The organism is Luteibacter sp. UNCMF331Sha3.1 (assembly GCF_900109915.1).
In the GTDB taxonomy this organism is placed as follows: domain Bacteria; phylum Pseudomonadota; class Gammaproteobacteria; order Xanthomonadales; family Rhodanobacteraceae; genus Luteibacter.
Genome location: NZ_FOBU01000001.1, coordinates 910456 through 1025798 on the forward strand (window position 1 = coordinate 910456; position 115343 = coordinate 1025798).

94 protein-coding genes, 1 other RNA gene and 2 riboswitches (2 of these 97 only partly in view) are annotated in these 115343 nt (G+C 67.8%); of the genes, 35 read left to right on the forward strand and 60 right to left on the reverse strand.

The window, feature by feature from the left end:
• Positions 1–535: the 3' portion of a peptide-methionine (R)-S-oxide reductase MsrB gene (msrB, locus tag BMX32_RS04050; protein WP_089974773.1), read on the forward strand. Its footprint begins 50 nt before the window's first position; 535 of the gene's 585 nt are visible here — the last part of the coding sequence; its start codon lies beyond the left edge, outside the window; it ends in the stop codon at positions 533–535.
• 33 nt (positions 536–568) lie between these two features.
• On the opposite strand, the gene BMX32_RS04055 is transcribed toward msrB, so the two are convergent.
• Positions 569–2908 (reverse strand): S9 family peptidase, encoded by a 2340-nt coding sequence (locus BMX32_RS04055; RefSeq protein ID WP_089974776.1) that lies wholly within the window; start codon positions 2906–2908, stop codon positions 569–571.
• A gap of 111 nt (positions 2909–3019) precedes the next feature.
• Positions 3020–3832: an SDR family NAD(P)-dependent oxidoreductase gene (locus tag BMX32_RS04060; RefSeq protein ID WP_089974781.1), complete on the reverse strand. Its 813-nt coding sequence runs from the start codon at positions 3830–3832 to the stop codon at positions 3020–3022.
• 173 nt (positions 3833–4005) lie between these two features.
• Between BMX32_RS04060 and BMX32_RS04065 the strand changes: the two genes are divergently transcribed.
• Positions 4006–4467: a PA2169 family four-helix-bundle protein gene (locus tag BMX32_RS04065; protein ID WP_089974784.1), complete on the forward strand. Its 462-nt coding sequence runs from the start codon at positions 4006–4008 to the stop codon at positions 4465–4467.
• A 68-nt stretch (positions 4468–4535) separates the two neighbouring features.
• Here the strand turns inward: BMX32_RS04065 and BMX32_RS04070 are convergent, their stop codons facing one another.
• Entirely contained in the window at positions 4536–5309 is a 774-nt protein-coding gene (locus BMX32_RS04070; RefSeq protein WP_089974786.1) for an alpha/beta hydrolase, read from the reverse strand.
• Positions 5310–5407: 98 nt separating this feature from the next.
• Between BMX32_RS04070 and BMX32_RS04075 the strand changes: the two genes are divergently transcribed.
• Positions 5408–6256: a LysR substrate-binding domain-containing protein gene (locus BMX32_RS04075; protein ID WP_089974789.1), complete on the forward strand. Its 849-nt coding sequence runs from the start codon at positions 5408–5410 to the stop codon at positions 6254–6256.
• Between the two features lie 10 nt (positions 6257–6266).
• On the opposite strand, the gene BMX32_RS04080 is transcribed toward BMX32_RS04075, so the two are convergent.
• The 7 genes from BMX32_RS04080 to BMX32_RS04110 form a co-directional block, all read right to left on the reverse strand.
• Positions 6267–6683 (reverse strand): Sbal_3080 family lipoprotein, encoded by a 417-nt coding sequence (locus BMX32_RS04080; RefSeq protein WP_089974792.1) that lies wholly within the window; start codon positions 6681–6683, stop codon positions 6267–6269.
• Between the two features lie 76 nt (positions 6684–6759).
• On the reverse strand, positions 6760–7362 hold the full coding sequence (gene ssb / locus BMX32_RS04085) for a single-stranded DNA-binding protein (RefSeq protein WP_089974795.1): 603 nt from the start codon (positions 7360–7362) through the stop codon (positions 6760–6762).
• Between the two features lie 123 nt (positions 7363–7485).
• Entirely contained in the window at positions 7486–7980 is a 495-nt protein-coding gene (locus BMX32_RS04090) for a fimbrial protein (RefSeq protein WP_170843557.1), read from the reverse strand.
• Between the two features lie 17 nt (positions 7981–7997).
• On the reverse strand, positions 7998–10400 hold the full coding sequence (locus BMX32_RS04095) for a fimbria/pilus outer membrane usher protein (protein ID WP_089974800.1): 2403 nt from the start codon (positions 10398–10400) through the stop codon (positions 7998–8000).
• A gap of 16 nt (positions 10401–10416) precedes the next feature.
• A complete protein-coding gene (locus BMX32_RS04100; RefSeq protein WP_089974803.1) occupies positions 10417–11151 on the reverse strand; it encodes a fimbrial biogenesis chaperone in 735 nt (244 codons plus the stop codon).
• Positions 11152–11224: 73 nt separating this feature from the next.
• On the reverse strand, positions 11225–11785 hold the full coding sequence (locus BMX32_RS04105; RefSeq protein ID WP_089974806.1) for a fimbrial protein: 561 nt from the start codon (positions 11783–11785) through the stop codon (positions 11225–11227).
• A 201-nt stretch (positions 11786–11986) separates the two neighbouring features.
• Positions 11987–13186 (reverse strand): MFS transporter, encoded by a 1200-nt coding sequence (locus BMX32_RS04110; RefSeq protein WP_089974809.1) that lies wholly within the window; start codon positions 13184–13186, stop codon positions 11987–11989.
• 131 nt (positions 13187–13317) lie between these two features.
• Here BMX32_RS04110 and BMX32_RS04115 point away from each other — a divergent pair, with 131 nt between their 5' ends.
• Entirely contained in the window at positions 13318–14316 is a 999-nt protein-coding gene (locus BMX32_RS04115; protein WP_089974814.1) for a polyprenyl synthetase family protein, read from the forward strand.
• Positions 14317–14332: 16 nt separating this feature from the next.
• On the opposite strand, the gene BMX32_RS04120 is transcribed toward BMX32_RS04115, so the two are convergent.
• From BMX32_RS04120 to ubiH, 3 genes are all read right to left on the reverse strand, one after another.
• Positions 14333–15130: a dienelactone hydrolase family protein gene (locus tag BMX32_RS04120; protein ID WP_089976910.1), complete on the reverse strand. Its 798-nt coding sequence runs from the start codon at positions 15128–15130 to the stop codon at positions 14333–14335.
• Positions 15131–15271: 141 nt separating this feature from the next.
• The gene (locus tag BMX32_RS04125; RefSeq protein ID WP_089974817.1) at positions 15272–16486 is read right to left on the reverse strand and encodes a UbiH/UbiF/VisC/COQ6 family ubiquinone biosynthesis hydroxylase; all 1215 of its coding nucleotides are present in this window, start codon (positions 16484–16486) and stop codon (positions 15272–15274) included.
• Positions 16483–17691 carry a 2-octaprenyl-6-methoxyphenyl hydroxylase gene (gene ubiH / locus BMX32_RS04130; RefSeq protein ID WP_089974820.1) on the reverse strand — a complete coding sequence of 403 codons (1209 nt, stop codon included), beginning with the start codon at positions 17689–17691 and terminating at the stop codon, positions 16483–16485. The genes BMX32_RS04125 and ubiH overlap by 4 nt, the downstream gene beginning before the upstream one ends.
• 46 nt (positions 17692–17737) lie before the next feature.
• Here ubiH and BMX32_RS04135 point away from each other — a divergent pair, with 46 nt between their 5' ends.
• The 7 genes from BMX32_RS04135 (at position 17738) to BMX32_RS04165 (ending at position 25473) form a co-directional block, all read left to right on the forward strand.
• Complete coding sequence (locus BMX32_RS04135) at positions 17738–18295, forward strand: cob(I)yrinic acid a,c-diamide adenosyltransferase (protein ID WP_089974824.1); 558 nt, start codon at positions 17738–17740, stop codon at positions 18293–18295.
• Between the two features lie 150 nt (positions 18296–18445).
• Positions 18446–20950 (forward strand): LPS-assembly protein LptD, encoded by a 2505-nt coding sequence (gene lptD / locus BMX32_RS04140; protein ID WP_244511401.1) that lies wholly within the window; start codon positions 18446–18448, stop codon positions 20948–20950.
• A gap of 30 nt (positions 20951–20980) precedes the next feature.
• On the forward strand, positions 20981–22351 hold the full coding sequence (locus BMX32_RS04145; protein WP_089974831.1) for a peptidylprolyl isomerase: 1371 nt from the start codon (positions 20981–20983) through the stop codon (positions 22349–22351).
• Between the two features lie 5 nt (positions 22352–22356).
• Complete coding sequence (gene pdxA, locus BMX32_RS04150; RefSeq protein ID WP_089974834.1) at positions 22357–23352, forward strand: 4-hydroxythreonine-4-phosphate dehydrogenase PdxA; 996 nt, start codon at positions 22357–22359, stop codon at positions 23350–23352.
• Complete coding sequence (gene rsmA, locus BMX32_RS04155) at positions 23349–24128, forward strand: 16S rRNA (adenine(1518)-N(6)/adenine(1519)-N(6))-dimethyltransferase RsmA (protein WP_089974837.1); 780 nt, start codon at positions 23349–23351, stop codon at positions 24126–24128. The genes pdxA and rsmA overlap by 4 nt, the downstream gene beginning before the upstream one ends.
• A 53-nt stretch (positions 24129–24181) precedes the next feature.
• Positions 24182–24565, forward strand: a complete 384-nt coding sequence (gene apaG, locus BMX32_RS04160; RefSeq protein ID WP_089974840.1) for a Co2+/Mg2+ efflux protein ApaG — start codon at positions 24182–24184, stop codon at positions 24563–24565.
• Between the two features lie 56 nt (positions 24566–24621).
• Entirely contained in the window at positions 24622–25473 is an 852-nt protein-coding gene (locus BMX32_RS04165; protein WP_089974842.1) for a symmetrical bis(5'-nucleosyl)-tetraphosphatase, read from the forward strand.
• Positions 25474–25524: 51 nt separating this feature from the next.
• Here the strand turns inward: BMX32_RS04165 and secA are convergent, their stop codons facing one another.
• A complete protein-coding gene (gene secA / locus BMX32_RS04170) occupies positions 25525–28239 on the reverse strand; it encodes a preprotein translocase subunit SecA (protein ID WP_089974844.1) in 2715 nt (904 codons plus the stop codon).
• Positions 28240–28369: 130 nt separating this feature from the next.
• On the reverse strand, positions 28370–29227 hold the full coding sequence (locus BMX32_RS04175) for a M23 family metallopeptidase (protein WP_244511402.1): 858 nt from the start codon (positions 29225–29227) through the stop codon (positions 28370–28372).
• A gap of 114 nt (positions 29228–29341) precedes the next feature.
• Here BMX32_RS04175 and BMX32_RS04180 point away from each other — a divergent pair, with 114 nt between their 5' ends.
• On the forward strand, positions 29342–29800 hold the full coding sequence (locus BMX32_RS04180) for a DciA family protein (protein WP_089974848.1): 459 nt from the start codon (positions 29342–29344) through the stop codon (positions 29798–29800).
• 636 nt (positions 29801–30436) lie between these two features.
• Here BMX32_RS04180 and lpxC read toward each other — a convergent pair.
• The 16 genes from lpxC to rnpB form a co-directional block, all read right to left on the reverse strand.
• Positions 30437–31348: a UDP-3-O-acyl-N-acetylglucosamine deacetylase gene (gene lpxC, locus BMX32_RS04185; RefSeq protein WP_089974851.1), complete on the reverse strand. Its 912-nt coding sequence runs from the start codon at positions 31346–31348 to the stop codon at positions 30437–30439.
• A 328-nt stretch (positions 31349–31676) separates the two neighbouring features.
• A complete protein-coding gene (gene ftsZ / locus BMX32_RS04190; protein WP_089974854.1) occupies positions 31677–32861 on the reverse strand; it encodes a cell division protein FtsZ in 1185 nt (394 codons plus the stop codon).
• Between the two features lie 138 nt (positions 32862–32999).
• The gene (gene ftsA, locus BMX32_RS04195; RefSeq protein ID WP_089974857.1) at positions 33000–34238 is read right to left on the reverse strand and encodes a cell division protein FtsA; all 1239 of its coding nucleotides are present in this window, start codon (positions 34236–34238) and stop codon (positions 33000–33002) included.
• An 8-nt stretch (positions 34239–34246) separates the two neighbouring features.
• On the reverse strand, positions 34247–34987 hold the full coding sequence (locus BMX32_RS04200) for a cell division protein FtsQ/DivIB (protein ID WP_089974862.1): 741 nt from the start codon (positions 34985–34987) through the stop codon (positions 34247–34249).
• Positions 34984–35958, reverse strand: coding sequence for a D-alanine--D-alanine ligase (locus BMX32_RS04205; protein ID WP_089974865.1), 975 nt, complete (start codon positions 35956–35958; stop codon positions 34984–34986). Before BMX32_RS04205 ends, BMX32_RS04200 begins: the two co-directional genes overlap by 4 nt.
• A complete protein-coding gene (gene murC, locus BMX32_RS04210) occupies positions 35955–37397 on the reverse strand; it encodes a UDP-N-acetylmuramate--L-alanine ligase (protein ID WP_089974868.1) in 1443 nt (480 codons plus the stop codon). The genes BMX32_RS04205 and murC overlap by 4 nt, the downstream gene beginning before the upstream one ends.
• The gene (murG, locus tag BMX32_RS04215; protein WP_089974871.1) at positions 37394–38488 is read right to left on the reverse strand and encodes an undecaprenyldiphospho-muramoylpentapeptide beta-N-acetylglucosaminyltransferase; all 1095 of its coding nucleotides are present in this window, start codon (positions 38486–38488) and stop codon (positions 37394–37396) included. Before murG ends, murC begins: the two co-directional genes overlap by 4 nt.
• The gene (gene ftsW, locus BMX32_RS04220) at positions 38485–39708 is read right to left on the reverse strand and encodes a putative lipid II flippase FtsW (RefSeq protein ID WP_089974874.1); all 1224 of its coding nucleotides are present in this window, start codon (positions 39706–39708) and stop codon (positions 38485–38487) included. Before ftsW ends, murG begins: the two co-directional genes overlap by 4 nt.
• A gap of 6 nt (positions 39709–39714) precedes the next feature.
• Positions 39715–40797, reverse strand: coding sequence for a phospho-N-acetylmuramoyl-pentapeptide-transferase (gene mraY / locus BMX32_RS04225; RefSeq protein WP_089974877.1), 1083 nt, complete (start codon positions 40795–40797; stop codon positions 39715–39717).
• A complete protein-coding gene (gene murF / locus BMX32_RS04230) occupies positions 40787–42151 on the reverse strand; it encodes a UDP-N-acetylmuramoyl-tripeptide--D-alanyl-D-alanine ligase (protein ID WP_089974879.1) in 1365 nt (454 codons plus the stop codon). The genes mraY and murF overlap by 11 nt, the downstream gene beginning before the upstream one ends.
• Positions 42148–43641, reverse strand: a complete 1494-nt coding sequence (locus BMX32_RS04235; protein WP_089974882.1) for a UDP-N-acetylmuramoyl-L-alanyl-D-glutamate--2,6-diaminopimelate ligase — start codon at positions 43639–43641, stop codon at positions 42148–42150. Before BMX32_RS04235 ends, murF begins: the two co-directional genes overlap by 4 nt.
• Complete coding sequence (locus BMX32_RS04240) at positions 43638–45443, reverse strand: peptidoglycan D,D-transpeptidase FtsI family protein (protein ID WP_244511403.1); 1806 nt, start codon at positions 45441–45443, stop codon at positions 43638–43640. Before BMX32_RS04240 ends, BMX32_RS04235 begins: the two co-directional genes overlap by 4 nt.
• Positions 45440–45712: a cell division protein FtsL gene (gene ftsL, locus BMX32_RS04245; RefSeq protein ID WP_043695774.1), complete on the reverse strand. Its 273-nt coding sequence runs from the start codon at positions 45710–45712 to the stop codon at positions 45440–45442. The genes BMX32_RS04240 and ftsL overlap by 4 nt, the downstream gene beginning before the upstream one ends.
• Positions 45709–46632: a 16S rRNA (cytosine(1402)-N(4))-methyltransferase RsmH gene (rsmH, locus tag BMX32_RS04250; protein WP_089974885.1), complete on the reverse strand. Its 924-nt coding sequence runs from the start codon at positions 46630–46632 to the stop codon at positions 45709–45711. Before rsmH ends, ftsL begins: the two co-directional genes overlap by 4 nt.
• A gap of 48 nt (positions 46633–46680) precedes the next feature.
• Positions 46681–47127 carry a division/cell wall cluster transcriptional repressor MraZ gene (gene mraZ, locus BMX32_RS04255; RefSeq protein WP_089974888.1) on the reverse strand — a complete coding sequence of 149 codons (447 nt, stop codon included), beginning with the start codon at positions 47125–47127 and terminating at the stop codon, positions 46681–46683.
• A gap of 356 nt (positions 47128–47483) precedes the next feature.
• Positions 47484–47849: RNase P RNA component class A (rnpB, locus tag BMX32_RS04260), an RNA gene on the reverse strand.
• A gap of 58 nt (positions 47850–47907) precedes the next feature.
• Here rnpB and rsmI point away from each other — a divergent pair.
• The 3 genes from rsmI to BMX32_RS04275 all read left to right on the forward strand — a co-directional run bounded on the left by rsmI (position 47908) and on the right by BMX32_RS04275 (position 51120).
• Complete coding sequence (rsmI, locus tag BMX32_RS04265; protein WP_170843558.1) at positions 47908–48735, forward strand: 16S rRNA (cytidine(1402)-2'-O)-methyltransferase; 828 nt, start codon at positions 47908–47910, stop codon at positions 48733–48735.
• Positions 48736–48921: 186 nt separating this feature from the next.
• Positions 48922–50721, forward strand: a complete 1800-nt coding sequence (locus BMX32_RS04270) for a penicillin-binding protein activator (RefSeq protein ID WP_089974892.1) — start codon at positions 48922–48924, stop codon at positions 50719–50721.
• 33 nt (positions 50722–50754) lie between these two features.
• A complete protein-coding gene (locus tag BMX32_RS04275; RefSeq protein ID WP_089974893.1) occupies positions 50755–51120 on the forward strand; it encodes a YraN family protein in 366 nt (121 codons plus the stop codon).
• 78 nt (positions 51121–51198) lie between these two features.
• Here BMX32_RS04275 and BMX32_RS04280 read toward each other — a convergent pair whose 3' ends face one another.
• From BMX32_RS04280 to BMX32_RS04290, 3 genes are all read right to left on the reverse strand, one after another.
• A complete protein-coding gene (locus tag BMX32_RS04280; RefSeq protein WP_089974894.1) occupies positions 51199–51873 on the reverse strand; it encodes an HAD family hydrolase in 675 nt (224 codons plus the stop codon).
• Positions 51874–51972: 99 nt separating this feature from the next.
• A complete protein-coding gene (locus tag BMX32_RS04285) occupies positions 51973–54642 on the reverse strand; it encodes a putative bifunctional diguanylate cyclase/phosphodiesterase (RefSeq protein WP_343123848.1) in 2670 nt (889 codons plus the stop codon).
• 126 nt (positions 54643–54768) lie between these two features.
• Positions 54769–55545 carry a TenA family transcriptional regulator gene (locus BMX32_RS04290; protein WP_089974896.1) on the reverse strand — a complete coding sequence of 259 codons (777 nt, stop codon included), beginning with the start codon at positions 55543–55545 and terminating at the stop codon, positions 54769–54771.
• A 224-nt stretch (positions 55546–55769) separates the two neighbouring features.
• Here BMX32_RS04290 and BMX32_RS04295 point away from each other — a divergent pair, with 224 nt between their 5' ends.
• Positions 55770–57824: a M13 family metallopeptidase gene (locus BMX32_RS04295; protein ID WP_089974899.1), complete on the forward strand. Its 2055-nt coding sequence runs from the start codon at positions 55770–55772 to the stop codon at positions 57822–57824.
• Positions 57825–57904: 80 nt separating this feature from the next.
• Here BMX32_RS04295 and BMX32_RS04300 read toward each other — a convergent pair whose 3' ends face one another.
• The 10 genes from BMX32_RS04300 to BMX32_RS04345 all read right to left on the reverse strand — a co-directional run bounded on the left by BMX32_RS04300 (position 57905) and on the right by BMX32_RS04345 (position 70112).
• Complete coding sequence (locus tag BMX32_RS04300; protein ID WP_211664168.1) at positions 57905–58609, reverse strand: ABC transporter permease; 705 nt, start codon at positions 58607–58609, stop codon at positions 57905–57907.
• Positions 58610–58683: 74 nt separating this feature from the next.
• Complete coding sequence (locus tag BMX32_RS04305; protein ID WP_089974902.1) at positions 58684–59613, reverse strand: ABC transporter ATP-binding protein; 930 nt, start codon at positions 59611–59613, stop codon at positions 58684–58686.
• Complete coding sequence (locus BMX32_RS04310) at positions 59610–60749, reverse strand: ABC transporter permease (protein ID WP_089974905.1); 1140 nt, start codon at positions 60747–60749, stop codon at positions 59610–59612. The genes BMX32_RS04305 and BMX32_RS04310 overlap by 4 nt, the downstream gene beginning before the upstream one ends.
• Positions 60746–61648 carry a glycine betaine ABC transporter substrate-binding protein OsmF gene (locus tag BMX32_RS04315; RefSeq protein WP_089974908.1) on the reverse strand — a complete coding sequence of 301 codons (903 nt, stop codon included), beginning with the start codon at positions 61646–61648 and terminating at the stop codon, positions 60746–60748. The genes BMX32_RS04310 and BMX32_RS04315 overlap by 4 nt, the downstream gene beginning before the upstream one ends.
• 3 nt (positions 61649–61651) lie before the next feature.
• Complete coding sequence (locus BMX32_RS04320; protein WP_170843559.1) at positions 61652–64252, reverse strand: glycoside hydrolase family 31 protein; 2601 nt, start codon at positions 64250–64252, stop codon at positions 61652–61654.
• A 194-nt stretch (positions 64253–64446) separates the two neighbouring features.
• Positions 64447–65664, reverse strand: a complete 1218-nt coding sequence (locus tag BMX32_RS04325; RefSeq protein WP_089974915.1) for a GGDEF domain-containing protein — start codon at positions 65662–65664, stop codon at positions 64447–64449.
• A gap of 15 nt (positions 65665–65679) precedes the next feature.
• Positions 65680–66867: a hypothetical protein gene (locus tag BMX32_RS04330; protein WP_139206665.1), complete on the reverse strand. Its 1188-nt coding sequence runs from the start codon at positions 66865–66867 to the stop codon at positions 65680–65682.
• Positions 66864–69206, reverse strand: coding sequence for a putative bifunctional diguanylate cyclase/phosphodiesterase (locus BMX32_RS04335; protein WP_089974922.1), 2343 nt, complete (start codon positions 69204–69206; stop codon positions 66864–66866). Before BMX32_RS04335 ends, BMX32_RS04330 begins: the two co-directional genes overlap by 4 nt.
• Positions 69207–69214: 8 nt before the next feature.
• Positions 69215–69862 (reverse strand): cupredoxin domain-containing protein, encoded by a 648-nt coding sequence (locus BMX32_RS04340; protein ID WP_089974924.1) that lies wholly within the window; start codon positions 69860–69862, stop codon positions 69215–69217.
• Between the two features lie 46 nt (positions 69863–69908).
• Positions 69909–70112, reverse strand: coding sequence for a hypothetical protein (locus tag BMX32_RS04345; RefSeq protein WP_089974928.1), 204 nt, complete (start codon positions 70110–70112; stop codon positions 69909–69911).
• Between the two features lie 128 nt (positions 70113–70240).
• Here BMX32_RS04345 and dusB point away from each other — a divergent pair, with 128 nt between their 5' ends.
• From dusB to fdhD, 5 genes are all read left to right on the forward strand, one after another.
• Complete coding sequence (dusB, locus tag BMX32_RS04350; protein WP_089974931.1) at positions 70241–71227, forward strand: tRNA dihydrouridine synthase DusB; 987 nt, start codon at positions 70241–70243, stop codon at positions 71225–71227.
• Between the two features lie 201 nt (positions 71228–71428).
• Complete coding sequence (locus BMX32_RS04355) at positions 71429–72208, forward strand: scabin-related ADP-ribosyltransferase (RefSeq protein WP_089974934.1); 780 nt, start codon at positions 71429–71431, stop codon at positions 72206–72208.
• Complete coding sequence (locus BMX32_RS04360) at positions 72205–72582, forward strand: hypothetical protein (RefSeq protein WP_089974937.1); 378 nt, start codon at positions 72205–72207, stop codon at positions 72580–72582. Before BMX32_RS04355 ends, BMX32_RS04360 begins: the two co-directional genes overlap by 4 nt.
• Before the next feature lie 34 nt (positions 72583–72616).
• Complete coding sequence (locus BMX32_RS04365; RefSeq protein ID WP_089976920.1) at positions 72617–74950, forward strand: FdhF/YdeP family oxidoreductase; 2334 nt, start codon at positions 72617–72619, stop codon at positions 74948–74950.
• A complete protein-coding gene (gene fdhD, locus BMX32_RS04370; RefSeq protein WP_089974945.1) occupies positions 74940–75767 on the forward strand; it encodes a formate dehydrogenase accessory sulfurtransferase FdhD in 828 nt (275 codons plus the stop codon). The genes BMX32_RS04365 and fdhD overlap by 11 nt, the downstream gene beginning before the upstream one ends.
• A 20-nt stretch (positions 75768–75787) precedes the next feature.
• On the opposite strand, the gene BMX32_RS04375 is transcribed toward fdhD, so the two are convergent.
• The 4 genes from BMX32_RS04375 to fusA form a co-directional block, all read right to left on the reverse strand.
• Positions 75788–76126: a hypothetical protein gene (locus BMX32_RS04375; RefSeq protein ID WP_089974948.1), complete on the reverse strand. Its 339-nt coding sequence runs from the start codon at positions 76124–76126 to the stop codon at positions 75788–75790.
• Complete coding sequence (locus tag BMX32_RS04380) at positions 76123–76656, reverse strand: molybdenum cofactor guanylyltransferase (RefSeq protein WP_089974951.1); 534 nt, start codon at positions 76654–76656, stop codon at positions 76123–76125. The genes BMX32_RS04375 and BMX32_RS04380 overlap by 4 nt, the downstream gene beginning before the upstream one ends.
• A complete protein-coding gene (locus BMX32_RS04385) occupies positions 76653–77849 on the reverse strand; it encodes a molybdopterin molybdotransferase MoeA (RefSeq protein WP_089974955.1) in 1197 nt (398 codons plus the stop codon). The genes BMX32_RS04380 and BMX32_RS04385 overlap by 4 nt, the downstream gene beginning before the upstream one ends.
• A 140-nt stretch (positions 77850–77989) precedes the next feature.
• Positions 77990–80062: an elongation factor G gene (gene fusA / locus BMX32_RS04390; RefSeq protein WP_089974957.1), complete on the reverse strand. Its 2073-nt coding sequence runs from the start codon at positions 80060–80062 to the stop codon at positions 77990–77992.
• 453 nt (positions 80063–80515) lie between these two features.
• Here fusA and BMX32_RS04395 point away from each other — a divergent pair, with 453 nt between their 5' ends.
• The 3 genes from BMX32_RS04395 (at position 80516) to BMX32_RS04405 (ending at position 82890) form a co-directional block, all read left to right on the forward strand.
• The gene (locus BMX32_RS04395; protein WP_089974960.1) at positions 80516–81496 is read left to right on the forward strand and encodes an aldo/keto reductase; all 981 of its coding nucleotides are present in this window, start codon (positions 80516–80518) and stop codon (positions 81494–81496) included.
• A gap of 105 nt (positions 81497–81601) precedes the next feature.
• The gene (locus BMX32_RS04400) at positions 81602–82027 is read left to right on the forward strand and encodes a MarR family winged helix-turn-helix transcriptional regulator (RefSeq protein WP_089974963.1); all 426 of its coding nucleotides are present in this window, start codon (positions 81602–81604) and stop codon (positions 82025–82027) included.
• Positions 82028–82077: 50 nt separating this feature from the next.
• Positions 82078–82890: an SDR family NAD(P)-dependent oxidoreductase gene (locus BMX32_RS04405; RefSeq protein WP_089974965.1), complete on the forward strand. Its 813-nt coding sequence runs from the start codon at positions 82078–82080 to the stop codon at positions 82888–82890.
• Between the two features lie 134 nt (positions 82891–83024).
• Here the strand turns inward: BMX32_RS04405 and BMX32_RS04410 are convergent, their stop codons facing one another.
• Entirely contained in the window at positions 83025–84323 is a 1299-nt protein-coding gene (locus BMX32_RS04410) for a glycosyltransferase (protein ID WP_089974968.1), read from the reverse strand.
• A gap of 144 nt (positions 84324–84467) precedes the next feature.
• A riboswitch (cobalamin riboswitch) is annotated at positions 84468–84685 on the forward strand.
• A gap of 185 nt (positions 84686–84870) precedes the next feature.
• Here BMX32_RS04410 and metE point away from each other — a divergent pair.
• The 3 genes from metE to BMX32_RS04425 all read left to right on the forward strand — a co-directional run bounded on the left by metE (position 84871) and on the right by BMX32_RS04425 (position 89230).
• Positions 84871–87162: a 5-methyltetrahydropteroyltriglutamate--homocysteine S-methyltransferase gene (gene metE, locus BMX32_RS04415; RefSeq protein ID WP_089974971.1), complete on the forward strand. Its 2292-nt coding sequence runs from the start codon at positions 84871–84873 to the stop codon at positions 87160–87162.
• Between the two features lie 195 nt (positions 87163–87357).
• A complete protein-coding gene (gene metK, locus BMX32_RS04420) occupies positions 87358–88578 on the forward strand; it encodes a methionine adenosyltransferase (RefSeq protein ID WP_089974974.1) in 1221 nt (406 codons plus the stop codon).
• A gap of 133 nt (positions 88579–88711) precedes the next feature.
• Positions 88712–89230 (forward strand): DUF4142 domain-containing protein, encoded by a 519-nt coding sequence (locus tag BMX32_RS04425; protein ID WP_170843560.1) that lies wholly within the window; start codon positions 88712–88714, stop codon positions 89228–89230.
• A gap of 41 nt (positions 89231–89271) precedes the next feature.
• On the opposite strand, the gene BMX32_RS04430 is transcribed toward BMX32_RS04425, so the two are convergent.
• The 5 genes from BMX32_RS04430 to xylA are packed head-to-tail and all read right to left on the reverse strand — an operon-like array spanning position 89272 to position 95934.
• Entirely contained in the window at positions 89272–90417 is a 1146-nt protein-coding gene (locus tag BMX32_RS04430; protein ID WP_089974980.1) for a sugar ABC transporter permease, read from the reverse strand.
• 30 nt (positions 90418–90447) lie between these two features.
• Positions 90448–91995, reverse strand: coding sequence for a xylose ABC transporter ATP-binding protein (locus tag BMX32_RS04435; RefSeq protein ID WP_089974983.1), 1548 nt, complete (start codon positions 91993–91995; stop codon positions 90448–90450).
• Between the two features lie 58 nt (positions 91996–92053).
• Entirely contained in the window at positions 92054–93067 is a 1014-nt protein-coding gene (gene xylF, locus BMX32_RS04440; protein ID WP_211664169.1) for a D-xylose ABC transporter substrate-binding protein, read from the reverse strand.
• Positions 93068–93098: 31 nt separating this feature from the next.
• Positions 93099–94604, reverse strand: a complete 1506-nt coding sequence (xylB, locus tag BMX32_RS04445) for a xylulokinase (protein WP_343123849.1) — start codon at positions 94602–94604, stop codon at positions 93099–93101.
• Positions 94605–94617: 13 nt separating this feature from the next.
• Entirely contained in the window at positions 94618–95934 is a 1317-nt protein-coding gene (gene xylA, locus BMX32_RS04450) for a xylose isomerase (protein ID WP_089974989.1), read from the reverse strand.
• A 187-nt stretch (positions 95935–96121) separates the two neighbouring features.
• On the opposite strand from xylA, the gene BMX32_RS04455 reads away from it, so the two are divergent.
• From BMX32_RS04455 to BMX32_RS04465, 3 genes are all read left to right on the forward strand, one after another.
• Complete coding sequence (locus tag BMX32_RS04455) at positions 96122–97300, forward strand: XylR family transcriptional regulator (protein ID WP_089974992.1); 1179 nt, start codon at positions 96122–96124, stop codon at positions 97298–97300.
• 20 nt (positions 97301–97320) lie between these two features.
• Positions 97321–98364, forward strand: coding sequence for an aldose epimerase family protein (locus BMX32_RS04460; RefSeq protein WP_089974995.1), 1044 nt, complete (start codon positions 97321–97323; stop codon positions 98362–98364).
• A 92-nt stretch (positions 98365–98456) separates the two neighbouring features.
• Positions 98457–100322 (forward strand): ATP-binding cassette domain-containing protein, encoded by a 1866-nt coding sequence (locus BMX32_RS04465; protein ID WP_089974998.1) that lies wholly within the window; start codon positions 98457–98459, stop codon positions 100320–100322.
• Positions 100323–100362: 40 nt separating this feature from the next.
• Here the strand turns inward: BMX32_RS04465 and BMX32_RS04470 are convergent, their stop codons facing one another.
• Complete coding sequence (locus BMX32_RS04470; protein WP_089975001.1) at positions 100363–102345, reverse strand: methyl-accepting chemotaxis protein; 1983 nt, start codon at positions 102343–102345, stop codon at positions 100363–100365.
• 81 nt (positions 102346–102426) lie between these two features.
• Positions 102427–105132 (reverse strand): phosphoenolpyruvate carboxylase, encoded by a 2706-nt coding sequence (ppc, locus tag BMX32_RS04475; protein WP_089975004.1) that lies wholly within the window; start codon positions 105130–105132, stop codon positions 102427–102429.
• 95 nt (positions 105133–105227) lie between these two features.
• A riboswitch (S-adenosyl-L-homocysteine riboswitch) is annotated at positions 105228–105309 on the forward strand.
• Between the two features lie 18 nt (positions 105310–105327).
• Here ppc and ahcY point away from each other — a divergent pair.
• The 5 genes from ahcY to BMX32_RS04500 all read left to right on the forward strand — a co-directional run bounded on the left by ahcY (position 105328) and on the right by BMX32_RS04500 (position 110074).
• Complete coding sequence (gene ahcY, locus BMX32_RS04480) at positions 105328–106761, forward strand: adenosylhomocysteinase (protein ID WP_089975008.1); 1434 nt, start codon at positions 105328–105330, stop codon at positions 106759–106761.
• Positions 106762–106959: 198 nt separating this feature from the next.
• Positions 106960–107790: a methylenetetrahydrofolate reductase [NAD(P)H] gene (gene metF, locus BMX32_RS04485; protein WP_089975011.1), complete on the forward strand. Its 831-nt coding sequence runs from the start codon at positions 106960–106962 to the stop codon at positions 107788–107790.
• Between the two features lie 41 nt (positions 107791–107831).
• Complete coding sequence (locus tag BMX32_RS04490) at positions 107832–108359, forward strand: DUF4124 domain-containing protein (RefSeq protein WP_139206666.1); 528 nt, start codon at positions 107832–107834, stop codon at positions 108357–108359.
• A gap of 96 nt (positions 108360–108455) precedes the next feature.
• Positions 108456–109373: a branched-chain amino acid transaminase gene (locus BMX32_RS04495; protein ID WP_089975016.1), complete on the forward strand. Its 918-nt coding sequence runs from the start codon at positions 108456–108458 to the stop codon at positions 109371–109373.
• A gap of 221 nt (positions 109374–109594) precedes the next feature.
• Positions 109595–110074, forward strand: coding sequence for a DUF2846 domain-containing protein (locus tag BMX32_RS04500; RefSeq protein WP_089975019.1), 480 nt, complete (start codon positions 109595–109597; stop codon positions 110072–110074).
• A 49-nt stretch (positions 110075–110123) separates the two neighbouring features.
• On the opposite strand, the gene BMX32_RS04505 is transcribed toward BMX32_RS04500, so the two are convergent.
• The 4 genes from BMX32_RS04505 to yjjJ all read right to left on the reverse strand — a co-directional run.
• Positions 110124–110999 (reverse strand): hypothetical protein, encoded by an 876-nt coding sequence (locus BMX32_RS04505; RefSeq protein WP_089975022.1) that lies wholly within the window; start codon positions 110997–110999, stop codon positions 110124–110126.
• An 11-nt stretch (positions 111000–111010) separates the two neighbouring features.
• Positions 111011–112531, reverse strand: a complete 1521-nt coding sequence (locus BMX32_RS04510) for an esterase-like activity of phytase family protein (RefSeq protein WP_244511405.1) — start codon at positions 112529–112531, stop codon at positions 111011–111013.
• Positions 112531–114843 carry a TonB-dependent receptor gene (locus BMX32_RS04515; RefSeq protein ID WP_089976931.1) on the reverse strand — a complete coding sequence of 771 codons (2313 nt, stop codon included), beginning with the start codon at positions 114841–114843 and terminating at the stop codon, positions 112531–112533. The genes BMX32_RS04510 and BMX32_RS04515 overlap by 1 nt, the downstream gene beginning before the upstream one ends.
• A gap of 197 nt (positions 114844–115040) precedes the next feature.
• On the reverse strand, positions 115041–115343 hold the final stretch of the coding sequence (yjjJ, locus tag BMX32_RS04520; protein WP_089975025.1) for a type II toxin-antitoxin system HipA family toxin YjjJ. The gene runs 1071 nt beyond the window's last position; the window shows 303 of its 1374 coding nt (coding positions 1072–1374); the start codon falls outside the window, past its right edge — the gene reads right to left on this strand; the stop codon is at positions 115041–115043.

Here is a 115343-nt window from a genome sequence, read left to right on the forward strand (position 1 = left end):
GGCCGTCGCCTCGGCTTCCCTGCCCTTCGTGCTGCGATCTATCCGGCCCGCGGTCGCCGCGGATGTCCCGCCGCCGAAGACCGGGCCGGTCACGCTCGACTGTTTCGCTCCCGACAAGAAGCCGCTCGGCACGTGCGTCGAAGAACGCGTGGTGCTGACCGACGAACAGTGGAAGGCGAAGCTGTCGACGCGCTCGTACTACATCACCCGCCACGAAGGCACCGAGCCGCCGTACACCGGCGAGAACTGGAATCGCCACGATAACGGCATCTATCGCTGCATCGGCTGCGATACGGCTCTTTACGACTCGGCGACCAAGTTTGATTCCGGCACGGGCTGGCCGAGCTTCTGGCAGCCGATCTCGAAGCGGAACATCGTGCAGAAGACGGATCGCAGCCTGCTCGAGGAACGCATCGCCGTGAACTGCGCCCGCTGCGACGCGCACCTGGGACACGTTTTCGACGACGGCCCGGACCCGACGGGACTACGGTACTGCATGAACGCCGGCGCGATGCGCTTCGCGCCCGTCGCCTGAAAAAAAAGCCCCGCGTTCGCGGGGCTTCTTTCATCAGCCGCCCGGAGGCGGCATCGGCGTGAGTTCGAATTCCTTTGGCGGCGTCTCGTTCCTGAGATTGCGCACGAAGTAATCCCAGCGGCGGCGCGTCATGTACTGCGTCGCCGCGCCGTAACCGTGGTGCGCGTTCGGGATCATCACCAGATCGAAGTCCTTGTTGGCCTTGATCAGGGCATCCACCACCAGCAAGGTCTCGTACGGCGGCACGTTGTCGTCCGACGTGCCGTGGGCCAGCATGAGGTGACCCTTCAGGCCCGATGCCCACTTCTGGTTCGCCTGGTCGTCGTAGTTCGACTTGCCGTCCTTGTCGGTCACGAGCAGGCCCTGCCACTTCTCGGCCCAGTCGTCTTCGTAATTGCGGTTGTCGTGGTTGCCCGACTCCGAGATGCCGACCTTGAAGGTGTCGGCATAACGGAACATCGCGGTCGCCGTGGCGTTGCCGCCGCCGGAATGACCCCAGATGCCGACGCGATCGCCGTCGAGCCACGCGTACTTCTTCACCAGCTGCTTCACCGCCGCGACCTGGTCGGGCAGCGTGTTGTCGCCGATGTTCTGGAAGTACGCGTCGTGGAACGCCTTGGAGCGCAGCGGCGTGCCCATGCCGTCTACCGCGACCACGACGAAGCCGAGTTCGGCCAGCGCCTGGTTGTCGCCATGCGAGGGAATGAAGCTGCGCGTGCGCACCGAGCCGACCTGCGGGCCCGGATAGATGTAGACGACGAGCGGGTACTTCTTCGAGGCGTCGAAGTTCGTCGGCTTGAACATCTGGCCGTAGAGGTCCGTCTTGCCGTCGCGCGCCTTCACGGTGAACGCGGTGGGCGGCACCCAGCCCTTCGCTTTCAGGCGCGAGATGTCGGCACGAGCGATTTCCTTCACCGTGGCACCGGTGTCGGCGCGGCGAACCACGGCGACGGGCGGCGTATCGATCGTCGAGTACGAATCGAAGAAGTACGTGCCGTCCTTCGACATCGAAATGGTGTGATCGGCGTTCTCCGGCGTGAGCAGCGTGAGGCCCTTGCCGTCGAAGCCCACCTTGTAGAACTGCTGGTAGTACGGATCGACGCCCTTCTCGCGGCCGACACCACGGAACCAGATCGTTTTGGTCTTCGGGTCGATGTGCAGCACCTGGGTGACGTTCCAGTCGCCCTGCGTGATGGCGTGCTCGAGCTTGCCCGTCTTGAGGCTGACCATGTACAGGTGGCCCCAGTTGCTCCGCTCCGAGAACCACACGACCTGGTCCGTCTCCGGCACGTACTGCCAGTTGGCCATGTCGTTGCCGCCTTCGAAATAGGTCTTCGCCTTTTCGTCGAACACGGTGCGTACGTCGCCCGTTTCCGGGTTTGCCACGCGGAACCACTCGTGCGTGTGGTCGCGCGCCGTCGAGACGAACGCGACGGACTTTCCGTCGGCCGACCAGCGCACGTCGTCCCACACGCCGGGGCTGCACGACACGTCGTCGCAGATCGTCGAGCGATGCTGGTCCGGCTGCATTTTGAAGCGAACGGTCTTCTTCGTCGGCACGTCGATCACGACGCGCTCGATCATGGTCACGTCCTTGTCGCCCGGCAGCGGATATTTCCAGGTATCGACCTTCGGATGGCCGACGTTGACGCTGACGAGCGTCATCTCGCCGGTCTTGCGCTGATCCTGCTGGAACGTGGCGATCTTCTTCGAATCCGGCGACCAGACGAGGATCGCCTCGTCGGTGTGCTTCCAGCCGGCATTGTCGGTGGCGTAACCGTAATCCTTCACACCATCGGTGGTCAGCTGCGTCTCGGCACCCGTGGCGACGTCGCGCACCCAGAGGTTCCAGTCACGGATGAAGGCGGCGGACTTGCCGTCCGGCGACGCGAGACCCGGCTCGTCGCCAAAGGGCTTGCCTTTCGCATCCTTCTTCTCCGCGGCGAGTTCGCACTTGCCGATGGCCTTGTCGCAGACGTACTGCTTGCCGCGCGACGTGATGTCGAGGCCGTCGTCCGGACGCACGACGAACCCCGTGACGGGCAGCTTCGCCGCATCGACCTTCTTGCCGGTGGCCGTGGAAAGCGCCGCCGCGACCTTGTCGCGGTCGAAGGCGCGGGAGGATTCGCCGGTGGCCGCGTCGACCCGGATGAACTGGTCGCCATCCTTGTCGTGGTCGCGGTACCAGAAATGGCCGTCGTCGATCCACGTGACACGCTGGACCGAGTGGTCGACGAGCGGCGCCGTATTGACGGCGAGGAACGAATCCGCGCGGCGGTAGTCGTCCGTGCTGACGGTCTGCGCCGAGGCGGACGCCCCGATCAGGCCAAGGAGGACAGCGCCGGTAAGCGCCGTGGTGCGTATTGTCGACATCAAGGATCCCCGGTGACGGCTTCGGCGGCGCGACAGGCGCCGCAAACCGAACGAGGCTAGCCCCCGCCGCCTGGCGAGGCCTATGCCAGAGGTCACGGTCGGGTGGCCGGATCAGCCCCGGTGAGGGCCGGTTCGGAAGCGACGGCCCTGCCGTTCCACCAGTTTCAGGGCCAGCGCGTCCGGGATCAGCTTGAAGAAGCCCTTAATAAGGCGGTTCACGCGGCCGTTGACGTAGACGGCCTTGCCGGCCTCCACGGCGTCGAGACCCTGCCTCGCGACCGTGGGCGCGTCCATCCACATGAACGACGGCATCCTGGAGACCAATGCCCGGGAGCCCGTGACGTCGTGGAACTCGGAATACGTGAAGCCCGGGCATACCGCCGTGGCATGGACGCCCGTGCCCTTCCCTTCCAGCGCCAGCGACTGCGAGAACCGGATCAGGTAGGCCTTGGACGCGGCGTAGAGCGTATGTCCCGCCGACCCGGGAACATGGCCCGCGAGGGACGCGACGTTGACGATGCGACCGTAGCCTCGCGCCTTCATGCCGGGCAGCAGACGGTAAGCGAGCTCCGTCGGCGCGGTCATCAACACCTGGATGAAGGCGGCATGGACGGGCCATGGCTGTTCGTCGAAATAGCCCGTCACGCCGTAACCCGCGTTGTTGACCAGCACATCGATGGTCAGCGCCTGCGCGTCGAGCGCGGCGACCAGTGCTTCGACGCCATCGGGCCAGGCGAGATCGAGCGGCGCGACGATGACCTCGATGCCGTGCCGGTCGCGCAGCTCGCGCGCCAGCGCTTCCAGACGATCCGCACGCCGTGCCGTGAGCACGAGGTCGTGTCCGCGACGCGCGAGCTCGCGTGCGAATGCCTCGCCGATGCCGGCTGACGCGCCCGTGACCAGGGCGCGGCGATTCGAAGCCATGGTGTATTCCCGTGGTAACCGCGTGAGGGCGAAGTATGCACCGCATCGCCCTGAATGAACGGTTTCGCCGTGTGTGCGCGACTCGCACGCGATGTTCACGGATTCGTGCACCCCCGGACGGCGAAGCTGTCGGCCCACGCAACACTTCCCTGAAGTAAAAAAGGAGCGCAACGATGACCACCAGCACCGAACACGACATCAAGGTCCTCAACAGCCTTATCGAGACCACGATCGACAGTGCCGAGGGCTATGGCGAAGCCGCCAAGGACGCCGAGAACACGCGCTACTCCGCCCAGTTCCAGTCGCGCGCCGCGGAACGCCGTCAGGTGACGCAGACGCTGCAGCAGCAGGTTCGTTCGCTGGGTGGCACGCCGGAAGACGATGGCACCGTGCTCGCGAAGGCTCACCGCATGTTCGTCGAGCTGCGCGCGAAGATGAGCTCGAAGGACGACACGGCGATCGTCGACGAAGTCGAGCGCGGCGAAGACCACATCAAGGCGAAGTACGAAGACGCCATGAAGGATCAGGATCTGAGCGCCGGCACGCGCACGCTGATCGGTCAGGCCTATGCGTCGGTCAAGACGGGTCACGACCAGATGCGCGATCTCAAGCACGCGCTGCACGGTACGAACTGATCCAGCGGTACCGCAAAAAAGGCCCGGATTCTTCCGGGCCTTTTTCGTTGGTGGGAGCCGGCCATCGATCACTTCACCGCGTTGTTCGCCGCCTGTTCGATCAGCGCCGCGACTTCCTTCGGATGCGACTGATACACCGAGTGGCTCGCGCCCTGCACTTCGATCGTCTGGCTGCCGGCACGCTTCGCGTACATGCGCTCGAGGTCCGGGTTGATGATGCGGTCGGCCGTCGCGACGGCGTACCAGCTAGGCTTCGTCTTCCATGCCGGCTTGCCCGCCGGCGAATTGAATACGGATGCCGCGGTCAGTTCCTGCGCGTTAGCCTCGAATGCCGCCTGCGCTGGATTCAGATCGGCGGCAAAGTCCGCCGGGTACTTCGCGGGATCGAGATAGAGGAAGCCGTCGGCCGTCTTCTTGATGTCCGGCGTCTTGCTCGTGGCGCTCGGGAAGCGCTTGCCGTTGGCGACTTCCGTCTCGCCTTCGTCCAATGCATGTGCCGCGATGTAAACGAGGCCCACCACCTTGGGATCGTTGCCGACGTCGGTGATGATCGCGCCGCCGTAGCTGTGGCCGACGAGGATCACCGGACCCTGCTGCATGTCGACGATACGTTTCACCGCGGTGACGTCGTCGCCGAGGGACGTGAGCGGGTGTTCCGCGACGGATACGTGGTAGCCGTCTTTCACGAGGACGTCGTACACCGGACGCCAGCCGCTGCCGTTGACCCAGGCGCCATGCACGAGCACGATGTCTTTCACGGGCGTGGCCGCCATGGCGGGAGTGGCCGCGGCGGTAGCGGCGAGGGCGAGCATCGGCGACAGGATCAGGGATTTGAGGTTCATGAGTGTGGTCCGCTGGAGTGGGAGGGTGCGAGAAAAGCGTATCCCGTTCCGGTGGCCGGATTTATGAAGTAATCAGCGCGCATTTATCGGGAAAAACGATGCGTCCGTTACCCACCGAATTGCTTCGCAGTTTCGTCGTCGTGGCGCGCACGGGAAGCTTCACCGTAGCCTCCGAACACCTTTGTCTGTCGCAATCCACGGTCAGCCAGCACGTAAGGCGGCTTGAAGAACTCGTCGGATTGCCGCTGTTCGAGCGCGATACCCGCAACGTCCGGCTTTCAAGAAATGGCGATACCTTGCACGGTTATGCCCTGCGCATCCTCGACCTGATGGACGAGGCGATGACGAGCGTCTGCGGCCCATCGCTCAATGGCACGGTGCGCGTGGGGCTGCCCGAAGACTTCGCGTCGTCGCGCCTCGCGGGTGCCCTCGCCGCCTTCGTGCAGCGGAACCCCGAGGTCGAGCTGGTCATCACCACGGGACTCAGCAGCGAACTGTTCCGCGGCCTCAGCGAAGGCCGGCACGACCTCGTCTTCGCCAAGCGGCTCAGCGGCAGTCGCCGTGGTTACGTCGTCAGAACCGAACCGCTGTGCTGGTGCGGCAGCGCTTCGCGCCCCCGGCCGGTCGGCGAAGCGATGTTGCCGCTGGCAGTCCATCCCGAACCGAGCATCTCGCGCGAACGCATCCTCGACGCGCTGAAGTCCGTCGGACGCCCACACCGGATCGCCGTGGTCAGCAGCAGTGTGCTCGTCATCCACGCGGCCATCATGGCCGGCCTCGGCGTCGGCGCGTTCACCGGTTATGCCATCCCCGAGGGGATGGCGCGGCTCGACGAAGACCTGCCGGACCTTGGCGTCATGGAATACGTGATCGACCGGCAACCCGCATTGACCGATGCGGCCGAAGCGCTGGAGCGCGTGCTCGTGGACGCCGCGCGCGAGCTCTGACGTATGCGGTTTATTTCAGTAGCTGATCGATGACGGGATCCATCTTCGTCTTCACGCCCTGCCACTTCGCCATCGATAAGCCACCTTTGCCCTTGAGGTGATACTCGGCGAACGCGATCTGTCGTCCATCGTGTTCCATGCGCAATTCGGCATGCGACAGATACAACGCGAAATCCCATGACTGCAGAGCGGTGTACTTCAGGACGTATGGGCACGCTTCCGGACGGATCGTCGAATAGACGTCGGTAGCGATGCCGTGCCTCTGGAACCCGTCGCGAAGCACGGGCAGGAAATCCTTGACGATGACGTCCGGATTCTCCTGGATGCACACGTGCTGGACATGCAACGACGGATCCAGCGGCCGCACCTGCACCGACGTACAGCCGGCCACGACGAGCGGCACGAGAGCCGCAGCGAGATAACGCATCAGATTTTCCCCTGTAGAAACGAAACGGGCGCCATGCGGCGCCCGTCCATCGTATGACACTTGCAGGACTATCGACTCAGAACGGGATGTCGTCGTCGTCGAAGCCTTCGTTGACCGGCGGCGCGGAGCGCTGCGGTGCATTGCCGCCGCGCGGCTGGCCGTAGTCGTCGCCGCCACGCGGCTGGCCGCCACCGAAGTTGCCGCCGCGCTGCTGGCTTCCGCCACCACCGCCGCCACCCCAGTTGCCGCCGCCCTGACCGCCACCGCCCTGGCTACGCGCGGGCTGCGAACGACCGCCGCCCTGACCGCCACCGAAGCCGCCGCCTTCGCCGCCGCCACCGGCCTGGCCGCCGAGCATCTGCATCTCGTTGGCGATGATGTCGGTCGAGTAACGCTCGACGCCATCCTTGTCCGTGTACTTGTCGGTGCGCAGCGAGCCTTCGATGTACACCTGGCGGCCCTTCTTCAGGTATTCACCAGCGATTTCCGCGAGCTTGCCGAACAGCTTGACGCGGTGCCACTCGGTGCGCTCCTGCTTTTCGCCGCTCTGCTTGTCGGTCCAGGCTTCGGACGTGGCGAGCCGCAAGGACGTGATCGCCGTACCGTTACCGGTGTAACGGGTTTCCGGGTCTGCGCCGAGATTGCCGACGATGATGACCTTGTTGATGCCGCGTGCCATGCATTTGCCCTCTTGTACGTAACGTCCTGGCGCACCCTGCCGGGGCGACGGTGTGCGTGGGTCAGAACTGACCCGGTAGTTTAGTCGAACGTCGGCCGGGCGACGAGCCGCCGGCCGGGTGCCTCATTCCCAGCGGATATGGATCTGGGCACTGGCGCCCGCCCCGCCAGGCCGCAGCGCCCCTACCCGGACGTACCGCGCCTGAAACCCCAGCACCGGATTGCCGGCCGGCCAGTGAAACCCCGCGGAGGTCACCCCATCCGGCGGGAGCGGCGCCCCGTCCGCGGTACGGAGCTCGATCGCCACCCCGCCACCGGTCCCGGTCGCCGCGAGGTAGCGGGGATCCGGACCGAATGGTGTGGCCGTCAGGGTGACGGTCGCCCGGGTGACGCCCACGCAGTCCGTGCCGGTGAAGGCGGCCCCGCGCCACGGGGACGTGCCGCCGGCGAGTTCGGCCGCCGTCACGGCGCCGAGGTCGATCCTGACGCGATCGGCGGCGAGGCCGCACGAGGGCCGGATCGACCCGCGAACCGCGAAGGTCAGCGTGTCGGATGCGAGCGCCGACGTGCCGGTCGCCACTGGGAGCAAGGCGGCCAGGGCGAGGCGCGAAGTGCGCAAGAAAGGGGACGTGAGGGTCATTCGCATACTCCCGTGTGTCGGATGTCGCCGGCGGCGGTGGTTCCGGCATCGCCGAGTCGCAATTCGCAGGTACCGGGTGGATCGCCGGACCAACGCGCGGTCCAGTGGCTGGCCGATGTCCCGGCGCGAAGAAAAACCAGGCCGCCCTGCCCGACGATGCCGGCGGAACGGCCCTCGTGGTCGACGACTTCGGCGCCGAAAGGGAGGGGTGCCCCATCGGCCCGCCGCGCGACGACCAGATGCGTCTGGCCGACCTGGGTGACGAACGGCACGAGAACCACCGCACCGGCCGTGGGGGCGACACGCCGGTGCGTGGACCCCATCGCGACATCGAGCGACACGCCGGTGGGATCGATATCCACGGCGTTCCAGCGATACGGCATGAGGGACGGGAGCACGGCGTAGCCATGGCGATCGAGCCGTACACCCGAATAGCCACCCAGGCGCGCGCCTCGCGCTCCCGCCGCGTGCGCGAGACCGGTGGCGTCACCGAGCCGCTGGGCGAAGGTGACGCCACCGGCGTGCACCACCACGCCACCGGACGCGGCCAGGGCCACCGTGCGCGCCGCCACCGAGCGATCGACCGCCGCGGAAATCTCCGCCCCGCCGAAACGCCGGCCGACCGACGCGTCCACGCGCGCGCCCTCCGCCGTCTCGTGCGCCAGGGCCACCGTGTACGTCGTATCGGCGTCGTTACCGACGGCACCATGAAGGCCGAGCCGCCCACCCGCCGCATGGGTCGACGCCTGCGTGGCGGCGTGCAACTGCGCGGGGGAAGGAACGCCGAGCGGCATCGACACGCCGAACTGGCCGGAAACATCGCGACGAACCGATGTACCGTCGTCCCGACGCGTGTGCCGCAGCGAGAGGTCGAGCGAGAGGCGGTTCCAGCTCCGCGTCCACGACAGACCGTGCTCGACCGACGCCTCGTCGGCGGCCCGCGACGCGCGACCGATGCTCACATTCAGATAACCGCGCTCACCGCCGAGGTCGCGCTGGAGAAGCATGTCGATACGGCGACCCGACACGAGACCGGCGGGATCGCGATGACGAGCGCGCACGATGTCGCGGCCGCCGCTCATCGATGTCGACAGGATGCTGCCCTGCCCCCAGCGTATGCCGTGCCGCAACCGCCACGAGCGTGCCCGTTCATGCCCCGCCACGGCGTGGGTGGTGTCGGCCGCGAGGGCTCCTGCGAGGGTGTCGACCGCACCCCCGACGAGCATCGCGAACACGCCGCCGGTCTCGCGACATCCGGTGTATGCGGTGACCTCGCCCGGAAAACCGTGACGCCACGTGGCCTGCGCGACGTTAGCCGGCACGTTCGCTCCCGGCATGCGACCGGCATCGAAGGAAACGACGGTGCGACCTTCGCCCAGCCGTTCGGGCACCGGAAAATACGGCACGCGGAATCGCTGGTGGTGTCCGTCGTTTTCCTCGACGTCCACATCGATGTCGCCCGCGCGCCCTGAGGCGTAGAAGTCGTCGATGACGAAAGGGCCCGGCGGCACGACGACCTCGCGAAGCACGATGCCATGCTGCGCGATCCGGACGGTCGCGCGGGTCGCAGCGACGCCACTGATACGCGGCGCGGCGTTACCCATGCCATTGCCCGACATGCGCGGGTCGCTCGCGAGCGAGATGCCCCGAAAGGGAACGGGTGGGAACAGGTCACCCGCCGACACGACGTCGCCGATCCGGACCTGCGATCGCCATGCGACGAGATGCCTCTCGACGTAGGTACTGCCACGTCGGTAGCGGCCCGACGCCATCGCCCCGGCGTGACGCAGACGCCATGGACCATGATGAAGACCGGCGTCGGCCGACAGATAAGACGACACGTTGCTGCCGGACCGGGCATCCGCACGGCGCGCGCCGCCGCGCCACGCGAGTGTCATCGCCGTGACGCCCTCGTCCCATTGCGCCGGGGCGGCCACATCGCCACGTCGTCTCTGCAACGCAGCCTGGGGTACCTCGATGTCCAGGCGCTGTTCGCCGACGTCGAAACGCACCGACGCCGAGCGTACACGTCGGGCAAGAGGCTCGCAGGGATCACCGATCGGCTGCACGGCGGCAGCATCGACACCGAAGGCGACGAGATCGTCCGCGTCGAGGCATGCCACGGCATCCGTGGCCTCGTCGCCCGACGCGAATCGGATCGACTTGCGCGCCTGCCATTCGTCGTTGAGCCAGATGTCGACATCGTAGGTGCCGGGAAGCACGGGATTGCCGCGAGCGAATCGCGTGACGTCGAGGGTCGAGGGGCCGTCGGGCAGGAACGCCGCATCGAACGCCACGATCCGGTTTTCCTGCGCGATCGCCGCACGCATTACCGCGACCCCGGCGAGGGCCAGAAGGGTGCGCGCGCGACGCGTCGCGGCCAGCGGGCGGTGCGCCATGACGTGAGCGCGGCCGTCATTCGGCGATCGCCGCCGATCCGGGGACCGTGGCGCCGTAATCGTTGATGGTCACGAACGCGACGGCATCGATGCGACGGCGGCCCTGACCCTCGGCGACGGGAAAACGTGCGTATCCGCCCGGGTCGACCATGCCGCCGCCGAGCGATAGTGGCGCTTCGCCGGGCTTTGTCGCGGGAAGGCTCACCGCGTTGAACGACACGTAGTAAGGCGACGGGTTGTCGACCCGCACCTGCGTTCGCGCCCCCTCGCGTTCCACCGACCAGCGCAGGGTCGAGGGTGCCTTGTCGGAGGAGCCTGACAGATCGGCGGGCCGGTGAAAGAGCTTGATGCGGTGCCGGAAGGCGAGCTGCAACACGTTCTTGCCCGCCGCTTCCGCCGACTTGGGAGGGATTTCCAGCACATTGAGCCAGTAGACGGTTTCACGCCCGCTCGCCGGCGTATCGCCCACATGCACGATACGCAGCGAATGCCCCTGGGCGGGATCGATGCGGAACACGGGCGGCGTGATGGCGAACGGGGCCTTCGCGGTCGTTGGCGTGGACGTTACGTCACCGTCGTCGATCCACGCCTGCACGAGCGCGGGATCGCTGCCCTTGTTCTGGATTTTCAGCGATACGTCCCGCGATGCGGCGGGAAACACGATGCGCGTGCCGCCGATCACGATGGCCGCACGAGCGGGCGCGAGCACGAAGAACGACACGGCGACCAGCGCCAGGAGCTTTATGGACATGACGATTCCTTTGTCTGCGACGTCCCTGCGATCCGGCCGGGCACGGAACCCGGCCGGCGTCGCGTTGCCTTGCTTACTGATACACGACCTGGAAGCCGACGCGGGAAGCGGCCTTGCCTTCCTTCGCGCCGCCAAGGCTGTAATAGCGGGCGATGAGCGGAATGGCGGCCTCGTGGGCGGAGATCTGCGCGCCTTCGGAATCCTCGGTATAGAGGTTGATCGGCTTGCCGTTGCCGTTGGCGATCTCGATCTGCACGTTGCTCGCCGCGCCCGCCGACGCGTCGATGTTGAGACGACCGGTGGAGCGGTCGAGTGCGGGACTCGACGGGTCGAAGCGGATCTTCGCGATAGTGCCGTCGGTGCACTCGTCGTTGCCGCCGATGCGGATCTCGAAGCCGCGGTCGCCGGCGGTCGCCCCGGGCTTCGATAGCGAACCGGCGCTGATGCCGGCGAGCTGGACGTCTTTCGTGATGTTGCCGGCGCCCGGTGGCTTGCCTTCCACGAGGCAGGTCGTCGCGACGATGTCGCCCGTGATTTCGATGGTGCCGTCGTTGGCGGCGCGGGTGGTCGAGGGCATGAGCGCGGCGGCGAGCGTCAGCGCGGTTGCACCGACCGTGGCGAGGGTCTTGGGCATGCGGGGTGTCCTGTCAGGAGAAAGGGTCGCCCGCCGCACCGCAGGGGTGAACGGCGTGCACGCGGAAGTCTGCGCATCCCGTCGCCGCCATTCGATACGTAAATTCTGAAAAAACGCCGCCAACGTCGCCCGACGCGGGCGCTCACCCGCGCCGGCGTCGTTGCCTGGCTCTACCGCATGTAGGGTTCGACGAGTGCCGTGCTAGGCCGCGTTCGTGGCGCCGTCGGGCGCGGCCGTGCGCCGCGCGCCCCACAGCGTCAGCGGCAGCCAGACGAGCGTCATCGCCGCGGCGGCCGCGAAGACGCCATGGGCGCCGAGGTGTCCCAGTGCGATGCCACCGATGGCGCCACCCACGAACGCGCCGAAGAACTGGCTGGTGGCATACGCACCCATGGCCGCGCCCCGCAGGGACGCCGGTGCCAGTCGCGACACGAGACTCGGCAGCGCCGCCTCGAGCAGGTTGAACGCGCCGAAGAACACGGTCGCCGCGACGCCCAGCGCGACGGGGCTCGTTCCGGCGGCGGCCATGCCGGCCAGTGCGAGACCGATGGCGACGACGGCGCCAACGACCATCCGCGCGGCGCGCGTGTCGTCGCGCATGCGCGGCAGCAGCACGCCCATCGCCGCGGCGGCCACGACCATCACGGGCAGATAAAGCATCCAGTGGCTGGCCACGGGGATGCGCAGCCCATCCACGAGCAGGATCGGCAGGCCGACGAAGCTCGCGGTCAGCAGGGCATGCAGGAAGAACACCGACCCATTGAGCACCCACAGGCGACGATCGGCCAGCATCGCGACGACGCTGCCCGGCTGCGCCCCTGCGCTACGCGAGGCGCGCACCGGCGTGGGCACGCGCAGCCAGAGCATCGCGATGGCGACGAGAGCGAGCATCGACGTCAGTCCGAACAGGCCGGAAAGGCCGGCGACCGCCTCCAGCGGCGGTCCGAGGATCAGCGCCAGCAGGAACGACATGCCGATCGACACGCCGACGATCCCCATCACCTTCCCGCGATTCTCCTCGGCCGTGAGGTCGGCGGCCAGCGCCGTGCCCGCGCCGGCCACCGCGCCCATGCCCTGCAGGCCACGGCCGAGCACGATGCCCGCGAGCGTGTGCGACAGCGCGGCGACGAGCCCCCCGGCCGCGAACACGGCGAGACCCAGCGTGATCGCGGGCTTCCGGCCGATGCGGTCGGAAAGGAGACCGAGGGGTATCTGCAGCAGCATCTGGCCGATCCCGTAGACGCCCAGTGCCAGGCCGATGAGGAACGGCGTCGCGTCCGGCATGCCCCGCGCGTAGACGGAAAACACCGGCAGCACGAGGAAAAGGCCGAAAAGACGCAGGCTGATGACGCCCGCGAGCGTGAAGGCGGCCCGGCGTTCCAGGGGACTGAGTTTGCTCACCGGGCGATCCGGGACGGGCTGCGGTAGATGGACATCGCGGGCGAGTATACGAGGGGTAAGGGCCATCCACGCCGAAACCACCGGCATGCCCCCTATAATGCGAGCTGATTTGCCGCACACGAACAGGGTCCATGTCTTCCATCGCCGCTCGTTCCACCCCTCTCGATTTCGCCGGCGTGCGCGCCCTGGCGGCGGACGACATGAAGGATGTCGATGCACTGATCCGGCATCGCCTGTCCTCCGACGTGGTGCTGATCAACCGGATCGCCGACCACATCATCGCCGGCGGCGGTAAGCGTCTGCGGCCGATGCTGCATGTACTCGCCGCCCGCGCCGCCGGCTACGAGGGCACCGAGCATGCCAAGCTCGCCGCGATCGTCGAATTCATCCACACCTCCACGCTGCTCCACGACGACGTGGTGGACGAGTCGGACATGCGGCGCGGCCGCAAGACGGCCAACGCGCTCTGGGGCAACGCCGCCAGCGTGCTCGTCGGCGACTTTCTCTATTCCCGCTCGTTCCAGCTGATGGTCGAGCTCGACGACATGCGCATCATGCGCATCCTGGCCGACACGACCAACACGATCGCCGAGGGCGAGGTACTGCAGCTGCTGAATATCGGCAACGCCGATGTCGACGAGGCCGCTTATCTCGCGGTGATCGAACGCAAGACGGCCGTGCTGTTCGCGGCCGCGACCGAGCTCGGCGGTGTGCTTGGCGGCCTTCCCGATGCCCAGACCGCCGCGCTTCGTCGCTACGGCATGGAACTCGGCTATGCGTTCCAGATCGCGGACGACCTGCTCGATTACGTGTCGGATGCCGAGACACTCGGCAAGAACATCGGCGACGACCTCGCCGAGGGCAAGCCCACGCTGCCCCTGATCTACGCGATGCAGACGGCGGACGACGATCAGCTGAAGTCGCTGCGCCACGCCATCGAACACGGCGGGCTCGATTCGCTCGATCGCATCGTCGCCGCCATCCGTGACGCCGGTGCGCTCGAGCGTACGCACGAGAAGGCGGTGGCCCACGCGACCGCCGCCCGGGAAGCGCTGACCGATCTCCCGCCGTCGACCTTCCGCGACGCCCTCGCGGCGCTCGCCGATTACTCGGTCGAACGGCGCTTCTGAGGCGCCGCCAGACGCGTCATCGCTTCGCGGCGAAGGCCTCGGCGAGCCATGCATGCATGGCGCCGTAGGTGCGTTTCGCGACCTTCGCGTCGTAACGGCAGTTGCCTTCGGCGGTCGTGGCTTCCTTCTCCGTGAAGCAATGCACCGCGCCGCCGAAATCCACCGATGCCCAGTCGACCTTGCCGTCGCGCATCTCCGCCTCGAACGCCGCGCGCACGTCCGGCGGCGAGCCCGCGTCGTCGGCCCCGTTGAGCGCGAGGACGCTGGCGTGGATGTTCGACGCCAGCTTCGGATCGTCGGTGGCGAGACCGCCATGGAAGCTGACGACCGCGGCGACCTGCGCGCCCGCGCGCGCCAGGTCCAGCACCGCCGAACCGCCGAAACAGAAACCGATCGCCGCGAGCTTCGTGGTGTCGATCGGGGCGTTCTTCGCCTGCGACTGCAACTCTGCGAACGCGCGCGACACGCGCTGGCGCATGATCTTGCGATCGGCATAGAGCGGCTTGACCACGGCACCGGCCTGCTCGGCGGTCGTCGGACGCGTGGTGCCGCCGTACATGTCGGTCAGCAGGATCACGTAATCCTTACCCGCGATCTCCTTCGCCTTGGCCAGCGCCATGTCGTTGATGCCATACCAGTTGGGCACCATCAGCACGCCGGGGCGTTTCGCGGTGACCGCGTCGTCGTAGACGAGGAAGCTCTTGTAGGTGACGCCCTGGTCGGTCCACTGCACCGGCCTGGCGACCATCGCCGCCGAAGCGACACCGGCGTAACCGAAAACCAGCAAGGACAAGGCAAGCAGCGAACGGCGCATCGGCATGTCTCCCGGGGAAGTGGCGCAAGCATAGCGCCGCTCGTCTGCAGGAACGTACCTGGGCGCGAAGCGGGCTTGCGGCGAGCCGCCCTCGCGCCCAAGGGCGCTCCTTCAGGGCGAAACCTGAGCCCGCCGGTTTTTTTACAGCCCCGCCGCGTGGCGGGCGAGCCTGCGCTTCAGCGGACCCAGCGCGTCGAGCACACGGACACCGACGCCGCGTGCCGTGACCAGCGGCGAGGCCTTCCACGCATAGACACGCGCCAGCGCGTCGAACGACCAGGCATCGAGGCCATCCGCGCTGCGGCGCCGGCGGGCGTACCGGCGCAGCACGTGGGTGGCGGCGATGTCGCGGCCGGCATCGCGTGCGTCGACCAGCGTGTCGCGGAGTTCCGCCACGTCCCGCAGACCCAGGTTCACGCCCTGCCCCGCGAGCGGATGCACCGCATGCGCGGCATCGCCGAGCAGAACCAGCCGGCCGACTTCGTAGCGGTCGGCCAGCTTCAGGCGCAGTGGAAACGCGGCGCGGCGGCTGACGGAAAGGATGGGTCCGAGACGGAAGTCGGAGGCCACACCCAATGCGTCGCGGAAAGCGCCGTCGTCCAGCGCCATCACGCGCTTCGCTTCGACGTCCGGCAGCGACCACACGATCGAACAGCGTCCGTCGTCGAGCGGCAGGAAGGCGAGCGGCCCGGTCGGGAGAAAGCGTTGCCACGCGGTGCGCTCGTGCGGCCGCGCCGTGGCGACGTGCGCGACGACGCCACGCTGCGCGTAATCGCGGCCATGGGTACCGATGCCGACCATCTCGCGCAAGGGCGACTCCGCCCCATCCGCTGCGACCACGAGGCGTGCCGACACGATTTGTCCGTCGGCGAGATCCAGCTGGGCGCGGTCCTCGCGCATCGCGTAGCCCACCACTTCGGCGGGCACGATGCGCCGGACACCCGCATCGTCGAGCGCCTGCCACAGCGACGCCTGCACGAGGCCGTTCTCGACGATATAGCCGAGCACGTCGCGCGCTTCGTCGGCGGCATCGAAGCGAAGCGTCGCGCCGTTCTCCGCGTCCCAGACCACCATCCGCTCGTAGGCGGAGGCGCGGGCGGCGCGAATGGTGTCCCACACGCCAAGGCCGTCGAGCAACGCGACGGACGATGGCGCGAGGCCAACGACACGCAGATCGATCTCGTCGGTCGCGGACCACGCCGCGGGCTCGCGGGCGTCGACCAGCGCCACCGAGAATCCCGCGCGCGCGAGGGCCAGCGACGCCGCGGCGCCCACCATGCCCCCGCCCACGACCGCGACGTCGAGCAGGCTACCGGCACGGCGTCGCGAACCGCCTGACGACCACGTGTCGCTCATGGCGTTTTCTCCCGCACGGCGAAGGGTGCGTTTTCGCGGAATCCCATGCCCCGGCGGCTCAGCGCACGACGCAACGGCGGCACCCGGTCGAGCGCCAGCATCGCCAGCGAGCGCAGTGGCCCGAGCATCGGTTGCTCGAGGCAGGCGAGGCGGATCAGCCCGTGACTCATCGCCATCGTGCCTTCGCGGTCCGGCGCGCGGCGACGCGCGTATTCCGCGAGCATCGCGGGCGACCCGATGTCCGCGGCGTCCGCCGCGAGCTCGGCGAGCGTCAGCGCATCGCGCAGGCCCAGGTTGAAGCCCTGCGCGCCGATGGGGTGCACCGTCTGCGCCGCGTTGCCGACGAGCACGGCGCGCGGTGCGACGAGGGTGTCGGCGGCGACGCGGCGGATCGGATAAGGCGCCCGTTTCCCGGGGCGTGTCAGGCGGCCGAGGCGCCAGCCGAAGCGCTCCTGCGCGAAGGCGAGAAAGGCGGTGTCGTCCATCGCCGCGACCTCGTCGGCCCGGTCCGCGGGCACCGTGAGAACGACACCCACCCGCCGGTCGGCAAGCGGCAGCACGGCGACGGGGCCGCCGTCGGTGAAGCGCTCGAACGCACGGCCAGCCGGATCGCGTTCCGGCAGCATGGTGCTGACGAACAACGCCTGTTCGTAATCGTGCTCGCGGGTGCCGATGCCGAGCTGGGCGCGGATACCCGACGCCGTGCCATCGGCACCGACGAGCAGGGGCGTGCTCAACCGGCGGCGCTCGCCGGCGGCGTCGATCGTCGCGCACCAGCCGTGCTCGCTGCGTTCGATGCCTTCCACGCGCGCGGGCGCGAGGCGGGTCAGGTGCGTGCAGCGGTCCAGCCGGCGAAGCAGCGCCGCGCCCAGTTCGCGCGCCGGCAGCGTCCAGCCGAGGGCATCCACCCCCTCGGCGGCCGCGTCCATCCGCACGCTGCCGAAGTCGCCCGCGCGGCTCGTATGAATGTGAACGATCGGTGTGGCGCGCTCCTTCGCGAAGGCCCACACACCGATCGCGTCCAGCCCGTTCACGGTCGCCCTGGCGAGCGCGAGGTTGCGCTCGTCGTAACTGGGCTGGTCGTCCACGCGCGGTGCCGCCGCCTCGACCAGCACCGACGGGATGCCAGCGGTGTCGAGGGCGATGGCCAGGCTGGCGCCGACGAGGCCCCCGCCGACGATAAGAATGGGTTCGGACTGGCTCATCCGCGGATCATACCCGGCCCGCGTGAAAGCACCCTAGAATGCGGCGATGGGTAACCGACTCTCGAAGATCTACACACGTACCGGCGACGACGGCAGCACCGGTCTCGGCGACGGCAGCCGCACCGGCAAGGACTCCCTGCGCGTCAGCGCGTACGGAACCGTCGACGAGCTGAACAGCGCCATCGGCATGGTGGTGGCCGCCGGCATCGACGACGATATCCGCGAGGCGCTCGCCCAGATCCAGCACGAGCTGTTCGACCTGGGCGGGGAGTTGTGCATTCCGGGCATGGCGATGGTGCAGGCGCGCGACATCGACCAGCTGGAGAGTGTCCTCGACGGCTTCAACGCCGACCTGCCGGCACTGAAGGATTTCATCCTGCCCGGCGGCGGCATGGCGGCGTCCGCCTGCCACCTCGCGCGCACCATCTGCCGCCGCGCGGAGCGCGAGGTGGTGGCGCTCGGCCGCGAGGAAGCGGTCCGGCCGGAGGCGCAGCGCTATCTGAACCGCCTCTCCGATCTCCTGTTCGTGATGGCGCGCGTGCTCGCCCGGCGCAGCGGCCATGGCGAAGTGCTGTGGCAGCATGAACGTCGTCCGCGCGATTAGAGCCGCTGCCTCGGTGTAAGCTCGACCGGCCGGTGCGGCGATCCACGCCGCGCCCTCCTGGGGAACCTGGTCATGGGCGACGTGCCATCGTGCGGTGGGGTTGGCGATTCTGCTAAGTTGGCGGCCTTTCGAACGGACAAGACCGAACCTGTGACGTCACGCATCAGCATCCTGCCTAAACGCCGCCTGCTGGCGACCGCCGTCGCCCTCTTCATTTCGGGCGGCGCCCTGGAGGTTTCGGCCCAAACCGCGCCGACACAGGGCGAAGCGCGAGCCAACGTACCCGTCGCGGCAGAGACATGCCCGCTCGGCTCGTTCGTCTGCCCGCCGCGGCCGGTCAGCTACGCGCTGTGCCGCCCGAACGCGATGCTCGACTTCTACGATCCTTCGATCACGAAGGACACGTCGCTGCGCGAGACGTCCGTCACCGACATCACGTCGAACATCAACGGCACCACGGGCGTGAAGGTCGAATCGCCGGAGCCGGACCTCTACCACCTGACCAGCGGCGTGCGCCTCGTGCGTGGCGACCAGGTGCTGCAAGCCGAGGATGCGACATACAACGCCGACTCCACGGCCTACGACGCCAAGGGCAACGTGCGCTATCAGGAGGCCGGCATGCTCCTGCGCGCCGACCGCATCACGGGCACGACAACGCCGAACCAGGGCGACGCGTACGGCGTCACGTACCAGTTGCTCCAGTCGCGAGGCAACGGCGTGGCGGATCACGCCAAGGTGCTCGACCCGCAGCATGGGCGGTTCACCGACGCCACCTACTCCACCTGCGACGTCGGCAGCCGGCAGTGGGAATTCCGCGCGAAGAAGATGAACCTGAACAAGGAAACAGGCGTCGGCGAAGCGCGCAGCGCCACCATGCGCTACCGCGGCGTGCCCTTCCTTTACCTGCCGTACTTCACGTTCCCGCTGGACGACCGCCGCAAGAGCGGCTTCCTCTACCCGACCTTCGGCACGTCGAGCCGCTCGGGCACGTTCCTCAACCTGCCCTATTACCTGAACCTCGCGCCGAACTACGACGCGACGATCACGCCGGGTTACTACAGCGACCGCGGCGCGATGCTGGGTGGCGAGTTCCGCTACCTGCTGCCCCGCTCGAACGGCACGGTCGACTTCCAGTACATGGCACACGACAAGGGGCCGGACGAAGACGAAAGCGGCACCAGCGATCGCGACGGTTCGAAGCAGCGCTGGCTGTTGCAGCTGACCAACTCCACCACGATCGCGAAGGGCTGGAATTTCTCGGCCAACATCAATCGCGTGTCGGACAACCAGTATTTCCGCGACTTCAGCAACGATCTGTACAACTCGGCCATCGGCCTGCTGTCGTCCAGCGCGTATGTGAGCACGGGCGGCAAGTACTGGAGCGCGGCGATCGGCGCGGACGATTACCAGAACGTCGATGCGGGCCTGCCGAACTCCGTCGAGCCGTACCGCCGCTGGCCGCGCGCCGTGTTCAATCTGGATGCGCCGCTGAACAGCTGGCTCGACGCCGGCATCGACACGGAGGCCGTCGCCTTCCGCAAGACCGACCGCGCGCCGTTCAATCCCCTCTCGGGGGGCCAGGGACAGGTCGACGGCAATCGCATCGATCTGGCACCTTATCTCTCGGCCGACTTTTCGGGCGCCTCCTGGTTCGTCCGGCCGCGCGTGGAATATCGCTACACCGCCTACCGGCTCCAGTCGGATTACCAGCGGTTCAATTTCCCGGAGCAGAGCCCGTCGCGCAGCGTGCCGATCACGAGCGTCGATGCCGGCCTCATCTTCGACCGCCAGACGAGCCTCTTCGGCAACAGCTATACGCAGACGCTCGAACCGCGGATCTACTACCTGTACGTGCCTTACCGGAATCAGAACAACCTGCCGGCCTTCGACACCAACGTGATGTCGTTCGATTTCTGGCAGCTGTTCTCGACCAACCGGTTCTCCGGCGCCGATCGCCAGCAGGACGCGAACAACCTCACCGCGGCACTGACGACGCGCCTGCTCGACGACAACGGTGTGGAGCGACTGTCGGCCAGCATCGGACAGATCAAGTACTTCAGCGACCAGAAGGTCCAGATGTTCGGCACGCCGCAGACCGACTTCGAACGCTCGGACTACGTGGCCCAGCTGGGCATCCGCTTCAACGACAAGTGGCGCCTGAACAGCTCGTACCAGTGGAATCCCAACAAGGTCCAGAGCCCCTTCAGGAACTCGGACGGCGAGATCTTCTTCCAGGGCCGCGACACCGACCTGGCGACCGTCCAGGTCCAGCGCCGTATCAAGGGCGACGGCATCCTGAACTTCTCGTACCGTTACCGTCGTAACGTGATGGAACAATTCGACACTTCGGTGGTCTTTCCGGTGTCCGAGCGCTGGCGCGCACTGGCGCGATGGGTCTTCGCCCGCCGCGACGTGCTTCCGAACCAGTTCGGGCAGCCGACCTTCACGTTCTCCCACCGCACCCTGGAGGCCGCGGCGGGCATCGAGTACAACAGCTGTTGCGTCGCGATCCGCGTCCTCGGGCGGCATTACGTGCACGACTACCTCCGCGCCACGGACAACGCCATCATGTTCGAGGTCGAATTCAAGGGTGTCGGCTCGCTCAACCCCCAATCGGGCCAGTACCTGCGGCGTGCTATCCTTGGCTATCAATAAGTGGGGCAGGCGCCCCGGGCTCCCTATTCGATGAAGCAGATCCTCGCGTACTCCGTGCTCGCCGCCTCCATCCTGGTGGCGGTGCCTGCCGCCCACGCCCAGCTCATGCCGTCGGCCCAGCCGACAGCGGGCAAGATGGACATCGGCGACGGCTCGATCGACCGCATCGTCGCGGTCGTGGAAGAGGACGTCATCCTGCAGAGCGAGCTGAACGAGGCCATCAACGCCATCGTCCGCCAGTACGCCGCGAACCCGGGCCAGCTGCCGCCCAAGGACGTCCTGGCCCGCCAGGTGCTCGACCGCCTCATCCTGATGAAGCTGCAGGTCCAGCGCGCGAACGACCAGAACATCCACGTGACCGATCAGGAGATCGATTCCGCGGCCGCCAACGTGGCGCAGCAGAACAAGATGAGCCTCGATCAGCTGCGTGGCGCGGTCGAGCAGGACGGTTACAGCTATGCGGCGTTCCGCCAGCAGCTTTCCGACCAGATCATCGCCCAGCGCCTGCACGAGAGCGTCGTGCGCGACCAGGTCACGGTCACCGACGCAGAAGTGAACAACCTGCTCGCCAGCCCCTCCTACAAGGCGGGCGAGGTCCACCTGGCGCATATCCAGGTCGGCACGCCGGCCGACGCCAGCGCCGATGCCATCGCCCAGGCTCAGGCCAAGGCGGAGGAAGCCGTGAAGGCGGTCAAGGGCGGCATGGATTTCAACGCCGCGGCCATCCGCTACTCCGACGCGCCCGACGCGCTCGATGGCGGCGACCTCGGCTGGCGCCGTCTCGACGAAGTGCCGCCGGCCTTCGCCGAGGCCGTGTCGTCGCTGAAGGCCGGCGAGACCACGCCGATCCTTCGCGGTCCGACCGGCTTCCAGGTCCTGAAGCTGATCGAAACCCGTCAGCCGGGCCGTCAGGTCGTCACCGAATACCACGCGCGCCAGATCCTCATCAAGCCGTCCGAGGTCGTCACCCCCGAGCAGGCCGAAAAGAAGGCGCAGGATCTCTACACGCGCATCGTCGACAAGCACGAAGACTTCGCCAAGCTCGCGAAGGACGATTCGAAGGACAACACCACCGCGAACGTCGGCGGTGACATGGGCTGGTTCCAGAAGGACGCCTGGGGACAGGCGATCGCCACCCAGATCGAAGCCCTGAAGGACGACGAAGTCGGCAAGCCGTTCCAGACCGATGCCGGCTGGATCGTGATGCAGCGCCTCGGCGCCCGCCAGAGCGACGTCACCGAAGAATCGCAGCGCAACCAGGCCCGCCAGGCCATCGGTACGCGCAAGGCCGACGAGGCTTACGAAAACTACCTGCGCGAGCTCCGCTCGACGTCGTTCGTGGACATCCGCGTGCCGGAACTCCGCGATCCGGACGACAAGCAGGCGTCGGCCACGCCGTAACGGCCATGGATACGCCCACCCTGCCACGGCTCGCCGTCACCGCCGGTGAGCCTGCCGGGGTCGGGCCCGAACTCCTCGCCCGGCTCGCCGCGAGCGACGTGGCGGCCGATCTCGTGGCCGTCACCGATCGCGACCTCCTCGCCCGCGCCGCATCGGCCTGCGGCCTGGTCCTCGATATCGTCGACGACGACGGCACGCGCATCGCCACGCGCCCGGCCGGCCGGATCCGTATCCGGCACGTCGCGCTCGGCGCGACCGAACGTTTCGGCGAACCCGATCCTCGCAACGCGCGGCACGTGCTCGCGATGCTGGCCCTCGCGGCCGATGGCTGCCTTGCGGGCGACTTCGACGCGGTCGTCACCGGCCCCGTCCAGAAATCCAGCATCAACGAGGGCGGCGTCGCCTTCATCGGTCACACCGAATTCTTCGCCGAACGCGCCGCGGCCGATGTCGTGATGATGCTCGCGAGTCCCGAGCTGCGGGTCACGCTCGCCACCACGCACCTGCCGCTGTCCGCCGTGCCCGCGGCGGTCACCCCCGCCCTGCTCGAACGCACGCTGCGCATCGTGGCCGGGTCGCTGAGCTCGCACTTCGGCATCGCGCGTCCGCGCATCGCGGTGCTCGGCCTGAACCCGCATGCCGGCGAAGGCGGTCACATGGGCAGGGAAGAGATCGACACGATCATTCCGCTGCTCGACCGCCTCCGCGACGACGGCATGGATCTGCTCGGCCCCCTGCCGGCCGATACCGCCTTCGTGCCGGCCATGCGCGCACGCTACGACGCGGTCCTGGCGATGTATCACGACCAGGCTCTGCCCGTACTCAAGAGCGAAGCATTCGACCGCACGGTCAACGTGACGCTCGGCCTTCCTTTCATTCGCACCTCGGTCGACCACGGCACGGCGCTGGACCTCGCGGGCACCGGCAAGGCGGATCCCGCCAGCCTGTTCGCGGCCACGCGGCTCGCCATCGACCTCGCCCGGCATCGCATCACCACATGAACGCACGCCCCAAGAAGAGTTTCGGCCAGCACTTCCTCCACGAGAAGCGCTACATCGAGCGCATCGTCTCGTCCATCGCACCGAAGGATGGCGACACCGTCGTCGAGATCGGCCCCGGCGAGGGTGCCATGACCCTCCCCCTGCTGGCGGTGGCGAAGACGATGACGGCGATCGAACTCGATACCGACCTCATCCCCGCCCTGCAGGAACGCGCGAACGCCATCGGCGAGCTGCGCATCGTGCACTCGGATGTGCTCAAGGTCGATTTCGGCGCGCTGGCCCGCGAGCTGGGCGCGGAGAAACTGCGCATCGCCGGCAACCTGCCCTATTACATTTCGAGCCCCATCCTGTTCCATTGCGTCGACCACGCGTCGGCCATCCAGGACATGCACTTCATGCTGCAGAAGGAGGTGGTGGACCGCATGGCCGCCGAGCCCGGCAGCAAGGTGTACGGTCGGCTCAGCGTGATGCTCCAGCTCGCCTGCAAGGTCACGCCGCTCTTCACGGTGCCTCCGGGGGCCTTCCGTCCGCCGCCGAAGGTCGACTCGGCCGTCGTCCGCCTCGTTCCGCTGCCGCCCGGGCAGCTGCCGGACGCGGCTCCCGAGAAGATCCACCGGGTGGTGAAGGCGGCCTTCGCGATGCGCCGCAAGACGCTCTCGAACACCCTCAAGGGGCTCCTGGACGAAACCACCATCCGCGACCTCGGCATCGACCCGCGCGCCCGCGCGGAGACGCTCGCACCGCTGGACTTCGTGAAACTCGCAAACGCCATGTGAAGGGGGATACGGGCATACTTGCCCGCCCCCTCCCCGTCCCCGACAATCGGCGTATGAACTCCAAATCCCCCTACACGATCAACGTGGAGGTCGAAACCCGATTCGTTCCCGACCAATCGCAGCCGACCGACAACCGCTACGTCTTCGCGTACACGATCACACTGCATAACGCCGGTGCGACGGGCGCGCAACTGCTGACGCGCCACTGGGTCATCACGGATGCGAACGGCAAGGTCGATGAAGTCCGCGGCGAAGGCGTCGTTGGCGAGCAGCCCTGGATGCGCCCCGGCGAATCGTTCGAATACACCTCGGGCGCCGTGCTCGAGACCGCGGTGGGTACCATGCAGGGCACCTACAGCATGATCGCCGACGACGGAACGCAGTTCGACGCGCCCATTCCGGCTTTTGTTCTTTCGATCCCGCGCACGCTCCACTAGGATCGACTAATGGATAGTGCGCACGCCGGGAACGGCATCACGGAGCAACAGAACTGATGGCCGTCTACGCGATCGGCGACGTTCAGGGTTGCTACCCCGAACTCCAGCGCATGCTGGAAAAGATTCGTTTCGACCCGGCCAGCGATCGGCTCTGGTTCTGCGGCGACCTGGTGAACCGCGGTGGCGAATCGCTCGCCACGCTGCGACTGATTCACTCGTTGCGAGATCAGGCCGTCATCACGCTGGGCAACCACGACCTCTCGCTGCTGGCCATCGGCCAGCGTCGTGAAGACGCGCAGGCGCGCGTCAATCCCGAGCTGCGCGAAGTGCTGTTCGCCGACGACGCGCCTGTGCTGCTCGAGTGGCTGCGCATGCAGAAGCTCCTGCACCATGACGAGGAACTCGGCTGGACGATGATCCACGCGGGACTCGCGCCGCTGTGGACGCTGCGTCAGGCGCAGCGTGCCGCGCTCGAAGTGGAGCGCGAACTCGGCGGCCCGCGTCATCAGCGCCTGCTCAAGAACCTGTTCGGCAATCGCCCGCCGGGCTGGAACAACCGGCTGCAAGGCGTCGAGCGCCACCGCGCCACCATCAACACGCTGACGCGGATGCGCTACTGCGACGTCAACGGTCGCATCGACTTCGAAGGCAAAGGCGTTCCGGGCACGCAGAAGCCCGGCATGTACCCGTGGTTCGAAGTGCCCGGCATGCGTCGGCGTGAAACGAAGATCGTCTGCGGCCACTGGTCGGCGCTCGGTCGCTTCGCAGGGCTTGGCGTCTTCGCCATCGATACCGGATGCGTCTGGGGCGGGCAGCTCACCGCGCTGCGCCTCGACAGCGAAGAGCCGCAGTACGTCACGGTGCAAGCCGAATCGTTCCGGCAGAAGCCCAAGGGCGGCGGCGACTGAGCCGGCTTCTGCAGGAGCAAAAAAAACCCGCCTTTCGGCGGGTTTTTCGTATCAGCTGAGCTGACCGTGGCAGTGCTTGAACTTCTTGCCCGAACCGCAGGGGCAGGCGTCGTTGCGACCGACCTTGGGGCCATCGCTCACCACAGGCGCCACGACGTTGTCCGCCGCCGTGCCGTCGCCGCCTTGCCCGATCATCTGGGCGTCGGCATGCTGGAACTGCAGGCGCTGGGCTTCGGCCTGACGCTGCTGCTCGGCTTCCATCGCGGCGACTTCTTCTTCGCTGCGGACACGGATGCGCGCCAGCATCTGCACGACTTCCGCCTTGATGCGATCGAGCATTTCCGAGAACAGCTCGAACGACTCGCGCTTGAACTCCTGCTTCGGCTGCTTCTGCGCATAACCGCGCAGGTAGATGCCCTGGCGCAGGTAATCCATGCTGGCGAGGTGTTCCTTCCACGCGTTGTCGACCACCGAAAGCATCACGTGCTTCTCGAGCGAACGCATGGTCTCGGCGCCGACCTGGGTTTCCTTCTCCACGAACATCGCATCGACCGATGCGCGCACGTGCTCGAGGATGCGCTCGGCGTCGACATCCTTCTGGCCTTCGACCCAATGCGGCAGGTCGAGGCGGAGGTTGAGTTCGCTCGCGATCTCGCGGTCGAGGCCCGGGATGTCCCATTGGTCGTCGATGCTGTCGGCTGGCACGTACTTGCGCACCAGCGCATCCACGACGTCCTGGCGGATGTCGCCGATCATGTCGGAGATGTCTTCCGCCTCGAGCAGCTCGTCGCGCTGCGCGTAGATCACCTTGCGCTGGTCGTTCGCGACGTCGTCGAAGTCGAGGAGGTTCTTGCGGATGTCGAAGTTGTGCTGCTCGACCTTGCGCTGGACCTTTTCGATCTGACGCGAGATGAGGCGATCTTCCAGCGCCTCGTCTTCCTTCATGCCGAACATCTGCATCCAGCGGCCGATACGCTCGCCGCCGAAGATGCGCATCAGGTTGTCCTGAAGCGACAGGTAGAAGCGCGAGGAACCCGGATCGCCCTGGCGCCCCGAACGACCACGCAGCTGGTTGTCGATGCGGCGCGATTCATGACGCTCGGTGCCGATGATGTGCAGGCCGCCGGCGGCGAGTACCTGCTCGTGGCGCTGTTTCCACTCCGCACGCACCTTCTGCCTGTCGGCGTCGGACGCACCCTCGGGCAACGCGGCGAGTGCGGCGTCGAGGCTGCCGCCCAGCACGATGTCGGTACCGCGACCGGCCATGTTCGTGGCGATGGTCACCGAGCCCGGCGCACCGGCCTGCGCCACGATGTGCGCTTCGCGCTCGTGCTGCTTCGCGTTGAGCACCTCGTGCGGGATGCGCTCCTGGCGCAGCAGATTCGACACGAGCTCCGAGACGTCGATCGACGCCGTACCCACCAGCACCGGCTGGCCGCGCTCGTAGCAGGCCTTGATGTCGGCGATGACGGCCTTGTACTTGGCATCCGGACCGAGGAACACGGAATCCGGATTGTCGACGCGGACCATCGGCTTGTGCGTGGGAATCACCACGACTTCCAGGCCGTATACCGACTGGAACTCGTAGGCTTCCGTATCCGCCGTACCGGTCATGCCGGCCAGCTTCTTGTACATGCGGAACAGATTCTGGAACGTCACCGTCGCCAGCGTCTGGTTCTCGCGCTGGATGGGAACGCCTTCCTTCGCCTCGACCGCCTGGTGCAGACCATCGGACCAGCGACGGCCCGCGAGCGTGCGGCCGGTGAATTCGTCGACGATGATGACTTCGCCGTCGCGCACGATGTAATCGACGTCGCGCTGGTAGATCGCGTTGGCGCGAAGCGCCGCGTTCATGTGGTGCACGACCGCGAGATTCTTCGAGTCGTACAGACCGCTGTCGGGCTCGATGACGCCGGCCTCGCGGAGCAGTTGCTCGGCGTGCTCCATGCCCTCTTCGGACATGTGCACCTGCTTCTGCTTCTCGTCGACGAGGTAATCGCCGGGGCCGTCTTCCTTCTCCTGACGGATCAGGCGCGGCACGACCTTGTTCACCGCGATGTAGAGCTGCGGGGAATCTTCGGCCGGCCCGGAGATGATCAGCGGCGTACGGGCTTCGTCGATGAGGATGGAATCGACTTCATCGACGATGGCGTAATGCAGGCCGCGCTGGTTGCGCTGCTCCTTGCTGAGCGCCATGTTGTCGCGCAGGTAATCGAAACCGAACTCGTTGTTGGTGCCGTACGTGATGTCGGCGCGGTATGCCGCGTGCTTGTCGGCGTGGTCCATGCCCGGATACACGACACCGACCGTGAGGCCGAGGAAGTTGTAGAGCGTGCCCATCTGCGCCGAGTCGCGACGCGCCAGGTAGTCGTTGACGGTGACGACGTGGACGCCCTTGCCTTCCAGCGCGTTGAGGTACACCGGCAGCGTTCCGACGAGGGTCTTGCCCTCGCCCGTGCGCATTTCGGCGATACGACCACCGTGCAGCACCATGCCGCCGATCATCTGGACGTCGTAGTGGCGCATGCCGAGCACGCGCTTGGCGCCCTCGCGGGTTACCGCGAACGCTTCGGGCAGCAGCTTGTCGAGCGACTCGCCCGCCGCGAGACGCTGGCGGAACTCTTCGGTCTTGCCACGCAGGGCGTCGTCGGAAAGCTTTTCGAACTCCGGCTCGAGAGCGTTGATGCGCTTGACCGTCTTGGAGAGGTCGCGCAGCACACGCTCGTTACGGCTGCCGAAAATACTCGTCAGGGCACGATTGAACATCGATCATCCGGATCTGGTACGAAAAGGGTTGCCGGAAGGCCATGGCCGGCCGGCACGAAGGGACGATCATACTACGGGCGTCCCCGGCTTTCCTCGGGGTGGCGGCGCGGGCCCGAGGATTCAACCCCGTTCAGCGATGGCTCTTCACGTAGGCCAGCGGATTGACCACGCGATCGTGGAACCAGACCTCGAAATGCACGTGCGAGCCCGTCGAACGGCCGGTGGAGCCGGCCTTCGCGATCACGTCGCCCACGCGGACGCGCTGGCCCGGCGTCGCCACGATGGCGCTGTTGTGGGCGTAGCGGGTCATGTAGCCATTGCCGTGGTCGATTTCGACGACATCGCCATAGCCGCTGCGCTGACCTGCAAAGGTGACCATGCCCTCGGCCACGGCGGTCACCGGCGTACCTTTCGGCGCGGCGATGTCGATGCCGGTGTGGCGAGCAGCGTGCCCGCTGAACGGATCGGGGCGCCCACCGAAATACGACGAGATATAGCCATTCACCGGCATGCCGGTGGGCCGCAGGCTGGACTCGATGTTTCGGTCCGTGAGCATGTCCCGCAGGGCTTCGAGCTGGGCCTGCTGGCTGTCGAACTGCGTGGAGAGCGACGCGATGCTCTTGTCGAGCGCGGCCGGCAACGCGTACGCCGACGCCTCGGGCGTGGTCGCCACTTCCGGGCCGCCCTGACCGGGCTCTTCGTCGAAGTCGAACTCGCCGTCGTCGAGCTTGCCGACCTGGGTCAGGCGTTCTCCGAGTGCATTGAGACGCACGGACTGGGCCTGCAACTGCCCGAGCTTCACGGCAAGGGCGTCGAGATCGCGCTGCGCCTGACGCTTCACCTCGGCCACCCGGGCGTCCTGGTCGCCGACCTGGCGCTCGAGGCTGCCGATGGTGCCCAGCGCGCGCGCTTTCGGACCGGCGACCGCGAGCGCGACACCCGCGCCGAGCGCGGCGATGCCGACGAAACCGGCAAGGGCGAATGCCACGGCCTTGCAGCGTAGCCGCCGACAGGTCAGGTCGAGCGTTTTGGGCCCTTTCAGGCCGCGAGATACAAGTATGATCTGCATACGTTCCACATCGAATAAGTTCAAAGCCGGTCCATGCCACCGCCGCCCAAGCCTCCCCGCCGATCGACGAACGGACTGACATCCGTCGCCGACTTCGGGCCCGTCGCCTCGCTGGCCCAGAGAGCCCGCGAACTCGACCGGCTTGATCGCCAGCTGCGCGCGACACTGCCCTCGCCGCTGCGTGATCAGGTCCGCTTCGCGGACCTGCGCGACGGCAGGCTCGTCTTCCTTGCGCCCTCGTCGGCTTGGGCCTCGCGGGTGCGCCTTTACCAGACGCAGATCCTCGAAGCTGCCCGCGCCCTCGGCGCGTCGGCCCACTCGGTTGCCGTGAAAGTGGCCCCCCTGCCGCCAGAGGAAGTCATCCCCGACTGGCATAAACCGCTTTCCGCCTCGGCCGCCCGCCACTTGCGCGCCGCCGCTGCGTCACTCTCCGACCCCACGTTGCGGGATCTGTTCCTCAACTTGGCCAATCAGGCCGAAAAATCAGATTAATCCTATAGTTGCCAAAGCCTCATCGGGTCCGTCAGTACCCACGGATCATGAGACCGGCGAACTTTATAGCACGCGTCAACCGCGCGAGCACCGAAAATGCACGTAAATTTCATGGGCCATCGCCCGGGCTCGGCTGCGCCATCGCAGCGGCTCGGGGGGGCGAGGCAGGGGAGCCGAGGTGCGTCGCCTCCCTCGCTAAGTCCTCGTCCGGCCTTCGCCTCCCTGCGGAATCGCTCAGCAGACGACGCACCCCGACTCCCACCGAGCACCGTGACGACGAAAGCATAGGGCTGAGGCGCTCCCGGCCACTGTCTCGCCGATGCGGGAAGCCCGCCAGCGCGCGAATGGGTGGACCGCCAGCGGGCTTCCCACAAGAGCGATGCCCGCGAGCCTTCCTGTGGGAGCGGCCTTGGCCGCGATGGGTGCTTGCCACGAGCACCCATCGCGGCCAAGGCCGCTCCCACATGGGCTCGCCGAATAGTGGCTGCTGCACGAGGCGGCAAAGCAGCGCCGCTGCCACGCCCCCTTCGCCACGCCCGCGTCACAACGCGAGGGCGCAGCCGAGCAAGCAACAAAAAGGCCGCGATCGCTCGCGGCCTTTCCGTATCGAGGCGACCCGCCGCAGCGGGCCGTGCCTTACACCGCCTGGGCGGGGTGGGCGTAGGAAATCGGCGCCTTGGCCGGATCCTTGAAGCTGACCTCTTCCCACGCGCTGACGTCGGCCATCAGGCTGCGGAGCAGCTTGTTGTTGAGCTCGTGACCCGACTTGTGCGCGGAGTACGCGCCGATCAGGCTGTGGCCCAGCATGTAGATGTCGCCGATGGCGTCGAGGATCTTGTGCTTGACGAACTCGTTGTCGTAACGGAGGCCGTCTTCGTTGAGCACGCGGTAGTCGTCGAGCACCACGGCGTTGTCCATCGAGCCGCCGAGCGTCAGGTTACGCTCGCGGAGCATTTCGATGTCGCGCATGAAACCGAAGGTGCGGGCACGGCTGACTTCCTTGACGAACGACGTCGTCGAGAAATCCATCTCGGCCTGCGAATTGCGCTTGTTGAAGAGCGGATGATCGAATTCGACGGAGAAGCCGACCTTGAAGCCGTCGAACGGCTCGAGCTTGGCCCACTTGTCGCCGTCCTGCACGATCACCGGCTTCTTGATGCGGATGAAACGCTTCGCGGCGTCCTGCTCCTCGATACCGGCGGACTGGATCAGGAACACGAACGGACCCGCGCTGCCGTCCATGATGGGCACTTCCGGCGCGGAGAGGTCGACGTACGCGTTGTCGATGCCGAGACCGGCCATCGCCGAGAGCAGATGCTCAACCGTCGAGACGCGCACGTCGCCATGGATCAGCGTGGTGGACAGACGCGTGTCGCCCACGTTTTCCGGACGAGACTTGAGCTCGACCGGCGGATTGAGGTCGGTACGGCGGAACACGATGCCCGTGTTCGGCGCCGCCGGGCGAAGCGTCATGTACACCTTGTCGCCGGTATGGAGACCGACGCCCGTGGCGCGAATGATGTTCTTGAGCGTGCGCTGCTTGATCATGTTGGGTCAAACCTTGTTGGCAGCAGCCTAAAGTAACCGACATGCTAACACAGTCTTAACCTCGGAATAAACAAACCAGACAGTACAGTTGATGATTCCTTTCACCATCCCTTCAGCATCGCCTGCGAGACGTTCTCATCTGACGTGCGACTGAAAACCGGTACGGGTCAAGCACTTGCAAGTAATTGATATCACTTGAAGCTTTCCTTCAGGGGACACGGAGGTGCTCCGCCGCCCGGACGGGAGCGGCGGCGGAACACCTGTCGATCCTCGCGTCCTGCAGGATCGTCCGCACGTTTTCCTTAACGTGCCCTGGCGTGTCTTCTCGTCAGTCGGCCTGGCGACGCAGGAAGGCCGGGATGTCGAGGTAGTCGATCGCCGGCTCCGCACCCTTCTGCGGCTGTGCCGGTTCGGTACGTACCGACGCGACGACGTCGGACTGCGCGTAATCGACCACTTCGTTGCCCGTACCGGTGCGCAGCACGACCGGACGCGGACGCTGGCGCATCTCGACCTGCTGCTGCACCGGCTGGCGGATCGGCTGCTTCGCCGCGACGCCGCGGTTCAGGCCCGTCGCCACCACGGTGACGCGGACGTCGTCCTGCATGTCCGGGTCGAGCGAGGTGCCGATCACGACGGTCGCGTCTTCCGAGGCGAAGTCGTGGATGACGCGGCCGATCTCGTCGAACTCGCGCATGGTGAGGTTCGGGCCGGCCGTCACGTTGACCAAGATGCCGCAGGCACCGGCCAGGTTGACGTCTTCGAGCAGCGGGTTGTTGATCGCCGCTTCCGCGGCGGCCTGGGCGCGATCGTCGCCGCGAGCGGTGCCCGAGCCCATCATCGCCATGCCCATTTCGCTCATGACGGTGCGGACGTCGGCGAAGTCGACGTTGATCAGGCCCGGGGCCGTGATCAGGTCGGCGATGCCCTGGACCGCGCCCTGGAGCACGTCGTTGGCCGCCTTGAACGCGTTCAGGAGCGTCACTTCACGACCGAGCACCGACAGCAGCTTCTCGTTCGGCACGGTGATCAGTGAATCGACGTGCTGGGAGAGGTCTTCGATACCCTTCAGCGCCACCTGCATGCGGCGACGGCCTTCGAACGGGAACGGCTTGGTCACGACCGCGACGGTCAGGATGCCCTTCTCCTTCGCGAGCTGCGCCACGACCGGCGCCGCGCCGGTGCCCGTGCCACCGCCCATGCCGGCGGTGATGAACACCATGTCGGCGCCTTCGAGCATTTCTTCGATACGCTCGCGATCCTCGAGCGCGGCCTGACGGCCGACTTCCGGATTCGCGCCGGCGCCGAGACCCTTGGTGACGTTACCGCCCAGCTGCAGGTGCGTGCGCGAGCCGCAGCTCTTCATCGCCTGCGCGTCGGTGTTGGCGACGACGAACTCGACGCCTTCGATATTGGAGTTGACCATGTGGGCCACGGCGTTGCCGCCGCCACCACCCACGCCGATGACCTTGATGACCGCATTCGGTGCCAGTTTTTCGATCAGTTCGAACATTTCCCGTCCTCCGCAGAACTTTTGGTTTTTTTTGGTTTATGTCCCGAGTCCGACTCCTGTCGGCCGCGGGTTGCGGGCCTTCCTCTTGCCCCGGCGCCCCCCTTCCGTCGGGCACCGTCTATCCGGTTGAAGCGAAACTCAGAAATTCTTGGTGAACCAGCTCCGGAACTTCTCCACCACGCTGCCAACGTTGCCGCCGACCGACGATCCCGCGTGTCGCGCGCCGCCGCTCGACCGCGAGCCGTGCAGCAGCAGGCCCACGCCTGTCGAGTGCAGCTCGCTGGACACGACGTCGCCCAGGCCCGAGACGTGTTGCGGCACGCCGATGCGAACCATCTTGTGGAAGATTTCCTCGGCCAGCTCCAGCGCGCCTTCCATGCGCGAGGCGCCACCCGTCAGCACGATGCCCGCGGCGACGAGGCTTTCGTATCCCGAGCGGCGCAGTTCGTCCTGCACCATCTCGAAGATTTCCTCGTAGCGCGCCTGCACCGACTGCGCGAGCGCCTGCCGCGCGAGACGGCGCGGCGGTCGATCGCCGACGCTCGGCACCTGGATGGTTTCTTCCGCGTGGGCGAGCTGGGCGAGCGCACACGCGTATTTGATTTTGATCTCTTCCGCGTGAGCGGTTGGTGTGTGCACGCCGTACGCGATGTCGTTCGTCACCTGATCGCCGCCGACCGGCAGCGACTTCGTGTAACGGATCGCACCCTGCGTGTAGATGGCGATGTCCGTCGTGCCCGCGCCGATGTCGACAAGGCATACGCCGAGCTCGAGCTCGTCTTCCGTGAGCACGGCCTTCGCGCTCGCCACTGCCGCGGGCACGAGTTCGTCGACCGAGAGGCCGCAGCGCTGGATGCACTTGGAGATGTTCTGCACCGCGCTGGCCGCGCCGGTGACGAGATGCACGCTGGCTTCGAGGCGCACGCCGCTCATGCCCACCGGATGGCGGATGCCGTCCTGGCCGTCGATGCGGTATTCCTGCGATTCCTTGTAGAGCACCTTCCGGTCGGCCGGAATCGCGACCGCGCTGGCGGCCTCGAGCACCTGGTCGAGATCGGCGGCCATTACCTCGCGGTCGCGGATCGCCGCGGTGCCGTGCGAGTTGCGTGTTTCGAGGTGGCTGCCCGAAATCGACGCATAGACCGAGCGGATGTCGCAGCCGGCCATCAGCTCGGCTTCTTCCACCGCGCGCTGGATCGAATGCACCGTCGATTCGATGTCGACCACGGAGCCGCGCTTCATGCCGCGCGACACGTGCGTGCCTATGCCGATCACTTCGATGGCTTCGCCGGGCTCGTACTCGCCGACGATGGCGACGACCTTCGACGTTCCGATGTCGAGGCCGACGACGAGCTGTTTGTCGTTCTTGTTTCTCATGGTTTAGCTCAGGTTCCGACCTTGGGTGTGGCCGTGGTTTCCGGTTCCGGCCACCGGATGGCGAATCCGTTGGTGTAACGCAGGTCGGCATAGGCGAAACCGCCGTGCCGGCCCGCGACGAGTTGCGGGTAGACGTCGAGGAAGCGCGCGAGACGGCGGTCCGCCTGGTCGCGATCGCCGATCACGATCTCCGCGCCGCTGTCGGTCGTGGCGCTCCAGCTGCCGCGGTCGCTCAGGGTGACGCCGACGATCGACAGGCCGGTGCGGCCTTCGAACGACTTGCGCGCTTGCGCGTAGAAACTGACCACTTCGGCGAGTCGCGAGTCCGGACCGCGCAGCCGCGGCAGGTCGCCCATCTGATCGGCGCCCGGCGCATCGAACACGAGGCCCTGGCGGCTGATGAGGCGGTCCTCGTTCCAGCGCGCGAACGGCTGGCGTTCGTAGATGCGGACGAGCAGCGTGTCCGGCCAGCGCTTGCGCACTTCGACGGATTCGACCCATGGCAGCGAGCCGATGGACTTGCGCACGTCTTCGAGGTCGGTGGCGAAGAAGCCCTTGCCGAGGCGCGGCAGCACGGCGCTGCGGATCTGTTCGGCGCTGACGTGCGCGAACTCCGCTTCGACCTTGAGCTGCGTCACCGGCCAGCGGCCGGCGGCGAACCAGCCCTGCATCACGCCGACCACGGGCAACGCCACCAACGTGATGGCGATACCCCAGGCGACGATCCGCGTGGCGGCGGCTCCCTTCATGCCTTCGCGCCCTCCCGCTGCATCGAGGTTTCGAGGACGCGCCAGCACAGGGCCTGGTAATCGAGGCCCGCGACGGCGGCGGCTTTCGGCACGAGCGAATGCGAGGTCATGCCCGGCGCGGTGTTCACTTCGAGCAGCCAGTTCCTGCCGTGACGGTCGCGCATCACGTCGACGCGACCCCAGCCGAAGCAGTCGAGCGCGTCGAAGGCGCGCAGCGCGAGTGCGCGCATGTCGTCTTCGGCGGCGCCCGCGAGGCCCGGTACGATGTACTGCGTGTCCTCGGCGACGTACTTCGCGTTGTAATCGTAGTAGGCGCTGTTGGGGACGATCTTGATCGTGGGAAGCACCTCGCGGCCGAGCACGCCGACGGTGAACTCGCCACCTTCGACTGCATCGCCTTCGATGAGCGTCTCCATCAGCAGGTCGCCCGGATAACGGCGTGCGAGTTCCACGGCGGCATCGAGGCCCGCTTCGTCGAACACGCGCGTGATGCCGACGCTGGAACCTTCCCATGCCGGCTTCACGATCAGCGGAAAGCCGATCTCGCGAGCGGCGGCGTGCACGTCGGCGCCGCGCGGCAGCGCCTTGAACTTCGGCGTGGGCAGGCCGAGCGCGATCCACACCTGCTTGGCGCGTACCTTGTCCAGCGACAGGGCCGAACCCAGCACACCCGAGCCCGTGTAGGGAATGCCAAGCGACTGCAGCGCGCCCTGGAGCTCGCCGTTCTCGCCACCCGCGCCATGAAGGATGTTGAACACGCGCGCGAAGTGGCCGGCGCGCACCGCGTCGAGCAGCGCGGGGATGCCATCGATCGCGTGGGCGTCGACGCCGGCGGCGCGCAGTGCCTCGAGCACGCCGTGGCCGGAATTGAGCGAAACCTCGCGCTCCGCGGAGTTTCCGCCCATGACCACGGCCACGCGACCGAAGTCGGCGGCATCGGTGACCAGGCGCGGGAAACGGGTGGTGCTCATCGGGTGGGGGTCCTCAGGTTGCCGGCGTTCGCCAGCTCGATGGCCGCCGCGCCGATGTCGCCGGCGCCGAGCAGCAGGATCAGGTCGCCGTCGCGAGCCAGCGCGGACAGCGTGGCGCGAAGGTCGCGCGGGTGGTCGACCAGTACGGGGTCGGTCTTGCCGCGCGCGCGGATGGCGCGGGCCAGCGACTTGCCGTCGGCACCCGCGATCGGCGCTTCGCCGGCGGGATAGACCTCGGTCAGCACCAGCACGTCGACCTCGGCCAGCACGTTGGCGAAATCGTCGAGCAGATCGCGCGTGCGGCTGTAGCGATGCGGCTGGAACGCGACCACGAGGCGGCGGTCCGACCAGCCGCCACGCGCGGCGGCGAACACGGCCGCGAGCTCGCGCGGGTGATGGCCGTAGTCGTCGACGAGCAGCGCGCTGCCCTGGTCGAGGGCGATCTCGCCACGACGGTGGAAGCGACGACCGACGCCTTCGAAGCGCGCGAGGGCGCGGGCGATCGCCTCGGCGTCGACGCCGAGCTGCCAGCCGACCGCGGCCGCGGCCAGCGCGTTCTGCACGTTGTGGCGGCCCGGCAGGTTCAGCGTCACCGGCAGCGTGTCCGCCATGCCCGGGAGGTGCAGGTCGAAATGCATCTCGAAGCCGATCTGGCGCACGTTCGACGCGGAGACGTCGGCACCGGGCTTGTCGATGCCGTAGGTGAGCATGCGGCGCGAGGTGTCCTGCGCCAGCAGGGCCGTCTCCTCGTCGTCGATGCACAGCACCGCCATGCCATAGAACGGCAGGCGATGCAGGAAATCGCGGAAGGCCTTCTTCACCTGCGCGAAATCGTTGTTGTAGTTCTCGAGGTGGTCGGCGTCGATGTTGGTGACGACCGCGATCACCGGCGAGAGCATCAGGAACGAACCGTCGGACTCGTCGGCTTCCGCGACGAGGTACTGGCCCGTGCCGAGGCGCGCGTTCGCGCCGGCGGCGTTGAGCTGGCCGCCGATCACGAACGTGGGATCGTAATCGGCCTCGGCGAGCACGCTCGCGACGAGGCTGGTGGTGGTGGTCTTGCCGTGCGTTCCCGCGATCGCGATACCGCGACGGAAGCGCATCAGCTCGCCGAGCATTTCCGCGCGCGGAACCACCGGGATGCGCGCCGCATGCGCGGCGACCAGTTCCGGGTTGTCGGCGCGGATGGCGCTCGACGTGACGATGACGTCGGCGCCATCGACGTTGGACGCCTCGTGGCCGACGTGGATCTCGATACCGAGTCCGGCGAGGCGGTCGGTCGTCGTCGTCGACGCGCGATCCGAGCCGGAGACGCTGTAACCGAGGTTGCACAGCACCTCGGCGATACCGCTCATGCCGACGCCGCCCACGCCGATGAAATGGACACGGCGGAACGAGGTCATGAAATCTTCGTGGGAACGCAAACGACCGGGCGTCATGCGGAAACCTCCATGCAATGACGTGCAATCGTTGCTGCGGCGTCGGGCTTGGCCAGCGTGCGGGACGCGTTGGCCGCGGAAAGGATGTGCTGGCGATCCAGCATCATGTCGAACAGGAGCAGGCCGAGCGCGCCGTGGCCGCCGGGTCCGTTGAGCAGCGCGTCGGTGACGAGGCGCGCGCCACCGGCATCGACCATCGCGCGCGCGTTCGCGGTCTGGTGGTCGTCGACGGCATGCGGGAACGGCACCAGCGCCGCTTCGAGCCCGGCGGCGCAAAGCTCGGCCACCGTGAGCGCGCCGGCGCGGCAGACCACGACGTCGGCCCACGCGTAGGCACCGGCCATGTCCTCGATGAAGGGGACGATGGTCGCGGCCACGCCGGCTTCGGTATACGCGGCGTTGGCTTCCTCGAGCCCGCGCTCGCCGGTCTGGTGAACCACTTCCGGATCGAGCTGATCGAGATCCGGCTGCGCACGCCAGTGCGCGAGGGCCTTGGGAATGGCGAGATTGAGCGTGCGGGCACCCAGGCTGCCGCCGAGCACGAGCAGGCGCGGCCGGCCATCGCGACCGGCGAAGCGCTCGGCGGGCGACGGCAGCGCGGCGATCCGTGCGCGCACGGGGTTACCGACCCATTCGCCGTGCGGCAGCACGTTCGGGAAGCCGGTGAGCACGCGCTTCGCGAATCCCGCGAGCTTGCGGTTGGTGAAGCCCGCGACGGCGTTCTGTTCGTGCACCACCAGCGGAATGCCCGCGAGCCGCGCCGCGACGCCTGCCGGACCGGCGACGTAACCACCCATCGACAGCACGCAGCGCGGACGCAGCTTGCGCAGCAGCTTCAGCGATGCGAGGAGCGCCCGCACGAGCATCACCGGCGCCATCAGTCGAGTCGCCAGACCCTTGCCACGCAGGCCACCCACCGCGATCGTGTGCAGGTCGAGACCGTGCGCCGGCACCACGCGCGTTTCCATGCCGCCCTCGGCACCCAGCCAGGCGACGGGCACGCCGCGCGAGCGCAATTCGTCCGCGACCGCGAGACCGGGGAAGATGTGGCCGCCGGTACCGCCGGCCATGATCAGCACCGGGCCGCTCATGCGATACCTCCCGCCGGCGCGGCGGAATCCGGCACGGCATTGGCCGGCAGGCGCACCGCCGTCTGGCGCGCGTCTTCGGCGCGATTGATTTCGAAGGTCGCGCGCAGCAGCACGCCGACCATCGCGCAGGTCATCAGCACCGACGAACCGCCCGAGCTGATCAGCGGCAGGGTCAGGCCCTTGGTCGGCAGCACGCCGAGGTTCACGCCGATCGAGACCATCGCCTGGAAGCCCATCATCAGCGAGATGCCGTAGGCCACGTAGCCCGAGAAACGATGGCCCAGCTCGACGCCCTTCAGCCCGATGTACAGGCCGCGGCCCACCAGCACGACGTAGAGGAAGATCACGAGCATGATGCCGGCGAGGCCAAGCTCTTCGGCCAGCACCGCGAGAATGAAGTCGGTATGCGCTTCCGGCAGGTAGAACAGCTTCTGCACGCTGGAGCCGAGGCCGACGCCCGTCCACTCGCCGCGACCGACGGCGATCAGCGCCTGGGTCAGCTGGAAACCGTCGTTGAACGGGTCCTTCCACGGATCGAGGAACGAGGTGAGTCGCTTGATGCGGTAATCCTCGGCCGTCGCGGCATAGATCAGCGCGGGCACCAGCGGCGTGCCGAGCAGCAGGAGGTTGCGCATGCGCGCACCGGCCAGCCACACCATGCCGACGGTCGTGGCGACGACGAGGGCGGCCGAACCGAAGTCGGGCTGCGCGAGCAGCAGCAACACGATGAAACCGGCCACGGCGACGGGTTTGACCACGCCGAACAGCTCGTATTCCACGCCTTCGCGGTGGCGCACGAGATAGCTGGCCAGGTACGCCACGAGGATCAGCTTCACGGCTTCGACGGGCTGGAAGCTCGTGACCAGCAGGTTCACCCAGCGGCGCGCGCCGTTGATGCGCATGCCGAACACGGGCAGGAACACCATCAGCAGCATGATGATGCCGAGGAGCAGCAGCAGGAAGCTGTGCTTCTCGAGCGTCTTCAGTTCGGTGCGCATCGCCGCGCCCGCGAGGCAGGCACCCAGCACGAGGAACACGAGGTGGCGCTTCAGGTAATAGAACGCGCCCTGATGCGAACCGTCGGCGACGGCGATGGAGCTGGAGGTGACCATCACCACGCCCAGCGCCGCGAGCGACAGCGCGGCCACGAGCAACGGGAGGTCGAAGCTCCCCCGTGGGCCCTGACGGCGTTTCGCCTGCTTGTTGCCGAGACCGAACATGATCGCTTAGCGCACCTTCAACGTGGCGAGACCGATGAGCACCAGCACGACGCTGATGATCCAGAAACGGACGATGACCCGGGGTTCGGGCCAGCCCTTCAGTTCGAAGTGGTGGTGGATCGGCGCCATGCGGAAGATGCGCTTGCCGCGCAGCTTGAAGCTGCCGACCTGGAGCATCACCGACGCCGTCTCCATCACGAAGACGCCGCCCATCACCAGCAGCACGATCTCCTGGCGCACCACGAGCGCGACCGTGCCGAGCGCGGCGCCGATGGCGAGCGCGCCCACGTCGCCCATGAAGACCTGCGCCGGATACGTGTTGAACCAGAGGAAGCCGAGGCCCGCGCCGGCCAGCGCGCTGCAGAAGATCGCCAGCTCGCCCGCGCCCGGAATCGCCGGGATGCCGAGGTATTCGGAGAACAGCTTGTTGCCGGCGAGGTAGGCGAAGATGCCCAGCGCGCCGGAGACCAGCACGCTCGGCATGATCGCCAGGCCATCCAGACCGTCGGTGAGGTTCACCGCGTTGGAGAAGCCGACGATGATGAAGTAGCCGACGACGATGAAGAGCACGCCGAGCGGAATCGCCACCTGCTTGAACAGCGGCACGTACAGCGCGGTCTCCGCCGGGAGCTGATGCGTCTGGTAGAGGAACACCGCCGCGCCAAGGCCGAACACCGACTGCCAGAAATACTTCCAGCGGCTGGCGAGGCCGCGGCTGTCCTTCAGCACGAGCTTGCGGTAGTCGTCGTAGAAGCCGATGCCGCCGAACAGCACCGTCACCGCCAGCACCACCCAGACGTAACGGTTGCCGAGGTCGGCCCACAGCAGCGTGGCGATAGCGACCGCGAAGATGATGAGCAGCCCGCCCATCGTCGGCGTGCCGGCCTTGGAGAGGTGCGTCTGCGGACCGTCGCTGCGCACGACCTGCCCGGCCTTCAGCGCGGCGAGCTTGCGGATCAGCGCCGGGCCCAGCAGCAGCGACACGGCGAGCGCCGTCAGCGCGGCCATGATCGCGCGGAAGGTGATGTACTGGAAAAGATGCAGCGACGTGAAGTGCCGAGCCATCCATTCCGCCAGTTCAAGCAGCATGGGATGCTCCTTCAGCGTATTTCTTCATCGCAGCCACGACCCGGTCCATGCCGGAAGAACGCGACCCCTTCACGAGGCAGGTCACGCCCTCGTGGATCTGCGCGCAGGCGGCTTCGATGAGGCCTTCCTGCGTCGCGAAATGCTGCGCACCGGCGCCGAACGCCTCGACCGCGGCGGCGCTCTTCGCGCCCGTGGCGAGAAGACGCTCGATGCCGCGCTGGTGGGCGAGGCGACCGATGTCGGCGTGCATCCTCACCGCTTCCGGGCCGAGCTCCGCCATGTCGCCGAGGATCAGCCAGCGCTCGCCGCGTGCCAGCGCGAGCGTGTCGATCGCCGCCGCCGCGGAACCGGGGTTCGCGTTGTAGCTGTCGTCGATCAGCGTCCAGTGGCCCGGCATCGGCTCGAGGTTCAGGCGGCCCGCGACGTGCGGTACCTGCTCCAGGCCTTCGACGATCGTGTCGACCGGCACGCCGAGCGCCGTGGCGATGGCGGCGGCCGCGAGCGCGTTCGCCACGTTATGGCGGCCGGGCAGCGGCAGGTGCACGTCGCCGTCGCCGTGCGGCGTCGACAGCACGAAATGCGTGCCGTCGATCCGTTCTTCGACGATGTCGGCACCGATGTCCGCGCGATGGTCGAGCGCGTAACGCAGGATCGTGCGCGAGCCGGCGAGATTGGCGAAGAAGCCCGAGAAACGTTCGTCATCGGCGTTGATGATCGCGACGCCGTCGGCAGGCAGCGACTGGTACAGCGCGCCCTTGGTTTCGGCGACGCCTTCGATCGTGCCCATCCGCTCAAGATGCGCGGCGGCGATGGAATTGACGAGGCCGATATCGGGCCGCGCGATGGCGGCGAGGTAATCGATGTCGCCCGGCTTGCCGGCGCCCATCTCGAGCACCGCGTAGCGCGTGTCTTCCGGCATCGCCAGAAGCGTCAGCGGCATGCCGATCTCGTTGTTGAAATTGCCGGCGTTGACGTGCGTGCGGCCGTGGCGCGAAAGAATCGACGCCGTGAGCGTCTTCACCGTCGTCTTGCCGTTGGAACCCGTGATGCCGACGACGCGAACGTCGCGCTGCGCGCGCACCGCGCTGGCGAGATCGCCGAGTGCGAGCTGCGTGTCGTCGACGATCACCTGGGGAATCGGCGCGTCGACGGGATGCGTCACCAGCGCGGCGACGGCCCCGCGCGCGGCGGCCGCGGCGACGAAATCGTGCCCATCGACGTGCTCGCCCGGCAGCGCGACGAAGAGGTCGCCCGGCCTGAGCGTGCGGGTGTCGATGGAAAAGCCGCCCACGTCCCCGTCGGCGCCCTGAAGGCGGCCACGGGTCCAGAGGGCGACGGCGGACAGGCGCATCATGCGCGGACTCCTTTCTTGCTGGACGCCATCGCTTCGCTCGCGACGGCGAGGTCGTCGAAGGGGCGCTTGCCCTCCGGACCTTCCTGATAGGTTTCATGGCCCTTGCCGGCGATCAGCACGACGTCGTCGGCTTTCGCGTCGGCAAGCGCCAGGGCGATGGCGTGCGCGCGGTCGCGCTCCACCATGATGGTTTCCGGGTGGGCGAAGCCCGCCACGATCTGGGCGACGATCGCGTCGCCGTCTTCGGTACGCGGATTGTCGTCGGTGACGATGACGACGTCGGCCAGGCGCTCGGCGATCGCGGCCATCAGCGGACGCTTGCCCTGATCGCGGTCGCCACCGGCGCCGAACACGCAGATCAGCCGGCCCTTGGTATGCGAACGCAGCGCCATGAGCGCCTGCTTGAGCGCATCGGGCGTGTGCGAGTAGTCGACCACGACCAGCGGCTTGCGGCCGTCGCCGCCGAGCCGGCTCATGCGACCGTTCACCGGCTGCAGCGATTCCAGCGCGGCGTGGATGCGATCGAACGGCTCGCCCAGCGCGCCGAGAACGGCCGCGACGGCGAGCAGGTTCGCCACGTTGAACCGGCCGAGGAGCGCACTGCGCACGGTGCGCATGCCCCACGGCGTGTTGAGGTTGAACGAGAGTCCCTTGGCCGACGTCACGACGATGTCCGCGCGCACCTCGGCCTCTTTTTCGGTCGCGTCGGACGCCATCGACGTGCGCAGCTTCTCTACGCCGTCGGGCAGACCCTTGGCGAGTTTCGCGCCGAACGGGTCGTCGACGTTGACGACGGCGGCGCGCAGGCCATCGAAGGCGAACAGCTTCGCTTTCGCGGCCCCGTACGCTTCCATCGTGCCGTGGTAATCGAGGTGGTCGCGCGTGAGGTTGGTGAACACGGCGACGTCGAACGCGATGGCGTTCACCCGCCCCTGCTCCAGCGCGTGCGACGACACTTCCATCGCCACGTGGGTCGCGCCGGCATCGCGGAACTCGCCGAGCAGCGCCTGCATGCGGATGGCGTCGGGCGTGGTGCGCTCGCCTTCGGCGATCGCGCCGTGCAGGCCCGCACCGAGCGTGCCGACAGTGGCCGGCTTGCGCCCGAGGAAAGCCAGCGCCTGGGCGATCAGCTGCACGGTCGAGGTCTTGCCGTTGGTGCCGGTGACACCGATCATTTCGAGCGACGCCGACGGATCGGCGAAGAAACGCGCCGCGATCGCACCGGTCTTCCCACGCAGGCCCTCGACGGCGATCACCGGCACGTCGATGCCCGGCGCGTCGTACGGCGGTTCGGCCAGCACGGCCGTGGCGCCGTTGGCGACGGCCTTCGCGGCGAACGCGATGCCGTGGTCCTTCGTGCCGCGCAGCGCCACGAAAACGTTGCCGGACCGGATCTCACGGGAATCGATCGCGAGCCCCGAAACGACGAGATCGCCGGCACCGGTGGCGTCGGCGAATCCATCGAGCAGGTCGGCGAGGCGCATGGTCATGGGACCACCTCTTCCGCCGCGCTATCGTCCGCCTGCGGCGGTGCGTTGGTCGTGCCGATCAGGCCACCCTGGCTGGGGCCGCCGGCATACCAGCGACCGACGTTGTCCGGTGCGATGTCGAGAAGGCGCACGGCGCCTTCCATCACGCGCGCGAAGGCCGGGCCGGCGACCGAGCCACCGTAGTAATGGCCGCCCTTCGGATCGTTGATGACCACCACCGTGACGAGGCGGGGGGCGCTGGCCGGGATCATGCCGACGAAGAGCGAGATGTAATTGTTCGAGTAGTAGCCGCCGACGGAGTTCTTGTGCGACGTACCCGTCTTGCCGGCCACGCTGTAGTTGGCGACCGAGGCGAAGCCATAACCCGTGCCACCCGGGGCGACGACGGTCTCGAGCATGCGGACGATCTGGTGCGCGACCTCGGGGGTCACGATCTGCTGCGGATCGTTGTCCGCGCCCTTGATGAAGGTCGGCGAACGCAGCGCACCGCCGTTACCCAGCGCGGCATAGCCGCTCGCCAGCTGCAACGGGGTGACGTTGAGGTTGTAGCCGTAGGCGAGGCGCGATTTCTCGATCGGCTTCCACGTGCGACCGACCGGCAGGTAACCCGCGGCTTCGCCGGGGAATCCGCTGCCGGTGCTGTTACCGAGGCCGAACGACTTGTAGATGCCGTAGAGGAAGTCGGTGTCGAGCGTCATCGCGATCTTCGCGGCGCCGACGTTGGACGACTTCGTGATCACGCCGGTCGGCGTGAGCGTGCCCCAGTTGTGCGTGTCGCGCACCGGATGGCCGCCCATCATCCACGTGCCCGGCGACGTCTCGATCAGCGGCGCGGTCGGCGTGTACTTGCCGCTGGTGAGCGCGGCCGCCATCGTGAACGCCTTCATGGTGGAACCCGGCTCGACGACGTCGGTCACCGCGCGGTTGCGGCGCTCGGACGGGGTGCTCCCGCGCACGGCGTTCGGATTGAACGACGGCAGGTTCGCCATGCCGAGCACTTCGCCGGTATGCACGTCCATCACGACGATCGAGCCGGAGTCGGCCTTGTTCTTTTCCAGCGTGTCCTTGAGCGCGCTGTACGCGAGGTACTGGATGCGGCGATCGATCGACAGCGTGAGGTCGCGGCCGGGCTGCGGCTCGCGCACCAGTTCGACGTCCTCGACGACGTGGCCCATGCGGTCGCGGATCACGCGCTTCGCGCCGGGCTTGCCGGCGAGCCATTCGTCGAATGCCAGCTCCAGGCCTTCCTGACCGTGATCGTCGATGTTCGTGAAGCCGAGGATGTGGCTGTTCACCGCGCCCGATGGGTAATAACGACGGTACTCGCGCTGCGCCGAGATGCCCGGGATCTTCAGGTCGACGATCGCCTGCGCGTCTTCCGGACGCATCTGGCGCGCGATGTACATGAATTCCTTGTCCGCGCGCTGGGCGATCTTCTGCTTCAGGTCGTCGGCGTCGACGTGCAGCGCCTTCGCGAGCTCCGGGATGCGCTCCTCGTTCTCGAGCACTTCCGGCGGGTTCGCCCAGATCGAGGCGACCGGCGTGGACACGGCGAGCGGCTCGCCGTTGCGATCGAAGATCGTGCCGCGCGACACGGCGATCGGCATCTCGCGGAGGAAGCGCGCGTCGCCCTGGTCCTGATAGAACTGCTTGCGCACCACCTGCAGGTCGAACGCGCGGACCACGAGGCCGGACGCGGCGACGCACAGCACGGCGACGATCACCGTCATGCGCTTGCGCGGGCTCGGGCCCTGGCCGCGGCGGCGGCTGGGCACGACGGGCTTGCCGTGACGGGCCCTCATCGGCGCACCAGCTGGATGTCCTGCGGCTTCGGCGTGAACATGCCGAGCTTGCCGCGGGCGTCGGCATCGATGCGGCTGGGCTCGGCATACGTCGCCTGCTCCAGTTCGAGGCGACCATATTCGACGCCGAGGTCGTCCTTCTGCGACTGCAGGCGCGAGAGCTCGACGAAGAGCACGCGGCTCTCATGGCGCGTCCAGACCACGCCGATCGCGCTGGCGATGACCGCCAGCAGCAGGATCGAGAGGCAGATCGCGCCGAAGACCTTCATGCGAGTTTCTCCGCCACGCGCAGCACGGCCGAGCGCGAACGGGGGTTCGCGGCGACTTCGGCCGCGGACGGAAAGATCGCCTTGCCGACCGGCTTCAGGCGCGCGAGCTTCGCTTCGGCGGGCGGACCGCGACGGCTGCCCTGCACGCGCCCTTCGTGCGCGCGGATGAACTGCTTCACGGTGCGGTCTTCCAGCGAGTGGAAGCTGATGACCGCGAGGCGGCCGCCGACGTTCAGCAGCTCGAGCGCGGCGTCGAGACCGCGCTCGACGGATTCCAGTTCAGCGTTCACGCGGATGCGCAGCGCCTGGAAGGTGCGGGTAGCGGGATTCTTGCCCGGCTCGCGGCGACCGACACAGCCGGCGACCAGCGCGGCGAGTTCGCCGGTGCGCTCGACGGGCGCGGTCGCGCGACGCTCGACAATCGCTTTCGCGATGCGCCGGCTGAAGCGCTCTTCGCCGAAGGTCCACAGGACGTCTGCGATCTCGGCTTCGTCGGCATCGCGCAGGAAATCGGCGGCGCTGATGCCGCGTGTGGTGTCCATGCGCATGTCGAGCGGCGCGTCGGACATGAAGCTGAAGCCGCGGGTGCCGTCGTCGAGCTGCGGCGACGACACGCCCAGGTCGAGGAGGATGCCGTCGAGGCCGCCTTCGAGCGCGGGCCATTCGCCCATCGTGGCGAAGTTGTCGTGGCGGAGCGAAACGCGCGGGTCGGTGGCGAGGCCCTGCTCGGCCACGGCGATCGCGGTCGGATCGCGATCCATGAGAAACAGGCGACCTTCGTTCGAGAGGCGGGCAAGGATCGCCCGGGCGTGTCCGCCGCGGCCGAAAGTCCCATCCAGATAGCGCCCGTTCTCGCGCACTGCGAGACCCTCCACCGCTTCGTCGAGCATCACAGGGATGTGCACATCGCGCCCCGCCATCGCCACATCCCGCTCCCGTTCCACCGAAAACCTCGAATTAGTACGTCGTCACAACCGCAGCTCCGCCATGTCGTCGCTGATCTCGTCCTCGCCGATCGTCTGGCGGATCTTCGCGAGGTGAGCCTGTTCGCTCCACAGCTCGAACTTGTTACCCATGCCGAGCAGGATCGCTTTCTTTTCTATGCCGGCCGCCGCTCGTTGGCTCGAAGGAAGGAGGATGCGGGCCGCCCCGTCGGGCTCGACGATGGCCGCGGCACCCACCAGCTTCATCTGCAGCGCGCGGTGAACGGCCTTGACGCTTGGCAATGCATTGACCTGGTCACGCACCTGTTCCCACTCCGCGTACGGAAAGATCCAGAGGCACCCGGTCTCGAAGGGGTTGTAGGCGACGACCAGACGATTCGCACACGCGACAGCGACCTGATCCCGATACGAGGTCGGAATCGTCAGACGACCCTTGTCGTCGACCGTGATGGCTGTCTCGCCCTGGAACATGTCTTGTTGGCCGCCCCACCAAATCCCACGATTTCACACTGGAGCCCACGATAGTCTCGCCCCCTGAGACTGTCAAGGAATTTTTTCTTGTGAATCAAGGAGAAAGGCTACGTTCATGACCATTTCCAGCCATTTCTGAGGAAGGACTGGAAGGTGATTGAATCGTGGGGTTTTTTTGCGATGCGCTTCGCGTTTTCAGGAACGATGTGAAGGACAATTCACGCGGACCGATGAACTCACGTTCATGGAAGATGCGGGCCGCAAGCGGCTGACAGGTGGGAGCCAGCCTGCTGGCGATGGCTGCTCGCGGCGAGCATCCATCGCCAGCAGGCTGGCTCCCATCAGCGTCGCGAAGAAGTTGGAGTCGGCCTGTAAGCCGGGTTCTGTGCGTCTTGCGACGTGACAGTCATTCTTCTCGGCCTGGCGTCGCCACCAGGCTCTAGCAACCTACCCGGGAACGACGCGGGCCGCGTCATGGTTCCCTTATTTGGTCTTGCTCCGGGTGGGGTTTACCGTGCCGTGCGACGTTAGCCCCGCACGCGGTGCGCTCTTACCGCACCCTTTCACCCTTACCTGATCCCCTTGCGGGGCCATCGGCGGTCTGCTCTCTGTTGCACTGGCCGTCAGCTCACGCTGCCCAGGCGTTACCTGGCACCCTGCCCTATGGAGCCCGGACTTTCCTCGAAGCGCACACGGCGCCTCGCGACTGTCTGGCCGACTCCACGGAGGAGTATAGCCGACGGCGCTAGAATGTCCGGCTTCACCGCACCGGCCGCTCCCATGTCCACCTCCCGCCCAGGCACGCTCCACGTCGTCGCCACGCCGATCGGCCATCGCGACGACATCGGCGCGCGCGCCATCGAGACGCTGCGCCGGGTGAAGGTCGTCGCCGCCGAGGACACCCGCCATACGCGACCGTTGCTGCAGCATCTGGGCATCGACACGCCGTTGCTCGCCCTGCACGACCACAACGAGCGCACGGCCGTGGAAGGCATCGTCGAGCGCCTGCGCGCCGGCGACGACGTGGCGCTCGTGTCGGATGCCGGCACCCCTCTGATCAGCGACCCGGGGTTCCGCCTGGTGCGGGCCGCCCGTGCCGCCGGCTTCCGCGTGAGCCCGGTGCCGGGCCCGAGCGCCGTGGTCGCGGCGCTGTCCGTCGCCGGACTGCCGAGCGATCGCTTCGTGTTCGAAGGTTTCCTGCCCGCGAAGGCCGGCGCGCGGCGATCGCGCCTGGCCGAGCTGGCCGGCGAGCCCCGGACCCTCATCTTCTATGAATCGTCGCATCGCATCCTGGAATCGCTGCAGGACATGCGAGACGTGTTCGGCGCCATGCGCGAGGCGGTCGTCGCGCGCGAGCTGACCAAGATGTTCGAGACGGTGCTGGATGGCGCCCTGGAAACGCTCGTCGGGACGGTGGCCGCCGATCCCAACCAGCAGCGCGGCGAGTTCGTCGTGATGGTCGCGGGACGCGAAGCGGGCGAAGACGAACGGCTGGCCGAAGGACTTCGCGTCTTCGGGATCCTGAAAGAAGAGCTGCCGCCCGCGAAGGCGGCGAAGATGGCCGCGGCGATCACGGGTGCGCCGCGCAAGGCGCTTTACGGATCCTAGAACCTGCTCCGGTGGGAGCCAGCCTGCTTGCGATCACGCCGCCGCGAGCCCCCACCGCCGGTGGGCTGGCTCCCAGCGGTCGATCGAGGTCCTGCAGAACGACTCACGCCGGCCTCGCAAACCGATGGGCTATGATCCTGTCGTTTCGGCGCCGGGGCGCCACCGCGTAGCCAAGGAACCCTTTCGATGCGATCGATCCGTGCCACCACCTTCGGCATCCTGCTTTCCGTCGGCCTCGCCGGCTGCGTGACGCAGGGCGGTGTTCCGCGTGCCAGCGCACCGTCGGGCGAGGCGACGCAGGCGGCGCAGACGCTCTACATCAAGGGTCAGTTCGATCAGGCGGCGCAGGCTTACCTCGCACTCGCCGCGCAGGACAGCGCGCATCGCGACTATTACAAGCTGCTCGCCGCGGAGTCGTTCCGCCAGGAAGGCGCGCTCGATCGCGCGGAGCCCGTCGTCGCCGACATCCGCCGGTCGCGTCTCGAAGGCGAGGACGCGCTTCGTTTCGACGCGCTGCGCGCCGAGATCGCGCTGAAGAAGAACGACCCGAAAACGGCCCTGTCGCTCACCGGCAAGCCCGACGCCCGCGTCTCGCCGCAGATCGACCAGCGCCTGGCCGAACTCCGGGCGCGTGCGCAGGCCGCCGCGGGCGATCCGTGGAGCGCGGCGCAGACGCGCATCGAACTCGACGGCAAGCTGCGCGGCATCGATCGCGAAGAAAACCGCAAGCAGATCCTGGTGCTGCTCACCGGCCTCGGCGCGCAGCCGCTCGCCGATCGCGGCGCGGCGCTGCCGGCCAACGACCCGATGCGCCCCTGGGTCATGGAAGCGCAGGCGCAGCTCGGCAACGTGAACCGTGCGCCGGCCGTGCTCGACCAGGCCGTGGGTACCGTCAGCGGCGACAAGGGCGTTCGCGAGGGCTACAAGGTGCCGACGAAGGTGGCGCTACTGCTGCCCCTGTCGGGCCCTCTCGCCGGTGCGGGTGCCGCGATCCGCGATGGCTTCTTCACCAGCTACATCGACGCGTCGCATACGGACGCCCCGCGCCCGGAAGTCGTCGTGTACGACTCCGGCAACGATGCGCAGCACGCGGTGAACGCGTACGACAAGGCCGTCGCGGACGGTGCGCGCTTCGTCGTCGGCCCGCTCAATCGCGACGGCGTGTCGGCGATCTTCGCCAAGGGCGCCCTCCCCGCGCCCATGCTCACGCTCAACTACCCCAACGACAATCGCAACCTGCCGCCGGCGGGCGCCAACGAATTCGGCATGCTGCCGGAAACCGAGGGCGCGCAGGTCGCCGACCACATGTACGACCGCGGCATCCGCACCGCGACGGCGATCGTGTCCACGGACGATTTCGCCCGTCGCGCGGGCAACGCGTTCAAGGCCGAATGGCAGGCACGTGGCGGCACGCTCGCCAGCCAGGTCACCCTCGATTCGGCCAGCATCGACTTCGCGTCGCAGCTCTCCGAGCCGGTCGGCGAAGATCCGGCCACCAGCGGCGTCTTCCTCAGCATGAAGCCGCAGCAGGCCCGCCTGCTGCTGCCGCAGCTGCGCCTGGCGAAGAACACCCTCCCGGTGTTCGCGACCTCGCACGTCTATGGTGGCGGCGACGATCCGACCGCGGATCGCGATCTCGACGGCGTGGAATTCTGCGACGCGCCCTGGCTGTTCGACGCGCAGCCGGGTCTGCCCCGCCGTTCCGAACTCGCCAACGCGATCCCCGCGACGAAGGGCGTCACGGCGCGTCTGTTCGCCTTCGGCATGGATGCCTGGGGCCTCGTGCCGTACATCGACTGGATGCGCGGGCATCCGGGCAGCTACCTGCCCGGCGCCACGGGTCAGCTCGTCGCGGACGAGTTCGGTCGCGTGCGTCGCGTACTCATCTGGGCGCGGTTCGCCGACGGCGTCGCGCGCCCGGTCGCCGGTAGCCTCGAGCTCGAAGCGCCGGCGGCGGCTCCGACCGTGGAGAACGGCGGGGCCTGATCCCCGCCGGCGCGAACCTGCAAGGAGGTTCGCGTGACCACGAGCAAAGCCACCCCTCTCCGCGCTACCGGCGACCGGTTCGAATCCGCGGCGCGCACGTTCCTCGCGGCGCATGGTCTGCGCCTGGTGCAGGCCAACTTCCTCTGCCGGCACGGCGAGATCGATCTGGTGATGCGCGACGGCGACACGATCGTCTTCGTCGAAGTGCGGTATCGCCGCGGCGCCGCGTTCGGCGGCGCGCTCGCTTCGGTCACGTTCGCGAAGCGGCGACGGCTGATCAGCGCCGCGCACATCTGGCTGGCAGGCCGCCCTTACGACGCGCGGCGACCATGCCGGTTCGATGTGGTGGCGTTCGACGGGGACCGGGTGGAGTGGGTGCGAAACGCTTTCGAGGCTTGAATCGCCAGCAGGCTGGCTCCCACCCGCTACGGACCTACCGAAGGGTGGTAGCCAGCCTGCTGGCGAACGGGATCGCGATCAGGCCGCCGCGACGAATTCCTCGCGACGCATCGCCGCCAGTTCGGCGACCGAATCGATCGTGATGTCGGGCGGCGTTTCTTCGAGTTCCTTGCCCGCCGCCGCCGCGTAGTGACCCTGCTTCACGAAGACCGTGGTGACCGCGTCGCCCATGAGCTTCTTCATGGCCACGAGGATGCGCGGCTTGTCGTCGACCATCACGTAATGGTCCGCCGGGTACTGGCGACGCATGTCGTCGAGCATGTCTTCCTTGTGCACGTAGATCAGCACATCGCCATGGAAGGCGTCCCACAAGCCCGCACGGCGGATCTTGCGCGGCTGGAACACGGTATCGCCGTCGGACATGATCACCGGCCGGCCGATCGTCCGCAGGTGCGCGATGGCTTCGGGTACGCCCGGGAACCGGCGCTCGTCGAACGGGTAATCGAGCAGGAAGAACGACAGCGACATGTACGACGGGCTGCTTTCCTGTCCGCGCAGGCGTTGCAGCGCGCCGAGGTAATCCGCATAGCCGACTTCCGCACGGATCGTCTTGTCGATGTCGGCGTAACGCGCTCGCCCGTCCGCGCCGAGCTCGCTTTCGAGGCGCGCGGCGAGATCCGCGCTGAAGCGGTCGTTGTCGATCAGCGTGTTGTCGACATCGAACAGGAAGACGATGGAATCGTTGCTGGACACGGAAAATCCTTGGACGAAGAGCGGTTCCCCGCTATATGGGGACGGCAAGTGTCGACGGAAGATGCTGGCTGCGTATTGTAGGAGCGTGCAATCCCGGGCTCACGCCCTGCGCGGCGGCACCAGCGACAGGCGCTTGCCGCCCGTCGTCTTGGGGGCCAGCAGACGCTCGATCTCGTCCGGCGGCAGGGGCCGCGAATAGAGGAAGCCCTGCCCTTCCTGGCACCCCGCGCGCACGAGGAAGTCGTGCTGCCCTTCCGTCTCGATGCCCTCGGCGATCGTATGCAGATCCAGGCTGCGGGCGATCGCGACCATGGCCTCGGTGATCGCGACATCGTTGCCGTTGGCCGGCAGGCCGGTCACGAACGAACGGTCGATCTTGAGGTACGCCACCGCGGGTAGTTTCAGGTAGGCCAGCGACGAGTAGCCGGTGCCGAAATCGTCGATCGCCACCGCGATGCCGAGGTTGTGCAGCGCCTGCATGGAGCGCTCGGTGTCCTCGCCCATCCGCAGGATCGCACTCTCCGTCATCTCGACCAGCAAGCGGTTCGCCGGCACGCCCGTGGAACGCAGCGCCTGGCTGATGCCGGCGAGGAAATCGGGATGCCCGAACGACCCCGCCGACACGTTGACCGCCATGCGCAGCGGCGGAAGGCGCATCTCGTCCCAGTGGATCAGCTGCTGGCACGCGTGCTCGAGCACCCACTGATCGATCTGGCGGATGAGGCCGAGGCTTTCGGCGATCGGAATGAATTCGTCCGGCCCCACGTTGCCACGCTCGGGGTGGCGCCAGCGGATCAGGGCCTCGACGGCGACGATGCGACCGGTCTTCATCTCGACGCTGGGCTGGTAAACGAGGTGGAACTCGTTGCGGACCAGCGCCTGGCGCAGCTCGGATGCCAGCTTGAGGCGGCGCCGCGCGTCGGCGTGCATCTTCGGCGTATAGAAGCGCAACGCGTTGCGCTCTTCCGTCTTGGCCACGTACATCGCGGCGTCGGCGTTGGCGATCAGCGTGACCGCGTCGTTGCCATCGAGCGGGTAACCGGCGATGCCGATGCTTGCACTGACGAAGAGCTCGTAATCGCCCAGGTCGAACGGCCGCGAAAGCGCGGCGAGCATCGCCTCGGCCACGAGCAGGGCTTCCTCGCGCGAGCGCAGGTCGGCGAGCAGCACCGTGAATTCGTCGCCGCCGATACGTCCCGCGACGTCGTGCGGCGCGAGCTGCGCGCGGATCCGTTCGCCGACACGCATCAGCAACGCGTCGCCGATCGCGTGGCTGTAGCTGTCGTTGACGACCTTGAACGCGTCGAGGTCGACGAACAGCACCGCGACGGCGCCGCGCTCGTGCGCGGCGCGCGTGATCGCCTCGGCGCAACGGCGCTCGAACTCGGAGCGCGTGACGAGGCCGGTCAGCGGATCGTGCGTGGCGAGGTGCTGCAATCGCTGGCGATCCGCCTTGCGCGCGGTGATGTCCGAGACCACCGCGACATAATGCTGCGGGCGCCCTTCGCGGTCGCGGATCGTGCTGATGCTCATCAGCTCGGGGTACGTGCTGCCATCGGCGCGACGGCTTTCCACCTCGCCCAGCCAGTTCTCGCCACCGGCGATGTCTTCCCACAGCGTCTGCGGCAGCGGCCGGCCGTCGGGAAGCGTGCGCGTGGCGTCGAAGCGCGTGCGGCGCAGCGACTGCGGCGGAAACCCGGTGAGCTTGGTGTGCGCCGCGTTGACCGTGGTCACGCGGCGGTCCGCGTCCGCGATGATCACGCCTTCGGCGATGCTGGCGAGCGCTTCGGCCGCGATCTTGCGCTCCTGCTCCATCGCGACGCGATCGGAGATGTCACGCACGATCGCCTGCGACACCTGCCGCGAGCCCCAGGCCACCAGGCTGCTCTGCGTTTCGACCGGGCGCGCGCCACCGTCGATGGTGCGCAGGCGCCCTTCGCCGGACCGCGGCGATCCGTCCACGAAAAGGCTCTCGAGCTCGATGCCGATCAGGTCCGCCCGATGGCAGCCGAGCCAGATGGCGGCGCGGTCGTTCGCGTCGAGGATGCGCCCCGTCTCCTGGTCGACCATGAAGATGGCGTCCGCGGCGCTGTCGAAGAGCAGGCTGTAACGCTCCTCGGTGCCGCGGATGCCGGCAAGGATGCGTTGCGCCATGCGCAGCCAGAGCAACGACGCCAGCGCGGCCACGCCGAGCACGGTAAAGAAGAGCACGCGCCCGAGCCACGAGGCGCCGTTGGCGATGTATAGCGAGAACGCCTTCGCGCGCGGCTCGATGGTGTTGTTGAGCGCCGCGATCCGGGCACGCTCGGCTTCGATGTCCGCGGTGGTCAACGCGCCGGCGCGCCACGCGCGCTCGAGGCGATTGGCGGTGGTGTCGAGCTCCATGATGCTCGCGTCCACCGAACGCCATGCCTTCACCGCCTCGCGGACGTAAGGCATGCCGTCGAAATACTGGAAGATGAAGACCATCCCCGGGATGGCCTCGCGGATGACTCCGCCCCGGGCGAAAGCGGCTTCGACGTCCGCATGGGAGAAGTCGCCGCTCGCGATGGCGTCGCGGGCCCAGCGATCCGCCACGAGCACCGCGTAGTTCCGCCGGAAGCCCTCGAGGTCGGAGGGGCGGCCATGACCTGCGTATTCGTCCAGGTCGATGACCGCCTGTTTCTGCGCTTTCGACCAGAGACTCTCGCCGTTGAGGAAACCGGCGAGAGTCACCTGGGTCTGCAACGCAACCCACGTCAGGGCGAGAACGAGTCCGATGACGGCCACCAGCGCCCAAGCCAGGGGCCGAAGGCGCCTGGACAGGAGCTGATGGTGGCTGGCTTCGAACGGCATCGAACCCCCTCATACCTCAAACCGACGTGATATTGCGCCATGTGACAGGCAACTTGCGAGTTACGCCGCCACCTCGTTCCACTTGCGAATGGACGACACCCCGTCCATGCAGCGGTCCAGCGTGATGCTCATGCTGACGTAGCTGCGACGGACGCACTCCTTGATGTGCTCGATCTGGTCCACCGGGGGATTGTGCCCCATCAGCGTGCAGACGATTTCCAGGGCCTCCCAGGGATGGGTATCGTCATAGGCCGCGTGAAGCTGAAGCCAGCGAAGGCCGGCTTTTCGGCCGGAAATCGGCAAGCTTTCGGCGTAGACCGTGCTTTCGTACACCAGCTGGGACCAGTCGCCGGTGGCTCCTTCCACCGCATAGTTGGTCGCGGCGATGCCGGCGGCCAGCGAATCGTTGCGGCTGACCTCCTCGCACCAGTCGGCCAGGGCCTGCGAGCCCTTCGGCGGCTCGGCGGCCAGCACCTCGTCGCGGGACACCCCCGCGCTCTCCGCCCAGTTCAGCCAGTACTCGGCGTGGTTCTGTTCCACGCGGATGTTCCGCACGAGCCAGCGGCGGGCGAGGTCGTCGCCCGGGCTGCGGCCGTAACGGGTCTTGAGCAGGCTGTGCGACATGTACCCCGGGAAGCGCTCGATGACGGGCCAGACGCCGACCATGAAGTTGCGGGTGGTCTGCGGATCGAGGGTGGCGGCGCGCATGGCGTCCCACATCTCGTGTTCCACGATACCCCGCCGTGCATCCGCGCAGGACGAAACCATGTCCTGTGCCCAGATCGGATAGCTGGTGATGTCGGTCTGCGAGCCGGTCAGTTCGAAACGTGCGTTCATATAGATCTCCCTAAAGATCTGCTGCCATGGATGGACGGGCGGACCCGGGCGACCCGCGGCCCGCCCCGTTCCGGGGCCGTTGCGGCACCGGACGACCATTAGGGCACATCCCCCTCGCCGCTTTTGCACACCCCGGGCACCGCGGCCGCGTAGCCCATCGGTCATGGACAAAAGTCTGAACGGGAGGTCTATCGTGGCTTTCCCAACCACCAAGGGATCCCTCCATGGCCACCATCCATCGGCTCCTCGCCGCCTCGATCGCCTGCGCACTCGCCTCCGGCACCGCCTTCGCGGCCGACGCGCCTTCCGGTATCGACCTCAAGGGCATCGACCGGTCCGTGAAGCCCGGTGACGATTTCAACGGGTATGCCAGCGGCACATGGATGAAGACGGCCCAGATCCCGGCCGACCGGGCCTCCACGGGCATCTTCCTGCAGGTGTTCCAGAAGGCCGAGAAGCGCACGGCCGATCTGATCGCCGCCGCCGGCAAGAGCAACCCCGCCGCGGGCAGCGAGCAGCGCCTCATCGCGGACTATTACAAGGCGTACATGGATGAGGTCGCCATCGAGAAGGCCGGCCTCAAGCCGCTGGAGCCCGCGCTCGCCGCCATCGACGGCATCAAGGACAAGACCCAGCTGTCGGCCGCGCTGGGCGCGCAACTGCGCGCCGACGTCGACCCGATCAACGCGACCAACCTGGACACCGAGCATCTGCTGGGCCTGTTCGTCGCGCAGGGCCTCGAGGACCCCTCGAAGAACGTTCCCTACCTGCTGCAGGGCGGCCTCGGCATGCCCAACCGCGACTACTACCTGAAGACCGACAAGGACATGGTCGAGACCCGGCAGAAGTACGCCGCCTATGTCGAGGCGATCCTCACGCAGGCCGGCACGCCCGATGCGGCCGGCAAGGCGAAGGCCATCGTGGCGCTGGAAACGAAGATCGCGCAGGCGCAGCTGTCCATCGTCGACAGCGAAGACATCCACAAGGCCAACAACCCGTGGCCGCGCACCAGCTTCGCCAGCAAGGCGCCGGGGCTCGACTGGGACGCCTGGTTCAAGGCGGCCGGCCTCGCCGACCAGCCCACGTTCATCGTGTGGCAGCCCGCCACCGTGACGAAATTCGCCGCCCTCGTCGCGAGCGAGCCACTGGACACCTGGAAGGCGTGGCTTCGCTTCCATACGATCAACGAGAACGCCTCGGGCCTGCTGCCGAAGGCCTACGACGACCTCGCGTTTGGCTTCTACGGCAAGACGCTCACCGGCACGCCGAAGCAGCGCGACCGGTGGAAGCGCGGCATCTCCCGCACCAATGTCGACCTCGGCGATGCGGTGGGCCAGATCTACGTCAAGGAATACTTCCCGGCATCGTCGCGCGCCGAAGTCCAGGACATGGTCAAGAACATCCTGAAGGCGTTCGACCAGCGCGTCGACACGATCGACTGGATGTCGGCAGCGACGAAGCAGAAGGCGAAAGCCAAGATCGCCACGATCAAGGTGGGCGTCGGCTATCCGGATACCTGGCGCGATTACTCGAAGGTCGAGATCCGCCCCGACGACGCGCTCGGCAATCACCAGCGCGCCGAGCTTGCCGAGTATCGCCACCAGGTCGCCAAGCTCGGCAAGCCGGTCGACCGCGACGAATGGTGGATGACGCCGCAGACGGTCAACGCGGTGAACCTGCCGCTGCAGAACGCGCTCAACTTCCCCGCGGCGATCCTCGAGGCACCGTTCTTCGATCCGAAGGCCGACCCGGCCGCCAACTACGGTTCGATCGGCGCGGTCATCGGCCACGAGATCAGCCACAGCTTCGACAACACCGGCGCCGAATTCGACGCGCAGGGCCGCCTCGCCAACTGGTGGACCCCCGAAGACGAGAAGCACTTCAAGGAGGCCGGGCAGAAGCTGGTCGCGCAGTACAACCAGTACGAGCCGCTGCCGGGCCTGCACATCAACGGACAGCAGACGCTGGGCGAGAACATCGCCGACGTATCGGGTCTCGCCATCGCGTATGCGGCTTACAAGGAAAGCCTCGGCGGCAAGCCCGCACCGGTGATCGACGGCATGACCGGCGACCAGCGCTTCTTCCTGGCCTTCGCGCAATCGTGGCGCAGCAAGACGCGCGACGCCGCGCTGCGCCAGCAGGTGATCGGCGATGGCCACGCACCGGGCCCGTACCGCGCGCAGACCGTGCGCAACCTCGATCCGTGGTACGACGCGTTCAAGCCGAAGCCGGGCGAGAAGCTCTACCTGGATCCGAAGCAGCGCGTGCGGATCTGGTAATCGGTGGGAGCCAGCCTGCTGGCGACGGGTGCTCGCGGCAAGCACCCATCGCCAGCAGGCTGGCTCCCACCCGGTCCGGTTCAGCGCACGCGTTGAAAGCGACGCTCCACCGCCCCCAGCAACCCATCCACCGACAACGCCAGGGCGCCGACCAGCAAGGCGCCCTGCACCACGTACGCCGGGTTGTTGCCGATCAGGCCCTCGATGATCGGCGACCCGAGCGTCGTCGCACCCACCGCCGACCCGATCGTGGCCGTGCCGACGCTCACGATCGCCGACAGCCGCACGCCCGCCATGATGGGACCGGCCGCGAGCGGCAGCTCCACTTCCCACAGCCGTCGCCACCGGCCATAGCCCATGCCGTCCGCCGCGTGGAGGGTCGACGCCGGCACCTGTTCGAGGCCCGCCACCGATTGCCCCAGCACGGGAAGCACACCGTACAGGACGAGCGCGAGAAGGATCGGTGCCGAGCCGAACCCGAGCAACGGCACCGCGATCGCCAGCACGGCGACCGGGGGAAAGGTCTGGCCGATCACCGCCACGGCGCGCACGGTCGGCAGCAGCGAACGCCCCGAGGGACGCGTCGCGAGGATGCCCAGCCCGAGACCTAGGATCACGGAGGCCGCGGTCGCCGCGGCCACGAGCCACACATGGGTGAGGGTCAGCGCCGCGAACGACGTGCGCGTGTAGAGCGGATGCGAGAGCTCGGGCAGCCACGCGTGAAACCAGTCGCCCGAGTGCGGCAGAACGAGCAACAACACGACGAGCACCGTGAGAGGCACCACGATCCGGAGAGTGGGAGCCAGCCTGCCGGCGAACGGTGCTCGCCCCAGCCCTCGCAACGAAGCGTCCACGCCCCTCACGGTTCGCGCGCCACGAGGTCGCCGAGCACGATCGCACCGACGATCGCGCCGCGCTCGCGGACCGGCAGACGATCGCGGCGCTGCGCGAGCATCGACGCCAGCGCGTCCTGCAAGGAGTCCGCGGCGTCGACGGGCTCGCCGTCGGCGCGGTCGCCCACGCGCATGCTCCCACCCACGGTGCGCACCGCGAGTTCGCGCAGTCGCGCATGCGTACCGCCGACGAAGTCGCGGACACGGTCGTCGACGGGCCGGTGCAACAGATCGAGCGGCCTGCCGACCTGTGCGAGGCCGCCGTCGAGCATCACCGCCACGCGGTCGCCGAGCCGGAAGGCCTCGTCCATGTCATGCGTGACGAACAGGATCGTCGTGCCGGTATCGCGCTGGATCGCCTTGAGGCGGGTCTGCAACGACTCGCGGGTGACCGGATCGAGGGCGCCGAACGGCTCGTCCATCAGCACGATGCGAGGCCGCGCGGCGAGCGCGCGCGCCACGCCCACGCGCTGCTGCTGGCCGCCCGACAGCGTGTGCGGATAGCGATCGGCGATGCCGGGTTCGTCGAGACGCAGCAGGTCGATGAGTTCGGCCACGCGTGCACGGACGTCGGCATCGGACCAGGCCAGCAGGCGTGGAACGGTCGCGATGTTCTCCGCGACCGTGCGGTGCGGAAACAGGCCGACCGACTGGATCGCGTAACCGATGCCCCGCCGCAGCGCCTCGCGCTCCACCGACGACACGTCGCGACCGTCCACCCGCACGATGCCGCTGTCGACGTGGGCGAGGCGGTTTACCGTGCGCAGCAACGTCGACTTGCCCGAACCGGATGGCCCAACGAGCACGAAGAACTCGCCGTCGTCGATGCGCAGCGACAGGTCCTCGATCACCACGCGCTCGCCGAAGCGCTTGCCGACGTGTTCGAACTCGATCATGCGCGACGCTCCGTCAGTGCGAGCACGACCTGGAACGCCAGGTCGACCGTCAAGGCCAGTACGATGATGCCGAGCGTGCCCAGGAGCACCATGTCGATAGCTCCCTGCCCGATGCCGAGGAAGACGAAACGCCCTAATCCGCCCGCGCCGATCAGCGCGGCGACCACGGCCAGCCCGATGGTCTGCACCGCCACGATGCGCAGGCCGGCGAGCAGCACGGGCCAGCCCAAGGGCAGCTGCACGCGCCACAGCACCTGCAGGCGGCTCATGCCGAGACCGCGCGCGGCGTCGCGCGCGTCCTCGGGCACCGCGCCGAGGCCGGCCACGGTATAGCGCACCACCGGCAGCAGCGCGTACAACCACAGCGCGAACACGGCTGGCGCTGCGCCCGTGCCGCCGAAGCCCAACGCACCAAGGGTCGGCCATGCGCGCGCGAGCCATGCGAAGGGGCCGATGAGCAAGGCGAAGAGCGCGAGGGACGGCACCGTCTGCAGGAACGCGAGCAACCCCACGACGATGCCGTCGGCGCGCCGCCTCCGCCACACCCACCAGCCGAGCGGCCCGCCGGTGAGTACCGCGAGCACCAGCGTGATCGCCGCCAGCCGCACATGGACGACCACCGCCTGCGCGAACGGCGCGCGCTGGGCCTGCCACTCGCGCACGAGCGCGAGACCGTCGAAGGCCCCCGTCACGGTCAGCGCGACGACGACCGCGAGTGCGGCGCCCCACGCGCCGGCCTGCACCACGACGCGCGTACCGCGCAGCCGGTCGAGGAGCAACAACGCGGCGGCCAGCCACGTCACCCAGAAGCCCGAGGCGAGCTGCACGCGTGTCGTGCGCGCCGCGCCGTCGAGGATCGTGTCGGCGCTCATTCCCGCCAGCCACGGCAGCCCCGCCACCGCGAGCCAGGCGATGCTCGCGACAACGACGCCGTGCCCGCGAAACCGCACGGCGCCACAAACGATCGCGACACCCCATGCCGCGAACAGCCATGCGGTGTGCGGACTCGTCGGCACACCGGCGAGCAGGCGATTCGGCGCGACGTGGAGCATCGGCAGGAACGCCGCCGCCAGCAACGCCGTGGTGGACAACACGAGGATGGGAAGCGCCTCGCCGCGCGTGCGGGTCTCGCTCATGGCACGAGGCCCTGGTGGCGCAGATAGTCGGCGGCGACCGCCGCGGGATCTTCGCCTTCGATCTGCGTGCGAGCGTTGAGGCGGCGCAGGACGTCGAGGGTCAACGGCCGGAACGCCGCCGCGAGCGAGGGCCGGATGGCCGGATAACGGCGCAGCACATCGTCGCGAACCACCGGCGCGGGCTGGTACACCATCTCGACGTGCTTCGGATCGTCGAGCACCACGAGGCCGGTCATGGCGATGGCGCCGTCCGTCGAATAAACCATGCTGGCGTTCACGCCGGAGATGCCTTCGGCGGCCGCCTTGATCGTCGCCGAGGTATCGCCGCCCGCCAGCACCAGCAGCTGATCGCCGCGCAGGGTGAAACCGTAGGCGGTCTGGAACGCCGGCAGCGCCGCGTCACTCTCCACGAATTCCGCCGAGCCGGCGAGTAGCACGTCGCCCCCGCCATTCACCCAGCGCGCGAAGTCGCCGAGGCTGCGCAGGCGCTCGCGTACCGCGACGTCGCCGCGCACGCCGACGGCCCAGTGGTTGTCGGCCGGTGCCGGCGACAGCCAGACAAGGCGATTCGCGGCCGCGTCCAGCGACGACGCCAGCGCGTACGCCTTCGCCGCATCGCGAAAGCCAGGGTCGGATTCCCGGTGGAAGAAGAACGCCGCGTTGCCCGTGTACTCCGGGTAGATGTCGAGGTCGCCGTTGAGCAGCGCCCGCCGCACGATGGAGGTCGGCCCCAGTTGCGTCCGGTCGACGACCGGCACGCCCGCGTGGCGGAGCACCTGAAGCACGACCTGCCCCAGCAGCGCGCCCTCGTTGTCCGCCTTCGAGCCGACGCGTACGGGCGCCTGCGCATGGGCCGCGAACGCGATCAGGGCAACAGCGACGACCAGCAGGCGACGCAAACGTCAGCGCCCCAGCAGGTCGGCGAACGTGCGCTTGAACGCGTCGTCGATCGGTGTCGCGTCGACGCTGGCGGGCAGCGCCGCGAAGCGCGCCTCGAAGGCGTTCACCGCGGCGATGAAACGCTCCGCCCTGCCCTCGTCGTCGCCCTCTTCCACCGCGTATTCGATGACGCGTGCCGCCTGGCCGGCCAGGTCGACGTCGTCGGGCAGCGCCGAGATGTCGCCCCACACCTGCTTGAGGTATTTGACGGCGTCGGCGGCCCGGCGCATGCGATGCAGCAAGGCCTTCGGCGGCGCGTGCTCGGGCGCGAAACGCGCCACCACGTCCTGCGCCTCGCCGACCGGCACGTGGCCCAGATCGACGCGGATGCACAACCACGCCGCGTCGAAGAGCCAGGTGCCCGGCCGGGGTGTCGCGCTGTACGGCAAGGCCTCGCCGTTGACCTCCACGGTTTCGGGAATGCCCGCGTCGAGAAACTGCACGACGTACGCGCGCGTCGACGGCCGGCCGTGATAATCGCCATCCATCGCGTCGATGTGCACGCGATGCGCACGATCGCCGCGACGGCTGCGAATCGGCGTCCGCGCGAACTCACCGCGCTGGTAGCCCTGCGTCGTGCCGTCGTCGTCGTAGAGTTCCGCGCGCCCCTCGTCGCCGGGAAACACCTGCAGGATGATCGAATCGGGCACGGTGGCGAGGTCGCGCATGCCTTCGGGATACAGCGGCACCACGCTGCCGGGCCGCACGAAGATGGGAATCTCTTCCAGCGTGTACGACCGCTCGAGGACCCGGCCACCGTCGAACGATTCCGCGCCGTCGCGCGTGTACCACAGGCCCGGCGGCAGCCAGACGGGAAACGCGGCCGTGCCGTCGGCACCCACGGGTGTCGTCACCGGCGCCACGAGGATGTCGTTGCCGAACATGTACTGCGACGGGTGCGCGTAGGCCTCTTCGTGGGTCGGCCAGTGGTAGTACATCGGCCGCACCAGCGACACGCCGCTGTCGTACGCGTGGCGCGCGGCCGCGTAGATATACGGCGCGAGCTGGTAGCGCAGACGGATCGCGGCGAAGATCGCATCGCCACAGGGCGGGCCGAAGTGCCACGGCTCCTTGTGCAGGCTGGCTTCCTTCGCCGAGTGCGTGCGCAGCACCGGACTGAAGACCCCGAGCTGCATCCAGCGCGCGTAGAGCTCCGGTTCGAGGTGACGCTCCGGGCGCGGAATGTGCTTGTGGAACGTGTGCCCGCCGATGTCGTGGCTCCAGTAACCGTAGAGCACGTTGGACGCCATCGCTGTGAAGTGCGGCTGGAACGCGAGCGACGTCCAAGAGATCACGCTGTCGCCGGAGAACCCGATCGGATAACGATGGTTACCCAGCCCGCCCCAGCGATGGTAGATGAGGCCACGACGATCGCCGTCACGCTGCATCTCGGTGAAGAACACATGGTTGAGCCACCACGTGTTGGACAGGCCCGGATGCGCTTTCGACTCCGGCCACTGCTGCCAGTCGAGCCACCAGAAATCGACGCCCTGTCTTTCGAGCGGATGGAGGATCGTGTCGAACAGCGCGCGCATGTACGGCTGCGACGTGCCTTCGAACGGTATCGGCGCACGCGTGCTGGTATCCCACGACAGCGCGGCGGCCATCGCGTCGTAACGCTCCTCGTGCGGCTGCACGCCAGACGCCGGATGCAGGTTCAGCGTGATGCGCAGGTTCTCGCCATGCGCCCAGCGCATGAAGGCCTTCGGATCGGGAAACAGGCTGCGGTTGAACGTGTAGCCCGTCCATCCCGACTGCTCGCCGAAGGCGTCCTTCTGCTCGTGACCGGGGCGCAGCGACAGCCCGGGCGTGGTGTGCCAGTCCATGTCGAGCACGAGCACGTCGAGCGGAATGCGCTCCTTGTCGAAGCGCTTGCCGAGCGTGCGCAGCTCGTCGTCCGAATAATTCCAGTAGCGCGACCACCAGTACCCGAACACGAAGCGCGGCGGGATCGGCTGCGGCCCCGCGATGGCCGCGAAATCCGCCAGCGCCGCGAGGTAGTCGTGGCCGTAACCGAAGAAATAGAGGTCCTGGCGGTCGCCGGGCGGGCGTTCGCGCACCCAGCCCTCGTCGTCGATGCCAAAGCCATGCGTGTCGTCGACCACGTGCCAGCCGTCGCGTGCGATCAGGCCCTCCTCGATGGGCAGCTTGCTGCCGTCCTGCCACGTGTCGCCGTCGTAGCGGTCGAGCGTGCGGTACGTGCCGCCGAGATTCGCCTGCTGCGCCGTGCCGGGTCGCCAGGTGGTCTCGCCATCGCCCACGCGAACCGTGACGGCCAGGTTGCCCGTGTCGAACCGACCGGCACTCATGGTGTAGCGCAGACGAACCCGCCCCGTATCGATCGTCAGCATGCCGCCGTCTTCGTCCAGCGTGAAGGGCGGCACCTCGAGCGCACGGTGGACGACCACCTGCGTGCGATCGTCGCGAAACGCGCCATCGGCGCTCCATTCCATGCGGATCAGGCGGGGCGTGAGGACGGTGAACCGGACGTTCCCTCGTTCGACGATGGCTTCGGGACTCGCTGCCGCGCCCTCGATGGCGCGACCGTCTGTCTTGGCTTCCATGGGCTGGGGCACCCTTCTTCGGACCGGAGGCGGACCATTATGACGCGACGCCGCAACGAACCGGTGAACGGCCCCGCATTCTTGAAGCATCCGGCCCCGATCTGCGGGCGCCTGCTCCTGTAAGAGCGGACCCGGCCGCGAAGGGGTGCTCGCGGCAAGCACCCATCGCGGCCAGGTCCGCTCCTACACGTGCGTCAGAGCACTACGCAGCAATTGCGCCCGGCGCGTTTCGCCGCATACAGCGCGCGATCGGCGCGATCGAAGACGGCGGCGGCGCGTTCGGCGGCGGTGAAACGCGTGAGGCCACCCGACATGGTCACGGTGACCGGCTTCGAGCTGGCGTGGAACGCGAGCTTTTCCACCGTGGTGCAGAGGTGTCGCGAGAGCACCTCGGCGTCGTCGGGGTTCATGTCGGCGAACAGGACCACGAACTCCTCTCCGCCGTAGCGGGCCACGAAAGCCTTTCCTTCGAGCTCGCGCGCGAGGGTCTGGCCGACGATACGCAGCACGGCGTCGCCCGCGGCATGGCCATACGTATCGTTGATGACCTTGAAGTGGTCGACGTCGAAGGCGCCGATGCAGGCGACGCCGCCGTCTTCGCGCACCTCGCGCTCGATGTCGGCGACGCGTCGGTCGTAGGCGAGGCGGTTCGGCAGGCCCGTGAGCCGATCGGTCAGGGCGAGCTCGTGCTCCCGGCGCAGCGAGTCCTGCAGCGTGGTCGCCTCCGACTCCAGTTGTTCCACGCGATCGTGCATGCGCTTCGCGCGCTCGCGATACGCGGTGAGGCGGGCGTCCTCGCGTTCGCGGAAATCGCGGAAGTGGCGGTCGATCACCGAGAGCCGTTCGTCGACTTCGGCCTGCAGGCTGGCGAGATCCGTCGCGGCCAGCGTGCGCTCGCCGAGCGCACGCATCTCCTCGCGCACCTGGGCATCCAGCATCCGACCGCCCTGCTCGCCCGCGTCGCTGGCCGCGTTCTCGCCCGCAAGATAGCGCGTCATGTCGCCGAGCCGCGCGCTCACGGCGCCGAGGAGATCCTGGAGACGCGCGACGTCGGCGCGAAGCGCATCGACGACCGCGCGCTCCGGCGACGGCTCGTCCGGCCGCGACGCCGGCGAGGGCGCCGCGTCGAGCTGCGTCACGGCCTCGGCGAGCGCATCGAGCAGCGGTTCGAGGGTGGCCGGCGACGGCGAGCCGCGCAGTTCGTATGTCAGGCTGTCGAGCAAGCGGTCGAGTTCGCCACCGTCGCCCCGGACGAGCACGGCGAGACGCAGCGACAGCCGGCGCAGCACGTCGCCGACGGCGCGGAACTCCCGCTCGTCGTGCTCCATCCGCTCGAGCGCGAGGTGGTATTTACGCTCCCAGAGATCCGGGCCCGTGCGATCCGTGCCGTCGTTGTCCGCCTCGTGTCGCATCGTACGTCCCGTGGCTCAGTAATAAACGCGGGCAAGCAGCTGCAACTGGTTGCCGCCCTGCCGCGAGGGATCGCCGAACACGGCGGAGGCGTCGCGGTTCACGTCCACGTGCAGCCACTCGGCGGTGAGGCGCAGCCAGTCGAGCGGGCGCCAGTTGAGAGCGGCGGTGACGGCATGCCCGCGCTCGGACGGATTGCGCGTGCTGAACCGCTCCACGCGCACCGCCGGACGCCAGGCGCCGCGATTCCACCCCGCGAGCACGAACGCGGATCGGAACGGGGTAAGGAAGCTGACGCCGTCGGGTCGCACATCGGTATCGCCGTCCATCGCCTGGGCGATGACGGTCAGGGGGCCCCGGGTCCAGACCGCGCCGGCCGACCAGAAACGCGTACGCCAGGCGAAGAGTCGCTCGCCGCCCGCATAGAGCGTGTACGCCGCGGGGTCGGCGCGGTTGTCGTAATGCAGCGCGCGCAGCTCCCAGCCCTCGATCGCTTTCCACGACGCATCGGCATACCAGCCCGTGCGTCCTCCGATGGGTCGGAACGGGTCGTAGGTTTCGCGCTCGCCGCGGTCGGCCGGCTCGCGCAGGCGGCCGCCGATACCGTACGTGACGTCGCTCAGCGACCAGCCGCGCAGGGCGAGGATGTTGCCGGCCACGTCGTTGTTCCGGAAGAGGCCGCCGCCGAAGGAAAGCGTGCCGCTCCGCGCCCGCCATTCCTCGCGCACTTCGGCGCCGAACCCGCGGATTTCCTCCCCCACCCAGCTGTTGATCGCCGAGGGCGTGATGGTCCACGGGCTGGTCCAGCCGATGCCGTCGTTTTCCAGCGAGATCGGCAGGAAGTAGAGGCCGGCTTTCGCCGAGCCGCGCCACGCACCGGTCGACACCGGCCGATAGCGCACGTACGCCTCGGGAACCTGCAGGTCGGTGCGATCGGTGCGCTGCAGCTGGACGTCGACGAGCGCGAACAGCGACGGCGTCGGCTGCGCGGTGACGACGAGGCCGGCCGCGCCGAACCGCACGCCGCGCGCGTCGTCGCCATAGCGTGTGTGCCCGCTCCCGCCGTCGACGAACGACCGGGGCGCGGGCGCGTCGACCAGCCGCGCATCCGCGAAGGCGTGCAGCTTCACGTCCTGCGCCGTTCCCGTGGAAGCGGCGATACCGGCCAGCAGCGCGACGGCACAGCGGCGTAGGACCGGCGTCACGCCGGCCCCTGCCATAGCGGCATGCAGCGCGACACGAGATCGGCGAACGGCATCGGCCGGTCGATCAGATAGCCCTGCGCGTGATCGCAGCCCATGGCCGTGAGGAACGCGAGGCTGGCTTCGTCTTCCACCCCTTCGGCCGTGACCTCGTAGCCCAGCCGGTGGCCGAGCTCGACCAGCGACTGGACGATCACGCGGTCCGTTTCATCGGTGGCGAGGTGCTGGACGAACATCTTGTCGATCTTCAATTCGCTGACGGGCAGGCGGCGGAGGTAGGCGAACGACGTCTGCCCGATACCAAAATCGTCGATGGCCACGTCGATCTCCATATCGGCGAGCCGGCCGAGGACTTGAAGCGCGGCACCGGGTTCGGCGATCACGGCGCTCTCCGTCACCTCGAGCGCGAGGGCCCGCGCCGGGATGCCGTGGGCGTGCAGCAACGCCTCGACCCGCTCGGGCAGGTCGAGATCGCCGATGTCCCGGGCCGACAGGTTCACGGCCACCTTGATGTCGATGCCCGCCGCCGCGAGCATCGCCGCCTCCCGCGTCGCCCGCGCGAGCACCCAGCGCGTCAGCCGGGCGATGTTGCCCGTCTCCTCCGCGACGGCGATGAAGAGTTCGGGCGAGACATGGCCTCGACCCGGGCGCTGCCAGCGCACCAGCGCCTCGGCACTGTCGATCGACCCGTCGGCGAGCCGGCGTTTCGGCTGATACCAGAGCTCCAGCGCATCGGATTCGATCGCGGCCCGCAGTTCCCCCATGAGCGACAGTCGTTCGGGCCGATGCGGGTCGGCGGCGGCATCGTAGACGTCGACGCCCCGCGCCGACCCGACGGCCGCGAACTCCGCGACCTCCGCGCGGCGCAGGAGCGTGGCGGCGTGCTCGCCGTGCGTCGGCGTCAGCGCGATGCCGACGGCCGGCCCCATATCCATGCGGACGTCGTCTTCGAGGTACGGCTGGCCCAGTACCTCCATGAGGCGGAACGCCGTGTCGATGGCCTCCATCCGGCCCGTGTCGCGCAGCCAGACGGCGAACTGCATGTCGGTCGCCCGTGCGACCAGATGCGGGCCCACGGATTGGCCGAGCCGCTCTCCCGCGTCGCGCATCAACCGGTCGGCCAGCGCATGACCGACGGTCTTCACGATCTCCGGCAGGCGGTTGAGGCCCACGATGAGCAGCGCGCCCGGCATCCCGGGCGTCGTGGCGAGGTCGTCGTCGATGGCCGCCTCCGCCGCCGCGCGATTGGGCAGGCCGGTCACGTCGTCGTGCGACGCCTGGTGACGGATGCGACGCTCGCGCTCGCGGAGGGCGTCGGTCATGGTCCGGAACGCCACCGCGAGGTCGCCCACCTCGTCGCGGCGTCGCACGTCCGGCAGGTCTTCGTAGTCGCCCGTCGCGATGCGTCGCGCCGATCCCGCCAGTGCCTCGACGGGACGGGCCACGCCACGCGCGACGAGCCACGCGACCAGGAACCCACCGGCGAGACCGACGAGCAGCACCGCGAGCCACGCGTTCCACACCGGCCGGTAGGGGCGCAGCGCGTCGTCGAGCGAGTAACCGAGTACCGCGTACACGGCGCCGCCGCCCTTCGGCTGCCGAAGCAGCTGCGCCAGCACGAGGTATTCGCGTCCGCCGATGGTCGCCAGCGTGGGCACTTCGGGTACCGCCTCGGCACGCGCGGAGAAGTGTTCGGCCAGTCCGGAATCGTGACTGCCGCGTGCGATGACCAGGTATCGGCCGTTGCCCGCCGGCGTCGCGAGCTCCACGTCGCGAGGCAAGGCCGACAGCTGTTGCATGTGGGTCAGCAGCGCGTCGTCGACCGGAATGCTCGCGACCACGAGCCCCACGGGCTGCGGCGCGTAGATCGGCACCACCACGACCCAGTACGCCTTGCCATCGGTGACGACGACGGCCGCGCCGCGAGTATCGGACGCGCCGTCGAGCAGGTCGGGAAACGCATAGGCCTGACCGCCCGCCGCTGGGTCGAGCGTGTCGGCCTGAAGGCGACCGTCGAGCCCGAGCAGCTGCATCCGCGCGGCGCCGACGCGTCGTCCGTGGTTGCGCAGCACGGAGAGCACGGTCTCCTTGTCCTGCGCGCCGATGGCCGAGCGCAGTCCGTAGTCGAGCGACAGGATCTGCACACCGTTCGCCACGCGGATCGACAGGTCGTTCATCTGCGCCACGAACGCGCTGGCGTTCGCACTGAGCTGGCGCCCGCCTTCCGCGACGAGCTGCCGGTGGGCGATGCCATAGGTGAGGATCGCCGTCACGCCCTGAACGAGGACGAGCGTGGCGACGAAGAACAGGGCGAGCCGCGAGCGGAAGCCGGGCAAGCGCATGCGTGGGCTCAGTACCCGATGTGTTCGCGATCGGCCGTGCCCCGTGGGTCGGGCAACAGCGCGAGCGTGAACGTCACCGTCCCTGGCGTGGACTCATCGACGCTGACGCCCTGCACCGGCAACACGATGCCCGGCCGCAGCTGGGGATGCCATGCATGGGCCCGGTAGCTTCCCGCGCCCACGCCGTCCAGGGTCGCCCTGCCCTTCGCGTCGGTGACCGCGAGATCGGCGTCCTTCGTCACGTAGAGGTAGGCGATCATCATGTCGTGGATGTTGCAGCCGACGGCGACGTTGCCGGCGCGCGGCAGCACCAGCGGCGGCGAGCTTTCACCGGGACTCAGCACGTATTCGAATTTCGCGAGCCCGGAGAACGAGTAGACCTGGTGGCGCGTGCCGTCGCTGTTGCGGAACACGACGCTGTCTCCGGCGTGCAGGGCCGTCACATAGGGAATGAACGTCTCGTTCTTCTGGTCCACGTAGTGCGTGGTCGGCGCATAGGTTTTCGGGGCCGCGCCTCCGGCCGGCTCCAGGCTCACCACGGCATCCCGCACCGGGCGGCCCTCCACGTCGACCACTTCCACGGCCACGCGTCCGGCATGGACCGAACCGGCGGCGAGCGAGAGCAGTGTGGCCGTCGCGATCAGCAGGCGTTGCATGACTTTTCCCCCGAGAACGTGGGGCAAGCCTAGCCCAGATCGCCGATCAACCGCGAACAGGGCGCAGCAACCGGCACACCCCGACCATGTGACGCTGCGCGCCGCACGGATCGGTACTCCACGGGTCGGCGCGGTATCGCGCGCTCGCGACATCGTCGAACGACGGGCGCCCGGCCCCGCCGGCGACGCCGCACGCCAGCGACAGCACGATGCCCGTGACGGCGGCGACCTTCCGGATTCTCTTCTGCATGGCGCATCCCCCCAGTCCTCGACCCGGACGTTATGCCGCCGGATGTGAAGGGACAATAGACCGAACGGCGGGCGGCCTTTCGGGGGGCCGGGCCACGATGGGCCCGCTAATGGCGTAAAATCAACGCCATGCGTATCGGCCCCTATGCCATCTCGCCCGCCGTGGTGCTCGCACCCATGGCCGGCGTCACCGACAAGCCGTTCCGGCTCCTGTGCAAGCGCATGGGGGCCGGGCTCGCCGTGTCCGAGATGACCACGGCCGATCCCCGCCTCTGGAACACGACCAAGTCGTTGCGCCGCATGGATCACGACGGCGAACCCGAGCCCGTCAGCGTGCAGATCGCCGGCTACGACCCGGGCATGCTCGCGGAGGCTGCGAAGTACAACGCCGACAACGGCGCGCAGATTGTCGACATCAACATGGGCTGCCCCGCGAAGAAGGTGTGCAACGTCTGGTCGGGGTCCGCCCTGTTGCAGGACGAGCCACTCGTCGCGCGCATCCTCCATGCGGTCGTGAAGGCCGTCGACATTCCCGTGACGCTGAAGATCCGCACCGGCTGGGATCGCGAGCATCGCAACGCGCTGACGATCGCGCGCATCGCACAGGACGCCGGCATCGCCGCCCTCGCCGTGCATGGGCGCACCCGGGCCGACAAATACGAAGGCGAAGCCGAATTCGCGACCATCGCCGCCGTGAAGGCGAGCGTGTCGATCCCCGTGCTCGCCAACGGCGACATCGTCGACCCGGCCAAGGCGCGCGAGGTCCTGCGCGTGACCGGCGCCGACGCCGTCATGATCGGGCGGGGCGCGCAGGGTCGTCCGTGGATCTTCCGCGAGGTCGCGCATCACCTCGAAACCGGCGGGTTCCTGCCGGAACCCACGCCCGCCGAAGTGCGCGACATCCTCATCGGCCATCTCGAACACCTCTACGCGTTCTACGGCGAGAAGATGGGTGTGCGCATCGCGCGCAAGCACCTCGGCTGGTACGCCAGGGACCGGCCGGAAAACGCCGCCTTCCGGCATGTGGTCAATCAGGCGGAAGACGCCGACAACCAGCTGCGCCTCACGCGCGACTATTTCGACGCACTGGCGTCCGGCACGTCGCTGGCCGCCTGATCCACGCTCTGGTGGGGGCCAGTCTGCTGGCGATGGGTGCTCGCGACAAGGACCCATCGCCAGCAGGCTGGCTCCCACCAGAGCGAAAGCCTTACGCGACTAACAGCGCGCACCGCCATTGGAGTCAAGCGCTCGCCGCATGTGCCTCGACGGGCGCGCCCGTAACATGCCCGACCTCTCTCACGGCGCACGGATGCCCGCATGCAACGCTGGCTGCTTTTTCTCTGTCTCGTCTCGGTCTCGGTCGCATGTCAGGCGGAGCGGTTTCTCTATCGCATGGACATGCGCCCGCCGGATGCGATCTTTGCCACGGGCTTCATCCCGCCCGGCGTCAACACCAATCTCTATCGCCACGTCACGGGCCAGACCTGTTATTTCAGCGAGCAGACCTCGGGCTTCGTCGCCACCACGTCCGATGCGCAGTTCGCGCTGGACTGGGGCAGCGAAGTGGTGCGTCGCGGACGTCGTTTCTATGTGTACCGGATCAGACAGACGGCGCAGTTCTACAACACCACGACCAGCCTCATGCATGCGTATGCCGCGACGGCCCACCAGCCATACCGCGAGGCGGCGCGGACGTTCGTCGAGCAGAGCGAGTGGGCATCGCGCGGCACGATTCCCCGGCATACGATCGTCGACGCCGCCGAATACGTCAGCCGCGGTCCCGCGGTGGCACCCGAGCGCGTGACCACGCACATCAACCTGCACTACGTCGCGGCGCCCTCCACCGTGGTCACCACGCCCTACATCTGGAATTACAGCCTCGATGCGCCCTCGGAGCCCGACTCCCCGGGAGCGGTGTGTGGCAGCTCGTGTTTCGGCTTTTCCCTGTTCGCGGCCCGCGGCAGGCGCGAAACCCCGGGCGACACGCGACGGAACGTGCTCGCATGCCGCAGCAAGGTGCAGGCGAAGACAGCCGCGATGATCGCCCTGTTCGACGAGACACCCGCCATCGAAGAAAGGATCAAGGACGAACAATGAAGACCCAAGGACCCCTCGGCCTGTTCGCCGCGTGCCTGGCGACGGGCATCGCCTGCCTGCCGCCGTCGGTCGCGGCGCAACAGATCAATGCCGTACCGACGAAAAGCAATCCGTACAACGCGCCGATCGACCGCGCGGCGAACTCTCCCGGCTTCCGCTGCGGCGTGACCGTCGCCTCCGTCTGGAATACCGCGACCGACGCCGTATATGCCGCGTTCTCCGACGACCGTATCTGGTACCGCGTGCCCCGCGTGGGCATGCAGCCCTTGCTCTACACCGCCTATTCGCTCGGGCGAAAGGTCTGCTACCAGACCAAGGGCCATCCCGGCGACGACATCGGCATCAACGTCGTGTTCTTCGATCCGCAGAACTAGAATGATCCATGGCGATTACCACGAGCGAGCGGACATGAGCGATAACCCGGTTCCCGGCATCGAAACCTACGACGGCGCGGCCGGCGGTTGGGGAGCACTGGGAGCGGTCGCCCGGGCGCTCAGCTCGCAGATGGCCCTCGGTCGCGAGACGTTCGCATTGCACAAGGTCAACCAACCAAGCGGCTTCGACTGCCCGGGCTGCGCCTGGCCGGATCCGAAGGAAACCTCGTCGTTCGAGTTCTGCGAGAACGGCGCCAAGGCCGTGTCGTGGGAAGCGACGGCGAAGCGCGTGCGCCCGGCGTTCTTCGCCGCCAACCGGGTCGCCGACTTGTGGCATCTCTCCGACTACGCGCTGGAGGGCCTGGGGCGACTGACCCACCCCCTGGCCTACGACGCGGACAGCGACACGTATCGCCCCATCGCGTGGGACGAGGCGTTCCGCCGCATCGGCGAGGCGCTGCGCGCCCTGCCCCATCCGGACATGGCCGAGTTCTACACGTCCGGACGCGCATCCAACGAGGCGGCGTTCCTGTACCAGCTGCTCGCACGCGAGTACGGCACGAACAATTTCCCGGACTGCTCGAACATGTGTCACGAGGCGACCAGCGTCGGCTTGCCGCCATCGATCGGCGTGGGCAAGGGCACCGTCACGCTGGAGGATTTCGAGCACTGCGACGCGGTGTTCTGCATCGGCCACAACCCCGGCACCAATCATCCGCGCATGCTCGGCACGTTGCGCGAGGTGTCGCTGCGCGATGTACCCATCGTCGTGCTCAACCCGCTGCCGGAGCGCGGTCTCGAACGCTTCACCTCGCCGCAGAGCCCCGTGGAAATGCTCACCGGTGGCTCGGTGCGTATCGCGTCGACGTACTACACGCTGAAGATCGGCGGCGACGTCGCCGTGCTCAAGGGCATGATGAAGACACTGCTCGCCGCCGACGCGCGTGCGCTCGCGGCAGGCGAAACGGGGGTGATCGATCGCGATTTCATCGCCGCGCATACGTCGGGCTTCGACGCCCTCGTCGCCGACCTCGATCGCACGTCGTGGGAGGCCATCGAGCGCAACGCGGGCCTGACGCGCACCGAGATCGAAGCCATCGCCGGCATCTACGCCCGGGCCAGGAACGTCATCGTCTGTTACGGCATGGGCATCACGCAGCACGCGCACGGCACGGAGAACGTGCAGCAGATCGCAAACCTGCTGCTGATGCGCGGCAACATCGGCCGACGCGGCGCGGGCATCTGTCCGCTGCGCGGCCACAGCAACGTGCAGGGCGATCGCACGGTCGGCATCACGGAGAAACCGGGCGCGGCGCTCAACGAAGGCCTCCGCAAGACCTACGGCTTCGAGCCACCGACGGCGCACGGTCACGACGCCGTCGCGGCCGTGATCGCGATTCGCGAAGGGCGTTCGAAGGCGTTGATCGCGCTTGGCGGCAATCTCGCCGTGGCCATGCCCGACACGGAGGAAACGTTCGCCGCGATGCGCCGGCTCGACCTCGCCGTGCATGTCGCGACCAAGCTCAACCGGTCGCATCTGCTGCTGGCGAAGCAATCGTTCATCCTGCCCTGCCTCGGACGCACGGAGCGCGACGAACAGGCCACAGGCCCGCAGGCGGTCACGGTGGAGGATTCGATGTCGATGGTGCATGCGTCCGCCGGCACGCTCGCACCCGCATCCGAGTACCTCCGCTCGGAGCCGTGGATCGTCGCCGGCATCGCGAAGGCGACGCTGCCGCGGACGAAGGTCGACTGGGACCGGCTCGTCGGCGACTACAACCTGATCCGCGATGACATCGAAAAGGTCTTTCCCATCTTCTTCGACTTCAACCGCCGCGTGAGCCAACCCGGCGGCTTCCGCCTGCGTGTGGCGGCCAGCGACCGCGTGTGGGAAACACCGGACGGGCGCGCGCACTTTCTCGTCGCACGCGGACTCGACGAAGACCCGCCGCTGGAGGCCGATGGCCTCATGCTGACCACCATCCGCTCGCACGATCAGTACAACACCACGATCTACGGCCTCAACGACCGCTACCGCGGCGTCAGTGGCCGTCGCGACGTGGTGTTCATGCATCCCGACGACCTCGCCGCGCGCGGCCTGAAGCACGGCGACCGCATCGATATCCACGCCACGGGAGTCAACGTGGCGGATGGCAAGGCGCGCGCCGTTCTCGGCGTCACCGCAGTGGCGTACGGCATCGCCAGGGGCGCCATCGCCATGTACTACCCCGAAGGCAACGCGCTGATCGCGCTCGAAAGCCACGACCGGCGATCGGGCACGCCGGCGTACAAATCCGTGCCGGTCGTGGTCGAACCCAGCCGCGAACCGCAGGCGCTTCGCAAGCCGGAGGTCGCCCATGTCGTCTGACCGGACACCGCCGGCCGGGTGCGCCACGCGCCCCGTCGTGCGCTTCGAGCGCGGCAAGCGGATGGAAGACGACGATCGCCTCGCCGAAGAGGTGCCCGTGGCGATGCACTTCGACGGCGCGCCTTTCGCGGTAATGATGACGACGCCTGCCGACCTCGAAGACTTCGCGCGCGGGTTCGCGCTGACGGAAGGGAAGATCGACAACGTCCTCGACATCGCGGACATCGAAGTGCGCGAAGTTTTCGAAGGCATCGTGGTGGACGTCCGCACGACCGGCGGTGCCACCGAGTCATCCCGACGCGGCGACACGAGCGAAGCGCGCGAACTCCCCGGCCGCAGCGGTTGCGGCATCTGCGGCAGCCGCGAACTGGAAGACGTGGTGCGCCATCCCGCGCCCGTGACTGGCGGGCCGTCGCTGACCGTCGACGCGATCGAACGCGCGCTGGAAGGTCTGCGCGCGCAGCAGCCCATCAATGCGTTCACCGGGTCCGTGCACGCCGCGGCCTGGGCGCTGCCTGACGGCAACATCGTGGCCGTGCGCGAAGACGTCGGTCGTCACAACGCGCTCGACAAGCTCATCGGCGGGATGCTCGCGGGCGGCACGGATCCGCGCGCGGGCTTTCTGGTGATCACCAGTCGCGCCAGCTACGAGATGGTGACGAAGGCCGCGGTCGCGGGCATCGCCACCGTGGTGGCGATCTCCGCCCCCACCGCGCTCGCGGTGCACCTCGCCGCCGACTGCGGCGTGACGCTCGTCGGCTTCGCCCGGCCGGGACGTTTCAACGTGTACAGCCGGCCGGATCGCATCGCCGACTGACTGGCTCCCACCGAGGCTCGCTAGCCGCGTCGGCGGCGCAGGCTGTCCTTGATGTCGACGTCGAACCGCACCGTCGTGGCGACGGTGTCGTAGCCGGGAATATCGAAAACCAGGCCGTCCTTGCTCGGCAGCTTCGCCTGCAGGTCGCTCAGGGCGACGCGCGGCACGCCCATGCGCCATTCGTGCGCGTTGCCCGACAGCGTGCAGACGGGACCATCGGTGGCGTCGATCGAGTAGCGCATCGTGAACGCGGTGCCGAAGGCCGTCGAGCCGAGCAGCGCGATGTCGTCGAGCAGTTCGGCCAGTTCGTCCTCGTCGATGCGGACGCGTACCGTGTCTTCTTCGAGCTGTACCCTCATGCGTTCGCCTCGCGCCAGTCGTCGGGGGTATTGCAGTTGATCAGGAGGCGCGCATCGACGCCGTCCGGCGCCAGTGTGGTCGCGCCGAGACGCGCCTGCAACGCGGACACCGAGCATTCCCTGCCGGGCCGGGTCACGAGGTCGGCCAATGCGTCGCGGGTGGCCGCGTTCATCGTCAGTCGCATGGGCAGCGGATGCCGCTCCCAGCAGGTGGCGCCGAGGCTGCGCTCGGCGAGCAACGGCGCGAGCACCGCGTTGCCCAGCCGGGGCATGTCGACCGGCACCACGAGCCACTCTCCGTCGGGCAGGCCGAGCGCCGCGCTGGCGATGCCGCCGATCGGCCCCATGCCGGGCCAGCGATCGGGGATGCCGCCTTCGCGCGTGCCGCTGATGGCCACGCGATCGGCACCGGCGGCGCGAAGGGCCTTCGCCGTGCGCCCGAGCATCGTGTCGCCATCGATCGCGAGGGCCGACTTGTCCACCCCCATGCGCGACGAGCGACCACCGGCGAGGATCAGGCCGACGATCACGACGCGTCCGACACGTCGAGCGGCCAGGCATCGGCGGTGTCGCCCGCCTCGCCTGCCGCCGACAACCAGGTGTCGGCCTGCGCGTAGGGCACGATGCGATAGGCGGCCTGGCCCTCCGCCTCGTGAGCGACCTGATGGCCGGCCACGTCGCGCGCGAGCGAACCGAGGGCGAAGTGCTGCATGCCTTCGCGTCGCGCAAGCGGCGCCGCGAGCCTCACGCGCGTGGCCGATTCCGGCGGAAGCCCCGCCATGCCACGCAACACGGGGCCGACGAAAAAGCGGTAACCCACCGCCACGGCGATCGGATTGCCGGGCAAGGCGAGCACGAGCGGGCCACCATCGAAGCGAGCGGCCAGCAGCGGCTTGCCCGGCCGGATGGCGACCTTGTGGAAGAGTGCCGTCGCGCCAAGCGACGCCAGCGCGGCAGGTACGAAGTCGAAGCGCCCTGCCGAGACGGCGCCGGTGGTGACGACGAGATCGGCCTTCGCATCGAGGGCGCGGTGCATGGCGGAGGCGAACCCGTCGCCCGTGTCGGGCACACGCGTACGGCCGAGGAAATCCACGCCCCAGCGCGCGAGGCTCGCGGCGAGAAACGGACCGTTGGAATCGTGGATGCCGGCCGGGGGAAGCGGCCCCGGCGCATTGAGTTCGCTGCCCGTGGTGATGACGGCCACCCGCGGGCGGCGCACGACGTCGACATGCTCGATGCCGAGCGCCGCGAGCAACATGATGGCGGCCGCGTCGATGCGACGACCGCGCGCCAGCGCGTGCTCGCCCACGGCGATGTCCGCACCCGCGTGGCGAACGTTCTGTCCGCGACGTTCGTCGGCGAGGAAGCGCACCTGCTCTCCCTCGCGCTCCGTGCGCTCGATCGGCACGACGGTATCGAACCCATCGGGCATGCGCGCGCCCGTCGCGATCTCGCAGGCTTCCGCGCCCGGCAGCGCCTGCGTCACGTCGCCCGCCGCCTGCATCGCGGCGACCACGTACGACGATCCCGCCGGCACGACGTCGCTGGCGGCGCGCAAGGCGTAACCGTCCATCGCCGCGTTGTCGAACGACGGCAAAGCCAATGGACTGACGATGTCGGTGGCGAGGACGCGCCCCAGGGCGGCCTCGGTCGGCGCGGACTCCCGGCCGAGGGGCGAAACGGCGCCGAGCAGCAGCGCGAGGGCATCGGGGTAGGAAAGCATGGGCGCAGCCTAACCCGCCCATGCGTGGATTAGATAGAACGGTACCGCACTCCGCAGAGGCAGGTATCGCAACGAGCTCTTGCCCGTGTGGGAGCGGCCTTGGCCGCTCCCACAGGAAGACCCCGCCACGGCCGCCTCCATCATGCCGAGCGGCGCGACTGCTCCTGCACCGCGGCCGGACGGTAGGCATGGAACGCCACCGTCGCGGACGCACGGCCCTGGCTCAGCGAGCGCAGCGCGGTGCTGTAACCGTCGAGGTGCGCGAGCGGCACGTCGGCGTCGATCTCCGTGCGCTCCTGACGGTCGGTCAGGTTCACGATCTGGCCGCCGCGACGCTGCAGGTCGCCCAGTACGTCGCCCACGGCCGACCCCGGCGCGCTCACCGACACCCGCATCACGGGCTCCAGCAGCACGGTACCGGTCGCCTCGAGGGCGGCCTTCACCGCGATCTGCGCGGCCCGGTGGAACGCGGCTTCGTTGGAGTCGACCGCGTGCGCCTGCCCGTCGAGCACCGCGACCGCCGTGCCCACCACCGGGAAGCCGCGCGGACCTTCGATCAGCGCGGACGCGACGCCCTTCTCGACGGCCGCCTGGAACTGCTTCGGGATCACGCCACCCGTGGTGCGATCCTCGAACGCATTGACGTCCTCGCCGTTCGGCGTCACCGACAGCACGACGCGCGCGTACTGACCGCTGCCGCCGGTCTGCTTGGCCAGCTTGCCTTCGATCGGGCCCGACGCTTTCGCCGGTGTTTCCTGATAGGCGACACGCGGCGACCCGGTACGCACCTGTACGCCCCACTCCCTGCGCAGCCGTTCCACCATCACTTCCAGGTGCAGTTCGCCCATGCCCCACACCAGCGTCTCGCCGGTATCGGGATCGGTGCCGACGCGGAACGACGGATCCTCCTGCGCCAGGCGCGCCAGACCGTTGCCGAGCTTCAGCAGGTCGGCCGACCGTTCCGGCGACAGGCGCCACGACAGCACGGCCGGCTGCGCCTGGATCGCCTCGAGCCGAAGGTGATGCTGCGCATCCGAAAGCGTCTCGCCGGTCGCCACGTCTTTCCAGCCCGCGATCGCGACGATATCGCCCGCCTCGGCGAGGTCCACCGCTTCCGTGTCTTCCGCGCGCACGACGGCAAGGCGGCCGATGCGCTGCACGCGATCGGTACCGCTACGCCATACGGCGTCGCCCACGTGCAGTCGCCCCGCGTAGACGCGGACGAAGGCGAGCGGACCGTGTGCCTGGTTCACCACCTTGAAGACCAGCGCCGCCAGCGGCGCGTCCGCGTCGGGCGCGACCGCGACGTCACCTTTCTCCGTGTGTGCGACCACGGCCGGCCGGTCGAGCGGCGACGGCAGATAAGCCACGAACGCATCGAGCAACGGTTCGATACCGACGTTCCGGAAGGCCGAACCCGGCAGAACGGGCGAGCCAACGCCCGCGAGCGTGCCGCGGCGCAATGCCGCCGTCAGCGTGTCCGCGTCGATCGGCTGATCCGCGAGCCACAACTCGGCGAGCGTCTCGTCGCGATCGGCCACGCTGGCGACGAGCTCGGCACGCGCCGACGCATGCGCCAGGCGCTCGTTGTCGTCCCACGGGCTGACCGCCGGGGTGCCCGCGTCGTCGAAGCGCCACGTGCGTTCGGCGACGAGATCGACGAGGCCGGTCATGTGTTCGCCTTCGACGATCGGACGCGCGACCACCCACGGATTCGCACCGAGCTTTTCACGCATCTGCGCCACCACGGCGTCGAAATCCGCGCCTGGCCGGTCCATCTTGTTGACGAACGCCATCAGGGGCACGCCGTGACGACGCGCCTGGTGCCACACGGTTTCGGACTGCGGCTGCACGCCGGCCACGCCGGAGAACACGGTGACGGCACCATCGAGCACGCGCAGCGAGCGCTCGACCTCGATGGCGAAGTCGATGTGTCCCGGGGTATCGATCAGCGTGAGGCGGTGGGGCTCGCCGCCTTCCGGCGTCCAGTTCGCGCGCACGGCGGCGGCACCGATCGTGATGCCGCGCTCGCGCTCGAGTTCCATGTGATCGGTGGTGGTCGCGCCGTCGTGCACTTCGCCGGTGCGATGGATCGTGCCGGTCTTGAAGAGCAGGCGCTCGGTGAGCGTGGTCTTGCCCGCATCGACGTGCGCGATGATGCCGAGGTTGCGCCAACGGTCGACGGGGATACGGGTTTCGCGGGTGGTACTCATGGCAAACGGATTCCTGTTCGAAAAGGCCAGGGGCTCGCAATGGCTGTCGAGCGAGGCACTCCCCGGACCGACCGCCGCCCCTGGCTGAGCAGGACGGTCAGGTTCGGGGGTCGCGGCAGTTCTTCATGGCACCGTGCTCCGGAAACGAACGCGTGGAAAAAAAGAAAAAAAAAGCACCCTCGCGGGTGCCTTGCTATCGGTCATCGGGGGCGGAGACGTCCTATGACGACTTCCGGCCCGGCACGGAACGCGCGCACCCGCGACGCGCCCATGAGGCGATCGTTGGTTCGGTCAAATCGTGCTTGCAGCGGAACATGGGGCGATCCGGGTGGATGACTGGCCCCCTAGATTGGCACGGTTCCGCCGCTTTCAAGGGGGTGCCGGTCACACGATCGCCATCGCAGGTATAACGGGGGGTACCCGACGGCGCACCGTCCCGCGAAGGAGCTCCCCATGCGTTACGTGAAACTCGGCCGCACCGGCCTCGAGATATCGCCACTGGTCCTCGGCTGCATGACCTACGGCGTGGCCGATCGCGGCGCCCACGCGTGGACGCTGGACGAGGAGCAGAGCCGCCCCTTCATCCGCAAGGCGCTCGATCTTGGCGTGAATGTCTTCGACACGGCGAACATGTACTCCGATGGCACGTCCGAGGAGATCCTTGGACGTGCCCTACGCGACTTCGCCCGGCGCGACGAGGTGGTGATCGCGACCAAGACGTTCATGCGCTGGGGCAAAGGGCCGAACATGGGTGGTCTGTCGCGCAAGGCGATCTTCCAGTCCGTCGACGACAGCCTGCGGCGGCTCGGTACCGACTACGTCGATCTGCTGCAGATCCATCGCCACGATGGCGACGTGCCCGTGGAAGAAACTCTCGAGGCGCTGCACGACGTCGTCAAGGCGGGCAAGGCCCGCTATCTCGGTGCATCGTCCATGTACGCGTGGCAGTTCGCGCAGATGATCTACACGTCGCGCCTGCATGGGTGGACGGAGTTCGTCAGCATGCAGAACCACTACAACCTCATCCAGCGCGAAGACGAACGCGAGATGATCCCGTTCTGTCGCGATCAGGGCATCGCGCTGCTGCCGTGGAGCCCGCTCGCGCGCGGACGCCTCACGCGCGACTGGGACGACGAAAGCGAACGGCAGAAGACCGACGTGTTCGGCGGCACGCTCTACACCCGTACCGAAGACGCCGATCGCCGGATCGTCGCCGCCGTGAAGCAGATCGCCGCCGCGCGTGGCATCCCCCGCGCACAGGTTGCCCTCGCCTGGGTGGCCCGCCGCCCCGGCGTCACGGCGCCGATCGTCGGTGCGTCGAAGCCGCATCATCTGAACGACGCGGTCGCCGCGATCGATCTGGCGCTGACCGACGACGAGATGGCGGTGCTGGAGGAAGCGTATACGCCCAGACCGCTCGCAGGATTCGATTGAGCCAAGGGAAGCCTCGCCGCTTCGGTCGTAGCGTACCTTGGCGCTCCTGCAACAACGCCAGGGCCGGCACTTGATTGTGTGCATATGCACTGATAGGCTTGCACCATGCAAACCCGCAACCAGTTCTGCAACTGCTTCGCCGCGCGGCAGGCCGCTCGTGCGCTCACGCGCGTCTACGAGCGCCACCTGGCACCGTCGGGCCTGACGTCATCGCAGTTCTCGATCCTGGTCGCCATCGACGACGTGCCGGGTATCGGCATCCGCGAATTGTCGGACGAACTGGTCATGGACCGCACGAGTCTCGTCCGTGCGCTGCAGCCGCTGCAGCGTGACGGTCTGGTGGCAGTGTCCGTCGCCGGGGCCGACTCGCGGCAGAAGGTCTACGTACTGACGCCAGCCGGTGTCGCCCGTCTGGAACAGGCGTCGCCGCTCTGGGAGCAGGCGCAGGCCGAGTTCGTCGAGCGCTTCGGCGGCGACGACGCGGCGGCGGGTGCGCGCGAAGCCTTTCATCGCATGAGCCGGTTCGACTGAACCCTTTTTTTGTCCATAAACGTGCATATGCACATTACAGGAGATCCGACATGACCGTCGCCACGCCCGGCACCGCCCTCGTCACCGGTGCCTCGACCGGTATCGGTGCCATCTACGCCGACCGCCTCGCCCGCCGCGGTTACGACCTCGTGCTCGTCGCACGCAACCAGCAGAAACTCGACGCCATCTCGAAACGTCTGTCCGCCGAGACCGGACGCGTGGTGCGCACGGTCGCCGCCGACCTCACGGTCGACGCGGATGTGGCGAAGGTAGAGGACGTGATCGCTGCGACACCGACGCTCAGCCTGCTGGTCAACAACGCCGGCGTCGGTTCGACGGCGAAGCTGCTCGATGCCGACGTGGGCAAGATGACCGACATGATCGCGCTGAATGTCACGGCGCCAACGCGTCTTGCCTATAAGGCCGTGCCTGCGTTCGTCGCACGCGGTGGCGGCGCGGTCATCAACATCGCGTCGATCGTGGCCATCGCGCCGGAGCTACTCAACGGTGTCTACGGCGGCAGCAAGGCATTCATCCTCGCGCTCTCGCAGTCGATGCATCACGAACTCGCCGCGCACAACATCAAGGTGCAGGCCGTGCTTCCGGGCGCGACGGCGACCGACTTCTGGGACATCTCCGGCCTGGCCGTCGAGAACCTGCCGCCGAGCTGGGTGATGACCGCCGCCGACATGGTCGACGCGTCGCTGGCCGGCTTCGACGCGGGCGAGCTGGTGACCCTGCCCGCCGTCGAAGACACGGTGCTGATCGAAAACTTCGAGAACGCCCGTCAGGCACTCGCAGGCAAATTGTCGGGCGTGACGCCGGCAACGCGCTATGGCCTCTCGAAGGCCACGGCTGCCTGAGCCCGTGTGGGAGCGGCCTTGGCCGCGATGGGTGCTTGCCGCGAGCACCCATCGCGGCCGAGGCCGCTCCCACAGGGCATGCTGGCGCGAGCACCCATTGTGGCCGAGGCCACTCCCACAGGATATGCGTGCCGCTATGGCGCCTTCTGCATCGAGCGCTTTGCGATCGCGGCTTCGATCGCGTCGGCGGCGACGACGGCACCGCGCTCGCTGCGAATGCCTGTCGCGAGATGGGCGGCCCTCGCGGCGATGTCCGCGTCGGTAAGCAACACATTCAAAAGCATCGCTGCGCGGGCGGCTTCGTAACGCGACGCACGCAGCACCCGTCCCACGCCGAGCCGCTCCACGCGCGCCGCGTTGTCCGGCTGGTCGAACCCATGCGGCACGACCAGCTGCGGACGGCCTGACCGCAGCGCTTCCTGCGTCGTTCCTACCCCGCCGTGATGCACGACGACCGCGGCACGCGCGAACAGCGCACCGTGCGGCGCGTACTCCTCGATCGCGATGCCGTCGGGCAGCGGATCGGGCAGCCGCGCACGCATGTCGGGCGAGCCTGTGAGCAGCACCGCACGACGCCCGAGCGACGTGGCGGCGGCGATGCTTTCGCGCAGGAAGTCTGCGCCGGCGTGCACCGCCGCCGAGCCGAGCGTGAACACGATCGGTGGTTCGCCGTCGTCCAGGAACGCCGCGAGCGTGTCCGGCAACACGTCGCCCGCGGGCGCGTAGCGGCACTGCCCCGTGATCGTCGCCTGGCTCGGGGCGTCGGGAGGCAGCGTGCCGAGCACGGGCGAATACATCGCGAGCACGCCGTCGCGCGCGTGCTGCCCCTCGTGGAAAGGATCGCCCCATGGCGACACCACCGGCAGGCCCAGCGACATCCGGAAGTCGCGCACCGGCTGTGTCCACGACGCCGTGATCCATGCAGCCATGCGGCGCAGCCAGATCCCGCGCCCGGGCGAGCGGCGGACGGCCGCGTCGAACGCGCCCCACCCGGTGGCCGGCGGATCCCACGCGGAGAGGAAGACGGCCGGTGACAGCACACCCGACAGCCACGCGAGCCGGCCGGTTTCGCCGATGATCTGCCCGGCGAACGCGAGGGTGGTGGTGACGATCGCGTCCGCGTCGGCGCACACGGGCGCGAGCGCCGCATGACTGGCGGCGACGTCGACCGCGGCCATGTCGCGGACCACGAAGCGCGGTCCGCGCCATGGATGGAAGGCGCGCGCGGCGAACGCCGCCTTGTCGTCCGGCTCCGCGATGCCGCTGGCCAGCAGGAAGTCGAGCCCCGCCTCCGCCACGGCCTGCCGATGCAGCGAATGCGCCGCGATCGTCACCCGGTGACCGCGCGCGGCCAGTTCCCTGCCGACCGCCAGGAACGGGAACAGGTCGCCCTGTGATCCGACCGTCGCCATCACGATGTGCCGTCCCGCCATGCGTCGCTCCTTCCCGAGTGACCCGCATTCTGACCCGGTGGGAGCCAGCCTGCTGGCGAAGGGTGCTTGCGGCAAGCACCCTTCGCCAGCAGGCTGGCTCCCACCATCGACGACCCGGCGTTGACTTGATCCGCCCGGACGACTAACGTGCCACCCGCCAGCGGTCTTTATCTTCCTATTCGAATAGAGAGATAAAGCTAAGAGGGAAGCCGGTGTGAATCCGGCGCTGCCCCGCAGCGGTATGTGGAGACGAACCCGTCACAGGCACTGGATCGATGAGGATCCGGGAAGCGACGGGCGAGGCGACGCCATGCGCGTCACATCCACGAGCCCGAAGACCTGCCGCCAGCCGGAACGGCCTCGTCGTCATGGACGACGTCGTTCCGCCGACCTGGGTGTCGCCGCTCGCGCGGCCGCCCGGTTCGCCCGCGGGGGCGAAGGTCGACGGTGCGTTCCCATGACGATGCGTCGCCCGCTACCCGCGGGCGGCCCGCCGTCGTGTGTGCAGCCGCCCTTCCCTCCTCTTTTTCCTAAAGAGGACCTGTTCATGCCACACGTTACTTACCCCGGTTTTCCCCGCATCGGCAGACGCCGCGAACTCAAGCGGGCGCTCGAATCCCACTGGAAGAACGAACTCGACCGCGACGGACTGCTTGCCGTCGCGCGCGACCTGCGTCGCCAGCACTGGGCGCTTGCCCGCGAGGCCGGCGCAGACAGCGTTCCGGTGAACGATTTCTCGCTCTACGACCACGTGCTCGACGCCGCCGTGCTCGTCGATGCGATTCCCGCGCGATACCGCGGGCTCTACGAGCGCGATCCGCTGGCCGGCTACTTCGCCATGGCGCGCGGTCATCAGGACGCCACGGTCGATGTGCACGCGCTGGAGATGACCAAGTGGTTCGACACCAACTACCACTACATCGTGCCGGAGCTGGTTGCCGGCCAGACCTTTCGCGCGCGCCCGGCGAAGGTCGTCGACGAGTTCCGCGAAGCCGTCGCCGCCGGTCACGCCGCCCGTCCCGTGCTGATCGGCCCGATCACCTTCCTGCGCCTGGCCAAGACCGTCGACGGCAGCGACCCGCTCGCGCTGCTCGACGGGCTCCTGCCGGCGTGGCTCGACGTACTCGACGCACTGGCCGACGCCGGCGCCGACTGGGTGCAGGTCGACGAACCCGCGCTGGTACTGGACCTCGACGACGCGACCCGCGACGCGTATCGCCACGCCTATGCACGCATCGCCGAACGGTCTCGCGTGCGCATCCTGCTGGCCACGTATTTCGGTGGTCCCGGCGACGACGTCGCGCTGCTCGCGTCGCTACCCGTCGCGGGCTTCCATGTCGACCTCGTGCGTGGCGAGGACGATCTTTCCGCGCTGCTCGAGGCGCTGCCCGACGACGCGATCGTCTCCGCGGGCATCCTGGATGGCCGCAACGTCTGGCTGAGCGCTCCCGATAAGGTGCTCCCGCGCATCGAAGCGCTGCGCGACCGGCTGGGCGACGAACGCCTTTGGTTATCGACGTCGTGCTCGTTGCTGCACGTGCCGATCGACGTCGCCGGAGAGAAGCGCCTGCGCGGCGGCGTCGGCGAGTGGCTGTCGTTCGCGCGGCAGAAGATCGAAGAACTGCGTCGCTACGCGGACGCCGCGAACGGCGCGGCGGACGCCCGCGCGTCGCTCGCCGCGCAGCAGGCCGTCGTGGACGCGCGGCTCGCGTCGCCCGATGTCGTGCGTCCCCACGTACGCGCCCGGGTCCGCGGCCTCACGCCGCAGTTCGCCCAGCGTCGCTCCGCGTTCGGATTCCGCAAGGTCGTGCAGCGGGAACGCTTCGGTCTGCCCGACCTGCCGACGACCACGATCGGTTCGTTCCCGCAGACGCCCGACCTGCGCAACGCGCGCGCGGCGCATCGGGCCGGCAGGCTGGACGACGCGTCGTATGCCGACGTGCTGCGCGAGGAAGTCCGTCGCGCGGTGCGGTTTCAGGAGGAAGCCGGCATCGACGTGCTGGTGCACGGCGAGCCCGAGCGCAACGACATGGTGGAGTATTTCGCCGAGCAGCTCGACGGCTATGCGTTCACCTCGCTCGGCTGGGTGCAGAGCTATGGATCGCGCTGCGTGAAGGCACCGATCATCTACGGGGACGTCGCCCGCCCCGCGCCGATGACCGTGGCGTGGTCGGCCTACGCGCAGTCGCTGACCGAACGGCCGATGAAAGGCATGCTGACCGGTCCGGTGACGATGCTGCAGTGGTCGTTCGTGCGCGACGACCTCCCCCGCGCCGACGTCTGCCGCCAGATCGCGCTCGCGCTCCGCGACGAGGTGCACGATCTCGAAAAGGCGGGCATCGGCATCGTGCAGATCGACGAACCCGCGCTCCGCGAGGGCATGCCCCTCCGTCGCCACGCATGGGCCGCGTACCTCGACTGGGCGGTGGACGCGTTCCGCATCACCGCGGGCGGCGTCAGCGACGCGACCCAGGTCCATACCCATATGTGCTACTCGGAGTTCAACGACATCATGGACGCGGTGGCCGCCATGGATGCCGACGTGATCTCCATCGAAACGAGCCGGTCGCGCATGGAGCTGCTGGAGGCGTTCACGACGTTCCGGTACCCGAACGGCATCGGCCCCGGCGTCTACGACATCCACTCCCCCCGCGTGCCGGCGGAAGCCGAGATGGCCGATCTGGTGGCCCGGGCCCTGCAGGTCCTGGCTCCCGACCAGCTCTGGATCAACCCCGATTGCGGCCTGAAGACCCGCGGCTGGCCCGAGGTCCGGGACGCGTTGACGGGGATGGTGGCCGTGGCCCGGGCAGCCCGGGAGCGGCTGACGGCGGCGGGCTGAGGCCCCCCGACGCCCGCGCACCCCTGTGGGAGCCGCTATGGGGGCTGCCACAGGGGTACCACCGACGATCGCCGCTGAACATCCATGCAATCGTCACCCCCGGGGCGTACCCTCCCCTCTGCAAACCCGGGCCGAGCCGTGTATCATGGCGCGCCCATTTATCTCTTTATCCGTAAAGAAGGATATATCCTCGCGATGAGCAACTACCTCTTCACCTCCGAGTCGGTCTCCGAAGGCCATCCGGACAAGATCGCCGACCAGATCTCGGACGCGGTCCTCGACGCGATTCTTGCCCAGGATCCGCGCGCGCGCGTGGCGTGCGAGACGCTGGTGAAGACCGGCGTCGCCATCGTCGCAGGCGAAATCACCACCAGCGCCTGGATCGACCTCGAGGCCCTCACCCGCAAGGTGATCCTCGACATCGGCTACAACAGCTCCGACGTCGGTTTCGACGGCGAGACCTGCGGCGTGCTCAACCTCATCGGCAAGCAGTCGCCGGACATCAACCAGGGCGTGGATCGCAAGAAGCCGGAAGAACAGGGCGCTGGCGACCAGGGCCTGATGTTCGGCTACGCCACGAACGAGACCAGCGAATACATGCCGGCGGCGATCCACTACGCCCACCGTCTCGTCGAGCAGCAGACCAAGGTCCGCAAGAAGAAGAACTCGCCGCTGCCGTGGCTGCGCCCGGACGCCAAGAGCCAGGTCACCCTGCGCTACGAGAACGGCGAAGCCGTCGCCATCGACGCCGTCGTGCTCTCCACGCAGCACGATCCGGACGTGAAGCAGAAGGACCTCATCGAAGGCGTGCGCGAGCTGATCCTGAAGCCCGTGCTGCCGGCGAAGCTGCTGCACAAGGGCACCAAGTTCCACATCAACCCGACCGGCAAGTTCGTCATCGGCGGCCCGGTGGGCGACTGCGGCCTCACCGGCCGCAAGATCATCGTCGACACCTACGGCGGCTGGGCCCGTCACGGCGGCGGCGCGTTCTCCGGTAAGGATCCGTCCAAGGTCGACCGCTCGGCTGCCTACGCCGCCCGCTACGTCGCCAAGAACATCGTCGCGGCCGGCCTCGCCGACCGTTGCGAGATCCAGGTCAGCTACGCCATCGGCGTCGCCGAGCCGACCTCCATCTCGGTGACCACGTTCGGTACCGGCAAGATTCCGGACGAGAAGATCGAGAAGCTGATCCGCAAGCACTTCGACCTGCGCCCGTACGGCATCATCCAGATGCTCGACCTGGTGCACCCGATGTACCAGCCGACCGCGTCGAACGGTCACTTCGGCCGCAAGCCCTACGAGGTCACCGACAAGAACGGCAACACGTTCACGGCGTTCTCGTGGGAGAAGACCGACAAGGCCGAGATCCTGCGCGACGCCGCGGGCCTCGGTGCGACGGTCGCGCGCCGCAAGTAAGCGACCCTCCATCGTTCATCGAAAAGGCGCCTTCGGGCGCCTTTTTTCGTTGTCTGGCGGGAGCCAGCCTGCTGTTTACGGCCATTTCATCGTCCGGATGCGACACAGTGCTTTCGTCACCGGAGACACCACCATGAACCTCACCCGCCCCCTCGCCACCGCGCTGCTCGCCACCGCCCTGTCCTTCGCGGCACAGGCACAGGACAAGGACTCGCAAGGCGGCACGGCGACCGACGCCGGGTTCTTCAAGAACGCGTCGGCCTCCGGCCTCACGGAGGTGGCCGCGAGCAAGGTCGCGCTGGAACGGTCGTCCTCGCCGACGGTGAAGAAGTTCGCGCAGACGATGATCGACGACCACACGAAGGCCAACGAGGAACTCGAAGGCCTGAAGTCGGGCGACAAGGGCTACTCGATCGCAGGACAGCCCACGCCGGATGGCGAGAAGCTGATCGATGCGATGAAGCGGCTCAGCGGTGCGGAACTGAACAGCACCTACCGCAAGATGATGATCGCCGATCACGAGAAAGCCGTGGCGATGTTCGAGGTGGAGATCGAGAAGGGTTCCAATCCCGAGCTCAAGGCCTTCGCGAAGAAGACCCTGCCGACGCTGAAGCATCACCTGAAGGATGCGAAGGCCCTGCCGGCGAAGTGACGGCTAGCGGTGGGAGCCAGCCTGCTGGCTCCCCCGACCGATCACGCGTTACGGTTCGAACCCGAAAGCACGTCGACCCACACGGCCAGCACCAGGATCACGCCCTTGATCATCATCTGCCAGCTGTTGTCGACGTCCATCAGCTGCATGCCGCTGTCGAGGCTGGCCATCACGAGCGCGCCGACCAGAGCACCGTAGACCGTACCCGAACCGCCACGCATCGACGTACCGCCGATGAAGCACGCCGAGATGGCGTCGAGCTCGGCGCCCGTGCCCGCCGACGGCGAACCCGAACCCGTGCGCGCCACCGTGATGATGCCCGCGAAGGCGCACATCAGGCCCATCAGCGCGAAGACGACGAGTTTCACGCGCGCCACGTTCACGCCCGAGAGGCGCGTGGCCTCCATGTTGCCGCCCACCGCGTAGATGTGCCGGCCAAACACCGTCTGTGTCGACACGTAGGTGAACACGGCCAGCAGCGCGAGCAGGATCATCACCGGAATGGGGATGCCGTTGGCATCGTTGAGTACGCGCACGAAGCCGAAGATGAACGCGCCGATCGCAACGATCCGCGCCACGTCGATCCACGTGGCCGCCTGCTGAAGCCCCAGCTTCGCCCGGCGCACGCGACGCCGCACCGTGAGTGCCACCATCGCGAGGAAGATGATGGCGCCAATCCACACGGACAGCACCGGCGGCACGAAACCCTGGCCGAGGGCGATCAGGTCGTCGGGTGCCGGCGCGATCGTGGAGCTGCCCGTGATGTAGAGCACGAGGCCGCGAAACGCCAGCATCCCGCCCAGGCCGACGATGAACGACGGCACGCGCATTTTGGTCACGACGAAGCCGTTGACGGCACCGATTACCAGGCCGAGCGCGAGCACCGCCGCGATGGATGGCCACGTGCCCCACCCCATGTTCACCGTGAGGATCGCCGCCACACCGCCCAGCAGGCCGAGCTGCGAGCCGATGGACAGGTCGATCTCGCCTGCGATGATGATGAAGACCATGCCGCAGGCGAGCATCCCGGTGATCGCCATCTGCCGGAACAGATTGGACAGATTGCCCGGCGTGACGAAGGCCTGCTCGGTCTTGACGTGGAAGAAGATCCAGATGACGGCGACCGCGATGAGCAGTGCGAGGATCTTGTAGCGGACGAACAGTTGCTGGACTTTCTGGGCCTGCATGAGGACTTCCTGGTAACGCGGTGGAATGGATCAGGCGGCGTGGGCCGGCCCTTCGGCAGCGTGCGAGATGGCGGCGGCGAGCACCTGTTCCTGGGTGAGGCCTTCGCTGGGGAAGTTGCCGCGCAAGCGGCCCTCGCCCACCACGAGCACCCGGTCGCTCACGCCAAGCACCTCGGGCATCTCGGACGAGACCATGACGATCGCCACGCCACGCTGCGCCAGCTCGAACATGAGCTTGTAGATGTCGTACTTGGAGCCGACGTCCACGCCGCGCGTGGGCTCGTCGAGGATCAGCACCTTGGGGTCCGGCAGCAGCATCTTCGTGAGCACCGCTTTCTGCTGGTTGCCGCCGGACAGGCCGACGATCGGCAGTTCCGGGCTCGCGGTCTTCACACGCAGCCGCTTGATCTCCGCATCGACCACCTGCATTTCGGCCTGGCGGTCGATCTGGCCCGCGGTGGCGTAATGCCATAGCGTGGCGAGCGTGATGTTGTCGCCGACGCCGAGCAGCGGCACGATCCCCTGGCGTTTGCGATCTTCGGGCACCAGCGACAGGCCCGCCTTGATCGCCTGCTCCGGGCTGCGGATCGACACGGGCTTGCCGTCGATCACCACCTCGGCCTCGTAGCGCCCCGGGTACGCGCCGAAGATCGCGGAAACCAGCTCGGTGCGCCCCGCACCGACGAGCCCCGCGATGCCGACGATCTCGCCGCGGCGCACCTCGAACGAGATGTCGTCGACGCGCTTGCGGTTCGGATTGGTGACGTCCCAGCAGGTGACGTGGCGCGCTTCGAAGATGACCTCGCCGATGTCGTGCTCCACCTTCGGGAAGAGGTTCTCGATGTCGCGACCGACCATCGCCGTGATGATGGAATGGGTCGTCATCTCGCTCATCGGCTTCGTCACGATGTGCTTGCCGTCGCGGATCACGGTGACGGTGTCGCAGACTCGGGCCACTTCGTCGAGCTTGTGCGAGATGTAGACGCAGGCGACGCCGTCGCGCTTCAGGTCCTCGATGATCGAAAGCAGCGTATCGGTCTCGGACGACGTCAGCGAGGACGATGGCTCGTCGAGGATCAGCAGGCGCGCGTTCTTCGCCAGCGCCTTCGCGATCTCGAACAGCTGCTGGTAGCCACCACCGTAGTTCATCACCGGGGCCGCCACGTTGACGTCTTTCAGCTTCAGCCGGGCGAGCAGTGCTTCGGCCTTGGCGTACATCGCGTCGTAATCCATGACGCCGCCGAATTTCCTGATCTCGTTACCCAGGAAGATGTTCTCGGCCACCGACAGCTGCGGCACGAGCATGAGCTCCTGGTGGATGATCACGATGCCGGCCTGCTCGCTGTCGCGCACCGAATAGGCCTTCAGCGGCTTGTCGTCGAAAAGGATCTCACCCTCCCACGTGCCGTACGGATAGACACCGGAGAGCACCTTCATGAGGGTCGACTTGCCGGCGCCGTTCTCGCCGCACAACCCCACGCATTCGCCGGGCCGCACGGCCAGGTCGATGCCATTGAGCGCGCGCACGCCGGAAAACTCCTTGACGATCTGGCGCATCTCGAACAGGTATTGACTCACCGCGGTTTCCTTCTTGGGCCGACGACGCCCCGTGGAAGAGGCGTCGCCGTAGCTGCGTTTACTGACCGACCTGCGCCTGCGTGTAGAACCCGTCCTTGACCACGAGATCGACGTTCTGCTTCGTCAGCAGAGTCGGGGTGAGCAGGATGGTGTCGACGTCCTTCTTGCCGTTGTTCATCTTCGACGTGAAGGTCGGGGCCTCACCCTTCGCGAGCTGCACCGCGAGATTGGCGGCATCCGTCGCGATCGTCCTGATCGGCTTGTAGACGGTCATCGTCTGCGTGCCTGCCTTGATGCGCTTGATCGCGGCGAGATCGGCATCCTGTCCGGACACGGCCACCTTGCCGGCGAGCTTCTGCCCGTTCAGCGCGGCGATCGCGCCACCCGCGGTGCCGTCGTTCGACGCGACGATGCCCTGGATGTTGTTCTTGTTCGCCGTGAGCGCGTTCTCGACGATCGACTGCGCGTTGGACGCCAGCCACTCGTTGGTCCACTGCTGGCCGACGATCTTGATGTCGCCCTTGTCCACGAGCGGCTTCAGCACCTTCATCTGTCCCTCGCGAAGGATCTTCGCGTTGTTGTCGGTCGGTGCACCGCCAAGCAGGAAGTAATTGCCCTTGGGTGCCGCGTTGACGACACCCTGCGCCTGCATCTGCCCGACCTTGTCGTTATCGAACGAGATGTACGCGTCGACGTCGGCATTGAGGATGAGGCGGTCGTACGAGATGACCTTGATGCCCGCCTTCTTCGCCTCGGCCACCACGGTCGTGAGCGTCTTCGCGTTGAACGGCACGATCACGATGACGTCGACCTTGCGCGAGATCAGGTTCTCGATCTGCTGGATCTGCTTCTGCTCGTTCGCATCGGCCGACTGCACGGACACCGTGGCACCCTTGGCCTCGACCGCGGCCTTGAAGTAATCGCGATCCTTCGTCCAGCGTTCGACGCGCAGGTCGTCGATGGAGAATCCGATGACGGGCTTTTCCTTGCTCGCATGCGCCTGCGGCGTGGCGAAGACGCCGGCGGCGATCATCGATACGGCGAGCAACGTGTGTAGGGCCTTCTGCTTCATTCTCGTCTCCATGGTGCTATGGAATCGCCCGTCAGGTGGGGCGGAAATCGTCGCCGGCGGTGGCGTCGGCATACAGCGGCTTCAATCGCTCGTACGAGCGGCGGAACAAAGGGTGGCGCGTTTGCAGGAAATAAGCATGACGCGCTGCATCGGGCTCGCGCACCGCCGTGATCGCCGGCATCGGGCAGACCTCGTCGAGGGGCGCCGTGGGCTCGACCGCCATGCGGGCGAGTCGCGCCGCGCCGAGCGCGGGACCGACTTCGCCCCCTTCGCGCAGCACCAGCCGCTTGCCGAGAATGTCGGCCAGCATCTGAGTCCAGTAGGCACTCCGCGAACCGCCTCCGATGACGGTGATCTCGTCCGCGACCACGCCCGTGGATTCCATCGCGAGCAGGCCATCGAGCAAGCCGAGGCCGACGCCTTCGAGCGTGGCGTTGGCGAGGTCGGCGCGCTCGGTGTCCGGGCCGAGGTGCGTGAACGAACCGCGGACGTGCGCGTCGTTGTGCGGCGTGCGCTCGCCGGTGAGGTAAGGCAGGAACATCGGCCCGTGCTTGCGCAGGCCCTGCGCCTCGGCCTCGGCCAGGAGGGCCGGCACGTCGGCGAAACCGGTGAGGCGCGCGGTGAAGTCGAGGCAGCTGGCGGCGTTGAGCATCACCGACATCAGGTGCCAGGTGTCCGGGAGCGCGTGACAGAAGCTGTGCACGGCCTGTTCGGGGCTCGAACGGAATCCGTCGGAGACGGCGAAGCAGACGCCCGACGTACCGAGCGAAAGCATCGCCTGCCCGTGGCGCACTATGCCCACGCCCACCGCGCCGGCCGCGTTGTCGCCACCGCCGCCCGCGACCGGCACAGTATCCATGCCCCAGCGGTCCGCCAGCTCGCGACGCAGGCGTCCCGCTATCTGCGTGCCCTCGACCACCCGCGGCATGTGCGAGCGATCGAGACCCGTCGCGGCCAGCATCGCGTCGCTCCATGCGCGTTTCGACACGTCGAGCCACAGCGTACCGGCCGCGTCCGACGCATCCGTCATGTACTCGCCCGTCAGGCGCAGACGGAGGTAATCCTTCGGCAGCAGCACCTTCGCGACGCGCGCGAACACATCCGGTTCGTGGCGGCGCATCCATGCGAGCTTCGGCGCGGTGAACCCGGGCATCGCAAGGTTGCCGGTAATCGCCCGGAAACCCGGCACGCGCTCCAGTTCGGCGCACTCGACGTCGGAACGGCCGTCGTTCCAGAGGATCGCGGGCCGCAGGATCGCATCCGACGCATCGAGCAGCGTCGCGCCGTGCATCTGTCCCGAAAGGCCGATGCCCGCGACGCGACGCGCGTCGACGCCACTGAGAACTTCCGTAACGGCACCCTCGGTCGCGGACCACCATGTGGCGGGATCCTGCTCCGACCACCGGGGCTGCGGATGCGACACCTGCAGGGCACGGGAAGCGCTGGCACACACCGCGCCACTCTCGTCCATGAGGACGGCTTTCACCGAGGACGTGCCCAGGTCGATGCCGAGGTAGATGCGTGCCACTGCTTCCATGTCGTGTTCCATATCAACCGTAGATATAGCGGTTAACGATGTTCTCCAGCAACTCCTGGCTTCCCGACACGTGCTTCGGGTGGATGTCGCGGGCGATCGCGTCGTCGGCGAGTTCGGCGAGCGTGAAGCCGCCTTGCAGGATCTTGCCGCCGAACGCCTCGTCCCACCCGGCGTAACGCTTCGCCTTGAAATCGGCGAGCGCGTCGCTTTCGATCATCGCCGCGGCTCGCTCCAGGCTGAGCGCGAGCGCGTCGATGGCACCGATGTGGCCATGGAAGAGATCCTCGGGCGCGTGGCTCTGGCGCCGCACCTTCGTGTCGAAGTTGAAACCGCCGGTCGTGAACCCGCCGGCCTTGAGGATCTCGTACGTCACCAGCGTGAGTTCTTCCACGCTGTTCGGGAACTGATCGGTGTCCCAGCCGTTCTGCGGATCGCCGCGGTTGGCGTCGATCGACCCGAAGACGCCGAGCGCGATCGACGTGGCGACCTCGTGATGGAACGAGTGGCCGGCGAGCGTGGCGTGGTTCGCTTCGAGATTGGTCTTCACCTCGTTCTCGAGGCCGAAGTCCTTGAGGAAACCGTAGACCGTCGCGGTGTCGTAATCGTACTGGTGCTTCGTCGGCTCCTGCGGCTTCGGCTCGATAAGGATCGTGCCCTTGAAGCCGATCTTGTGCTTGTGCTCGATCACCATCCGGAAGAAGCGGCCCATCTGCTCCCGCTCGCGCTTCAGATCGGTGTTGAGGAGCGTGTCGTAGCCTTCGCGACCACCCCACAGCACGTAGTTCGCGCCACCGAGGCGATGCGTCGCTTCCATTGCGTGCCGTACCTGCGTGGCGGCGTAGGCGAAGACGTCCGGCTGCGGATTGGTCGCGGCACCGGCGGCGTAGCGCGGATTACTGAACAGGTTGGCGGTACCCCAGAGCAGCTTCACGCCGGTCTCGGCCTGCTTCTTCTCCAGCACGTCGACCATGGCGGCGAAGTTGTTCCGGTATTCCGAAAGACTGCCGCCTTCGGGCGCGACGTCGGTATCGTGGAACGTGTAGAACGGCGTGCCGAGGCGGGAGAAGAAATCGAACGCGGCGTCGGCCTTCTCGCGCGCCCTCGCCATCGGCTCGCCCGCCTGCTGCCACGGACGCTCGAACGTGCCGGCGCCGAACACGTCGGAGCCCGGCCACACGAAGGTGTGCCAGTAACAGGTAGCCAGGCGCAGGTGGTCGGCCATCGACTTGCCCAGCACGATCCTCTTCGGGTCGTAATGACGGAACGCGAGCGGGTTGTCGCTGCCCGCGCCTTCGTAACGGATCGGAGCGATGCTGGAGAAGTACGACATAACGATTCCTTGACGAACGTGGGGACGAATTCGTTCGATCCTGACGAGAGGCGGCCGGACGGCGCAATTGCGATTTCAGGCGGGACGGGCAGCATTTTCGATGCCGCGCTGCGTCATGGTGCCGAAAGGGCTACCCTGCTAAGTTCCAGACGATCGGGCCGGCGCATCGGTCCCAACGAGCATGTCGATGACACCCCACCGGATCGCTTTGCTGTTCAATGCCAACAAGGTCTACGATCGCCAGGTGATCGCCGGCATCGGGCATTACCTCAACAGTACGCGGGTCGAGTGGGACCTCTTCATGGAAGAGGATTTCCGCAGCCGCATGCGCGACATCCAGCAGTTCCGCGGCGACGGCGTCATCGCCGATTTCGACGACCCGGAAGCGCCGGACGCGCTTCGCGACCTGCACATTCCCGTCGTGGCGGTCGGCGGCTCTTACCACGATCCCGCGTCGTATCCCGTCGGCATTCCTTACATCGCCACGGACAATGCGCGGCTGGTGCGACTCGCCTACGACCATCTGATCGAACAGGGCCTGGCGCGCTTCGCGTTCTACGGTATCCCGCCGCATCCGGGCAGCCGCTGGGCCCAGGAGCGCGAGCACGCGTTCCGCGCGATCGTCGACGACGAGGCAGTGGAAGCGGTCGTCTACGATGGCGCCTCCACCAGCGCCGGCGGCTGGGGCGAGGCGGTGGAGGAGCTGGTCGCGTGGCTGGCGGCGTTGCCGAAACCCATCGGCATCATCGCCGTGACGGATGCCCGTGCCCGGCAGCTGTTGCAGGCCTGCGTCATCGGCGAGTTCGCGGTACCGGAGCAGATCGCCATCGTCGGGATCGACAACGATCCGATGGCGCAGCTCCTCACACGCATCCCGCTGACGTCGGTGATCCAGGGCGCGGAAGAAATGGGACGCACGGCGGCGCACCTCCTGCACCAGATGCTGCGTGGCGTGGATTGCTCGGGAACGCGCGTGCTCGTGCCGCCGGTCGGCATCAACGTGCAGGTGTCGAGCCGTTACCAACCGGTGCGCAGTCCGCACGTGATGCGCGCCAGCCATTACATCCGCCAGTACGGCTGCCTCGGCATCAAGACCGAGCAGGTCGCCGACTACGTCGGCGTGTCGCGCACGGTGCTCGAGGAACACTTCAAGCGCGAACTGAAGCAGACCGTGCACCAGGTGATCCTGAAGCACAAGCTCGACACCGCGTGCGACCTCATCGCCAACTCCGACACCCCGCTGGCCGACATCGCTCTTCGCTGCGGCTTCACGTCGTTGCAGTACATGTATACCGTATTCCGGCGCGAGTACGACTGCACCCCGCGCCAGTATCTCGACCTCCATCGCAAGCCGATGGCGACGTGACCGCCCTTACGGATCGCTCCATGCCCGTTTCCAATGCCACCGCCTGGGGCCAGCTTCCCGACGGACGCCCGCTCCACCGATGGACCCTGCGCAACGCGCGCGGGGAGCAGGTCGACATCAGCGACCTCGGCGCCACCCTGCTCTCGTGGCAGACGCCCGACCGCTTCGGCCGTCTCGGCGACGTGGTGCTCGGCCACGCCGACGCGCAACAGTACATCGCGTCGAACGCGTACATGGGCGCCGTGGTGGGACGCTGGGCGAACCGCATCCGCGGTGGCCGGTTCCGTCTCGACGGCATCGACTACAAGGTCGACCGCAACGATGGTGGCAACCACCTCCATGGGGGCCACGACGGGTTCCATCTCCAGCGATGGGAGGTGGAACCGGAGGCCGATGGCCTCGTACTGCGTCTCGTGTCGCCGGAAGGCGACGGCGGCTTCCCGGGCGAGGTCCACGTGCAGCTACGCGTGCGACTGGAAGACGACGGCACGCTGGACCTCCGCTACGAGGCGACGTCCGACGCTCCCACGCCGCTCAGCCTCACCGCGCACCCGTACTTCAACCTCAACGACCGCCGGCCGGACATCCGCGACCACGTGATCCGCATCGATGCCGACGAGTTCCTGGCGATCGACGCCGGGGCGATTCCGGTCGGGCGCCAGCACGTGTCCGGCACCGCGTTCGATTTCCGCGAGCCGGCCCCGATCGGGTCGCGTCTGCACTGGCCCGACCCTCAGCTTCGGCTCGTCGGCGGTTTCGACCATTGCTATCTCCCGCGCGGCCCGGCGGGCGGCGTGGTGCGCACCGTGGCGGTGGTGACCGAACCGTCCAGCGGGCGGCGGCTCACGATCGACACGGACCGGCCGGGCCTGCAGTTCTACAGTGGGCAGAAGCTCACGGGCCAGGCCGGACGCCAGGGCGACACGTACGGCCCGTTCGCGGGTTTCGCCCTGGAAGCGCAGGCCTTCCCGGACCAGGTGAACGGTCCGGAGGCCGACGGGGCGATCCTCAGGCCCGGCAACGTCTGGCGCCAGCACACGCGCTACCGGGTCGATACACCCTGAAAGGTGGGAGCCAGCCTGCTGGCGAAGGGTGCTCGCGGCAAGCACCCTTCGCCAGCAGGCTGGCTCCCACCCCAAGCAGGTAGAATGGGCGGATGTCTCTTATCCAACTCCTCAACGTCGACTTCAGCGTCGGCGGCCCGCTCCTGCTCGAACAGGTCGATCTCTCCCTCGAAACCGGCGAGCGCGTGTGCATCGTCGGCCGCAACGGCGCCGGCAAGTCCACGCTGCTGAAGCTGATCGCGGGGGAACTGCATCCCGAAGACGGCGAGATCCGCCTGCAGGGCGGCACGCGCATCGCGCGGCTCACGCAGGAGGTGCCGCAGGACACGACGGGCAGCGTCTTCGACGTGGTCGCCGAAGGCCTTGGCGAACTCGGCCACCTGCTCGCGCGCTACCATCACCTTCTCGAGGAAGGCGACATGGACGCGCTGGGCGACGTGCAGGCCCAGATCGAGGCGCAGAACGCGTGGGATCTCGACTCGCGCGTGGAACAGGTCATCGAGCGGCTGGAGCTGCCCTCGCATACCGATTTCTCGGAGCTGTCGGGCGGCATGAAGCGCCGCGTGCTGCTCGGCCAGGCGCTGGTGCGCGACCCGAACCTGTTGCTGCTCGACGAGCCGACGAACCATCTCGACATCGAGGCCATCGCGTGGCTCGAGGGTTTCCTGAAGAGCTTCGCCGGCAGCATCGTGTTCATCACCCATGACCGCAGCTTCCTGCGTTCGCTGGCGACCCGCATCGTCGAGATCGATCGCGGCCAGGTCACCAGCTGGCCGGGCGACTACGACAACTACCTTCGCCGCCGCGAAGAACGCCTGCACGCCGAAGCGCAGGCCAACGCGCACTTCGACAAGAAGCTCGCGCAGGAAGAGGTCTGGATCCGCCAGGGCATCAAGGCCCGGCGTACGCGTAACGAAGGCCGCGTTCGGGCACTGAAGGCGCTGCGCCGCGAGCGCAGCGAACGCCGCGAGCAGGCGGGCAACGCGAAGATCACGCTGGGCACCGCCCAGGCGTCCGGCCGCAAGGTGATCGATGCGAAGCACGTCACCCAGGCCTACGGCGGACGCACGCTGCTGCGCGACTTCACCACCACGATCATGCGCGGCGACCGCGTCGGCATCATGGGGCCGAACGGCGCGGGCAAGTCGACGCTGCTGAAGATCCTGCTCGGCGAACTCACGCCCCAGGCCGGCGAGGTCACGCTCGGCACCGGGCTGCAGATCGCCTATTTCGATCAGCACCGTTCGATGCTCGACGACCGCATGAACGCACTCGACAACGTCGCGGAAGGCCGCGAATACATCGAGCTGAACGGGCAGCGCAAGCACATCATCGGCTACCTGCAGGACTTCCTGTTCTCGCCCGAACGTGCGCGCGCGCCGATCACGCGCCTCTCCGGCGGCGAGCGCAATCGCCTGCTGCTGGCGAAGCTGTTCGCCCAGCCGTCCAACCTGCTGGTGATGGACGAACCGACCAACGACCTCGACGTCGAGACGCTCGAACTGCTCGAAGAACTGCTCAACGACTACACCGGCACGCTGCTGCTCGTGTCGCACGATCGCGATTTCATCGACAACGTCGTGACGAGCACGCTCGTACTCGAGGGCGATGGCGAGGTCGGCGACTACATCGGCGGCTACAGCGACTGGCTGCGCCAGAAGCCCATCGTGGCGGCAGCTCGCCAGGCCGCGACGAAGCCCATGGCGACGCCGGCACCGGCACCGGTGGCCGCCGCGCCCAGGAAGAAGCTGTCGTTCAAGGAACAGCGCGAGCTCGAACTGCTGCCCGCGAAGCTGGAAGAACTGGAATCCGAGATCGCGCGCCGCACGGCGGCGATGAACGATCCGAAGTATTTCCAGCAGGATGCCGCGACGATCACGCGCGGCAACGACGAACTGGCGAAGCTGCAGGCGGAGCTGGACACGGCCTTCGCGCGCTGGGAAGAGCTCGAAGGCTGATAGCCCGACGGGAGCCAGCCTGCCGGCCCCCACCGACGCATCAGAGGCGGAAGACCTCCACCACCCGCGACAGCTCCGCCGCCTGGTCTTCCAGGCTCTTCGCCGCCGCGGCCGCCTCTTCCACGAGCGCCGAGTTCTGCTGGGTCGAATCGTCCATGCGCGACACGGCATGGTTGATCCGGCCGATCTGTTCCGACTGCTCGCCCGATGCGCGGCTGACGTTGCCGATCAGCTCGGCGACGTCGCGGATGCGACCGATCACGACCTGCATGTTCCGCCCGGCTTCGGTCACCAGGCCATGGCCCGCGTCCACGCGTTCGACCGATTCGCCGATCAGCGAGGCGATTTCCTTCGACGCCGTCGCGCTGCGCTGGGCGAGGTTGCGCACCTCTTCGGCGACGACCGCGAAGCCCTTGCCCTGCTCGCCCGCACGCGCGGCTTCCACCGCCGCGTTGAGCGCGAGGATGTTCGTCTGGAACGCGATGCCGTTGATGATGTCGACCACGTCGGCGATTCGCTGCGACGACGCCTGGATACCGTGCATGGCCTCCACCGCCTCTTGCATCGCACCGGCCTCCTGCTGCACAGCCACGCTGGCGTCCGTGGCGAGGGCGCTCGCCCTGGCCGAGTGCCCCGCGTTGTCGCGCACCGTACGGGTAAGCTGGTCGAGGCTCGACGCCGTGAGTTGCAGCTCGTGCGCCTGCGTTTCGGTGCGCGACGAGAGGTCGGCGTTACCCGCCGCGATCTCCGAGGTGCTGCCCGCCATGCTCGACGCGGCCTTGCGTACGGCACGCGCGATATCGCCAAGGCCGTCGCCGATGCCGTCGATGGAGCGCATCAGCTGACCGATCTCGTCGCGTCGATCCGAGGCGAGGCGCGCCGTCAGATCGCCCTCCGCGAGGCGACGCGCCGCGTCGACCGCCAGCGCGAGCGGTTGCGTGATGCGACGGCGGATCGCGACGAAGAGCAGCACGGCGAGGACGACCACCAGCGCGACGCTCGCGCCGGCGGCGATCGCGCGCATCCGTCGGACCGGTGCGTAGAGTTCGTCCATGTCCGCGATGCCGGCGACGAGCCAGTTCCATGCCGGGTCCGTCGCGTACACCGCGAGGTGCGCCTCGATGCCGCCCTCCGTCGCGACGCGATAGCGCGACTCGCCTTCGCGATCCTTGAGCATGCGGCCGAAGACCGGCTGGCCGTCGGTGTCCAGCACCTTCAGCGCCGCCCCCGGCGCGGCGACGGCGCCCTGCGTCAGCGACGGATCGACGACGAACGTACCGTAACGCTTGCCCGCGGCGGCGTCGACGACCGTGTAGTAACCCTTGCGACCGATCCGGATGCTCGCGATCTCCTTCTGCAGCGCGCTCATCTCCTTGCCCGTTTCCACGCCCACGAAGAACGCGCCGAGCACGTTGCCGGCCGCGTCCTTGATGGGCTCGTAGCGGGTGACGAACGGGCGGTCGAAGAGGATCGCCGGGCCGCCGTACGGCTTGCCGGACAGCAACAGCGGGAACGCCGGATGCGCATGATCGATCGACGTGCCGACCGCGCGCGATCCGTCCTCCTTCTTCAGCGACGTGGTGACGCGCACGAAATCGTTGCCGTCGCGGACGAACAGCGTGGCGACCACGTGCGCGCGCGTGGAGAACTCGTCGGTCAGGGTGAAGTCGTCGTTGACCGCCTTGCCGTCGTGCAGCAGCTGCGGGACCGTATGGCCGCCCATCGAGACGCGATGCCTGTCGTCGACGGTGAAGCGACCCGGGTAATAACTCTTGTACACGTCGAGGAAACGGTCGGACTCCGCGAGCAGCGCGCCACCGAACGTGCCGACCAGCGCGATGATCGCGCGATTGCCGCGCGCCAGATCCTCGCGTGCCCGCGTCTCCAGCTCGCGCGACGCCATCGTCGTGGTCGCGATCGTCAACGCCGCGATGCCTGCCGCGACGATCCCCACCACCAGCAGATTGAGCCGCGCACCCACGCTCATGCCGCGCCGGGAAGCGCGGTCACCGTTCTCGTTCATCTAAAGCCTTCACAGATCGACGGGCGCCCAGGTCGGGCGCCCACGGCGGCTGTTTCGGCAGGGGACGGGCGAGCTTTAGCCTCAGCCCGTATTCTGAAGGCCCTGTGAGACGCCGTTGACGCAGGCGACGAGCGCCTTGAGCAGGGCGTCGTCCTTGCCGCCCGTGGCGCGCCAGCGGCGCAACAGGTCGACCTGGAGCAGGCTCATGGGGTCGACGTAGGGATTGCGCAGGCGGATGGAGGTGGCGAGGCGCGGGTCGCCCGCCAGGAGCTCCGAGGCACCCTTGAGCTTGAGCACCCAGCGCACCGTGCGATCGAACTCGGCCCGGATCATCGGGAAGAAACGGTCGTGCAACGGCCCGGCCAGCTCGGAGAACGCTTCCGCGATGTCGATGTCGGCCTTGGCCAGCACCATCTCGACATCGTCGAGCATCGTGGAGAAGAAGGGCCATTCGCGCGCCATGCGCACCAGCGTCTCCTCGCCGCACCCTTCGGCCACCGCGTCGAGCGCGGCACCGAGGCCGTACCACCCCGTGAGGACGGCACGGCACTGGGTCCACGAGAACACCCAGGGAATCGCGCGGAGATCTTCCACGCCTTTCATGCTGCGCCGGCGCGCCGGCCGGGAGCCGAGCGTCATGCGCTCGATCACGTCGATGGGCGTCGCACCGCGGAAATAGTCGACGAAGCCTTCGGTGTCGACGAAGGCGCGATACGCCTTGCGGCTCTCGTCGGAGAGCCGCGCCATCGTGTCTTTCCAGGCCGCCTCGCGCGCCTCGGCATCGCGGGGACGCAGCGACGCGCGCATCACGGCGCCCAGCGTCTGCTCGAGATTGCGCACCGCCAGCGCGCGGATGCCGTACTTGCGATGGATCACTTCGCCCTGCTCGGTCACCCGGAGCACGCCGGCCACCGAGCCCCGCGGCGACGCCATCAGCGCGGGCGTGATGCGCGAGCCGCCCCGGCTCGCCGAACCGCCGCGACCGTGGAAGAACGCGACGCGGATACCTGCCTTCGTCGCGACCTCCAGCAGCTCGACCTGCGCGCGCTGCAGGCTCCAGCGGGACGCCACCGTGCCGCCGTCCTTACCGCTGTCGGAGTAGCCGAGCATGATCCACTGCCGATCGCCACGGGCCTTGAGGTGCGCGCGATAGACCGGATCGTCGAGCAGGGCCTGTAGCGTCTCCGCCCCACCGCGCAGGTCGTCGATCGTTTCGAAGAGCGGCGCCACGTCGAGCGGCACGCGGCCATCGGCCAGCAGGCCGCCACGACGCGCGAGCGCCAGCACCGCGAGCACGTCCGCGGCGGTCTCGGCCATGCTGATGATGTACAGGCCGGTCGCCTCGTGACCGTAGCGCTGGCGCGCATCGGCGAGGGTGGCGAAGACCGCGCGCAGCATGCCTGCCGCTTCGTGGTCGTCGCCGGCGACGAAGCTGCGCTCGCCGGCGGCGTACGGACGCAGCGTCTTCACGCGTGCCGCCGTGTCGCGATTCGCCCAGTCGGCGTCGTCCAGCAGCGCGGCCAGCGCCTCGTCGTGCACGCGGGCGTCCTGGCGCACGTCGAGACGCGCGAGGTGGAATCCGAAGGTCCGCGCACGCCACAGCAGGCGCGCCACGGCGTAGGCACCGGCATGGCGGCCGCTATGGCCGAGCAGGCTCTTCTCCACCAGCGCGATGTCGTCGATGAACTCGTCCGCCGAGGCGTAGGCTTCCTCGCCTTCGTCGAGCGTCGCCGAAAGACGGGCGGCGACGAAGGTCAGGAAGGCGCGGTAAGGCATGTCGCCGTGCCGCGGCCGGATGCGCGCGGCCGCGTCGGGCAGGCGCTCGCGGTAATCCTCGATACGTCGCTGGAGGCGATCGTCGAGCGTGACGCGATCCTGCGTCTGGCTGAGCAGCCGGCCGAGCGCGACGACGTCCTCGACGTAGCGTTCGAGCACCAGCGAGCGTTGCGCGGCCAGCGTCGCGGCGATGGTATCGGCGTTGACGTTCGGGTTGCCGTCCATGTCGCCGCCGACCCAGGTCGCGAAACGCAGCAGACGTGGGATGACGACCTCTTCCCCATAGGTATCCGCGATGGCCTGCTGCATCGATTCGTACAGCGCCGGCAGCACGCGATAGATCGGCCGCGAGATATAGAAGCCCACGTGGTCGAACTCGTCCTGCACGCTGGGGCGCACCGGCGAGGCCTCCGCCGTCTGCCAGCCCGCCGAGAGCGCCATCAGGATGCGCGCGTCGTCGTCGCGGCGTTCCTGCGGCGTGCGCGTGGGGTCGAACTCGTCGACCAGCGCGCGCACGATTTCCTGTTCCTTCTCGAGCAGCGAGCGCCGGACGGCTTCGGTCGGATGCGCCGTGAACACGGGCTCCACGTCGAGCCGGTCGAGCAGGCGGGAGAGCTCCTCGCGGGTGACCCCGTCCTTCTTCAGGGAGGCGAGCACGGCCGCCAGCGACTCCGGCTGGGGCGCCCCGCCCTCGCGCTGGTAGTCGCGACGACGGCGGATGCGGTGCACGCGCTCCGCCGTGTTCACGGCCTGGAAGTACGTGGCGAACGCCCGGGCCAGCGCCTCCGCGTCGGCGGCGTCGAGGCCGGTCAGCGACGCGGCGAGCGCGTCCACGGCGGCGCCGCTGCGGCGACGGTGGATGGACGCCGTGCGGACGTGCTCCACGCGCTCGAAGAAGGGCTGGCCGCCCTGCTCCGCCAGCATCTGGCCGACGAGGGCGCCAAGGCGCCTCACGTCCTCGCGCAGCGGACCGTCGTGGGGCAGGAATTCGGGATCGCGGGCGGCTTCCATCGGTGTCTCACGTGGCATCGAAACCCCGAGAGTACATAAAAACATGTATTCATCCCTGCATACGGATTCCGCGATACAATCGGTGGACCGTTTTGCCCGCCGAGGGGCGCTGCGACCGTGGGCTCGACCCATAGGCCAGGCTCGGCGCGGCGTCCCACCAAACGGCGCCCCCGTGAATCTCCGGAGCTACGCCAGATGAACGCCGTCACCAAAGAAACCGCCTTTCAGGATTACAAGGTCCGCGACATGTCGCAGGCCGAGCTCGGCCGCCGCCGCATCCGCATGGCGGAAGAGGAAATGCCGGGCCTGATGCAGATCCGCGCGCGCTACGCGGGCGAGAAGCCGCTCAAGGGCGTGCGTCTCTCGGGTTCGCTGCACGTCACCAAGGAAACCGCCGTCCTCGCCGAGACCCTGCGCGAGCTGGGCGCCTCGGTCCGCTGGGCCTCGTGCAACATCTTCTCCACGCAGGACGACGTCGCCGCCGCCCTGGCCGCCGGCGAGCTGCCTGTGTTCGCCTGGAAGGGCGAGTCGCTGGAGGAGTACTGGGACTGCACCCTCGACATGCTGACCCACCCGGGTGAGCTCGGCCCGCAGCTGATCGTCGACGACGGTGGCGACGCCACCCTGTTCATCCACAAGGGTGTGGAGCTCGAGAACGGCAGCGATTGGGTCAACACCCCGAGCGGCAACCACGAAGAGCAGGTCATCAAGAACCTGGTCAAGAAGACCGCCGCCGCGCGTCCGGGCTGGTTCACCAAGGTCGCCGCCGATTGGAAGGGCGTTTCCGAGGAAACCACCACCGGCGTGCACCGCCTGTACCAGCTGGCCGAAGCCGGCAAGCTGCTCGTGCCCGCGATCAACGTCAACGACTCGGTCACCAAGAGCAAGTTCGACAACCTCTACGGTTGCCGTGAGTCGCTGGCCGACGGCATCAAGCGCGCCACCGACCTCATGATCGCCGGCAAGGTCGCCGTCGTCTGCGGTTACGGCGACGTGGGCAAGGGTTGCGCGCATTCGCTGAAGGGCTTCGGCGCTCGCGTGATCGTGACCGAGATCGATCCGATCAACGCCCTGCAGGCCGCGATGGAAGGTTTCCAGGTGACCACGATCGAGGACACCCTCGGTCTCGGCGACATCTATGTCACCACCACGGGCAACAAGGACATCATCACGCTGGAACACATGGCGAAGATGAAGAACAACGCCCTGGTCTGCAACATCGGCCACTTCGACAACGAGATCCAGATGGATCGCCTGAACACGGCGAAGGACGTCACCCGCGAGAACATCAAGCCGCAGGTCGACCGCTACACCTTCGGCGCGACGGGCAACAGCATCTACATGCTGGCGGAAGGCCGCCTGGTGAACCTCGGCTGCGCCCACGGCCATCCGAGCTTCGTCATGTCGAACAGCTTCTCGAACCAGACGCTTGCGCAGATCGACCTGTGGAAGAACAAGGACACCTACGAGAAGACGGTGTACCGCCTGCCCAAGAAGCTCGACGAGGAAGTCGCGCGCCTGCACCTCGAGCAGATCGGCGTGAAGCTGACCGTGCTCACGCAGGATCAGGCCGACTACATCGGCGTGCCGGTCGAAGGCCCGTACAAGCCGGACCACTACCGCTACTGATCGGGGGATTTTCCCGAACGAAAGGGCGCCTCCGGGCGCCCTTTTTTGTGCCCGACTCTCAGGATCCGCCAAGGCGGCGAGCTGTTCGCGATGCTGCGAGGAGAGCTCGCCGCTATAGGGGCTCATACAGATGGCGTCTAGCCATCTTTCCATCTGGATGGAAAGATATATACTGCGGCCATCCTGACGAGATCGCCCATGCCAGCCATCAGCTTCGAGTTCTTCCCGCCCAAGACCGACGAGCAGCGCGAGCAGCTCGATACCGCCGTCGACCGGCTCAAAGGCCATGCGCCCGACTACGTGTCCGTGACCTTCGGTGCGGGCGGCTCGACGCTGAGCTACACCGACGAGACCGTGCGACGCCTGCGCGCCGAACATGCCCTGTCGGTCGCACCGCATCTGTCGTGCATGGGTGGCACGCGCGCGGAGATCGGCGCGCTGCTGGACACGTACAAGGTGTCCGGCTGCCGACGCATCGTCGCGCTGCGCGGCGACCTGCCCTCCGGCATGGCGTCGCCCGGCGACTTCCGCTATGCCGCGGAGCTGGTGGGCTTCATCCGCGAACACAGCGGCGACCACTTCCACATCGAGGTGGCCGCGTATCCGGAAACGCACCCGCAGGCGGAGAACGCGCTGGCCGACCTGCGCCATTTCAAGGCCAAGGTCGATGCGGGCGCGGATGGCGCGATCACGCAGTACTTCTTCAACCCGGACGCCTATTTCCGCTTCGTCGACGACGTGGCGAAGCTCGGCGTGACGATCCCCATCGTGCCGGGCATCATGCCGATCGCGAACTTCAGCCAGCTGCGCCGTTTCTCGGAGCAGTGCGGTGCGGAAATCCCCCGCTGGATCGTGAAGCGCATGCAGGCGCATGCCGACGATGCCGCCGCCGTGCGCGAACTCGGCGCCGACGTGGTCGCCGAACTCTGCCAGCGCCTGCTCGACGGCGGCGCCCCAGGGCTGCACTTCTATACGATCAACCGGGCCCGTGCGACGACCTCGGTGCTGGAGCGGCTCGCCGCGGGTTGAGAACGTGCGCGCCATCACCTTCCGCGGAGGCGCGGTTGGTGATGATGGCGCACCGTCGCCACCGCGCAGCCCTCGTGATCCGCGCCATCGCCCTGCTGCTCCTGCTCTGCCTCGCCCTTCCCGCCGCCGCGCAGACGGCGATCCATCGGTGCGTCGGCACGGACGGCCGCCCCGTCTTCAGCGATCAGCCCTGCGCGACGATCGGCGCCACCTCGCTGCTTCCGCCCCCCTCGTCGACCGCCAGTACCCCCGCCGGACCGAGCGCCGGTCTGCTCTGCGCCAAGGACATCGGCGAGCTCCGCGAAGGCATGGCACAGGCGTTCGCCGCCCGCAGCGCCAACCGCATCGGCGGGCTCGTGCTCTGGAGCGGCTACGGCAGTGCGGGCACGGTGGAAAACCTGCGCGCCATGGACGCCCTGGTCCGCCAGTCGCTGGTGGCGCTGGAAGGCGGCGAGGGCCCGGGCATCGACGCCGTGACCACCCCGCCCGGCTCCCAGGGTCCGACCCGGCGGGCGCATTTCGGCGTCGTGCGCGATGCGGGCTGCCTCTGGCTACGGCCGCCGGGCTAAGCCGGCCTAGGCCGCTCCCACACGTGCTTGACGCAACGCGCCATGTGGCGCCCGGGCGTACCCGTTATCATGGGCGGTCCCCTACGGAGCGTACCCATGTCGCAGAACTACCCCGAATGGATCTGGCAGAACGGGCAGATCAAGCCCTGGCGCGATGCCACCGTCCACGTCATGGCGCATGCGCTGCATTACGGCTCGTCGGTGTTCGAAGGCATCCGCAGCTACGAGACGCCCGACGGCGCGGCCATCTTCCGCCTCACCGACCACCTCAAGCGCCTGTACCTCTCGGCCAAGATCTACGACATCGAGATTCCGTACTCGATCGACGAACTCGCCGAGGCGTGCCGCGAAGTCATCCGCAAGAACGATCTCAAGGCGGCGTACCTGCGCCCTGTCGCGTTCCGCGGCCTCGGTGGCTTCGGTCTCTCGGCCGACTGCCCGACGGACGTCGCGGTCGCGACCTGGCCGATGGGTCCGTATCTCGGACCCGAGGCACTGCAGAACGGTATCGACGCCTGCGTGTCGAGCTGGCAGCGCTTCGCGCCGAACACCATCCCCGCGGGCGCGAAGGCCGGCGGCAACTACCTCTCGGGTCAGCTGATCGCGCGCGAAGCACGTCGCCTCGGCTTCGGCGAAGGCATCGCGCTGGCCAACACCGGCCTGCTCAGCGAAGGCGCGGGCGAGAACCTGTTCCTCGTGTTCGACGGCGCGCTGCACACGACGCCCGCCAGCGCATCGATCCTCACCGGCATCACCCGCCATACGCTGATGACGCTCGCTCGCGAGGAAGGCATCGACGTGATCGAACGCGACCTGCCTCGCGAGTACCTCTATCTCGCCGACGAAATCCTGATGTGCGGCACGGCGGCGGAAGTCACGCCGATCCGCTCGGTCGACGGCAAGAAGATCGGCAGCGGCCAGGGTGGCCCGATCACGCGTCGCCTGCAGGAACTGTTCTTCGGTCTGTTCAACGGCAAGACCGCCGACCGCTGGGGCTGGCTGGAGCCGCTGTAAGGGATCACAAGCTGTTGTAAGGCTTCATAAGGTTGTGTGGGAAGCGCGCTGGCGCGCGAATGGGTGCTCGCGGCAAGCCCCGTTCGCGCGCCAGCGCGCTTCCCACAGCGTCCCGGTCAGCTCCGCTGCCTGCCCCTTCCTTGTCCGCCCGGCACCGCGCTACGATGCGCCGGCCAGGGAGGTGTCAATCTCGGACTGGCATAACGACAAGGGGAAATTCGATGAAGTGGAATCATCTCGCCGCGGCAGCGGCGATCGCAGTCGTGTCTGTTCTCAGCGGTTGCGCCAGCGTGCAGAAGGCCGACCGTGGTGCCAGCGATCAGGCGAAGGTCTTCGCTCCGCTGACCGACAAGGGCGTTGTCTACGTCTATCGGGACGAAATCCTGGGTGGCGCCATCAAGATGCCGGTCAAGGTCGACGACGTCGTCGCCGGGCAGACCGGTCCGAAGAGCTTTCTTCAGCTGGCGCTGACGCCGGGCCACCACACGATCGCATCGCTCAGCGAGAAGGACGCCGCGCTACCGATCGACGTCGAGGCCGGCAAGACCTATTACGTGTGGCAGGAAGTGAAGATGGGCGTCATGAGCGCGCGCAGCGCGCTGCATCTCGTGACCGCCGACGTCGGGAAGGCCGGCGTTCGGAAGTGCGACCTGCTGCAGACGGAGAGCCCGGCGCTCCGCATGCCTGCGGGCCACGGCTAAGACCCGCGGCCGTACCCGCCATCGTCAGCGATGGCGGGTACCATTGCGCTTAGTTGCAGAACCCGTTCGGATACGCCGACGAGCGATAGGCGTACAGCCAGCTCGTCTTGCCGCCGTCGTTGGCGATGTTCCAGCCGTTGCCGATCGCGCCGATCGCCGCGTTGAGGGTCTGCGAACGCGTCAGCACCGGCGTGGTGAAGTAGTTGTCCTCGTCCGCCTCGACGCGGAACGACAGCTCCGCGAGCGTCGGCGTCGCCGCGTTGTTCACGTACCACAGCGTCAGGGTGAACTCGGCCACCGACTCGCCGATGTCCGCCTCGGGACCGTCGTATTCCTGCTGCGTCACCGTGACGCCCGCCACGGGCGACAGCGTTGCCGTCGCGATGTCGGAAAGGGCGGATGCCCCGGGGAACTGCTTGACGAGTGCCGAGACCGTCGTCGGCGTCGTGGTCGCATCCTGCTTCGTGGAATGGGCGAGCACGAGGCCGCCGGGCGTCACGTCCGTCTCGAACTTGGTTTCCTTGTTCTTGCCCGCACCCGACACGTCCGTCCAGTACGAGAGTTCTTCGTCCGGGTGACGGAACTTGAACTGGATGTCCGAGTGATCGCCCGCCCGCGTGCGCACCGTGTAGCCGCGACCGAGGAGCGAGCAGCTATGCGGTGTGTCGTAGTAGGCGAGCGTGTCGCGATCGCCGGCGCTGAAACTGCCCGAGATCGTCTTGTCGAACTTCAGCGCGGCGAGGCGCGTCGACACGTCCTTGAGCAGCTGCGCCGCGGCCGTCGTCGGATTGCTCGCGAAGCGCGAGGCGTCGAGCAGCACCTTGTACTCCTTGCTGTCGACATAGGCCGGCGTATTCGCGTGGCTCGCGGTGGCACTGAGCAGCAGCGTGGCCGTGAGGAGGGAGAGAACCGTACGTTTCATCATTCGCATAACCTTCAGGGGTTGGGAGCGGCGGTGGAACGCATGCCCGGCAGCGTCAGCCGGTACACGAGGATTCGGTTGTCGTTATCGAAGGCCGAGTCGCAGCGCCGGCCGTCCATCACGCAGTGCGCGGCGACGAAATCGTTGTCGTTGCCGACGATGAGAAACCAGTCGTCCGGATGCGCGGGGTCCAGCGCGGAGACGAGGTCCATCGCTTCCCATTTCTCGGACAGCATCGTCCTGCCCGGCTGCGCGCGGTCGACGGACAACCCGAATCGCGCGAGATCCGCAGGGTCCAGCAGGTCGACCAGAGGCTTCCACGCCGCGGTCCGGATGCCCGGGCGAAGTTCGCCGCGCGCGTCGCGCAGCGATGTGGTGGCGGTCTCGTAAGCCGTGCCGGCCAGATTGGTCGCCTGGCGCGTGTCGACGAGGAGCACGCTCTTGTACACGATCGGCTTGCTCTCATCGGCGCCGAGCCCTGCGCCGTCGCGGGCGAGCATCAGGAAGCGATGGGTGTCGAGCACGCGGATCTCGCTCTGCGCCGCGGTGCGGTCCGGCTCGCCTCCCGAGCCTTTCTCCGCATAGGTCGGCAGGCGCACGACGTAGTGTGCGACGGGCCGTCGCGGCGTGGCGTCGTGCGATACGTCGTAGACCAGCACGCGCGTCAGGGCCCGGCCGGACGCATCGCCCGGTGCGGTGTCCTGCACCAGCGCGCTCTGCAACACGACGAACAGGCGCTTGCCGTCGGGCGACAGCGCCATGCCTTCCACGCCCTGGTTGTTTCGTCGCCCTGTCGCCGGCGCGCGCAGCGAAGTGAAGTCCAGGTTGCCGTCCGCGTCGAGCGGCTGTACCGAGCGCGGCGGAACGATGACGCCTTGCAACCTGCCGCCGGCGTCGAAGCGATACACGTTGGCCGCGTATTCGTCGCCGACGTAGAAACCGCCATCGCGCGCGAACTGCAACGACTCGGCGTCGAGCGAGAGCTTGCCCGCGCCGGTACCGCTCGCGGGCGATGGCAGCACGAGGCCGCGCTCCGTGCGCGTGCCCTTCCCGGGCTCGGCGCCCGTGAACGGCTTCCCTTCGAAATCGCGGAAGGCCCGGCCGCCGTCGGGCGTGAACGTCAGGCTCGCCGACGCGGCGCCAGGCCCGGTGGTTCCGGATACCGCGGTCATGCGCACGCGGAAACGGTGCATGCGCCCCTGGTAGTCGAAGAAAAGACCGTGCTCCGGATCGTTGCGACCGCGGTCCGGCAGCGTCCAGAGCACGCCGGTGTAAGTGTCGCCGTCACGCTTCCACGTGCCCGGCTCGATCATCAACGACGAAAACGAACCGAGGGTGTCGCCAAGAAAGTCCACCGTACCGGCAGGCAGCGACCCCGCCGCCACGAGGCCATGATCGACGTAGGTACGCCCGTCCATCGACACGCTGCGCGGCAGCGGCGTCGTCGCGATGTCGGGCCGGCGGATCTCGCCGGACTGCGCCATCGCGGTCCCGACAAGGAGAACGAAGGCGCTACCGGCGAGCCTGCGCGACATCAGAAACGCACGTCCAGCGTGGCGAAGACCTGGCGCGGGGCGGACGCGTGGAACACGTACGCCGTGCCCTTCGGATCGCTCGGCACGAACGCGCTCGAGTCGAAGTTGCTCGCGTAGCGCTTGTCGCCGAGATTGGTGACGTTGACCGAGAGACGCACGTCGCTCGCGAACGCCATGCGACCGAAGTCGTAGCCGCCGGAGACGTCCCACACCGTGAAGCCGCCGAACCCCTCGTCGTTGGTATAGGTGTAGAAACGCTCGCCCGTGTACTTCCCGCGCAACGACGCGAACCAGGCGCCCTGCGTCCAGTCGATCTGCGTCGCGAAGAGCTTCTTCGGCGTATCGGTCTGGATCTTGCCCTTCGTGCGCTGCACGACGCCCGCCTGTACATAGTCGCTCGCGTAGGTGGAGCGATTGAGCGACGCGGAGTTGTACCAGCGCAGGTGATCGCTCGGCGTCCAGACGACGGTCAGTTCGGCGCCATGGCTGTCGACACCACCGACGTTGTAAAAACGGTTACCGCATGACGGGCCCACGGGCTGACGCGAGTCGCAGGGGTTGTACTGGAGAAGCCGGTTGTCGAAGCGGACCTTGTAGGCCGCGAGCGAGGCGGCCAGCGGACCGGCTTCGACGCGATAGCCGGCTTCCAGGCTGCGAGACTTCTCGGGCTTCAGGTCGCCCTGCGTGTTCCAGATCGCCTGGCTGACAGCCTGCGGACCGAGCTTGAAACCACCCTGGAACATGGCGATGTTCTTCGCGAAGCTGGCGAACACTTCCTGACCTTCGGCGAGCTTGTAACGCGCGCCGAACTGAGGCAGCAACGCCTTGCTCGCACTGAGCTTGCCGCTGGCGAACTGGTTGTTCGACGTCGGGCTGATCGGCTGCAAGGCGACGCCCGGCAACGCGGTGGCCTGCGAGGTCACGTGCGGGCTCTTCACGCCGACATCGATGGTCAGCGCGTCTTCGAGGAAGCGGATCGTGTCCTGAAGGAACGCCTGGCGCGTGTTCCACACCGTGCGCTGGTCGAACACGCCGAGGTTCGGCGTCTCGTCGATGCGGCCACTGAGGTCGCGCGGACCCGTCACGTAACTGCTGTAGCGCGATGCGCTGGAAACGTTGTGCTCATACCAGACACCACCTTCGATGTGCTGATTGGCGACATCCCACGCCGCGGACAGGATCGCGCCCGAGCGATTGATCGTGTACAGCGTGTTTCGGAAGATGATCGGCAACTGGCGCGCCGTGCCCGGATACGAGTACGTACCGCTGTTCCAGTTGTGCCCCTCGCCGGCATCTTCATGATGATAGACCTGGGCATGGATCGTCACGGCGTCGCTGGGAAAGAAGTCGCCGGCGAGGTAGTACAGATCGTCGTCGCGCAGGATCTGGCCCGCGGTGAACGCGCCATCGGCGTCGGTGTCGGGGCCGCTGCGATCGCAGAGACGTGCATTCAGCGTGCCGGCGTTGCAATACGCCTTGCCGACCGCACGCTTCCAGTCGGGCGCGTAGCCGCCCCAGTCCCAACCCAGCCCACGGGCGAGTTCGCTCTTCGACAGGTAGAAATAATCGGCCTGCGTGGTGCGCGACGTGTCGGCGAAGCCCGTGAAACGCGCCCAGTCGAAGTCCCACACGGCCTTGCCGTTGAACTGCTTGGTGGTCGATCCGTTGTAGACGCTCTGGTGGTTCCAGAGATCCGACTCGGTGCGCGCACCCGACAGATACAGCGAGAAACCGTTGCGCTCGCCCGTATCGAAACGCGCGTAGGTGTGGCGGTTCCTGTCGCTGCCGAACGTCTGCAGGACGCGACCGCCCATGATCTTCTGCGGATCGTTCGACGTGTAGGCGATCGTGCCGCCGAGATTGCTCGTGGACGGCGTACCGAGGTTGCCGATACCTTCCGAAAGCTCCGCGCCGCCGAAGTTCTCGGAGATCAGCGCGCGATTGATCGAAAGACCGTTGTAGTTGTTATACGCGCTGTCGCCGAGCGGCATGCCGTCGAGCGTGTAACCCAGCCGCGTTCCGCTGAAGCCGCGCAAGCTGAGCGTCATGGACTGCTCGTTGGTACCGAGCGCATCCACGGACTGCGCGTTGACGCCCGGCAGCGTGTTCAGCACTTTCTGCAGGCTGGTTCCGGGCGGCAGCACCTTCTGCTCCGCGGGACGGAGGCGTTGCACCTGGCGGGTTTCGCCGGTGCCGATCACGGAAACCGCATCGAGGTCCTGTGCCTTCGCGCGCGTCGCGGCCGACGCGTCGACGTCGGTAGGGACGGGCGTGGGGTTATCCGTCGCGTACGCAGCGGAAGCGAAGGCCATGCCGAGGGCGGCGGCCAGAACGGTCTGCTTGAACAAAGGCGAATTCCCGATCGCGCTGGCGCGCTGCGGCTTCCCTCCCCTGAGGCAGCCCGACGCGCGCCGTGAAGCGACGCATGGTCGGACGTCCAAATGAAGACTTGATGACAGCGATCGTGACAGTCGTCGCGATGACGCTATCGCAGGATCATGCGATGGCGTTACACGGAATCGTCGAAACGATGGCGCGCACGTTGCAACACCTCGCCGTTGGCGCGCGCGATCGCCGAAAAATCGGCGCCGATATCGGGATGAACGGCCACTTCGCTCCAGAACTGCGCGGCCCACGTGGCGGCCTCACGCCAACAGGCCATATCCGCCGGCGTGGGCACGGCGGCCGCGTACTCCCGCGGCACCAGCGCGCCGCTGCTGGCGGGCCGATACATCATCGGTAGCATGTCGTAGTTCGGCGTGAGGCGAAGGGGCAACGCATCGTCGAGAAAGAAACACAGGTTGCCGAAATG

Bases quoted from the DNA above. Each gene is read 5' to 3' on its own strand.
- BMX32_RS04375 (WP_089974948.1), bottom strand. From the start codon at position 76,126: ATGAGGGTACAGCTCGAAGAAGACACGGTACGCGTCCGCATCGACGAG.
- BMX32_RS04205 (WP_089974865.1), bottom strand. From the start codon at position 35,958: ATGAGCACCACCCGTTTCCCGCGCCTGGTCACCGATGCCGCCGACTTC.
- BMX32_RS04105 (WP_089974806.1), bottom strand. From the start codon at position 11,785: ATGCCCAAGACCCTCGCCACGGTCGGTGCAACCGCGCTGACGCTCGCC.
- BMX32_RS04120 (WP_089976910.1), bottom strand. From the start codon at position 15,130: ATGCGCCGTTCGCTGCTTGCCTTGTCCTTGCTGGTTTTCGGTTACGCC.
- xylF (WP_211664169.1), bottom strand. From the start codon at position 93,067: ATGAAGCAGAAGGCCCTACACACGTTGCTCGCCGTATCGATGATCGCC.
- BMX32_RS04305 (WP_089974902.1), bottom strand. From the start codon at position 59,613: ATGATCGAGTTCGAACACGTCGGCAAGCGCTTCGGCGAGCGCGTGGTG.
- BMX32_RS04125 (WP_089974817.1), bottom strand. From the start codon at position 16,486: ATGAGCGACACGTGGTCGTCAGGCGGTTCGCGACGCCGTGCCGGTAGC.
- murF (WP_089974879.1), bottom strand. From the start codon at position 42,151: ATGATGCGCCTGTCCGCCGTCGCCCTCTGGACCCGTGGCCGCCTTCAG.
- murG (WP_089974871.1), bottom strand. From the start codon at position 38,488: ATGAGCGGCCCGGTGCTGATCATGGCCGGCGGTACCGGCGGCCACATC.
- ftsZ (WP_089974854.1), bottom strand. From the start codon at position 32,861: ATGTTCGAACTGATCGAAAAACTGGCACCGAATGCGGTCATCAAGGTC.
- BMX32_RS04295 (WP_089974899.1), top strand. From the start codon at position 55,770: ATGGCCACCATCCATCGGCTCCTCGCCGCCTCGATCGCCTGCGCACTC.
- BMX32_RS04180 (WP_089974848.1), top strand. From the start codon at position 29,342: ATGCCACCGCCGCCCAAGCCTCCCCGCCGATCGACGAACGGACTGACA.
- BMX32_RS04360 (WP_089974937.1), top strand. From the start codon at position 72,205: ATGAAGACCCAAGGACCCCTCGGCCTGTTCGCCGCGTGCCTGGCGACG.
- fdhD (WP_089974945.1), top strand. From the start codon at position 74,940: ATGTCGTCTGACCGGACACCGCCGGCCGGGTGCGCCACGCGCCCCGTC.
- rsmA (WP_089974837.1), top strand. From the start codon at position 23,349: ATGAACGCACGCCCCAAGAAGAGTTTCGGCCAGCACTTCCTCCACGAG.
- xylA (WP_089974989.1), bottom strand. From the start codon at position 95,934: ATGTCGTACTTCTCCAGCATCGCTCCGATCCGTTACGAAGGCGCGGGC.
- fusA (WP_089974957.1), bottom strand. From the start codon at position 80,062: ATGAGTACCACCCGCGAAACCCGTATCCCCGTCGACCGTTGGCGCAAC.
- mraY (WP_089974877.1), bottom strand. From the start codon at position 40,797: ATGCTGCTTGAACTGGCGGAATGGATGGCTCGGCACTTCACGTCGCTG.
- BMX32_RS04290 (WP_089974896.1), bottom strand. From the start codon at position 55,545: ATGAACGCACGTTTCGAACTGACCGGCTCGCAGACCGACATCACCAGC.
- BMX32_RS04470 (WP_089975001.1), bottom strand. From the start codon at position 102,345: ATGAACGAGAACGGTGACCGCGCTTCCCGGCGCGGCATGAGCGTGGGT.
- metF (WP_089975011.1), top strand. From the start codon at position 106,960: ATGCCAGCCATCAGCTTCGAGTTCTTCCCGCCCAAGACCGACGAGCAG.
- mraZ (WP_089974888.1), bottom strand. From the start codon at position 47,127: ATGTTCCAGGGCGAGACAGCCATCACGGTCGACGACAAGGGTCGTCTG.
- BMX32_RS04345 (WP_089974928.1), bottom strand. From the start codon at position 70,112: ATGCAGAAGAGAATCCGGAAGGTCGCCGCCGTCACGGGCATCGTGCTG.
- BMX32_RS04465 (WP_089974998.1), top strand. From the start codon at position 98,457: ATGTCTCTTATCCAACTCCTCAACGTCGACTTCAGCGTCGGCGGCCCG.
- ftsW (WP_089974874.1), bottom strand. From the start codon at position 39,708: ATGTTCGGTCTCGGCAACAAGCAGGCGAAACGCCGTCAGGGCCCACGG.
- BMX32_RS04365 (WP_089976920.1), top strand. From the start codon at position 72,617: ATGAGCGATAACCCGGTTCCCGGCATCGAAACCTACGACGGCGCGGCC.
- metE (WP_089974971.1), top strand. From the start codon at position 84,871: ATGCCACACGTTACTTACCCCGGTTTTCCCCGCATCGGCAGACGCCGC.
- BMX32_RS04490 (WP_139206666.1), top strand. From the start codon at position 107,832: ATGATGGCGCACCGTCGCCACCGCGCAGCCCTCGTGATCCGCGCCATC.
- BMX32_RS04270 (WP_089974892.1), top strand. From the start codon at position 48,922: ATGCGATCGATCCGTGCCACCACCTTCGGCATCCTGCTTTCCGTCGGC.
- BMX32_RS04240 (WP_244511403.1), bottom strand. From the start codon at position 45,443: ATGAGGGCCCGTCACGGCAAGCCCGTCGTGCCCAGCCGCCGCCGCGGC.
- BMX32_RS04500 (WP_089975019.1), top strand. From the start codon at position 109,595: ATGAAGTGGAATCATCTCGCCGCGGCAGCGGCGATCGCAGTCGTGTCT.
- BMX32_RS04340 (WP_089974924.1), bottom strand. From the start codon at position 69,862: ATGCAACGCCTGCTGATCGCGACGGCCACACTGCTCTCGCTCGCCGCC.
- BMX32_RS04430 (WP_089974980.1), bottom strand. From the start codon at position 90,417: ATGCAGGCCCAGAAAGTCCAGCAACTGTTCGTCCGCTACAAGATCCTC.
- BMX32_RS04335 (WP_089974922.1), bottom strand. From the start codon at position 69,206: ATGCGCTTGCCCGGCTTCCGCTCGCGGCTCGCCCTGTTCTTCGTCGCC.
- ftsL (WP_043695774.1), bottom strand. From the start codon at position 45,712: ATGAAGGTCTTCGGCGCGATCTGCCTCTCGATCCTGCTGCTGGCGGTC.
- BMX32_RS04145 (WP_089974831.1), top strand. From the start codon at position 20,981: ATGAAGCAGATCCTCGCGTACTCCGTGCTCGCCGCCTCCATCCTGGTG.
- rsmH (WP_089974885.1), bottom strand. From the start codon at position 46,632: ATGGCGGGGCGCGATGTGCACATCCCTGTGATGCTCGACGAAGCGGTG.
- xylB (WP_343123849.1), bottom strand. From the start codon at position 94,604: ATGGAAGCAGTGGCACGCATCTACCTCGGCATCGACCTGGGCACGTCC.
- BMX32_RS04460 (WP_089974995.1), top strand. From the start codon at position 97,321: ATGCCCGTTTCCAATGCCACCGCCTGGGGCCAGCTTCCCGACGGACGC.
- BMX32_RS04325 (WP_089974915.1), bottom strand. From the start codon at position 65,664: ATGCGACACGAGGCGGACAACGACGGCACGGATCGCACGGGCCCGGAT.
- pdxA (WP_089974834.1), top strand. From the start codon at position 22,357: ATGGATACGCCCACCCTGCCACGGCTCGCCGTCACCGCCGGTGAGCCT.
- BMX32_RS04165 (WP_089974842.1), top strand. From the start codon at position 24,622: ATGGCCGTCTACGCGATCGGCGACGTTCAGGGTTGCTACCCCGAACTC.
- ftsA (WP_089974857.1), bottom strand. From the start codon at position 34,238: ATGAGAAACAAGAACGACAAACAGCTCGTCGTCGGCCTCGACATCGGA.
- BMX32_RS04080 (WP_089974792.1), bottom strand. From the start codon at position 6,683: ATGCGTTATCTCGCTGCGGCTCTCGTGCCGCTCGTCGTGGCCGGCTGT.
- murC (WP_089974868.1), bottom strand. From the start codon at position 37,397: ATGACGCCCGGTCGTTTGCGTTCCCACGAAGATTTCATGACCTCGTTC.
- BMX32_RS04425 (WP_170843560.1), top strand. From the start codon at position 88,712: ATGAACCTCACCCGCCCCCTCGCCACCGCGCTGCTCGCCACCGCCCTG.
- metK (WP_089974974.1), top strand. From the start codon at position 87,358: ATGAGCAACTACCTCTTCACCTCCGAGTCGGTCTCCGAAGGCCATCCG.
- BMX32_RS04065 (WP_089974784.1), top strand. From the start codon at position 4,006: ATGACCACCAGCACCGAACACGACATCAAGGTCCTCAACAGCCTTATC.
- ubiH (WP_089974820.1), bottom strand. From the start codon at position 17,691: ATGAGCCAGTCCGAACCCATTCTTATCGTCGGCGGGGGCCTCGTCGGC.
- BMX32_RS04410 (WP_089974968.1), bottom strand. From the start codon at position 84,323: ATGGCGGGACGGCACATCGTGATGGCGACGGTCGGATCACAGGGCGAC.
- ssb (WP_089974795.1), bottom strand. From the start codon at position 7,362: ATGGCACGCGGCATCAACAAGGTCATCATCGTCGGCAATCTCGGCGCA.
- apaG (WP_089974840.1), top strand. From the start codon at position 24,182: ATGAACTCCAAATCCCCCTACACGATCAACGTGGAGGTCGAAACCCGA.
- BMX32_RS04200 (WP_089974862.1), bottom strand. From the start codon at position 34,987: ATGAAGGGAGCCGCCGCCACGCGGATCGTCGCCTGGGGTATCGCCATC.
- BMX32_RS04075 (WP_089974789.1), top strand. From the start codon at position 5,408: ATGCGTCCGTTACCCACCGAATTGCTTCGCAGTTTCGTCGTCGTGGCG.
- BMX32_RS04100 (WP_089974803.1), bottom strand. From the start codon at position 11,151: ATGTCCATAAAGCTCCTGGCGCTGGTCGCCGTGTCGTTCTTCGTGCTC.
- BMX32_RS04235 (WP_089974882.1), bottom strand. From the start codon at position 43,641: ATGACCATGCGCCTCGCCGACCTGCTCGATGGATTCGCCGACGCCACC.
- BMX32_RS04095 (WP_089974800.1), bottom strand. From the start codon at position 10,400: ATGGCGCACCGCCCGCTGGCCGCGACGCGTCGCGCGCGCACCCTTCTG.
- BMX32_RS04070 (WP_089974786.1), bottom strand. From the start codon at position 5,309: ATGAACCTCAAATCCCTGATCCTGTCGCCGATGCTCGCCCTCGCCGCT.
- dusB (WP_089974931.1), top strand. From the start codon at position 70,241: ATGCGTATCGGCCCCTATGCCATCTCGCCCGCCGTGGTGCTCGCACCC.
- BMX32_RS04515 (WP_089976931.1), bottom strand. From the start codon at position 114,843: ATGGCCTTCGCTTCCGCTGCGTACGCGACGGATAACCCCACGCCCGTC.
- BMX32_RS04395 (WP_089974960.1), top strand. From the start codon at position 80,516: ATGCGTTACGTGAAACTCGGCCGCACCGGCCTCGAGATATCGCCACTG.
- lpxC (WP_089974851.1), bottom strand. From the start codon at position 31,348: ATGATCAAGCAGCGCACGCTCAAGAACATCATTCGCGCCACGGGCGTC.
- rsmI (WP_170843558.1), top strand. From the start codon at position 47,908: ATGTCCACCTCCCGCCCAGGCACGCTCCACGTCGTCGCCACGCCGATC.
- ppc (WP_089975004.1), bottom strand. From the start codon at position 105,132: ATGGAAGCCGCCCGCGATCCCGAATTCCTGCCCCACGACGGTCCGCTG.
- BMX32_RS04135 (WP_089974824.1), top strand. From the start codon at position 17,738: ATGGGTAACCGACTCTCGAAGATCTACACACGTACCGGCGACGACGGC.
- BMX32_RS04355 (WP_089974934.1), top strand. From the start codon at position 71,429: ATGCAACGCTGGCTGCTTTTTCTCTGTCTCGTCTCGGTCTCGGTCGCA.
- BMX32_RS04455 (WP_089974992.1), top strand. From the start codon at position 96,122: ATGACACCCCACCGGATCGCTTTGCTGTTCAATGCCAACAAGGTCTAC.
- BMX32_RS04060 (WP_089974781.1), bottom strand. From the start codon at position 3,832: ATGGCTTCGAATCGCCGCGCCCTGGTCACGGGCGCGTCAGCCGGCATC.
- BMX32_RS04310 (WP_089974905.1), bottom strand. From the start codon at position 60,749: ATGAGCGAGACCCGCACGCGCGGCGAGGCGCTTCCCATCCTCGTGTTG.
- BMX32_RS04505 (WP_089975022.1), bottom strand. From the start codon at position 110,999: ATGATGAAACGTACGGTTCTCTCCCTCCTCACGGCCACGCTGCTGCTC.
- BMX32_RS04510 (WP_244511405.1), bottom strand. From the start codon at position 112,531: ATGTCGCGCAGGCTCGCCGGTAGCGCCTTCGTTCTCCTTGTCGGGACC.
- BMX32_RS04495 (WP_089975016.1), top strand. From the start codon at position 108,456: ATGTCGCAGAACTACCCCGAATGGATCTGGCAGAACGGGCAGATCAAG.
- BMX32_RS04055 (WP_089974776.1), bottom strand. From the start codon at position 2,908: ATGTCGACAATACGCACCACGGCGCTTACCGGCGCTGTCCTCCTTGGC.
- BMX32_RS04400 (WP_089974963.1), top strand. From the start codon at position 81,602: ATGCAAACCCGCAACCAGTTCTGCAACTGCTTCGCCGCGCGGCAGGCC.
- BMX32_RS04405 (WP_089974965.1), top strand. From the start codon at position 82,078: ATGACCGTCGCCACGCCCGGCACCGCCCTCGTCACCGGTGCCTCGACC.
- ahcY (WP_089975008.1), top strand. From the start codon at position 105,328: ATGAACGCCGTCACCAAAGAAACCGCCTTTCAGGATTACAAGGTCCGC.
- secA (WP_089974844.1), bottom strand. From the start codon at position 28,239: ATGTTCAATCGTGCCCTGACGAGTATTTTCGGCAGCCGTAACGAGCGT.
- BMX32_RS04115 (WP_089974814.1), top strand. From the start codon at position 13,318: ATGTCTTCCATCGCCGCTCGTTCCACCCCTCTCGATTTCGCCGGCGTG.
- BMX32_RS04385 (WP_089974955.1), bottom strand. From the start codon at position 77,849: ATGCTTTCCTACCCCGATGCCCTCGCGCTGCTGCTCGGCGCCGTTTCG.
- BMX32_RS04320 (WP_170843559.1), bottom strand. From the start codon at position 64,252: ATGGAAGCCAAGACAGACGGTCGCGCCATCGAGGGCGCGGCAGCGAGT.